The sequence below is a fragment of the Streptomyces sp. NPDC005266 genome, from assembly GCF_040607655.1.
Classification (GTDB): Bacteria; Actinomycetota; Actinomycetes; order Streptomycetales; family Streptomycetaceae; genus Streptomyces.
The window spans coordinates 57393-163304 of record NZ_JBEXHC010000016.1 but is presented as its reverse complement, the minus strand read 5'-3'; the positions used below and the strand labels follow the sequence as shown (position 1 = coordinate 163304).

The 105912-nt window shown below is 70.6% G+C and carries 92 protein-coding genes, 3 tRNA genes, 1 other RNA gene and 2 pseudogenes (1 of these 98 cut by a window edge); 61 read left to right on the top strand and 37 right to left on the bottom strand.

Features of this window, described 5'->3' with window-relative positions:
• Nucleotides 1-203 precede the first annotated feature (203 nt).
• The 5 genes and pseudogenes from ABZU99_RS25375 (at nt 204) to ABZU99_RS25355 (ending at nt 4036) form a co-directional block, all read left to right on the top strand.
• Entirely contained in the window at nt 204-875 is a 672-nt protein-coding gene (locus ABZU99_RS25375; protein ID WP_356050112.1) for a hemerythrin domain-containing protein, read from the top strand.
• Between the two features lie 170 nt (nt 876-1045).
• A pseudogene (locus ABZU99_RS25370) lies at nt 1046-1672 on the top strand (hypothetical protein); the annotation flags it as partial.
• A 418-nt stretch (nt 1673-2090) separates the two neighbouring features.
• Complete coding sequence (locus ABZU99_RS25365; RefSeq protein WP_356050110.1) at nt 2091-2411, top strand: hypothetical protein; 321 nt, start codon at nt 2091-2093, stop codon at nt 2409-2411.
• Between the two features lie 303 nt (nt 2412-2714).
• Nucleotides 2715-3038 carry a hypothetical protein gene (locus ABZU99_RS25360; RefSeq protein WP_355947032.1) on the top strand — a complete coding sequence of 108 codons (324 nt, stop codon included), beginning with the start codon at nt 2715-2717 and terminating at the stop codon, nt 3036-3038.
• 470 nt (nt 3039-3508) lie between these two features.
• A complete protein-coding gene (locus ABZU99_RS25355; RefSeq protein ID WP_355947034.1) occupies nt 3509-4036 on the top strand; it encodes a hypothetical protein in 528 nt (175 codons plus the stop codon).
• 243 nt (nt 4037-4279) lie between these two features.
• On the opposite strand, the gene ABZU99_RS25350 is transcribed toward ABZU99_RS25355, so the two are convergent.
• From ABZU99_RS25350 to ABZU99_RS25335, 4 genes are all read right to left on the bottom strand, one after another.
• Nucleotides 4280-4366: transfer RNA gene (locus ABZU99_RS25350), tRNA-Ser, on the bottom strand.
• Between the two features lie 74 nt (nt 4367-4440).
• The gene (gene tadA / locus ABZU99_RS25345; protein ID WP_355947037.1) at nt 4441-4941 is read right to left on the bottom strand and encodes a tRNA adenosine(34) deaminase TadA; all 501 of its coding nucleotides are present in this window, start codon (nt 4939-4941) and stop codon (nt 4441-4443) included.
• A gap of 44 nt (nt 4942-4985) precedes the next feature.
• A complete protein-coding gene (locus ABZU99_RS25340; protein WP_355947040.1) occupies nt 4986-5525 on the bottom strand; it encodes a hypothetical protein in 540 nt (179 codons plus the stop codon).
• Nucleotides 5526-5683: 158 nt separating this feature from the next.
• On the bottom strand, nt 5684-5851 hold the full coding sequence (locus ABZU99_RS25335) for a hypothetical protein (RefSeq protein ID WP_355947043.1): 168 nt from the start codon (nt 5849-5851) through the stop codon (nt 5684-5686).
• 191 nt (nt 5852-6042) lie between these two features.
• Here ABZU99_RS25335 and upp point away from each other — a divergent pair, with 191 nt between their 5' ends.
• Entirely contained in the window at nt 6043-6678 is a 636-nt protein-coding gene (gene upp, locus ABZU99_RS25330; RefSeq protein ID WP_355947046.1) for a uracil phosphoribosyltransferase, read from the top strand.
• A 122-nt stretch (nt 6679-6800) separates the two neighbouring features.
• Here the strand turns inward: upp and ABZU99_RS25325 are convergent, their stop codons facing one another.
• Both ABZU99_RS25325 and ABZU99_RS25320 read right to left on the bottom strand, forming a co-directional pair.
• Complete coding sequence (locus tag ABZU99_RS25325) at nt 6801-7463, bottom strand: LytR C-terminal domain-containing protein (RefSeq protein WP_356050106.1); 663 nt, start codon at nt 7461-7463, stop codon at nt 6801-6803.
• 115 nt (nt 7464-7578) lie between these two features.
• Nucleotides 7579-7875, bottom strand: coding sequence for a type II toxin-antitoxin system VapB family antitoxin (locus tag ABZU99_RS25320; protein WP_202275276.1), 297 nt, complete (start codon nt 7873-7875; stop codon nt 7579-7581).
• A 395-nt stretch (nt 7876-8270) separates the two neighbouring features.
• Between ABZU99_RS25320 and ABZU99_RS25315 the strand changes: the two genes are divergently transcribed.
• Nucleotides 8271-9791 (top strand): SDR family oxidoreductase, encoded by a 1521-nt coding sequence (locus tag ABZU99_RS25315; RefSeq protein WP_356050104.1) that lies wholly within the window; start codon nt 8271-8273, stop codon nt 9789-9791.
• A 113-nt stretch (nt 9792-9904) separates the two neighbouring features.
• Here ABZU99_RS25315 and ABZU99_RS25310 read toward each other — a convergent pair whose 3' ends face one another.
• Together ABZU99_RS25310 and ABZU99_RS25305 are read right to left on the bottom strand one after the other, a co-directional pair.
• Nucleotides 9905-11152: a cytochrome P450 gene (locus ABZU99_RS25310; protein WP_356050102.1), complete on the bottom strand. Its 1248-nt coding sequence runs from the start codon at nt 11150-11152 to the stop codon at nt 9905-9907.
• A 118-nt stretch (nt 11153-11270) separates the two neighbouring features.
• Nucleotides 11271-11711, bottom strand: coding sequence for a BlaI/MecI/CopY family transcriptional regulator (locus ABZU99_RS25305; RefSeq protein WP_355947058.1), 441 nt, complete (start codon nt 11709-11711; stop codon nt 11271-11273).
• A 232-nt stretch (nt 11712-11943) separates the two neighbouring features.
• Between ABZU99_RS25305 and ABZU99_RS25300 the strand changes: the two genes are divergently transcribed.
• The 3 genes from ABZU99_RS25300 to ABZU99_RS25290 all read left to right on the top strand — a co-directional run bounded on the left by ABZU99_RS25300 (nt 11944) and on the right by ABZU99_RS25290 (nt 15168).
• Nucleotides 11944-14196 carry a family 2 encapsulin nanocompartment cargo protein terpene cyclase gene (locus ABZU99_RS25300; protein WP_356050100.1) on the top strand — a complete coding sequence of 751 codons (2253 nt, stop codon included), beginning with the start codon at nt 11944-11946 and terminating at the stop codon, nt 14194-14196.
• 134 nt (nt 14197-14330) lie between these two features.
• Nucleotides 14331-14789 (top strand): SRPBCC family protein, encoded by a 459-nt coding sequence (locus ABZU99_RS25295; RefSeq protein ID WP_355947063.1) that lies wholly within the window; start codon nt 14331-14333, stop codon nt 14787-14789.
• Nucleotides 14790-14841: 52 nt separating this feature from the next.
• On the top strand, nt 14842-15168 hold the full coding sequence (locus tag ABZU99_RS25290) for a SpoIIE family protein phosphatase (RefSeq protein ID WP_356050098.1): 327 nt from the start codon (nt 14842-14844) through the stop codon (nt 15166-15168).
• 9 nt (nt 15169-15177) lie between these two features.
• On the opposite strand, the gene gdhA is transcribed toward ABZU99_RS25290, so the two are convergent.
• Entirely contained in the window at nt 15178-16521 is a 1344-nt protein-coding gene (gene gdhA, locus ABZU99_RS25285; protein WP_355947069.1) for an NADP-specific glutamate dehydrogenase, read from the bottom strand.
• A 556-nt stretch (nt 16522-17077) separates the two neighbouring features.
• Here gdhA and ABZU99_RS25280 point away from each other — a divergent pair.
• Entirely contained in the window at nt 17078-17395 is a 318-nt protein-coding gene (locus ABZU99_RS25280) for a hypothetical protein (RefSeq protein WP_356050096.1), read from the top strand.
• 99 nt (nt 17396-17494) lie between these two features.
• Here the strand turns inward: ABZU99_RS25280 and ABZU99_RS25275 are convergent, their stop codons facing one another.
• Nucleotides 17495-18391, bottom strand: a complete 897-nt coding sequence (locus ABZU99_RS25275) for a DUF72 domain-containing protein (RefSeq protein ID WP_356050094.1) — start codon at nt 18389-18391, stop codon at nt 17495-17497.
• A gap of 181 nt (nt 18392-18572) precedes the next feature.
• Here ABZU99_RS25275 and ABZU99_RS25270 point away from each other — a divergent pair, with 181 nt between their 5' ends.
• Entirely contained in the window at nt 18573-19505 is a 933-nt protein-coding gene (locus ABZU99_RS25270) for a hypothetical protein (RefSeq protein ID WP_355947078.1), read from the top strand.
• Nucleotides 19506-19561: 56 nt separating this feature from the next.
• On the opposite strand, the gene ABZU99_RS25265 is transcribed toward ABZU99_RS25270, so the two are convergent.
• Nucleotides 19562-20938, bottom strand: a complete 1377-nt coding sequence (locus tag ABZU99_RS25265) for a hypothetical protein (RefSeq protein ID WP_355947328.1) — start codon at nt 20936-20938, stop codon at nt 19562-19564.
• A 210-nt stretch (nt 20939-21148) separates the two neighbouring features.
• On the opposite strand from ABZU99_RS25265, the gene ABZU99_RS25260 reads away from it, so the two are divergent.
• The 8 genes and pseudogenes from ABZU99_RS25260 (at nt 21149) to ABZU99_RS25225 (ending at nt 38289) form a co-directional block, all read left to right on the top strand.
• The gene (locus ABZU99_RS25260; RefSeq protein WP_356050092.1) at nt 21149-23446 is read left to right on the top strand and encodes a hypothetical protein; all 2298 of its coding nucleotides are present in this window, start codon (nt 21149-21151) and stop codon (nt 23444-23446) included.
• On the top strand, nt 23443-25854 hold the full coding sequence (locus ABZU99_RS25255) for a WD40 repeat domain-containing protein (protein ID WP_356050090.1): 2412 nt from the start codon (nt 23443-23445) through the stop codon (nt 25852-25854). The genes ABZU99_RS25260 and ABZU99_RS25255 overlap by 4 nt, the downstream gene beginning before the upstream one ends.
• A gap of 266 nt (nt 25855-26120) precedes the next feature.
• The gene (locus tag ABZU99_RS25250) at nt 26121-26810 is read left to right on the top strand and encodes an RES domain-containing protein (RefSeq protein ID WP_355947088.1); all 690 of its coding nucleotides are present in this window, start codon (nt 26121-26123) and stop codon (nt 26808-26810) included.
• A gap of 615 nt (nt 26811-27425) precedes the next feature.
• Entirely contained in the window at nt 27426-27809 is a 384-nt protein-coding gene (locus tag ABZU99_RS25245) for an XRE family transcriptional regulator (protein WP_355947090.1), read from the top strand.
• Between the two features lie 190 nt (nt 27810-27999).
• Nucleotides 28000-28316, top strand: a pseudogene (locus ABZU99_RS25240) (sulfite exporter TauE/SafE family protein); the annotation flags it as partial.
• Nucleotides 28317-29156: 840 nt separating this feature from the next.
• Nucleotides 29157-30002, top strand: a complete 846-nt coding sequence (locus tag ABZU99_RS25235) for a hypothetical protein (RefSeq protein ID WP_355947092.1) — start codon at nt 29157-29159, stop codon at nt 30000-30002.
• 67 nt (nt 30003-30069) lie between these two features.
• Nucleotides 30070-33168, top strand: a complete 3099-nt coding sequence (locus ABZU99_RS25230) for an ATP-binding protein (RefSeq protein ID WP_355947095.1) — start codon at nt 30070-30072, stop codon at nt 33166-33168.
• A 9-nt stretch (nt 33169-33177) separates the two neighbouring features.
• On the top strand, nt 33178-38289 hold the full coding sequence (locus tag ABZU99_RS25225; RefSeq protein ID WP_356050087.1) for a hypothetical protein: 5112 nt from the start codon (nt 33178-33180) through the stop codon (nt 38287-38289).
• Nucleotides 38290-38342: 53 nt separating this feature from the next.
• Here ABZU99_RS25225 and ABZU99_RS25220 read toward each other — a convergent pair whose 3' ends face one another.
• From ABZU99_RS25220 to ABZU99_RS25200, 5 genes are all read right to left on the bottom strand, one after another.
• Nucleotides 38343-38582 (bottom strand): hypothetical protein, encoded by a 240-nt coding sequence (locus ABZU99_RS25220; RefSeq protein WP_355947101.1) that lies wholly within the window; start codon nt 38580-38582, stop codon nt 38343-38345.
• Nucleotides 38583-38740: 158 nt separating this feature from the next.
• Complete coding sequence (locus ABZU99_RS25215; RefSeq protein WP_355947104.1) at nt 38741-39358, bottom strand: hypothetical protein; 618 nt, start codon at nt 39356-39358, stop codon at nt 38741-38743.
• Nucleotides 39355-39795 (bottom strand): hypothetical protein, encoded by a 441-nt coding sequence (locus ABZU99_RS25210; protein WP_355947107.1) that lies wholly within the window; start codon nt 39793-39795, stop codon nt 39355-39357. The genes ABZU99_RS25215 and ABZU99_RS25210 overlap by 4 nt, the downstream gene beginning before the upstream one ends.
• Complete coding sequence (locus tag ABZU99_RS25205) at nt 39792-40097, bottom strand: hypothetical protein (protein ID WP_355947110.1); 306 nt, start codon at nt 40095-40097, stop codon at nt 39792-39794. The genes ABZU99_RS25210 and ABZU99_RS25205 overlap by 4 nt, the downstream gene beginning before the upstream one ends.
• Before the next feature lie 484 nt (nt 40098-40581).
• Nucleotides 40582-40669, bottom strand: a tRNA-Ser gene (locus ABZU99_RS25200).
• A gap of 73 nt (nt 40670-40742) precedes the next feature.
• On the opposite strand from ABZU99_RS25200, the gene ffs reads away from it, so the two are divergent.
• The 10 genes from ffs to ABZU99_RS25150 all read left to right on the top strand — a co-directional run bounded on the left by ffs (nt 40743) and on the right by ABZU99_RS25150 (nt 51313).
• Nucleotides 40743-40839, top strand: an RNA gene (gene ffs / locus ABZU99_RS25195) — signal recognition particle sRNA small type.
• A 67-nt stretch (nt 40840-40906) separates the two neighbouring features.
• Nucleotides 40907-43450: a DNA polymerase III subunit gamma and tau gene (locus ABZU99_RS25190; RefSeq protein WP_355947113.1), complete on the top strand. Its 2544-nt coding sequence runs from the start codon at nt 40907-40909 to the stop codon at nt 43448-43450.
• Between the two features lie 232 nt (nt 43451-43682).
• Nucleotides 43683-44018 carry a YbaB/EbfC family nucleoid-associated protein gene (locus ABZU99_RS25185; protein ID WP_355947116.1) on the top strand — a complete coding sequence of 112 codons (336 nt, stop codon included), beginning with the start codon at nt 43683-43685 and terminating at the stop codon, nt 44016-44018.
• A 163-nt stretch (nt 44019-44181) separates the two neighbouring features.
• The gene (recR, locus tag ABZU99_RS25180; protein WP_064456056.1) at nt 44182-44781 is read left to right on the top strand and encodes a recombination mediator RecR; all 600 of its coding nucleotides are present in this window, start codon (nt 44182-44184) and stop codon (nt 44779-44781) included.
• Complete coding sequence (locus ABZU99_RS25175) at nt 44774-45439, top strand: DUF5063 domain-containing protein (RefSeq protein WP_355947120.1); 666 nt, start codon at nt 44774-44776, stop codon at nt 45437-45439. Before recR ends, ABZU99_RS25175 begins: the two co-directional genes overlap by 8 nt.
• A gap of 408 nt (nt 45440-45847) precedes the next feature.
• On the top strand, nt 45848-47128 hold the full coding sequence (locus ABZU99_RS25170) for an aspartate kinase (protein WP_355947123.1): 1281 nt from the start codon (nt 45848-45850) through the stop codon (nt 47126-47128).
• Nucleotides 47125-48201: an aspartate-semialdehyde dehydrogenase gene (locus ABZU99_RS25165; RefSeq protein ID WP_355947126.1), complete on the top strand. Its 1077-nt coding sequence runs from the start codon at nt 47125-47127 to the stop codon at nt 48199-48201. Before ABZU99_RS25170 ends, ABZU99_RS25165 begins: the two co-directional genes overlap by 4 nt.
• A gap of 386 nt (nt 48202-48587) precedes the next feature.
• Entirely contained in the window at nt 48588-49163 is a 576-nt protein-coding gene (locus ABZU99_RS25160) for a SigE family RNA polymerase sigma factor (protein ID WP_355947129.1), read from the top strand.
• Nucleotides 49160-50305, top strand: coding sequence for a hypothetical protein (locus ABZU99_RS25155; RefSeq protein ID WP_355947132.1), 1146 nt, complete (start codon nt 49160-49162; stop codon nt 50303-50305). The genes ABZU99_RS25160 and ABZU99_RS25155 overlap by 4 nt, the downstream gene beginning before the upstream one ends.
• A gap of 156 nt (nt 50306-50461) precedes the next feature.
• Nucleotides 50462-51313, top strand: coding sequence for an SURF1 family protein (locus ABZU99_RS25150; protein WP_356047876.1), 852 nt, complete (start codon nt 50462-50464; stop codon nt 51311-51313).
• Here the strand turns inward: ABZU99_RS25150 and ABZU99_RS25145 are convergent.
• The gene (locus ABZU99_RS25145) at nt 51228-53081 is read right to left on the bottom strand and encodes a prolyl oligopeptidase family serine peptidase (protein WP_356047884.1); all 1854 of its coding nucleotides are present in this window, start codon (nt 53079-53081) and stop codon (nt 51228-51230) included. The genes ABZU99_RS25150 and ABZU99_RS25145 overlap by 86 nt on opposite strands.
• 161 nt (nt 53082-53242) lie before the next feature.
• Here ABZU99_RS25145 and ABZU99_RS25140 point away from each other — a divergent pair, with 161 nt between their 5' ends.
• Entirely contained in the window at nt 53243-53617 is a 375-nt protein-coding gene (locus tag ABZU99_RS25140; protein ID WP_355947138.1) for a nuclear transport factor 2 family protein, read from the top strand.
• A gap of 104 nt (nt 53618-53721) precedes the next feature.
• Here the strand turns inward: ABZU99_RS25140 and ABZU99_RS25135 are convergent, their stop codons facing one another.
• Nucleotides 53722-54999 carry a cytochrome P450 gene (locus tag ABZU99_RS25135; RefSeq protein ID WP_356047874.1) on the bottom strand — a complete coding sequence of 426 codons (1278 nt, stop codon included), beginning with the start codon at nt 54997-54999 and terminating at the stop codon, nt 53722-53724.
• A gap of 340 nt (nt 55000-55339) precedes the next feature.
• Here ABZU99_RS25135 and ABZU99_RS25130 point away from each other — a divergent pair, with 340 nt between their 5' ends.
• Entirely contained in the window at nt 55340-56086 is a 747-nt protein-coding gene (locus tag ABZU99_RS25130; RefSeq protein WP_355947334.1) for a VOC family protein, read from the top strand.
• A 5-nt stretch (nt 56087-56091) separates the two neighbouring features.
• Here ABZU99_RS25130 and ABZU99_RS25125 read toward each other — a convergent pair whose 3' ends face one another.
• Nucleotides 56092-56952 (bottom strand): ABC transporter permease, encoded by an 861-nt coding sequence (locus ABZU99_RS25125; protein WP_355947144.1) that lies wholly within the window; start codon nt 56950-56952, stop codon nt 56092-56094.
• Entirely contained in the window at nt 56949-57908 is a 960-nt protein-coding gene (locus tag ABZU99_RS25120) for an ATP-binding cassette domain-containing protein (RefSeq protein ID WP_355947146.1), read from the bottom strand. The genes ABZU99_RS25125 and ABZU99_RS25120 overlap by 4 nt, the downstream gene beginning before the upstream one ends.
• 246 nt (nt 57909-58154) lie before the next feature.
• On the opposite strand from ABZU99_RS25120, the gene ABZU99_RS25115 reads away from it, so the two are divergent.
• On the top strand, nt 58155-58541 hold the full coding sequence (locus ABZU99_RS25115; protein WP_355947148.1) for a VOC family protein: 387 nt from the start codon (nt 58155-58157) through the stop codon (nt 58539-58541).
• A 96-nt stretch (nt 58542-58637) separates the two neighbouring features.
• Here ABZU99_RS25115 and ABZU99_RS25110 read toward each other — a convergent pair whose 3' ends face one another.
• Nucleotides 58638-59054, bottom strand: a complete 417-nt coding sequence (locus ABZU99_RS25110; RefSeq protein WP_356047872.1) for a DUF1992 domain-containing protein — start codon at nt 59052-59054, stop codon at nt 58638-58640.
• A gap of 586 nt (nt 59055-59640) precedes the next feature.
• Between ABZU99_RS25110 and ABZU99_RS25105 the strand changes: the two genes are divergently transcribed.
• Nucleotides 59641-60045 carry a MazG nucleotide pyrophosphohydrolase domain-containing protein gene (locus ABZU99_RS25105; RefSeq protein ID WP_356047870.1) on the top strand — a complete coding sequence of 135 codons (405 nt, stop codon included), beginning with the start codon at nt 59641-59643 and terminating at the stop codon, nt 60043-60045.
• Here the strand turns inward: ABZU99_RS25105 and ABZU99_RS25100 are convergent.
• Nucleotides 60042-60638, bottom strand: a complete 597-nt coding sequence (locus tag ABZU99_RS25100; protein WP_356047868.1) for a GNAT family N-acetyltransferase — start codon at nt 60636-60638, stop codon at nt 60042-60044. The two genes, ABZU99_RS25105 and ABZU99_RS25100, sit on opposite strands and share 4 nt — an antisense overlap.
• A gap of 105 nt (nt 60639-60743) precedes the next feature.
• On the opposite strand from ABZU99_RS25100, the gene ABZU99_RS25095 reads away from it, so the two are divergent.
• Nucleotides 60744-62213 carry a membrane-associated oxidoreductase gene (locus ABZU99_RS25095; RefSeq protein WP_356047866.1) on the top strand — a complete coding sequence of 490 codons (1470 nt, stop codon included), beginning with the start codon at nt 60744-60746 and terminating at the stop codon, nt 62211-62213.
• 203 nt (nt 62214-62416) lie between these two features.
• On the top strand, nt 62417-62602 hold the full coding sequence (locus tag ABZU99_RS25090) for a hypothetical protein (RefSeq protein ID WP_355947163.1): 186 nt from the start codon (nt 62417-62419) through the stop codon (nt 62600-62602).
• Nucleotides 62603-62699: 97 nt separating this feature from the next.
• Here the strand turns inward: ABZU99_RS25090 and ABZU99_RS25085 are convergent.
• A tRNA-Pro gene (locus ABZU99_RS25085) sits at nt 62700-62773 on the bottom strand.
• A 97-nt stretch (nt 62774-62870) separates the two neighbouring features.
• Nucleotides 62871-63800 carry a metallophosphoesterase gene (locus tag ABZU99_RS25080; protein ID WP_356047864.1) on the bottom strand — a complete coding sequence of 310 codons (930 nt, stop codon included), beginning with the start codon at nt 63798-63800 and terminating at the stop codon, nt 62871-62873.
• Between the two features lie 77 nt (nt 63801-63877).
• Here ABZU99_RS25080 and ABZU99_RS25075 point away from each other — a divergent pair, with 77 nt between their 5' ends.
• Nucleotides 63878-64348 carry a GatB/YqeY domain-containing protein gene (locus tag ABZU99_RS25075; RefSeq protein WP_356047862.1) on the top strand — a complete coding sequence of 157 codons (471 nt, stop codon included), beginning with the start codon at nt 63878-63880 and terminating at the stop codon, nt 64346-64348.
• 148 nt (nt 64349-64496) lie between these two features.
• Here the strand turns inward: ABZU99_RS25075 and ABZU99_RS25070 are convergent, their stop codons facing one another.
• Nucleotides 64497-66752, bottom strand: a complete 2256-nt coding sequence (locus ABZU99_RS25070) for a transglycosylase domain-containing protein (protein WP_356047860.1) — start codon at nt 66750-66752, stop codon at nt 64497-64499.
• A gap of 387 nt (nt 66753-67139) precedes the next feature.
• Here ABZU99_RS25070 and ABZU99_RS25065 point away from each other — a divergent pair, with 387 nt between their 5' ends.
• Complete coding sequence (locus tag ABZU99_RS25065; protein ID WP_355947224.1) at nt 67140-67475, top strand: WhiB family transcriptional regulator; 336 nt, start codon at nt 67140-67142, stop codon at nt 67473-67475.
• 602 nt (nt 67476-68077) lie between these two features.
• Here ABZU99_RS25065 and ABZU99_RS25060 read toward each other — a convergent pair.
• Together ABZU99_RS25060 and ABZU99_RS25055 are read right to left on the bottom strand one after the other, a co-directional pair.
• Nucleotides 68078-69424, bottom strand: coding sequence for an ArsA family ATPase (locus tag ABZU99_RS25060; protein ID WP_355947227.1), 1347 nt, complete (start codon nt 69422-69424; stop codon nt 68078-68080).
• A gap of 151 nt (nt 69425-69575) precedes the next feature.
• The gene (locus ABZU99_RS25055) at nt 69576-70553 is read right to left on the bottom strand and encodes an ArsA-related P-loop ATPase (protein ID WP_355947230.1); all 978 of its coding nucleotides are present in this window, start codon (nt 70551-70553) and stop codon (nt 69576-69578) included.
• Between the two features lie 72 nt (nt 70554-70625).
• Here ABZU99_RS25055 and ABZU99_RS25050 point away from each other — a divergent pair, with 72 nt between their 5' ends.
• From ABZU99_RS25050 to ABZU99_RS25035, 4 genes are all read left to right on the top strand, one after another.
• A complete protein-coding gene (locus tag ABZU99_RS25050; protein ID WP_003991873.1) occupies nt 70626-70784 on the top strand; it encodes a DUF4177 domain-containing protein in 159 nt (52 codons plus the stop codon).
• The gene (locus ABZU99_RS25045; RefSeq protein WP_355947233.1) at nt 70781-71248 is read left to right on the top strand and encodes a RidA family protein; all 468 of its coding nucleotides are present in this window, start codon (nt 70781-70783) and stop codon (nt 71246-71248) included. Before ABZU99_RS25050 ends, ABZU99_RS25045 begins: the two co-directional genes overlap by 4 nt.
• Before the next feature lie 215 nt (nt 71249-71463).
• Nucleotides 71464-72474: an NUDIX hydrolase gene (locus ABZU99_RS25040; RefSeq protein WP_355947235.1), complete on the top strand. Its 1011-nt coding sequence runs from the start codon at nt 71464-71466 to the stop codon at nt 72472-72474.
• The gene (locus ABZU99_RS25035) at nt 72471-73301 is read left to right on the top strand and encodes an MBL fold metallo-hydrolase (protein WP_355947238.1); all 831 of its coding nucleotides are present in this window, start codon (nt 72471-72473) and stop codon (nt 73299-73301) included. Before ABZU99_RS25040 ends, ABZU99_RS25035 begins: the two co-directional genes overlap by 4 nt.
• 135 nt (nt 73302-73436) lie before the next feature.
• Here the strand turns inward: ABZU99_RS25035 and ABZU99_RS25030 are convergent, their stop codons facing one another.
• The gene (locus ABZU99_RS25030; RefSeq protein WP_014061749.1) at nt 73437-74111 is read right to left on the bottom strand and encodes a Crp/Fnr family transcriptional regulator; all 675 of its coding nucleotides are present in this window, start codon (nt 74109-74111) and stop codon (nt 73437-73439) included.
• Between the two features lie 225 nt (nt 74112-74336).
• Here ABZU99_RS25030 and nth point away from each other — a divergent pair, with 225 nt between their 5' ends.
• Genes nth through ABZU99_RS25015 form a run of 3 tightly spaced genes read left to right on the top strand, consistent with a single transcriptional unit; the run spans nt 74337 to nt 77131 of the window.
• On the top strand, nt 74337-75236 hold the full coding sequence (nth, locus tag ABZU99_RS25025; protein ID WP_355947241.1) for an endonuclease III: 900 nt from the start codon (nt 74337-74339) through the stop codon (nt 75234-75236).
• On the top strand, nt 75233-75919 hold the full coding sequence (locus ABZU99_RS25020) for a CoA pyrophosphatase (RefSeq protein ID WP_355947244.1): 687 nt from the start codon (nt 75233-75235) through the stop codon (nt 75917-75919). The genes nth and ABZU99_RS25020 overlap by 4 nt, the downstream gene beginning before the upstream one ends.
• A 12-nt stretch (nt 75920-75931) precedes the next feature.
• Nucleotides 75932-77131 (top strand): MarP family serine protease, encoded by a 1200-nt coding sequence (locus ABZU99_RS25015; RefSeq protein WP_356047856.1) that lies wholly within the window; start codon nt 75932-75934, stop codon nt 77129-77131.
• Nucleotides 77132-77186: 55 nt separating this feature from the next.
• Here ABZU99_RS25015 and ABZU99_RS25010 read toward each other — a convergent pair whose 3' ends face one another.
• The 6 genes from ABZU99_RS25010 to ABZU99_RS24985 form a co-directional block, all read right to left on the bottom strand.
• Nucleotides 77187-77390: a hypothetical protein gene (locus ABZU99_RS25010; RefSeq protein ID WP_355947251.1), complete on the bottom strand. Its 204-nt coding sequence runs from the start codon at nt 77388-77390 to the stop codon at nt 77187-77189.
• Between the two features lie 143 nt (nt 77391-77533).
• Nucleotides 77534-78460 (bottom strand): alpha/beta hydrolase, encoded by a 927-nt coding sequence (locus tag ABZU99_RS25005; protein WP_356047854.1) that lies wholly within the window; start codon nt 78458-78460, stop codon nt 77534-77536.
• A complete protein-coding gene (locus ABZU99_RS25000) occupies nt 78457-78918 on the bottom strand; it encodes a phage holin family protein (RefSeq protein WP_355947257.1) in 462 nt (153 codons plus the stop codon). The genes ABZU99_RS25005 and ABZU99_RS25000 overlap by 4 nt, the downstream gene beginning before the upstream one ends.
• Nucleotides 78919-79008: 90 nt before the next feature.
• Nucleotides 79009-80400, bottom strand: a complete 1392-nt coding sequence (gene nhaA / locus ABZU99_RS24995) for a Na+/H+ antiporter NhaA (protein WP_355947260.1) — start codon at nt 80398-80400, stop codon at nt 79009-79011.
• 244 nt (nt 80401-80644) lie between these two features.
• The gene (acs, locus tag ABZU99_RS24990) at nt 80645-82606 is read right to left on the bottom strand and encodes an acetate--CoA ligase (protein ID WP_356047852.1); all 1962 of its coding nucleotides are present in this window, start codon (nt 82604-82606) and stop codon (nt 80645-80647) included.
• A 118-nt stretch (nt 82607-82724) separates the two neighbouring features.
• Entirely contained in the window at nt 82725-84992 is a 2268-nt protein-coding gene (locus tag ABZU99_RS24985) for a SulP family inorganic anion transporter (protein ID WP_356228000.1), read from the bottom strand.
• 281 nt (nt 84993-85273) lie between these two features.
• Here ABZU99_RS24985 and ABZU99_RS24980 point away from each other — a divergent pair, with 281 nt between their 5' ends.
• Nucleotides 85274-86698, top strand: coding sequence for a hypothetical protein (locus ABZU99_RS24980; RefSeq protein ID WP_356047848.1), 1425 nt, complete (start codon nt 85274-85276; stop codon nt 86696-86698).
• On the opposite strand, the gene ABZU99_RS24975 is transcribed toward ABZU99_RS24980, so the two are convergent.
• Nucleotides 86679-87683, bottom strand: coding sequence for an ATP-binding protein (locus ABZU99_RS24975; protein WP_356047846.1), 1005 nt, complete (start codon nt 87681-87683; stop codon nt 86679-86681). The two genes, ABZU99_RS24980 and ABZU99_RS24975, sit on opposite strands and share 20 nt — an antisense overlap.
• Before the next feature lie 102 nt (nt 87684-87785).
• Here ABZU99_RS24975 and ABZU99_RS24970 point away from each other — a divergent pair, with 102 nt between their 5' ends.
• On the top strand, nt 87786-88613 hold the full coding sequence (locus tag ABZU99_RS24970) for an oxidoreductase (RefSeq protein WP_355947275.1): 828 nt from the start codon (nt 87786-87788) through the stop codon (nt 88611-88613).
• Nucleotides 88614-88913: 300 nt separating this feature from the next.
• Here ABZU99_RS24970 and ABZU99_RS24965 read toward each other — a convergent pair whose 3' ends face one another.
• Nucleotides 88914-89750 carry an HAD family hydrolase gene (locus ABZU99_RS24965; RefSeq protein WP_355947340.1) on the bottom strand — a complete coding sequence of 279 codons (837 nt, stop codon included), beginning with the start codon at nt 89748-89750 and terminating at the stop codon, nt 88914-88916.
• Nucleotides 89751-90205: 455 nt separating this feature from the next.
• Here ABZU99_RS24965 and ssd point away from each other — a divergent pair, with 455 nt between their 5' ends.
• From ssd to ABZU99_RS24930, 7 genes are all read left to right on the top strand, one after another.
• Entirely contained in the window at nt 90206-91315 is a 1110-nt protein-coding gene (ssd, locus tag ABZU99_RS24960) for a septum site-determining protein Ssd (RefSeq protein ID WP_356047844.1), read from the top strand.
• Entirely contained in the window at nt 91312-92478 is a 1167-nt protein-coding gene (locus tag ABZU99_RS24955) for a TadA family conjugal transfer-associated ATPase (protein ID WP_355947281.1), read from the top strand. The genes ssd and ABZU99_RS24955 overlap by 4 nt, the downstream gene beginning before the upstream one ends.
• Nucleotides 92475-93401, top strand: a complete 927-nt coding sequence (locus ABZU99_RS24950) for a type II secretion system F family protein (protein ID WP_355947284.1) — start codon at nt 92475-92477, stop codon at nt 93399-93401. The genes ABZU99_RS24955 and ABZU99_RS24950 overlap by 4 nt, the downstream gene beginning before the upstream one ends.
• Complete coding sequence (locus tag ABZU99_RS24945) at nt 93391-94206, top strand: type II secretion system F family protein (RefSeq protein WP_355947287.1); 816 nt, start codon at nt 93391-93393, stop codon at nt 94204-94206. Before ABZU99_RS24950 ends, ABZU99_RS24945 begins: the two co-directional genes overlap by 11 nt.
• A gap of 79 nt (nt 94207-94285) precedes the next feature.
• Nucleotides 94286-94483 (top strand): DUF4244 domain-containing protein, encoded by a 198-nt coding sequence (locus tag ABZU99_RS24940; protein WP_355947289.1) that lies wholly within the window; start codon nt 94286-94288, stop codon nt 94481-94483.
• 100 nt (nt 94484-94583) lie between these two features.
• Complete coding sequence (locus ABZU99_RS24935) at nt 94584-94946, top strand: TadE family type IV pilus minor pilin (RefSeq protein WP_355947292.1); 363 nt, start codon at nt 94584-94586, stop codon at nt 94944-94946.
• On the top strand, nt 94943-95458 hold the full coding sequence (locus ABZU99_RS24930) for an Rv3654c family TadE-like protein (RefSeq protein ID WP_356047840.1): 516 nt from the start codon (nt 94943-94945) through the stop codon (nt 95456-95458). The genes ABZU99_RS24935 and ABZU99_RS24930 overlap by 4 nt, the downstream gene beginning before the upstream one ends.
• A 313-nt stretch (nt 95459-95771) precedes the next feature.
• Here ABZU99_RS24930 and ABZU99_RS24925 read toward each other — a convergent pair whose 3' ends face one another.
• Nucleotides 95772-98228 carry a DEAD/DEAH box helicase gene (locus ABZU99_RS24925; protein ID WP_355947295.1) on the bottom strand — a complete coding sequence of 819 codons (2457 nt, stop codon included), beginning with the start codon at nt 98226-98228 and terminating at the stop codon, nt 95772-95774.
• Between the two features lie 54 nt (nt 98229-98282).
• On the opposite strand from ABZU99_RS24925, the gene bldG reads away from it, so the two are divergent.
• From bldG to topA, 7 genes are all read left to right on the top strand, one after another.
• Complete coding sequence (gene bldG, locus ABZU99_RS24920; protein WP_014061729.1) at nt 98283-98624, top strand: anti-sigma factor antagonist BldG; 342 nt, start codon at nt 98283-98285, stop codon at nt 98622-98624.
• 89 nt (nt 98625-98713) lie between these two features.
• Nucleotides 98714-99154, top strand: coding sequence for an ATP-binding protein (locus tag ABZU99_RS24915; RefSeq protein WP_355947298.1), 441 nt, complete (start codon nt 98714-98716; stop codon nt 99152-99154).
• A gap of 490 nt (nt 99155-99644) precedes the next feature.
• Nucleotides 99645-102083: a sodium-translocating pyrophosphatase gene (locus ABZU99_RS24910; protein WP_356047837.1), complete on the top strand. Its 2439-nt coding sequence runs from the start codon at nt 99645-99647 to the stop codon at nt 102081-102083.
• A gap of 237 nt (nt 102084-102320) precedes the next feature.
• The gene (locus tag ABZU99_RS24905; RefSeq protein ID WP_355947304.1) at nt 102321-102902 is read left to right on the top strand and encodes a small secreted protein; all 582 of its coding nucleotides are present in this window, start codon (nt 102321-102323) and stop codon (nt 102900-102902) included.
• Between the two features lie 155 nt (nt 102903-103057).
• Entirely contained in the window at nt 103058-104638 is a 1581-nt protein-coding gene (locus tag ABZU99_RS24900) for a class I SAM-dependent methyltransferase (protein ID WP_356047836.1), read from the top strand.
• Between the two features lie 287 nt (nt 104639-104925).
• Nucleotides 104926-105123 (top strand): hypothetical protein, encoded by a 198-nt coding sequence (locus ABZU99_RS24895; RefSeq protein WP_355947308.1) that lies wholly within the window; start codon nt 104926-104928, stop codon nt 105121-105123.
• A gap of 208 nt (nt 105124-105331) precedes the next feature.
• On the top strand, nt 105332-105912 hold the start of the coding sequence (gene topA, locus ABZU99_RS24890) for a type I DNA topoisomerase (RefSeq protein WP_356047834.1). It continues 2269 nt past the right edge of the window; 581 of the gene's 2850 nt are visible here — the first part of the coding sequence; its start codon is at nt 105332-105334; the stop codon falls past the right edge of the window.

The following is a 105912-nucleotide window of genomic DNA, read 5'->3' as shown; positions in this document are numbered from 1 at the left end:
AACGCGGGCAACCAGTGCATCCAAAACCGTTCGGGATGCGCGCAGTGCCTGGCAGTGGGTCCAAGACTCACTCCTGCTCACTGATTAGGAACGGTATGTGGCCCGCTTGATTCTTCGTGTCGGGGTTACCCGGTCAGCGACCGGCCAACACCGCCAACGGCCGGGCGCTGCCACTGGCCCTCCGAGCCTGAACGGAGAAGCGCATGGTCAAGACCATCAAGGAACAGACCGTCGGGCAGCTGGGCGGAAAGGGCAGTGTCCTGGCGCGGCAGCGGCGCGACCATGCCGAGATCGACCGGCTGATGGACCGCTACGCCCTTACGGCAGGCGACGAGCGGGAGCGTGTGCTGAAGGAGATCGTCCAGCTCGTCTTCAGCCACGCCTTCGCCGAGGAGACCGTGCTGTGGCCGGTGGTCAGGCGCAGTGTGGCGGACGGAGAAGAGCTCACCTGTCGGGTGGAGGAGGAGCACCAGGAGATCAACGACCTGGTCGCCGAGGTCGAACGCCTGCCCCAGGGCGATCCCGTACGGGAGGAAAGGATCGAGCGCGCCTTCGGCCTGATCCGTCAGGACATCCGCGACGAGGAAGACCTGCTGCTGCCCCGGCTGCAGGAGGCGATGGACGCGGCCCGGCTGGGCCGGCTCGGAGCGGTCTGGGAAGCCGCACGTCTGACAGCCCCCACCCACCCGCACACCGTCGTCCCGCGGCGCCCTCCGGGCAACGCCGTCCTGGGAGTGCCGCTGAGCGGATATGACCGGTCTCGCGACCTGCTCGGTGGCACCGACGGTCATGCTGCCAGGAAGCTGCTGGCCTGCGCCGCGGGACTGCTGTTCGCGGCCTTCACCGTAACCAGACGACTGCGCAAGAGGTCGTGAGAAGGCTCTGAGTAACCGCCCTCGGACACCCTTGGCGTACTCAGCTGATCGGATGTGGGCGGGGTGTTCGCCTTGCCGTTCGGCCCGTCGGGCCTTTGGTGACCCCGGCGGATACCACCTGAGGCCCCTTGCCTTCCGGCACTGCCCGAGGACTTTCGAGGGGAGCGAGGATGAGCCGACAACGCGGCAAGGCCACCCGCCCCGCGCGGCTGCGCTTCGAAGGATGGATTGCGGGCACAGGCACCTCCTCCGGGACGCGCATCGTGGTGGGACGCTGGAAGCGATCGCCGTTCGGGCCGTTCAGCGACGTGATGATCGAGCGAGCGAACGGGGAACGGCTGCTGTTGGCTCCCACCCGGGAGACGGCGGACTTCATCGCCCGCACCTACACCTTCGACACGGTGGGCATCGTGCCGGTCCGCGTGAGCGTCGAGGCGGGCACCTGGACCATCAAGGCCGGATCACTGGACATGCGCTTCACCACCGGTCGACGAGGACCCGCGGGGCTTGTGCTACGTGCTGTGCCCGGCGCACTCGCCCGCCGTCCGGCCTGGAGCGCGTTGCTGGATTTCCCCGCCCGCCTGCTGCTGACCGGAGTGCGGACCCGTGGCAGCGCCGGCGCCGGTCGCCGTGAGTGGTACGGTGCGCGGGATCTGAGACCGATCGGCGCGGTTTCGGCGGTCTTCGAAGGCGATGACCTCGGCGTGATGGCGCCCGTCGAACCCCCTGTGCGCTTCGGGTCCGGTTCGGTGCCCCGGAAACCCGCCGTCACACGGATCACCACGACGGTGGCACTGGCCAGCAGCGGCGCGCCCTTCAGGCGGCGCGCACCGACCGGGCGGGTTCCTCGGGACCGGGGTGGCTGTGCTGGCGGCCACCCCGCCGTCGGCGACGTAGCGCGACAGCTGCGAGGGCAGGTGCCGGGGACCAGGCGTGGCCAATCCGCCAGAGCGCGGCCCGAGAATTAGGGCGGCAAAGAAGAGATGACCGTGGACATTGCTTCCATAATTCTCGTCGTTGGTTGTCCGTTTCACTATCAGACGCGAACTGGCCGAACCAGGCGCTCAGTTCATCTGCACCGACCGGTTGGAGTTGCCCCGCACCATGCGGTCGATGGCGCTTACGGCGCTCCCGGGATCAGAGGCAGCGCCGACGGTGAGCAGCAGTGGGACGAAGTGACCGGCCGTTGGGTGGGCGACCGCGACACCGGGTGCCTTGGCTTCGGTAGTCGGTGAGGGCGTCGACGTCGACGTCGGCTCGGGCGAGAGCGTCGACGGCCCATTCGTCGAAGGCCTCGGTTTGAGCGGCGAGCGCCGGGCGGCGGAAGACGGCGAAGCTACGCGTCATGAAGCCCGAGCCGAGAACCAGGATGCCTTCTTCACGCAGGGCCGCAGGCGCGCCCCGAGCTCGAGCAGAGCGCTGGGAGCGAGACTGGGCATCGAGAGCTGCACGAAGGAAGATGTCGAAAAGCTCGTGATCGACTTCCTCCGGCACCTCGACGGGGGAGGCAGGACACGTACCAGCCAGGGTTCGTAGAGGTCGACCCCAGAGCTACCTCAAACACCTTCTGCGTGAGCCCTCGATCACATAGTGCTGAGACCAGCCGGTCGTCCTTGGAGCTGCATGCCTCCGCTACCGCCTTTTGCCGCACACACACGGTGTCCGCCACCTGGCCGTTACCCCATGACGTGGGACGAGGTTGAAGCCTCCTTGGTGCGAGCAGAAGCCTTCCAGACATCTACCACTCGGCCTGGCTTGTGGACCGAGCTGCAGTTACACAGGGCGCAGGTCGAGTGCGTCGTCGGTTCAGTGAGACGTATATGGCTGGCAGGTAGCTTCGTGAGCGGCAAACTGGACCCCAGCGATGTGGACCTGGCCTACCTGCTTGACGCAGATGTCTACGGCGCGGTCACAGAGCCAGACGACATCGCAGACCTCGACAACCTCAGCGATCGGGAGTGGTGTGTGAAGCACGGCATGCGCATCGACGCCTACATCCTGAGCCTGCCTGCCACTGTGGACTTCAAGGATCTGGGGTTGGTCGGCGCAATGGCACCGGGAGACAGCGAGGTCTTCCAGATGCTTGGACTGTATGACGAGATCTGGCAGCGTTGCCGCGTTGGTAATGGCCAGCGCAGGGGTTACGTGGAGGTATCGCTATGAGCACCCCCCACAGCTTGCCCGATGCCACAGATAAGAAGGCCTTGCGTGCCTGGTTGGCAGCCAGACGGTCCGAGTCAACGCAGAAGCCAGCGCCTCGAACGCTATCCGAGTTGCGATCGGCCCAGCTCAGGCGGCTCGCCAGGTCGCTCCAGGGCGAAGCTGACTCGGAGACTCCTGATCATCCAGGCCGCCCCGTCCTACGGTTCGCTCTTGATGGCGAAACTGTGCGCACACACCGAGTCGAGTCTGCTGTGCTAGGCGACTGGCTGCGGGCCTTTCAGACCGCTGTGCAGTCAGTTGCCTACGCCCTAGATGAACTCCGCCCCACGCGGGACTCAGGACCGGTACCCAAAGAAATCCAACGCGTGACGAGGCTCTTCTCTGGACCAGTCTTCACATCGTCTTATGGAATGGTTCTGGAAGGGACTCCGGGACAGGGCCAATCAGAGCTACCAGGCACGGCTGCCGATGTGCTGCTAGACAAGGCGATTAACAGGATCTTTGACGTTGCTGATCGTGCAAGCGCTGGTGTCGGTGCCGAGGATGCCGTCCTCGACGCAGCATTGCCATTGGGGCGCCGGGTGATCAGCCACCTGTCAGAACTCTCCGACGTCCTCGCTTCCACTGGTACGAGCGTCACCTTGACCTGGGAATCGAAGGCAACTGTACGCCGCACCTCCTCTCTCAGCTCGGAGAGCGCTGAGCGCTGCCGTAAGGCGCTACGGGCGGCGCGGGTGGAGGATAGCGACGATCGTCTGATCGGCACGGTGGTCGGAGGCAGCAAGCTACGTGGAGTCATCGAAATTGAAGTCGAAGGGAAAGGCCTCGTCGTAGTCCGTACTTCCAAGGACGACGTATCGGGACTGCTGGCCACGTACGCAGAGCGCCAGGTAGCGGCCGATGTGCATGTGCTGACTGCGCGCTCAGCGGGTGGGCGAGAGCATCACAGCTATCTTTTGCTCGACCTATCCCTACATGCCCCAGCGTCCGACGACTGAGACTGTGATGTCCATCATGGGATGGTCGTCGTCCGCGATGGCCGCGCGGTACCAGCACATGACCGACTCCATCCGGCACGACGTAGCGAAGCGCGTTGACGGGCTTCTCTGGCAGCGGCCGGAAGATACTGCGGACGGGTCCGAGAGCGGCTCTGAGGACCCCAAACGAAACGGAAACTGAGACGCACGGCAACGGCCCCACCTACTGAAAAGAGTAGGTGGGGCCGTTTTTGCTCTTCAGAGCGGTAGCGGTGGGATTTGAACCCACGGAGGAGTTGCCCCCTCACACGCTTTCGAGGCGTGCTCCTTAGGCCGCTCGGACACGCTACCGAGGGAGAGCCTAGCGGACGGGTGCCCGGGAACCGAAATCGGTTCCGGTTGGGGGGTGGGGCAGGGGGGGTGGGTCAGGGCTTGCGGAAGAAGGCGGTGAGGGGGGCCGCGCACTCGGTGGGGAGGACGCCGGCGATGACCTCGGGGCGGTGGTTGAGGCGGCGGTCGCGGACGACGTCCCAGAGGGAGCCGGCGGCGCCCGCCTTCTCGTCGGCGGCGCCGTAGACCAGGCGGTCGACGCGGGACAGCACGATGGCGCCCGCGCACATGGTGCACGGCTCCAGGGTGACCACCAGGGTGCAGCCGGTCAGCCGCCAGCCGCCGAGCCGACGGGCCGCGGCGCGCAGGGCGAGGACCTCGGCGTGGGCCGTGGGGTCGCCGTGGGCCTCGCGTTCGTTGCGGCCGCGGCCGAGTACCGTGCCGTCCGGGCCCAGCACGACGGCGCCGACCGGCACGTCGCCTGTCTCGGGGGCCCGTACCGCCTCCTCCAGCGCCAGGCGCATCGGGGCGCGCCAGGGATCGCGCAGGGGGTCGGGGTCGGGGCCGGGCAGGAGGCCGGTCAGCGGATCGGTCATGACACCAGTGTGGGCGACGGGATGGGGGTGGCCGCCGGGGGCGGTCAGCGCACCGCCTCCAGCCCCTCCATGCTGCAGCCCAGCATGTCGGCGATGGATTCGAGCGCGTCCCCGTCGAGGGCTTTCAGCTCCTTCTCGTCCATGCCGAGGTCCGCCAGGATGTCGCCGTCACCGAGCGGGCCCACGGGGACCGGCGCGTCGGGGTCGGCGTCCTCGTCGTCCTGGTCGGGCTCGCCGTCCTCGGTGCCGTCCAGGTCGACGAGGCTGTCGAGGTCGTCGTCGGGGTCCCGGCCGAGCAACTCGTCGGTGAGCATGGAGCCGTACGAGGTGCGGGCGGCCGCGGCCGCGTCCGAGACGTAGATGTGCGGGTCGTCCTCGCCGTCCACGCGGACGACGCCGAACCACGCGTCTTCGTGCTCGATGAAGGCCAGCACCGTGTCGTCGTCCTTGGAGGCCGAACGGGCCAGTTCGATCAGATCCGTCAGGGTCTCCACGTCATCGAGCTCTGTGTCGCTCGCTTCCCACCCTTCTGCGGTGCGCGCGAGCAATGCGGCGAAGTACACCGTGACTCTCCCACTGGTCATAGGCGTGCCGGGGCGGGCGGGACAGTGCCCCGCCCCAATCGGAATCGTGGCAGAAACCGTCGCTTCGCGAGAGGTCTTCCACGCTGCGTCGTGCACCAGTCCAAAGAGATCTGGCTCACGCGGACGGAAATGAACCGACCCGGAGCCCGATCAGGGGATCAACGGGAGAACGTCCGCAGGTGTATCGCGTGACGGATCCGGGCCGCGCGGGCCCGCTGTGGGCGTACCCGTTCGCGCACCGCCCGGGCTTCGTTCAGCGCGCGCAGAAAACGGTCGCGACGGCGCCGGCGGTCCGCGGCGCTCTCCTTCCCGGTGGCGTCTGCCATGAGCTGCATCACCCCTCGGGGCCGAGGTCTCGCCCGGGGAGGGTCCGGGCACTCCTGCCCACTTTCCCCCGAAACGGCGGCTTGATGCCACCGCAGGGACACACCGCTGACGAGGGGCGACGAAAGCTGACGAGGCCGGAGGGGGTTACCGGCGGCAGCTGAGATCACGGGGCTCGGTTAGTGTCGTTGCCATGCGGATCCATGTCGTCGACCACCCGCTGGTGGCGCACAAACTCACCACACTGCGCGACAAGCGCACCGATTCCCCCACCTTCCGGCGGCTCGCCGACGAGCTCGTGACCCTGCTCGCGTACGAGGCCACGCGCGATGTGCGCACCGACCAGGTCGACATCCAGACCCCGGTGACGGCCACGACCGGGGTACGGCTGTCGCATCCGCGCCCCCTGGTGGTGCCGATCCTGCGGGCGGGCCTCGGAATGCTGGACGGCATGGTACGGCTGCTGCCCACCGCCGAGGTCGGCTTCCTCGGCATGATCCGCGACGAGGAGACGCTCCAGGCGTCCACGTACGCCACCCGGATGCCGGATGACCTCTCCGGCCGTCAGGTGTACGTCCTGGACCCGATGCTCGCGACCGGCGGGACGCTCGTCGCGGCGATCAAGGAGCTGATAGCGCGCGGCGCCGACGATGTCACGGCGCTGTGTCTGCTGGTGGCGCCCGAGGGCGTCGAGCTCATGGAGCGCGAGCTGGCGGGCGCGCCGGTGACGGTGGTCACCTCGTCCGTCGACGAGCGGCTCAATGAGCAGGGGTACATCGTTCCGGGGCTCGGGGACGCGGGCGACCGGATGTACGGGACCGCGGGCTGAGCGGAGGCGGTGAAGTTCGCCGCTGATCCCTCGCCGTTCGGCCTGGCCGAGGGCTTGGACGTCGAGAAGGATCAGCACTTGCCTTCGCCGTAACCGCTTAGTCCCGCAGGGCCGCCGCGGCGTCAGCGGCAGGCCGATCCGGAGGGCGCCGGCGAGGGCTTGGCCAGGGCGGCCAGCGCCTTGTCGGCGTCCTTCTGTTTGGCCAGGTTCTTGAAACCACTGCCGATGATCAGATCGATGTCCTTGCCCTTGCGCGCGTCGTTCTTGGTCTGGGCGCCCGCGAGCTGGGTGCGGAGCACATCGAAGGCCCCTTGGGCGGCCGTCGGGGCGCCGAGCAGCATCCCGGGCGCCTTGACCTTCTTGTCGTACGTGGCGGAGGCGTTGCCCACCTCGCCGATTTTGAAGCCGCGCTTCTTCAGCTCGTCCGCGGTGTCCTTGGCGAGGCCGGAGCGCGGCGTCGCGTTGTAGACGTTGACGGTGATCTGGGCGGGCTTCGGCAGGGCGGTCCTGGCCGGGCGGTCGGCCTTCGGGTGCTCGTCGCGGAGCTTGTCGCCGCGTTTGCAGTCCTCGGTGCCGTGCGCCGCGCGGACCCTATCGCCGTCGCCGCCGCCGGAGAAGACGTCGATGAGCTGAAGCGTTCCCCAGCCGACGAGGCCGAGCACCATAACCGAGCCGAAGGCGGTGAAGGCCAGTCGTCGGCGGCCGCGCGGCCGGCGCATACGCGGATAGCGGTCACCCGTGATGCGGTACTTTCCGCCCATGCCGGGAGGGGTCAGCATGCTCATATGCGCAGAGTAGTGCGGCCTGGTGGCGATGCCTACTAAATGATCAATGGTTGGTGCTCAGGCCAACCCGAAAGGGCCAACGCCGTGACGCCGGGCCCTGTCCGGTGCGGGGCGGTCAGCTCAGTTCCAGGACGCGCGCGTGCAGCACCTGGCGCTGCTGGAGCGCGGCGCGCACCGCCCGGTGGAGTCCGTCCTCCAGGTAGAGGTCGCCCTGCCATTTCACGACATGGGCGAAGAGGTCCCCGTAGAACGTCGAGTCCTCCGCGAGCAGCGTCTCCAGGTCGAGTTGCTGCTTCGTCGTGACCAGTTGGTCAAGGCGTACCGGGCGTGGGGCGACATCCGCCCACTGGCGGGTCGATTCCCGGCCGTGGTCGGGATAGGGCCGACCGTTTCCGATGCGCTTGAAGATCACACGGAAAGCCTACCGGGCGAGCGGCATCCGGCGCAGCCAAGGCGCCGGAGTGCCCGTCCGACCCACGACTGAATCGGAAGAAAATAGGTAAAAATACCCGAGAGGGACTAGGCGCTCCAAAAGGGTCGGAGTAACGTGAATAGCAGCCTGCGGGGCGAGCGAGGGAGCTCGACCGGAGAGACGTCCAAACAGAGGATCTTGGTTCTCCAGTGAATGTCTTCTAGATGGTCTGGCTGAGAGGCCTGAAGGTCGGGGAGACCTGAAGGCGACCTCCACTACCTGATACGGACAATGCCGCCGAAGGGAGCCCACCTCGTAGGTTTTGTCCTGCCCACCGCCGGACGCGCCCGCCGCGTCCGGTTGCGTCGTGCACAGGGACGCCCAAGCATGGCCATATGCGCTGTCTGGTCACCGGAGCCTCCGGCTATATCGGCGGCAGGCTGGTGCCCGAGCTGCTGGCGGCCGGGCACCAGGTGCGCTGTGTGGCCCGCTCGCCCGGGAAGCTGCGCGACCACCCCTGGGCCGGCCGGGTGGAGATCGTACGCGGCGATGTCACGGACGAGGAGTCGCTGGGCGCCGCGATGGAGGGCGTGGAGGTCGCGTACTACCTGGTTCACGCGCTGGGCACCGGACCCGATTTCGAGGAGACCGACCGCCGGGCGGCCACGATCTTCGGCGAGCGGGCGCGGGTCGCGGGGGTGCGGCGGATCGTCTATCTCGGCGGGCTGGCCCCGGCCGGGGTGGATGAGCGCGAGCTGTCGCCGCATCTGCGCTCACGGGCCGAAGTGGGCCGGGTCCTGCTGGACTCCGGGGTCCCGACCGCCGTGCTGCGGGCCGGTGTGATCATCGGCTCGGGTTCGGCGTCGTTCGAGATGCTGCGCTATCTCACCGAGCGGCTGCCGCTCATGGTGACCCCGCGCTGGGTACGCACCCGCACCCAGCCGATCGCCGTCCGCGATGTGCTGCGCCTGCTCGTGGGCTGCGCCGGGCTGCCGGACGATGTGCACCGCACCTTCGACATCGGTGGCCCCGACATCCTCACCTACCGGGACATGATGCGGCGGTACGCGGCCATCGCCGGGCTGCGCGGACGGCTCATCGCGCCCGTGCCGGTGCTCTCGCCGGGGCTCTCCAGCCTGTGGGTGGGCCTCGTCACCCCGGTGCCGAACGGGATCGCCCGCCCGCTGGTGGAGTCGCTGCGCCATGAAGTGGTGTGCGCCGAGCGGGACATCGCGGCTTGCGTACCCGATCCGCCGGGCGGGCCGCTCGGCATCGACCAGGCGCTGGAGCTGGCCCTGCGGCGCATCCGCGACGCGGACGTGGCCACCCGCTGGTCCTCCGCGGCCACCCCCGGCGCCCCCAGCGACCCGCTGCCCACCGACCCCGACTGGGCGGGCGGCAGCCTCTATACGGACCGCCGCGAGCGCGCCGTCGCCGCGTCCCCGGCGGACGTATGGCGGGTGGTGGAGGGGATCGGCGGCGAGAACGGGTGGTACTCGCTGCCGCTCGCCTGGGCGCTGCGCGGCTGGATCGACACCCTGGTGGGCGGCGTCGGGCTGCGCCGCGGCCGCCGGGACGCCGTGCGGCTGCGGGTCGGGGACAGCCTCGACTTCTGGCGGGTGGAGGAGGTCCTGCCGCCGAGGCTGCTGCGGCTGCGGGCCGAGATGCGGCTGCCGGGCCTGGCCTGGCTGGAGATGAGGGTCGACCGGGACGCGGAGGGCCGGACGGTGTACCGGCAGCGGGCGCTGTTCCATCCGCGCGGTCTGGCCGGGCAGATCTACTGGTGGGGCGTCTCGCCGTTCCACGCCCTGGTGTTCGGGGGCATGGCCCGCAACATCGCCGCCAAGGCCGAGTCCAACGGCGGAGGCGGCACGGAGGAGACCGCACCCGCACCGGGACGCGTCCGTCCCGGCTAAGCGGATCCGGTGATGAAGTTCGCCGCTGATCCCTCGCCGTTCGGCCTGGCCGAGGGCTTGGACGCCGAGAAGGATCAGCACGTGACTTCGCCGTAACCGCTCAGGGCACGGCCTCAGCCGCCCGCCTTCCGTAGCCCGTCGAACGCGAGATGCAGATGGCGCGGGCCGCGCAGCACCGCGTTGCGCCGGTACGTCGGCGGGTCCTCCAGCAGCCGCGGGTTGTCGAGCCGGCGGGCCAGCTCGGTCAGCGCGAGCTGCGCCTCAAGCCGGGCCAGCGGTGCGCCGAAGCAGTGGTGGATGCCGCTGCCGAAGCCGAGGTGCTGGTTGTCCTTGCGCCGCGGGTCGAACCGGTCCGGGTCAAGGAAGCGCTGCGGATCGCGGTTGCCGGAGGCCAGCATGAGCCACACGGACGCGCCCTTGGGGATGGTCACGCCCGCGATGTCGATGTCGGCGAGCGGGGTGCGCTGGGGCAGCACCTGTACGGGCGGCTCGAACCGCAGCAGCTCCTCCACCATCGGGACCGCCAGGTGGGGTTCCTCGCGCAGCCGGGCCAGCACACCGGGGTTGCGCAGCAGCGTCAGCATCCCGTTGGTGATGAGGCTGACGGTGGTCTCATGGCCCGCGACCAGGAGCAGCGAGGCGGTGCTCAGCAGCTCGGCATGGGTCATCCGGCCGTCCGGGCCGCGGCCGGAGACCAGGGCGGAGAGCATGTCGTCGCCGGGCGCGCGGCGACGCTCCTCGATCAACTCGGAGAGATACACGGCCAGTTCGGTGCGGGCCTGCCGGGTGATGCGCTGCCGCTCGGCCAGGTCCTTGCCCGGGTTGGGGTCCGGGCTCATGGCGAGGGTCTCGGCCCAGGTGTGGAAGCGCGGCTCGTCCTCCCTGTCCACCCCGAGCAGCCGGCAGACGACGGTCACCGGCAGCGGGTACGCGAAGTGGTCGACGAGGTCGATCCGGTCCCGGCCATCGAAGCCGTCGATGAGCTCGGTGATGATGGCGGAGAGCTCGGCGCGCATGAGGTGGATCCGGCGCGGGGTGTTCGGCACCCCGAAGGGGGCCATCGCGAGGGTGCGCAGCCGGTCGTGCTCGGGCGGGTCGAGCCGCAGGAAGCTGGGCGGCAGCCCCGGGTCCGCCTCCTCGGCGACGAGCCCGGCGGCCTCGGGATCCAGATTGCGCGGGTCGGAGCTGATCCGCGGATCGTGCAGCAGGGCGTGGATCTCCCAGTACGTACTGACGATGTACGGGCCCTCCTCCTCGTGCAGGACGGGCGTCTTGCGCAACTCGGCGTAGACGGGATACGGGTCGGGCCGATGGGCGTAGTCAAGGATCTTCCGCAGGAGCGAGCCTTGCGTCTGGGTCATGGTCCCGGTCCTCCCTCACGCTCAGCATGGGCGAACCCGGGTGGGCGCGCGCGTACAGCCAGGCCAAAGGGGTGGGCCGCGGCGAAGGGGGTTGCGCCGGTGCTCGGGGTGGCCCGGGTCAGCGTCCGGCCGCCCGGGGCGGCCGGGGGCCGCTCTCACCGCCGCCGTCGTCGCCACCGTCGAGGAGCGAGCGCAGCAACCGCTCGTCGTCGGCGCTCAGCTCGGAGACGAAACGGGCCAGGACCGTCTCGCGGTCCTCCTCCTTCTCCAGCTCCGAGCGCATCCGGCGGGCGGTGAGACCCGGGGAGTCCTGGGTGGGGGTGTAGGCGTAGCCGCGGCCGGAGCGGGCGCGGGCGACGACGCCCTTGTCGTGCAGCCGGGTGAGGATGGTGGTGACCGTCGTACGGGCGAGCGCGCCGCCGAGTGCGCGCTGGACGTCGGCCGGGGTCAGGGGCCCGTCGGCGGTCCACAGGGCCGCCAGCACGCTCGCTTCGAGCTCACCCGGCGGCCGGCGGCCCGGGCTCGCCCCGGGGTCGGGTCCGGCGTCCGGCTCCGCCATGCGGCACGCTCCCTCCGCCTCGTTCGTCTACGTGACTGTAGTCGGCCTGGGGCGCGCCATCCGGCACGCCCCACGATCCATTATGAGAGCGCCCTGGGCCGGAAATGAGGTGCCGTTCATGTGACTAATGCGGCTTTCGGATAGCCGCGAAGGGCCATGGGTAGGGCGGAGCCGACCAGCGCGTGTGCCGTACGGCACACGCACCGTTACACGGAGAGGTGCCGGACCACCAGTGACACAGCCCTTTCAACTCCCCGACTTCTACATGCCGTACCCGGCGCGGCTGAACCCCCATCTCCAGGAGGCACGGGAGCACTCCACCCAGTGGGCCCGCGAGATGGGCATGCTCGAGGGCTCGGGCATCTGGGAGCAGAAGGATCTCGACTCCCACGACTACGCCCTGCTGTGCGGGTACACCCACCCCGACTGCCCCGGCGCGGAGCTCTCGCTCGTCACGGACTGGTACGTGTGGGTCTTCTTCTTCGACGACCACTTCCTGGAGAAGTTCAAGCGCTCACAGGACCGCGAGGGCGGCAAGGCGTATCTGGACCGGCTGGCCGCCTTCATGCCGATGGACCCCGCCGCCGAGGTCCCCGGGCCCACCAACCCCGTCGAGGCGGGCCTGAAGGACCTGTGGGCGCGCACGGTGCCCACGATGTCGCGGGACTGGAGGACCCGGTTCCGGGAGTCCACCGAGAATCTGCTGAACGAGTCGCTCTGGGAGCTCTCCAACATCAACGCGGGCCGGATCCCCAACCCGGTCGAGTACATCGAGATGCGCCGTAAGGTCGGCGGCGCACCGTGGTCGGCCGGGCTGGTCGAGCACGCGGTGGGCGCCGAGGTGCCGGCGGCGATCGCCGGGTCCCGGCCCCTGCGGGTGCTGCGGGACGCCTTCGCGGACGGCGTGCATCTGCGCAACGACCTGTTCTCGTACCAGCGCGAGATCGAGGACGAGGGCGAACTGAGCAATGGCGTCCTGGTCCTGGAGACCTTCCTGGGCTGCACCACCCAGCAGGCGGCGGACGCCGTCAATGAGCTGCTGACCTCACGGCTCCAGCAGTTCGAGAACACGACGCTCACCGAGCTCGGCCCGCTCTTCGCCGAGCACGGGCTGGATCCGGTGGCGTGCGCCGGCGTCCTGGCGTACGTCAAGGGGCTCCAGGACTGGCAGTCGGGCGGCCATGAGTGGCACATGCGCTCCAGCCGCTATATGAACGGCGCGGGCGAGGACTCCGCGCCCGCGGCCTGGTCCCCCTTCGCGCTCACCGGCATCGGCGTCTCGGCGGCGAATCTGCCGCTGACGACCGGCCGGGCCGAGGCGGCCAGGGCGCGTGGCTTCAGCCATGTCCCGTTCCGGAAGGTCGGGCCGTCCCGGCTGCCGGAGTTCTTCATGCCCTTCACCCTCCGGCTCAACCCGCATCTGGAGACCGCGCGCCGCAATCTGGTCGACTGGTCGCACCGGATGGGCATCCTCGAACCACAGCCCGGCGTCCCCCACTCCTACGTCTGGGACGAGCACCGGCTCCTGGCCGCCGACCTCCCGCTGTGCGCGGCGGGCATCCACCCCGACGGCCCGGCCGACGAGCTCGATCTGGCGTCGGGCTGGCTGGCCTGGGGCACCTACGCGGACGACTACTACCCGGCGGTCTTCGGCCGCACCCGCGATCTGGCCGGCGCCAAGGCGTGCAACGCCCGGCTCGGGGCCTTCATGCCGCTCGACGCGGGCCCCACCCCGCCCCCGGCCAACGCGCTGGAGCGAGCGCTCGCCGATCTGTGGGGCCGTACGGCGGGGCCGATGGACGACACCGCGCGGCGCACCTTCCGCAAGGCCATCGAGGACATGACCGGCAGCTGGCTGTGGGAGCTGGCCAACCAGGCGCAGCACCGAATCCCCGACCCGGTCGACTACATCGAGATGCGCCGGCTGACCTTCGGCTCCGACCTGACCATGAGCCTGTGCCGGTTGGCCCGCGGTCAGCGGGTCCCGCCCGAGATCTACCGCAGCGGGCCGGTCCGTTCGCTGGAGAACGCCGCCATCGACTACGCGACCCTGCTCAACGACGTCTTCTCGTACCAGAAGGAGATCGAGTTCGAGGGCGAGGTCCACAACGGCGTTCTCGTCGTCCAGAACTTCTTCGACTGCGACTACCCGAGCGGCCTCGCCATCGTCAATGACCTGATGACCTCCCGGATGCGGCAGTTCCAGCATGTCGCGGCGCATGAGTTCCCGGTCCTCTACGACGACTTCGATCTGGGCCCGGAGGCCCGGAGCGCCATGGACGGGTACGTACGGGAGTTGCGGCACTGGATGACCGCGATCCTCAACTGGCACCGGGAGGTGGCCCGCTACCAGGAGGACGAGCTGCGCTACGAACTCCAGCCACCGGCCGGGGCACCCGAGCGGCTGCCGCTCCAGTGGCTCGGCCCCACCGGGCTCGGGACCTCCGCCGTGCGGATTCCGCTGGCCGCCGGAGCCCGTCCGTAACGGCCGCGCCGTCACCGCCGCGTCCGTACGGCCGGCTCGGGCGATCGGGTGACGGGCGACTCGGTGACGTTTCGTGGGCCCGATGCCGGAAACCCGCCCAGTGGACGCGACGAGACAACCGAAAGGAGTTACCGATGAGCACGGTGCGGGAGTCCGTCGAGGTTGCGGTTCCGCTCCACACGGCCTACAACCAGTGGACGCAGTTCACCGAGTTCCCACGGTTCATGGAAGGCGTGGACCAGGTCACTCAGGTGGACGACCGGCACAACCACTGGACCACCTCCATCGCGGGTGTGCACCGGGAGTTCGACACGGAGATCGTCGACCAGCTTCCCGACGAGCGCATCGCATGGCGTACGACCGGCGGCGATGTCCAGCAGCAGGGCCTGGTGACCTTCAAGCCCCTTGACCCGAACCACACCCGGGTCGAGCTGGCCATGGTCTTCCAGCCCGACGGCGTGGCGGAGAAGGCCGCGGACATGACCGGGATCCTCGACCACCGGGTGAAGGGTGACCTGCGGCGGTTCAAGGACTTCATCGAGCACCGCGGTGCGGAAGAGGGAGCCTGGCGTGGCCGGATCAGCCCCGGCTGAGCGCGCAGGGTGAGGACGAGGGCGTCGGCCGGGGCGGGCCGGCGCCCTCGGTGTGCGCCAAAGGGGACGCGGGCCCGCCCGGGGAAGCGGCTTGCCTGCCGTAGCGCGGCGGGCGCAAGCGCCGTTCGCCGACGGGGACCAGTTGCTCCTCTACACCGACGGGGTCATCGAGGCGCGCGACGAGGTCCGGGAGTACTTCCCGCTGCTGGAGCGGGTGCCGCGGCACATCTGCGACGAGCCCTCCCGCACCCTGGCCGCACTCCACGACGAACTGCTGGCCCATGTGGGCGATCGGCTCCACGACGACGCGGCGCTGCTGCTGCTCCGGAAGCCGGTCGCCGAAGGGATGCCCGCGACAGCCGAAGTACGGATGGCCTGAACGGCGCTCCTAGACGACTCCCTGCGCGGCCATGGCCTCCGCGACCCTGAGGAATCCGGCGGCGTTCGCCCCGAGGGCGTAGTCGTCGGGGGAGCCGTAGCGCTCGGCGGTGGTCCGGCACAGGGCGTGGACCTCGGTCATGACGTCGGCGAGCCGCGCCTCGGTCTCGGCGAAGGTCCAGCGGTCGCGGGCGGCGTTCTGCTGCATCTCCAGGGCGGAGGTGGCCACCCCGCCGGCGTTGGCCGCCTTGCCGGGGCCGAAGAGGACATCGGCTTCCCTGAGGACATCGACGGCCTCGGGGGTGCAGGGCATGTTGGCGCCCTCGGCCACCGCCAGCAGCCCGTTCTTGACCAGGGTGATCGCGCTTTTTTCGGTCAGCTCGTTCTGGGTGGCGCAGGGCAGGGCGACCTCGCAGGGCACCTGGAACACCGAGCCACGGTCGGAGAGGACGGCGCCCGGCTTGACGGCGGCGTACGCGGAGAGCCGGTCCCGGCGCACCTCCTTGACCTCCTTGAGCAGGGCGACGTCGATCCCGTCCTCGTCGACCAGATAGCCGGCGGAGTCCGAGCAGGCCACCACCCGGCCGCCGAGGGCGTGGACCTTCTCGATGGCGTAGAGGGCCACATTGCCGGATCCGGAGACGACGACCGTCAGGCCGTCGAACTCCTTGCCGCGGGTGCGCAGCATCTCCTGGGCGAAGTGCACGGTGCCGTACCCGGTGGCCTCGGTGCGCGCGTACGAACCGCCCCAGCCGACCGGCTTGCCGGTCAGGACGCCGGCCTCGAAGCGGTTGGTCACCCGCTTGTACTGGCCGAAGAGATAGCCGATTTCACGGGCGCCCACACCGATGTCCCCGGCCGGCACATCGGTGTGCTCGCCCAGATGGCGGTGGAGTTCGGTCATGAAGGACTGGCAGAAGCGCATGACCTCGCCATTGGAGCGTCCCTTGGGGTCGAAGTCGGCACCGCCCTTGCCGCCACCGATCGCGAGGCCGGTCAGCGCGTTCTTGAAGATCTGCTCGAAGCCGAGAAACTTCACGATGCCCAGGTTGACGCTGGGGTGGAAGCGCAGGCCCCCCTTGTACGGACCCAGCGCGCTGTTGAACTCCACCCGGAAGCCACGGTTCACTTGGACCACGCCGCTGTCGTCGACCCAGGGCACCCGGAAGATGATCTGCCGCTCGGGCTCGCACAGCCGCTCCAGGATCCGGGCGTCCAGATACTCCGGATGCGCGTCGAGCACGGGTGCGAGGGCCGGCAGTACCTCACGCGCCGCCTGGTGGAACTCCGGCTCTCCGGGGTTGCGGCGCACGATCTGCGCGTGCACGTCCTCGATACGGGCACTGACGTCCATGGCTGACTTCCTGTCGGTTCGATGAGCGGCGAGGACGTCCAGGATTGTCCCCGGGGGGGGATCACCATAGCGGCGTGCCCGGCTCCAGTGGCCGAATCGATGTACTTCCTGGGTCACCCCCTCTCATCCGCCCCGTCCTGGGGCCGGGCGGGCGGCCTGGCCCCCGCGCGGCGGGGACTTTCCGCGTGTGTCGCACTTGTCGCCGACGGGGGAAACCCCGTGACCTCCGGCTGCCTGCCTCCGGAGCAGGTCGCGGGTGGGCCGACGCAGCCGCCCGGCGACATCTACGCCCTGGGCTCGGTGCTGGCGTACGCCGCGACCGGGCACACCGTCCCTGAACGGCGCGACGTGCCGGAGGGGCTGCGCCGGATCATCGCGTCGTGCCTCGCCCGGGACCCGGCGGCCAGGCCGCAGGCCGACCGGCTGGCGGCCGAGTTGACGGATGCGTCGCATTCTCGGCGTGCTCGGCGAACGCGGCATGGGCGAGGTTCGGGCGGGACGGCACCGGCCGGGCCAACGGGGAAGACCGAGGGAGGCTGGGGCGGTACGGCGATGGATGGCGACGCGCTCTACGCCATGGACGGCACCGGCCGGGCCAACGGGGAAGACCGAGGGAGGCTGGGGCGGTACGGCGATCGATGGCGACGCGCTCTACGCCATGGACGGCACCGAGCTCAGCCGCCGCGACAAGCGGGACGGAAAGGCCGACTGGACACTCCGTCTGGGCACCACCGCACCGCTGTCGCCGCCCGTGGCCCAGGGGAAGTCCGTCTGGGCTTACCCGGACATCACCGGTCAGCAGGGCGTCGTGGCGGTGGACACCGGGAAGAGGCCTGGACCTACGCCCGGGACGGCGGCACCGAATGGGCGATGACGGGCGCGGGCAATCGCGTCTTCCTGACGCACGCGGGCACCTTCGCCGCGATGCCGGTGTTCTGACGCCCCCGGGGGACGGGGACGCGCGGTGACGCCCTCACTCCGGCCCCGCGGGCGCGCCGAGCAGACGCCGCATCGACTCCGCGGCACGGACGGCCGCGTCGGCACAGCAGTTGTTGAACAGGACGTGGACGCGGTCGGCCCGTTCGGCCATCGCGCGCAGGCGCGGAACCCACTCCGTCAGCTCCTCCACCGCGTAGGCGTGGCGAAACCGGTCCTCCTTGGTGCCCGAACCCCATGCGTCGTTGCGCCCGTGGAAGCGCGCCACCGCCAGCCGGGGCGAGGTGACCGGAGTGACCGGCGGTATGGAGGCGGGCAGCGACTGCGTCATGTCCACGGCCACGGCGGCCATGCCCCGGTCCGTGAGCAACGCCTCCGTCGCGTCCCGCTGATCGTCCTGCCACCAGCCGGGATGCCGGAACTCCACGGCGACCGGCCACCCCGCCGTACGCCGCGCGCACGCGTCCAGGTACGCCTCCGCCCGCTCGCCGGGGGCGAACCAGGGCGGGAACTGGAAGAGGAGGGTGCCGAGGCGGCCCATCCGGCGCAGCGGTTCGAGCGCGCCGCTGAAACGCTGCCACACCTCGTCGAGCAGCCCCGGATCGGCGTCCCCGCCCCCCGCCCGGCCGGCCCGCCGCCCCGCGAGCGCGGGGCGCAGCTCGGCGGGCAGCGCGTCCGGGCGCGTCGGATGCCCGGTCAGCAGGGAGAACGCCTTGACGTTGAAGCGGAAACCGTCGGGGGTGCGCTCGGCCCACAAGACGCTGTTACGGCTGCTGGGCAGGGAGTAGTACGTGGCGTCGACCTCGACCACCGGGAACCGGCCGGCGTAATGCCGCAGCCTCCCCTCCGCGTCGCGCCGCCCCGGCGGGTACCAGCCGCTGGACAGCAGAGCGCGGTCCGTCCAGGAACATGTGCCGACCAGAATCTCACCCATGCCCGCCCGCCTACCCCGGGCCGAATGGACGGCACCACCACGCCGTTGGGGTGGATCACGGGCGGGCGAGACGTGGTGCGCCCGGGCCCGCCAGCCGGTGTTCTTAACTGACGGGGCATCATGTCCCCGGCGCCGCCGCGCCGAGGCTTCCGGCCGACCGGCAAGAACAGGTGGGTGTGTCATGGGTCGCTCCACGGGGCTACGACAACGGCTGACCGCGATCGCGGGGATTGTGCTGCTGTGCTTGGCCGGGCTGGTCTCGGTGGCCCCGGCCGCCGGGGCTTCACCGGACCCCGAGGCCGCGGCGCCCGTCCCGGGCACGGCGCCGCTGTACGTCTCCGACTACGCCGCCAACCAGGTGCTGAAGCTGCCCGCGGGCGGCGGTCCGCAGATCACCGTCCCCACCGCCGGCCTGGTCCGGCCGACCGGGATGACGCTCGACCCCGCCGGGAACCTCTATGTCTCCGACACGGGCAACAACCGGGTGGTGAGGGTGCCCGCGGACGGCGGCCCACAGACCACCGTCCCCACCACCGGCCTCTCCCGTCCGATCGGGCTGGCGCTCGACGCCGACGGCGACCTGTTCATCGCCGACAGCTTCAACGACCGGGTGGTGAAGGTCCCCGCGGACGGCGGTCCGCAGACCACCGTCCCGACCACCGGGCTGCTTCACCCGAACGGCCTGGCCATCGACCGCCACGGTGCTCTCCTCATCGCCGACTTCGTGAACGACCGCGTCGTGAAGGTGCCGACGGACGGCGGCCCCCAGACCACCGTTCCCACCACCGGCCTCTCCCAGCCCACCGGTCTCGCCTTCGACACCGCCGGAAGCCTCTACATCTCCGACTCGGGCAACGACCGCGTGGTGAAGGTGCCCGCCGACGGCGGCCCCCAGGCGACCGTCCCCACCAACGGACTGCGCAGCCCCCAGGGGCTCGCCCTCAACGCGCGCCGGGAACTGTTCATCGCCGACTTCGGCAATGACCGGGTGGTGAAGGTTCCCGCGAGCGGAGGCCCGCAGGCCACCGTCCCCTTCACCGGACTCACCACCCCGGTCGGCCTCGCCGTCCCACGGCTGCCCCGGCCGCCGTGGTGGTCCACGCCCCGCACCTGACCGACAGCCCCGCACGAAGGGCCCGGCGGCCGGGCCCCTCAGCTGTTCTGAGGTCCTCAGCCGTCCGGCCCGCCCGGGCCCGCGAGGACGAGCTGGGTCAGCGGCCTGCCGTCGCCCGAGTCGAGGGTGACGCGGTACAGCCCGCTCGCGGGCACGGTGACGCGGGCGGCGAGGTCGTCCTCGTCGCCGTACAGGGCGGCGCGAGTCCTGAAGCCGGCCTGGGCCCCGACCTGTTCGACGGTGCACTCCAGCCCCGCCGGGCTGTCCGCGCCGTGCACGCGGAGGGTCCATGCGGCCTCGGGGGTGACGAAGTCCGGCACCTGCAGTCCCATGCCCGCCGGTGCCAGGGTGGGACCCAAGTGCTCGTCCTCCTCCAGGAACGAGGTGACCGCCTCCATCGCGGCCTCGCCCTTGGCCAGCGTGCCGTGCTGGAGGGCGAACGGCACGGTGGCGCGGGTGAGGGAGGCGGACTCCTTGTGCACCGTGCCGTCGCCCGCGACATCGAAGCGGCGCGGGGCGCCATCGGCGTCCCGCAGCAACTCGCCGTCGCTGTGCTGCCGGTAGGCGTGCTCGAAGGGGACGACGACGCCGCCTCGCAGGGTCAGCGACTGCATCGTGGGCTGGCTGATGCCGACGACCGCCCGGTGCCCGGGCAGCGTACGGCCGCGCAGGCTGTCGTGGAGCGCCTGCGACTCCACGGCCAGGTCCTTGTCCCCGCCGAGGTCGGCGATGTCCACCGGGGTGAGCGGCCGGACGTTCATCCCCTCGTCCAGGCAGGGGAACGTCGGCAGCAGATCGTGCAGGCCCGGCATGGTGAAGGCCAGCTCCCTGAGCCTGCGGTGCGGAAGCGGGACGGGCGCTCCCTGGCCGGTGTTGAGGATCGCGGCGGCGGCGACCGCGCCCCGGAAGGGGGTGCCGAGGGTGAGCACGCCCCGGGTGTCGCGGGCCAGGTCGACGTCCGGCCCGTTGCCGAGCGCGGCGAGGGTGAGCAGGCCGCCCATGGAGTGGGCGACGAAGACGAGCCGGCCCTCCCGCTCGTCGACCCGGTGGGCGCGGGCCGCGGTGTGGGCGGGGTGCTCGCGCCACCGTTCCAGATGCCCACGCGCGGCCTCGGCGAGGAAGCGGGCGTTGGTGGCGACGGGAAGCCGCCAGTCGTACGCGAACTCCAGGACGGCCTCCGGGGCGGCCACGCTCCGGGTGACGGTCCGGACCAGCTCGGTGTAGGGCTCCAGCCCTCGCAGGACGGGGCTCCACCCGGGTGTCCGCAGCAGCCGCCGGGCCCGGATGCGGCCCAGGCGCCCCTCGCGTTCGTCGGGGGTGAGGTGGAGGGGGCGCAGTCCGCCGGGCGCCGTCCACGCCTTCAGCAGCCAGCCGGAGTTCGACAGGCCCCACACGACGGCGTCTCTCTCCGTGTCGTACAGCTCGCTGCCCATGATGCCGGGCACGACGACGACGGCGTCCTGGGTCGCGTTCGGTGACACTCCGGTGCGGCCGTAGGGCCGTTGGGCTGCGGGATACGGCTGCGACAGCTCGCTCATGAGGGAAGAATAGGGAGTATGCGGCGGGGGGCGAGCGGGCTTGTCAGCATCGGAGAGACACCGTCGGGGGGCGGCGAGGATGAACGGGACGCACAGCGCACCTTGATGACCGTGGCCATCCGTGAATACCCGGATGGCGACGAGGAGTTCACGGAAGGCATCGAGGAGCAGCTGGCCGTTGTCGACGACTGGTGGTGCGGCTCCGGAGCGATCGAGCCCTTCTCGAGAGTGGCTCAACCGGACTTGCGGGAGCGCTATGACGTGGAGCGCTTTCTGCACGAGTCCAACGTGCGCGAGACGCGTGGCCAGGCCTTGGTCCTCTTCGTCACCGGACACGGGAAGCTGGGCGCCTCGGGCACCCACTTCCTGCAACTGCCGAACACGGAGCCCCGGCGTCAGCTGGCCACGGCCGTCCGCACCAGCGAGATCGTCGCCGCCGCCCTCGACTCCCACGCCGAGCACGTCCTCGTCATCATCAACACCTGCTACGCGGCAGGCATCCGCGACGAACTGGCCCGGCTCCACCAGGAGATCCGGCGGGGCAGACGTGACGGGGGCAGCCTGGACGTCATCGTCACCTGCGCCCACGACCAGCCCGTCCATGTGCGGCGCTTCCCCTCGGTGATGCGCCGGGTCCTGGAGCGGCTGCGCACCAACGCCCAGATCACCACGCCCTGGCTCAGCGTCGGCCATCTGATGACGGAGTTCGAGAACGCACTGGGCAACGACGACGCCGAGCGGCGCAAGCACCGGCTGCACCGGATCATCGACGGGGGCGGCCAGACCACCCTGACGCCCTGCCTGCCCAACCCCGGATACCGGCCCGTACGGGAACTGGTGGGGCCCGCGCGCCGCCAGGTCGCCACCCCGGCGGACGACATCGACATCTGGATCGACCGGGACGTCTGGCTCGACCGGGCCAGCGGGCGCCCGCAGGAGACCGACCCCGGCTGGTACTTCAGCGGCCGGGACCGGCTCAACCGCGACCTCACCACCTTCCTCACCCGCCCCTGTGGCGTACTGCTGCTGACCGGGACCGCCGGAAGCGGCAAATCGGCCGTGCTGGGCCGGGCCGTGACGCTCAGCGATCCGCTGTTCCGCGCGAACCCCCGCTACCGCGACGCCGTGAAGTCGGCCCCGCCCCGGACCGTCCCGCCCGAGGGGTCCGTGTCCGTCGCCGTACTGGCCCGGCAGCGCTCCGCCTCGGACGTGCTGAGGGAACTGCTGATCGGGCTCGGCATCGAACCGGACTCCCCGGGACCGACGGACGATCCCGGGGAACGGTGGGGCGCCCAGCTCGGCTCGTGCCTCAAGGAGCCCGGTGAGACGCTGACCGTGGTCATCGACGGTCTGGACGAAGCGCTCGAGCCTCTCCAGATCGTCCGGAGCGTCCTCGCCCCGCTGCACCCCCACTGCGCTCCCCTCCCCGGGCAGCGCCGGCCCGGGCCAGGACAGCGGCCGCTGCGGCTGCTCATAGGAGTCCGCAGCAGCCGCCCGCCCGCCGGCCGCGCCGCCGAGGAGTCGTGCACCGTGCAGGAGCCGGGCTTGCTCGCCGCGCTGCGCGACATGTTCCCCACGGCGTGGGTGGTGCGTACGGACGAGCCGGGAAGCCGCGACGACATCGCCGACTACGTCCGCGCGCTCATCGGCCCGGACACCGCCGAGAGCGGTGACGTCCGCGCGGCCGCCGAGACCGTCGCCGACCGGGTGTGGCCCTCATTCCTGGACGCCCGGCTGGCGGGCGAGCAGTTGAGGGCGGCGGCGGACCCGGGCGCCCTGGCCGGCAGCCCGCAGTGGCTGGACCTGCTGCAGGCGGGGACCAAGGGGCTGCTGCGACGCGACCTCATGCTGGTGGCGGAGGAAGGGCTGCCTGCGGACGTCGCCCTGGCCCTCTTACGGGCCGGCGCCTTCGCACTGGGCGCCGGCATCCCCTGGTCGAATGTGTGGCCCACGATGGCCGGTGCGCTGCTCGGCCGGCCGATCGAAGACCCGGACCGGATGATCGGCTCCCTGCTGAAGAGCGGACTCTCCGGGTACCTGGCCCACGACCACGAGGACGACCGCCTGGTGTACCGGCCGGTCCACGAGGCCCTGGCCGAGATCCTCCGGGATCCACGGCAGGACCTGCTGGCGGATGCGGCGGGGAGCGCGGTGGGGGACGCCGTGGGGGACGTCGCGGGGAACGTCGCGGGCGACGCCGGGGACAACACCGCGGGGGACGCCACGGGGAACGTCGCGCGGAGCACCGCGGGAAACGTCGCGGGCAACACCGCGCGGAACGTCACGGGGGACGCCGCGGGGGACGTCGCGGGGAATACCGCGGGGAACGTCGCGCGGAACCCTGCGGGAAACGTCGCGGGCACGCGGAACCCTGCGGGGAACGTCGCGGGGGACGCCGTATGAGCGACGCCAAGGCGTGGGCCGCCGCGGACGACGCCCACCGGCTGATCGCGAAGGCGCTGGCCAAGCTGGTCGCCGAGGACCCGACGATCCCGCCCCACCCCTACCTCAGCCGGCACCTGGCCGACCACGCCGCCCGGGGCCGTGTTCTCGACGATGCCCATGTGCCGCTGGCCGTACTGCCGTGGGAGTCCAGCAGGAATGTGCGCACCCTGTTACGGCAGGCGGGCGCCGGACAGCAGAAGGAGTGGCTGGAGGCATGGGCCGTCATCGAGCCGTTCGTCCGCGACGCCGATCCGGACTCACGCCTGACGAGCCTGCACCTGGCCCACCACGCCGCGACCCGCCGCCGTACTCCGTCGGCCGGGCTGCCCGCGGCGACCCGAGGCATGGCGGGTTCGCGCATCACTCCGCTGTGGAGCGACTGGAGCGTGCCGGACAACGTACTGGCCGTCTCCGACATCCCCGTCGAGTCACTGGCTCACACCACGACGTCCGACGGCCGGTCCCTGCTGATCAGCGGCGACAGCCACGGCACGATCCGCATGTGGGAAACGCACGGCGTCCCCTTCGGGACGCCCCTGCACACCAACGGCGGCGCCATCCAGCATCTGCTGCCCCTCCAGGCCGACCTGTTCGTCTCCGGCGGGACCGACGGGGCCGTACGCGTCTGGCACACCCTCCGCGGCCAGCTCCTCGCCGAGCCGGTACGGCGCCCTCGTACCTGGGTCAGCGGCCTCACCCTCCACCGACCGGTGGACGCACCCCGGCTCCTCCTCGTGGCCCACAGCGACGGCCATCTCACCGCGCTGGACACCGCCACCTTCCAGCCCGTCGAGACCCCGCTTCCGGACCTGGAAGCGGCACCGGCGATCCTGACGGGCATCGGCCTCGACGGAGCGGACGGCATGGCGCTGGCCATCGCGCAGGGGCGGCAGGTCCGCCTCTGGCGGCCGGGCCAGGACATCGTCCGCACCGACCCCCCGCACCAGGACGAGGTGCGGGCCGTCGTGGACCTGCCGGTGCCCGGCCGGTTCGCGACCTGCGACGACTCGGGACACATCGCCGTCTGGGACGCCTCGACGGGCCGCCGGACGGCTGCCGCGACTCCGTCGGCCGGCGGATCGGTCATCGCCCTCGCCGCTGTGGTGGTGGACGGAGTGCACGCCGTGGTCTCAGCCGGCATCGACCACACCCTCCGGATGTGGAACGCGGACACCGGCCGCCCGATCGGCGGTGCTCTCGAAGGACACACGGCCCCTCCCGTGGCGCTGGCCGCACTCCCGCTGGCCGCGCGGGCGTCGGACGCACTGCCGTTGGACGCATTCCCGCTGGCCGCGCGAGCGTCGGAGGCACTGGCGCCGGACGCGCAGGCGCTCGTCGTCTCCGCCGGAGCGGACAGGACGCTGCGCCGCTGGAAGCTCACGGGCCACGGCAACCGCCCCCCACGACCCGTCCGGCGTCCCGTCACCGCGGCCGCGCTGGCGGGCCGGGCGCTTGCCGGCCCCGCCCTGCTCCTCGCCGTGGCCGACGAGGCGGGGACAGCGCTGTGGAACGTGGAGACGGGACGTCAGGTGCCCCTTCCGGCCGGCGAGAGCACGGTGACCGCCTTCGCCTGGGCCGCCGATGGCGGGGAACCCCTCCTGCTGACCGCGCACAGCGACGCAGGCGTCCGGATCTGGTCCCTGGACGCCGGGGGCGGCGCGCCCCCGAGGAGCCGCGGGAAACTGGTGAACCACAGCATCCCCGTCCAGGCCATGGAGGCCTTCACGGACGGGGAACGCGCCCTGCTGGCCACCGGCAGCGGAGACGGCTCCGTACGTCTCTGGGACCTCGGCCGTCAGCGCCCACTGGCCTGCTGGGACGACCACATGCTGAGCGTCAGGGACATCGCCGTGCTCGACACGGGGCACGGCACACTCATCGTGTCGGCGGGCGCCGACGGGACCGTACGACTGTGGGACCCGGCCACCGAGCCGGCCGGGCGGCCGCCGATCCACTGCGGCCAGCAGGGCGTCCACGCCGTGGCGGCGGTGCCGCCCCGCCACGGCGAGGCCGCGCTGATCGCGTCCGGCGGCGAGGACGGCACCGTTCGCCTCTGGGATGCCGCGATCCTGCGGGCGGTCGGCGCCCCCTTGGACGCCGACGACGGACCCGTGACCGCGCTGGTGTCCTTCCCCGGCCCGGCGGGCGGGCCCTTCCTCGCCGCGGCGGGCCCCAGCGGCACCATCCACCTGTGGGACGTCACCGCGCGGACGCATCTGCTGCGCATCGTGACCGGCAACCCGCTCAGCACCCTCGCGGTCCGCGGGCCGAACGGACCGGACACGGCCGACATGGGCCACCCCGTCCTCCTGGCCGCCGGAACAGCAGGGGTTTGTGTCTTCCGGGTGCACCTGGAGCGCTATTGAGATGACGGCTGTGCGCTGTCCTCGTGCCTCAGAGCTCCCCTCACGCGCCCCCACGATCCCGCCGAAGCGGGCACCCTCGGGTACCGGCTGGGCGAGAATGATCGCCCGCACGTTCCGAAGCAACGAGGATGTATGAACCGCGCTCCTTCGGTGGTGACCGCCGCCCGCTTACACCTCCCCGCCGTACGAGACTTAGCCGGCCCGCACGCGCCCACCGAACCCACCGGGCCCGCGACGCACACCGACGCGTCGGGGGCGTGGGCCTGATGTCCTTGGACGAGTCCCCCGTCACCCTCGTCCCGGCCCCGGTGCGCGGCATGTGGCGCCTGGGCAAGAAGCGGAAGCCCGTGGAGTACAACCGGCTGGAGCCCGAGACCAGCCAGGGCTCCAGCGCCGGCCGCTTCAGCCTCGCCACCTACGGCATGCTCTACTGCGCCACCGATCCGGCCGGCTGCTACGCCGAAGCCCTGGCGCACTTCAGAGTCCACCCGAAACTGCGCAGCATCATCGAGAGTGACTGGGACAACCGGCCCAGTCATATGAAGCTCGGCCATCTGGCCTCCGGCTGGCGTGAGGACCACATCCTGGTCAGGATCGTGCCGGCCAAGGACGCACGATTCCTCGACGTCGACTCCCCGGCCACTCGAGCGGTTCTCACCAGGGAACTCCGCCACGAGCTGAAGGTGTGGAGAGTGGGGAGCCCCCTCACCGACGAGCACATCCACGGCCGCGACCGCAGGGTCGCCCGCCAGATAGCCGCCTGGACCGTCGCCCAGCGCGACCGGGCCGGACACCGGCTGGCCCAGGGCATCGCCTACCGCTCCGGATACGGCGGGCGTCAGTGCTGGGCCGTCTTCAGCGATGTCGACCTCGAACAAGCGGAGCGCCGCCCCATCCGGCTGGAGGACGCCGCTCTGCGCGAGGTCGCCACGGAGTACGGACTCAAGCTCTTCTGAAGCTGTTCCGAACCTCGCACGCTCGTACGGTCGGCCACACGGTCGTCGCCCGATCGGGGGGTGCTCTGACGCCCCAGTGCCACGAATTGGTCACAGGGCCCCCAACCGAGTCCCGAATAACCCCTGGTCACGCCAGCACACTCGCTGCCCGAGGGAGGATTTCCCGGGGGATTGAGGAGGGGAAAACGGTGGAGTGAACGGGCCGCCGAAGGGTAGACTGCTCTCAACCCAGTTGAGGAGACGCGATGTTGACCAGTCGTCGGTTACCCACCGGCCCACCCTTGCCGGCCGTCGCCATGCTCGTCCCAGCACCACCGACTCCGAGTCGCCACCATCTCCTCCGGGGTGCCGACGCGCCCAGCCGCAACACCGCTGGCGCGGAACCTCACGGACTGCCCGTCACGCCGTCACCCGGGCATCCGTGACCCTTCACCACGTACGGCCTGCCTGAGCCGAACGTGCGCCCACTCCGACCAGGCTCCAGCGAGCCGGCGGGGCGGTCCCGTTTCCCCGGCCCACTCATTTTCCTGAGTCAGGCCTGCAGCAGGCAGCGCCGCCCACCACCCTCCGTCGAGGCATCGGTATGCCCTCGACCACGAGGAAAATGAGGAGACCATGGAGACCCTGCGAGAGCACGACACCGAGACAGCTGCCCACGCCGACATGGTGCAGACGTCCATTGCCGACATCGCGCGCTTCCTGCAGGAGAATTTCGGCCAGCGACTTACCGCGTTCATCGCGAGCATCGAAGACCCCAAGCAGGTCGGCAAGTGGTGCAGCGGTCACAACAGCCCGCGCATCGACTCCGAATTGCGCCTGCGAGCGGCCTACCAGGTGTTCCAGATGATCACCCGCGCCGAGAACTGTCACACGGCGCGCGCCTGGATGATCGGCATGAACCCGCAGCTGGAGGACGACTCGCCGGTTCAGGCCATCGCCGATGACCGCCACAAAGACGTCATGGCAGCGGCTCGCTCCTACATCAAGGGCGACCTTTAACTGCCGCGATCCGATGCCGCGATCCGACCGCGGACGCCGGGGCAGATGCGCCGTGCGCTCGAGCGAGGAACGGCGCTCCGGCGTCCGCTGACGTCCCCGGCATGACGACGTGTCTGGGCGCCAGGTCGCCTGCCATGCCGAGGCGCCGACCGGCCGGGCCGGCCGGAGACCAACCGGTCGGGAGTCGCCAGTGACCGGCTGGTCAGCCGACGCGCTGCCGTGCGGGATCGTCCTGGTGGGCGCGCCGGTGCAGTGGCTCACCGGTGCAGTGGCTCACCGGTAAGGGATTCCGCCCTCGTCGCCGTACCCGCGCCGGCACTGACTCTCGGCCCAGGGCAGGGCGTGGCGTTGGCCAACTGCGCGGCCGGTGCCATCAGCGCCGTGGATCTTGCCGCAGGCCGGCGCAAGGTACGCCTGGCGGCGATGGTGCCGCTGATCGCCGGGGCAGCGTGCACCGTACCTGCCGGGACCTGGACGGCCGCACAGCTACCCGAACCGATTCTGCTCGGGTCCGGGTGCTCGTACTCCTCGGCCAGGTACGCGAACAGTGCGCGGAGGTTGCGTTGCACCGTGTTCGTGCCGCCTGTGTAACCGCCCTTCCCATCCTGGCTCTTGGGGACGTCCTGGGTCTCGTAATACCAGCGGAAGAAGCGGTTGAGCGTGGCGGTATCGACCATGAAGCCATCTGCCGCACCCCCTGAGCAGTCAGCCAGTGGCCGAGCTGGACAGCCGCGTACTTGTAGGCGTTGATCGTCCGGCGCTGGAACGGACGGCCGTGCTTGTTAGTCGTGGTCGAGAGGTGTAGCTCAAGCTCACTGATCAGCGCGCTACGTACGTCCTCAGCGCTCTTGACGCTGCGTACGGGCACGGCTGTGAGCGTTCGCGTGCTCTCTGTCGGCGTGCTGCTCTGCGACGCCCTGACGCGCGTCTGTGCGCGCAGTGGGTTACGTCGTGCGGTCACTCTGTGGCTCCTCGTGACGAGGGCGCTAGACAAGTCGCGGTTACCGAAGCGTCTTGCGTAACGCCGCCTGGATGCGGAGCCGCAGCACCAAACAAGAAGCCTGATCCGCTTTGTCGCACGGGGACGGACGGGGCCGAATGAGACCAGAACTGAGACCACAAGCCCCGGCCGTCTTATGAGGTCAGGCCCTCTGTCGCCTCTCGTGCATGAAGGGGACATCCTCTCGGCGACGGGGGATCCAGAACCCAGGTCCAGAGATCGCCGACACGTACATCGGGTGCGGGTGCAGAAGGTATCCGCTATCGCACCAGTCGCCAGGTGTTCAGGGGCTACCCTTCTGGGGTGCTGGTCTGGGATGTTCTGGACAGTCAATGGGGGAGGCGGGCGTGGCTCGTATCGTCGGCGTACACGGCATCGGTTGGTCCTGGCGGTCGCGCGAGGAGATGCACGAGACATGGCACGGGGCGCTGAGCACCGGGCTGCGGAACATCCGGTATCCCGACGCCGGGGCGGTGACGTTCGAGGCGGCCTTCTACGGGCACCTGTACAACGGCGGCACGGGCAAGTCCGGCGGTGACGCGCTCTACACCGCCGCCGACGTGGCCGACGGCTTCGAGTACGAGCTGCTGGAGGCCATGGCCCGGGAGGCGGATCCGGCGGCCTTCGACGAGGAGAGCGCCGAGCCGGCCTCCAAGGGGCTCGTCGTCCGCGGCGCGCAGGCCTGCCTCGACATCCTGGAGAGGACGCCGTACCTCGGCGGGATGACGGCCTCGGTTCTCATCAGCCAGATCAAGCAGGTGCACCGGTACTTCGAGGACCCTGCACTGGGCCAGGAGATCCGGGGCGAGCTGGAGACGGCGATCCAGGATGACACGCAGGTGGTCCTCGCCCACTCGCTGGGGAGCGTGGCGGCCTACGAGGTCCTGTGGAACCTCAAGGACGTCCGGATCGACACCCTGGTCACCATGGGCTCGCCGCTCGGGCTGAAGTCCATCCGGCGCCGCCTGGCCCGCTCGGCCGAGGCGGAACCGGGGCGCCCGCCGTCCGTGCGCCGCTGGGTGAACGTGGCCGCCGAGCAGGACGTCGTCGCCCTGCGCAAGCGCATCAAGACCCTCTACGGCGGAGAGGTCGAGGACTTCGTCGTCACCAACCCGTTGCGCCACATGCACGACTGCACCCTCTACCTGACCAACCTGCGGACCGCGCGCGCAGTCGAGGCAGCTCTTGGGTGAGCGGTGGTTCTTCCTGGCAGGGGAGGGCGAATACGGTGAGGAAACCGGCCTGGCGCGACTCGAGCACGTGCCGGACGAACTGAGGTTGATGCGCCGCACGCTCCAGGACCTGGGGATGCGGGAGATCCCCAGGCCTCGGGGAGTCGTCGGCGAGCGGGGCCTGCACGAGGTGTGCAAGGAGCTCGGTACGTGGTTGACGGGGGTGAGCAGCGGCGAGCAGGAGCCGCCGCTGTCTCTGTTCATCTACTGCACGGGGCATGGTGAGCGGAAGAACGACTCCACGTGGGGCCTGGCTTTACCGACGTTCGACGAGTGGGCGAAGGATCTCCTTAAGCCGACAGACATCATCGACACCCTGTACGGGGGCGACCGACAACGCAAGAAGGAACTCTTCGAGCAGGCGGTCATCGTCCTCGACGCCTGCTACTCCGAGTCCGGCGCGGGCGACGCCATGGAGACCCGTCGGCGTCAGTCCGCCGCCGGTCGCGTCGACTACGACGCCTGGGTGATCGCCACCGCCCGGAAGGCGCAGCAGGCCCAACAGCTCGCCTTCGCCCGCGCGTTCGCCAAGACCCTCTCCCGGAGCGACGGCACGCGGGAGTTCATCGAGCCCTCCGCTCTCGTGGAGCAGCTCAACACACACCTGTCGACGGACAGCCAGGAGGTGTGGGTGTCCTCCGTCGACCGCCGGAGCTGCCGCGCGCTGCCGGATCCGGCGTACATGCCCCGGACGTCGCCCGACTGGCTCGACCGGGATCTCGACGAGTGGTCCCACCTCGCACGCGGCCGGAGACGGCCGGGCCAGGAGGGCTGGTACTTCTCGGGCCGGCGCGAGGAACAGCAGCGTCTCCGCGAGTTCATCGGCGGCGGTGGACCGGCCGGGCCGCTCATCCTCCGGGGCGCGGCCGGAGTCGGCAAGAGCGCGCTCCTCGGACACCTGGCCGTGTGCGGGAAGTCCGAGTGGCGGCGGCTGCTGCCGCCCGTCGCCCGGCGCGGTCTCATCCTCCCGGATGGCTCGGTGCACGCGCTGGTGTCCGCCCAGGACGCCAGTGTGTCGGGCCTGGCCCGGCGGATCGACAAGGCGCTCGGCCTTGACCTGGGGAACCCGACTCCGGACGAGCTGTGCGAGGCCCTGGAGGACCTGCCTCCCCGGACCGTTCTGGTGGACGACCTCCATCTGGCGGGCGACGACCCCGCGGCCGTGGTCACGGACCTGCTCGACCCCCTGGCCGAGTACGCGCGCACCATCGTCATCGCCTCGGCCGGCCACGCCGCCGCCGACGCGGTGTGGCAGGACCTCCAGCTGCCGGTGTTTCAGCTCGGCACCGACGACGAGGGCGTCCGCGCTTACGCCCGCGCACGGGGCGCCGACGCGGTCGCCGCCGCCTGCCACGGACACTTCGGGGCGGCGGTCCACGCGGTCGACGCCTTCCTCGGCCCCCCGCACGACCGCGACGGCGGGGCGAGGGCGCGGCGCGCTGCGGGGAAGCAGCTGACGAACTTCCATCGGAGCCTGCTCGCCTCCCGTGGCCGCCCGGAGGACTGGTGCCGGGCGATGCTGGAGCCGGTGCGGGCCGCGGCGGCGTGCGGGCACGACGCCGGCCTGACGGCCGAGCACTGGGCCGCGCTCGCCACGGCTTCGGACCGTTCCGGCAGGACATACGGCCCCGAGGAGGCGAGGGAGGCCGTGGAGCTGCTGGGCGCCGCGGTGACGGACACCGGTACAGGCAAGGGCACCGGCTCCTCCGCTACGCCCCCTGCGTGGCGCCTCGCCACCCCCGTCGCGCCGGACTCGTACGGGCCCGAGTTCGCCGAGGCGGTACGGGACTGCCTGCCCGTCCACGCGTCCAGAGCCGACACGGGGGGAACGTCCGTGTCCGAGGAGCCCGGGATCGACTGGGCGGCGGACACGGCGCTGACCGTCCTGTTCGCGGACGCCTCCAGCCGCTTCGACCAGGAGTTCGCCACCGAACGGTCCTCGCGGGCGTTCTGGGCCGCGCTGCCGGGCGACGCTCTCGCCCGACAACTGGATGCCGGTGGGGCCCGGGTCCTGCCGCGTCGGGTCGGTGCGGGCGTACGGACCCAGACGCCCGGACTGCACCCGGCGGAGCGGGTGTTCCAGCTGAAGCTCAGCCTCCTCAGGTCCGGGGACGAGGGGCGCGGTCTGTACCCGCGCGGTTCCGGCGCAGAAGTCGACGTCCTGTGGGCCACTCCCAAGGACGGCGTGGCCGTACCCGACCTCCTGGCGGTCGCGTCCGGCGCGTCCGGCGACGGCTACGTGGTGACCACCCACGGCGACGCCTCCATACGGCTGTGGAATCTGGCGGACGGCACGCCGCTCGCCGAGGCGGTGCGGTCCGAGGAGGCCGGCATCGCCTCGCACCTGGCGCTCGCCGTCATCGACGGCGAGCCCGTCGTCGCGTTCGTCGCGGACGGCGCGGGACTGCTGTGGCGGCCGCTGACGGGCCGGGACCCCGATCCGCTGGCCGCCCTGGACGGGGCGACGGCGTTCTCGCTGCACGGCGACGGCCTGCTGGCCGTCGCCAGGGGCGCGCGGGTCGAGGTCGTCCAACCGGGGGCCACCGGGCGGACCAGGTCGTTCGCCGTGCCGGGGTCGAGCCGCGTCACCCAGGTCCACCTGGGGGGCGGGGCCGGCGACCGACGGCTCGTCGCCACCACCGAGTTCGGCACCGTGACCGCGCGCGTCCTGGACACGGGAGTGACGGCGGTACGACGCCAGCCGCTGCTCATGCCCTCCGCGCAGCACGCCGTGGTGTCGTCGACCGGCCGCACCGTGGGCATGCTCGACCGCAGTGGGGGGCTGTTCGTGTGGGACGAGAGCCACGGCACGAGAGGTCTTGACATCCCCGCCGCGCGCGACGGAACGCTCGCGTTCGCCGTCGGCGACAGCCTGGCGGCCGCGGCCGGTGGCGCTCAGAAACCCTGGCTGTGCCTCCTCCCGGTCACGTCCGGTGGTGAACGGCCGGTCTCCCGGTTGCCGCTGCCGGAGCAGCCCGTCGCGCTCGCCTTCGACACGGACGGGTCCCGGCTGGTGGTGACCGACCTGCGAGGAGTGTTCTGTCTCGACGTCCGCCCCGATCCGCCCCCGACCGGACACGGTCGATCCCGATTTACCCGGCCCGCCCCCGACGATCGATCGCAGTGAGGAGGCAAGATGACGGCCCTGAACTCCGTCTCGGCACGTGAGGGTGTCATCGGCGCGCTGCTCGCCCTCGACGACATCCTGACGAAGCGCGAGGAATCCGCCCTGCGCACGTCTTTAGACGTTCTGCTCGGACGACTCCATGCCCAAGGCCTCCGGCCCCTGTACGAGGAAGCGGAGCGCAGGGAGCTGTATGGTGCGGCGCTGGGTATCCCGGACCGGTTCGTGACCGGCTCCGGTCGCACCAGCCTCGAACGACTGGTCGACATGGTCCTGGACCCGGAGGCCTGCGAAGGCCCGTACGCCGAGCTGGTCTTGCACCTCCAGGCCATTGAGGGCATGGAGGACGACCTCGTCCGCCTCTACGAGCGGGCCTGTCCACCCGACAGCGGCCCGTACGTACCCGAGCAGCGTCTGTCAAAGGAAGACCTGTCCAAGGAAGACCCGTCCGGGGAGACCGCCACCCCCAACGGCCCGTCCGCCGAGTACCTGGACGTCACCGTCCTCCGCCCGGACACCGACCCGGATCTGCCGCCCACGGCCTGGGCGGCCCGGCTCGCCCTGGAGAGCAAAGTCGGCGACGCCGCCGCCGGTCACGACGACACGGTCCGGAAGCTGGTCGGCATCACCAGGAGATGGCGGTCCGTCACTCCGGCCACCAACAGGGCCTCCGACGGAGGCGCCGAACCCGTACGGACCCTGCTTCTCCAGCTGGGAATGGACGGGGAACTCGTGGGGGACCCGAAGCCGAGACTGGCGGTCCCGGGCCTGCTGCCGCCGAGCCGCGTCGACGACACCACGGTGACCCTGCCCGCCGCCCTGCGGCTCCTCTCACGGACACTCGACACTCCCGAACTGCCCTACCCCGCGCCCGGCATGTTGGCCGCCGGTGCGTACTCCCTGTCGCATCTCGGTGAGACGACGCAATTCCGGCCCATGGAGCCCGGCGAGGCGTCCCTGCGCGCCGAGGCCTGCGGCGGCACGCTCGTCCATCCCGGCCGCGGCGGCTGGTTCCGTACCTCCGCCGGGGACGGCACCCCGACGCTCGCGGTCGCGGACCCCGGCCTCACCCTGGCGGGTGCGGCCCGCGCCTACTGGGGCGCGGCCTGGGACGACTGGTCGAGGAACTGGCACAAGAGCGCCCTGAAAGCCACCGAATGGAGTCTTCACGACTGGTCGCGGACGCAGCCCGACGGTCAAAGGCTCCCCGACATCCGCACGGACCAGGTCGACAGCCTCATGGCGATCTTCCAGGACCCGGAGCGCAAAGTGGCCGTGCTGGGAGGGCCGTCCGGCTCAGGGAAGAGCTGCATTGCCCGCTGCACGGCACGGTCGCTCGCCGAGACCGGCCGGCGCGTGGTCGTTCTCGTCCCCGATGACCGGGCGTTCCCGAGCGGTGACGTCCTCGCCGAAGTCGTGCGGCACGCCCTCGGCAGTCTCGAACCCCTGGACCAGCCGGAGACCGGCTGCCCCGTCGTCATCCTCGATGCCATCCGGCCGATGGGCGAGACGGACGTCGACCGCGTGCTGCCCGCAGTGTCGGCGGAGTTCGGCGTCAGCGTGCTCGCCTGCCTGGGGTACGACATCAACTCGTTCCACGACTGGCAGGCGGCGAACCTCACCGTCGTGCCGTCCATCGTCCGCCCCACCGCCCTCCTCGACCTGGCCGGCCGCGCCCGGGAAATCCACGGGGACAAGGTCGCCGGCAACCCGCGCTTCGTCGAGGCCCTGGCGCGCCGCTTCCCTCACGACCTCGCCGGATTCGTCAAGGGCCTGTGCGACTACCGCGGCGGGAACGACAGGCCCGAGCGCCTCGGGGAGGAGCTGCGGCAGGCTTTCACCGAGAATCTGGGGGCCGACGCACAGGACCTGGCCGCCGTCGTCGCGGCCGTATCCCTGCTCGGCGGGAACGTGAGCGTCCCCGAGGAAGAGCGTTCCGACCTCTGCAAGATCGGTGCCGCTCCGGACGGAGCCCCCGACCGGCTCCGCTTCCCCAGCCCCACCGACTGCCGCACGATCCTGGACGCCTACACCGAGGCCGTCCACCCTGACGAGGCCACCCGGCCACGCCGCCACGACCTCGTCGCCGGCCTCGTCGCCAAGGAATTCTTCCGCGACCTGGCCGACAACCGCAGCGGGCTGCTGCCCATGCTCCGCGGCGCGCGCCTGTACGACGAGCGCGTCTGCCGGAGCCTCGCGGAGAGCCTGCTGCGCCCCGACCACGAGGACGACTTCGCCAAGTGGCGGCGGAACGCGTCACCGGTCGGCATCGCGCTGGTGCTCCTCGCCATGGACTCCTCCCTCGGCGAGAGGGTGATCGGCAAACTCCTCGAGACCCTCGTGACGCGGCTGCCGCAGACGACCCCCCGGTCCGCACGCTCCCTGCTGGCCGTGGTCCGCGCGATCCACCGGCACCGGCACCGCTTCGGCGACACCCAGTTCGACACCTTCGCCGACTGGATGGTGCAGCGGTTCGGAGAGCTCCTGGAGGACAGGCCGAGGCCCGACGACGGCCTGTACAGCGTGCTGGAGCAGCTCAGCCGCTTTCACCATCCGCGCCTCGACGAGGTCGTGGCCATGCGCGGATCGGCAACCCTGGTCCGCCTCAACCCCGACAAAGCCCTCGACTACCGCACGGTCAGCCGGGTCGAACGCCTGGTGCGCCGCGCCGGCAACGACATCGGCATGCCGGAGTACGCCTCCTGGGTCCAGAACGAGGCCGAGGTGCGCAAGCTGCTCGATCACGACCCCGATCCCGCTCGCGGGATCGCGCTGTACCTCTCTAACCTCGTACTGCGGCTGCGCTACGACCCCGACTACCAGGACTGGGACACCGTCTTCGGCCGGCACGACGTGCGCGTCGGTATCCGGCAGGCGCTGCGGCACACGAACGCGGTGGACCTGCGGTACGCGCTGGCGGAGGCCCGGGACTACCAGGTCGCCTTCGTCACCAGGATGCTCAACGACAGGGATCTCAACAAGAGCGAGGGCTTCGGCGTCGCCATCCGCAAGGCCCTGCGCACCGCGACCCCAACGGACGCGGCCCTGCTGCTGCGGACGACCAGCGAGATCCACGACTACACCGCCCGCCATGCGCTGTACGGCGACCGCGCGGAGCGTCCCGACGCCGGTCTCGCGCGCGCCCTCGCCCAGCAGGTGCGTGATCACCAGGACGCCAAGGGCGCCGGTCTGATCCTGTCAGCGACGGCGCGCGTCGACGAGCTGTTCCTGACCGAGAAGAAGGGCTTCGGCCAATACCTCGCCGAAGAACTAGGCAAGGACTGGGTCAGCGCCCGACTGGAAGAGGATCCGCGGATCTCGATCCAATACCACCTGATCAAGGGGATCTGGGAGGTCAACGCCTCCTTCCGGGAGGAGTGCCTGGACCTGTTCGTGGACATCGTCGCCACGGCGCTGAACCGCTCGATGCGCCCATGGGGCCCGCAGGCCGCCCTGCTGCTGGGACAGGACGAGGAGTTCGGGGCGGCCTTCCTGGAGAAGCTGGGTCGGCACGTGTCGGACAAGAGGCTCTTCGAAGGGATGAAGGACGCGCCCATCGCAGACGCCCGGCGATACTTCCACCAGCTAGGCCGTGCCATGTACCAAAGATTGCCGAGTCAGTACATCAACGAGCACGACGCGGTCGGCTTCATCGAGAGGATGGCCTCCTCCTCCCCCTCGTCGGCGGCGCTGTGCGCGCGAGAGACCGCCCGGACCCTCGTTGACGGGGGTGTGCCGGCGGAGGACGCCGGACTGTGGGTGCTGCGGAAGGATGAGACCGAGACCCCGGATTCGGTAGGCCAGCGTTGGGGCGCGCAGATCGGTCGAGGAGCCAGTACGAATCAGGTGACTGAGGTGATTAACGTACTGGCCAGGTTGAATGGTGACGCCGCCGTAGCGACCCTCGACTATCTGAAGAACAAGCAAGTCTCCCGGCGTAGACGCAAGGACAGCATGCTGCGGGACAAGGTGCGCCAAGCCGTGTACAACGACCCCGTCGAGGCGGCCCGGCTGCTGACGGCGGTGGAGCGGGTGTCCGTCGGCGCCGGTGCCGAGATGATGCGCGACCTGCAGAGTGAAGGGGGAGCCTGGAACGCTTTCACGAGCGAAGTCGCCCATATCCAACACCCCACCCAGCAGTACCAGGTCGTCCGTCAACTGGTGGCGCTCGGGCTGCGGTCGGGAGGCGTGCACTCGAAGTGGGTGGACAATCTCCGTAACCGGCATCAGGCGACGGTAATGCAGGTGACCAGCCCGGCTGCACTCAGCGACGTCCTGCGCACGGCATTGATCTGGGATGCCGACTGGGCTTGTCGGCTGGCCGCTGACATCTCAGGACAGCGGCTGGCCAGAAGGCTTGGCTATGCGCGGGTGAAGGACCTGATGCACATGCCTTCTTTGCTGTCGCTGCTAGTGACGGCAAAGGCTGACGAGCCTGTCCGGTTCTTGTTCGACGAACTGGAGCATCTACAGCCTGCATCACTAGTGAAGCGTCTCAACGCGCATTCCATCGATGTGCTGCTGGATGTCGCGCTCCGGGTGCGGCCAGACTTCGCCCATCGCCTGGTACCTGCCGTGGCCGAGGCAATTGGCGGGCAGATGCGACGTGACGTGGTTCTCGACGAGGCGGAGCACTGGAACGAGATTGGTTGGATAGCGCGCTCCTTGCACATTATGAACAAGGCGCAGATGCTCTCCCGCCAGGTGCCGAAACGCATGCCGAATCCGTCTTATCCAGATGCCACCGCCTGGGGCGTGATGTGGCTTCCGCGTCAGAAGTGGACTCAGGAAATCCTCGGCAACGTGGTCGACCACATCTTGAAGCCATCGGTCTCCGGCTCCCATTCGGTCTTCGTTGCCTTCGCCTACGCATCGACCGAAGGGCGTACCGTCGAGCTGCGGTCCCCGGAGGGATCTTGGCCCGACCTCGATGGGTGCAGTGCCCGTGCACTTGCTGCTCTCCAGTTGATGGCTGAGCGGGATCTGGATCTGCGCGCCGCGCTACTTTCCCATCGGAATACGCTCGTGGCGCAGCTGGACATGCCTACGTCGCGGACCGACAGCTACATGAGCTCGGCACGTGCGTGGTTCGTCCCCCACCGCGACTCCGCTCGGCAGGCGTGAGAGACGAGCGCGGTTGGAGCAATGAGGGCCCAACCCCAAGGTTGGGCCCTCAGTTACCCAACATTGGTCAGGGATCGAGACAACCGCAGGGCCGGCATCTGGCCCAGTGGATCGAGCGCGTCCAGGCCGACGACCTGCCCGCCCTGCACGGCTTCGTCAACGGCCTCGGCCAGGACTTCGATGCCATCGTCGCCGGCCTCAGCCTCCGATATAGCTCCGGCGCTGTCGAGGGCCGCAATAACATAAAAGATTAAGCTCAGTCCTGCTCTCTCACTACCGGTGGTGTGGGCCAAGCATGGCAGAGGCCACGGACACGATCGGTCGGATTGCCGTCCCCGTTGGTGAAGGAGGCCCGGCCGCCTCGTCGGTGCGCCCGGCTGTACGAGCCGCATGGCCTTACGGCCCGGAACCGGTGGTGAAACCGTCGGTTCCGGGCCGTCTACATGGAAGCTCAGGCCGCAGTGGCCGGGGCGGCGGCCGTCGTCCGCTCGGCGCGGACCTGGTGGAGCAGCTGCAGCACTTCGTCGTAGACGCCGTCCGGATCGTCGGTCTCGAGTACCAGCACGGCCACGAGGTCGAGAGCGTGGTCGATCTTTCCGGCGGAGTCCTTCTTCGCCTGCTCGATCCGCTTCAGGTTGCGGGCCACCTCCGGCCGGGCGTCGGCGAAGGCGGCGGGCAGCCTGTCGAGGGCGTCGGACAGGTCCCAGTCCTCGGGGATGAAGTACGTCGCCTGCGTCGGGTCCTGGCTGAGCACCCTCACCGCGGGTTCCGTGATCCGCGGTCCGGTGGTGATCTCTACGTCCAGGAGCAGCTTCGAGGCAGCACGGTACAAGGCCGTCAGGTCCGGGTCGTGGCCTTCGAGGATTGCCTCGGAGATGGTGATGCGCTCGGAGGAGAGGAGGGCCCGGGTGAGCACGGCTGCCGTGTCGAGAGAGGCCCGCTCGGGGTCGTAGGCGGCGATGAAGCGGTCCCCGTCACGGCGCAGCATGACGGCCTTCGCCTGCTGGGCGTCCCCCTGGCGCAAGTGGAGCGACACGGCGATGAGTCGCTCACGGGTGAGGATCGTCATGCCGAAACCTCCGCTCGTTGCCAGTTCCGCCCAAGGGCGTCACGGTGATTGCCGCCGTGGCCATGCTGCTGGGTGCACGGCAGGCGGTCGGACCAGGTGTCGTCGGTGTCCGGCTGGCCATCCATCCGATCGCCGGTCAGTGGGTCGCGGCCAGGGCGTCGCTCCAGACACTCGGACCCGACAAGGCCGGTGAGGGTGGTGCGCAGCGGGCTGGGGGCGACGTTGGTGCGTCGGCTGACGATCTCCGCCATGTGCTTGGGGATGAGTTCCAGGACCACCTGGAGCACGGCCTGCGGGTCGTCAGCCTGTCGGCAGATGTCGGCCAGTTCCTTGGCCATCTTTGCGATGACCAGTTTTCCGATCGGGGTGATCCGGCCGTTCTCGGCGACGAGGGTGTCCGGAGGAAGCGTGTCGAGGTCGATGTTGGTGGTGTTCACGCGATCGCCTCTTCCTCGGCCTCATCCGATGCGCGTTCGTCCACGGGCCGGATCACGAACTCCTGGAGAAGCATGTAAGCGAGCTTGAGGTCCGAGCCGCCATCACGCTGGAGGAGCTTGTGTAAGCCGATCCCGGCCTCGACCAACAGGGTCGTGACGCCGGAGTACGAATCGTTCAGGGCGCGGAGTTGCTGCCAGGAGACTGGGGTGGGTCCGGAGGCGAGAGCTGTGGGAGCGGTGGAGATGCACCGTCCGTCTGGGGGCGGCGTCGCCGTTGACGCCTCGGGGATTACGGCGGTCATGATCGTTCTCCTCCTTGGGGAGCACGGGTGGAGGGCCTCGCTGGGAAACGTTGGCTGCCAGCAAGTGGGGTCTGCCTTGCTTTCCTAGCCGCCACGCCGGCGGTCGGGCCAGGCGTCCCTCCCCGTTCGAGAGACATGCCGCATGAAGCTGCTACCCAGCAGTACCATCCGTGTTTTTGGTGGCAGCCCGGGCGGTGGTGGCCAGCCCCGCATGAAGGGCACTTGGGCCTGCAGAGGTAGGCGACCTGTGTGCGATGAGGCCGCACTACGTGCGGAGGGGCCTACTCGACCGCTGTGGCTGCCGGGGGAGCCGCGGGAGGAAAATTCGGGGCGGCGCCCAGCACGGGGACGCGTCAGAGGCGCCAGCGGATGCACGCCGTCCGCTCAGGTCCGCGCCGATCCGATCACTGCAACTAAGACCAAGCATGTCGAAGGGCCCCACCGCAAGCGGTGGGGCCCTTCGACATCGTGCCCGGTGAGGCACTGGCGGAGGATACGAGATTCGAACTCGTGAGGGGTTGCCCCCAACACGCTTTCCAAGCGTGCGCCCTAGGCCTCTAGGCGAATCCTCCGCCAGGAACAATACAAGACCGGATGCCGTGCTCGCGAACTCGTTCCCACCCCGGTCGATCCGCTAGGGTGGGGGCCAGCCCCTCACGTGGCGCTATCTCACCGAACTCCCCCAGGGCCGGAAGGCAGCAAGGGTAAGTGAGCTCTGGCGGGTGCGTGAGGGGCCCCTTGCGTTGGGGCGGGGGTCGGAGGGGAGCGGGCGGCTTCGGATGTCGGTGGGCCCCGATATCGTCGTAAGCGTGTCGTCCCTCGCGCTGTACCGCCGCTACCGCCCCGAGACCTTCGCGGAGGTCATCGGGCAGGAGCATGTCACCGGCCCGCTGCAGCAGGCGCTGCGCAACAACCGGGTCAATCACGCGTATCTCTTCAGCGGTCCGCGAGGCTGTGGCAAGACGACCAGTGCGCGCATCCTGGCCCGCTGTCTGAACTGTGAGAAGGGTCCCACTCCGGCGCCGTGCGGGGAGTGCCAGTCGTGCCGGGACCTCGCGCGGAACGGGCCGGGGTCGATCGATGTGATCGAGATCGACGCCGCCTCCCACGGTGGTGTGGACGATGCGCGTGAGCTGCGGGAGAAGGCGTTCTTCGGGCCCGCGTCGAGTCGTTACAAGATCTACATCATCGACGAGGCGCACATGGTCACCTCGGCGGGGTTCAATGCCCTGCTGAAGGTGGTCGAGGAGCCGCCGGAGCATCTGAAGTTCATCTTCGCGACCACCGAGCCCGAGAAGGTCATCGGCACCATCCGGTCGCGTACGCACCACTACCCCTTCCGGCTCGTGCCGCCGGGCACGCTCCGGGAGTATCTGGGGGAGGTCTGCGGGAGCGAGGCGATTCCGGTCGAGGACGGGGTGCTGCCGCTCGTGGTGCGGGCCGGGGCGGGGTCCGTGCGTGACTCGATGTCGGTCATGGACCAGCTGCTCGCGGGCGCGGCTGACGACGGTGTGACATACGCCATGGCCACCTCGCTGCTCGGTTATACGGACGGCTCGCTGCTCGACTCGATCGTGGACGCCTTCGCGGCGGCCGACGGCGCGGCGGCGTTCGAGGTCGTCAACCGCGTGATCGAGGGGGGCAACGACCCCCGGCGCTTCGTCGCCGATCTGCTGGAGCGGCTGCGCGATCTGGTGATCCTCGCCGCCGTGCCGGACGCGGCGGACAAGGGGCTCATCGACGCCCCGGCCGATGTCGTCGAGCGGATGCAGGCGCAGGCGTCGGTCTTCGGCGGCGCCGAGCTGAGCCGGGCGGCCGACCTGGTCAACGAGGGCCTTACGGAGATGCGCGGTGCCACCTCGCCGCGGTTGCAGCTGGAGCTGATCTGCGCGCGAGTGCTGCTGCCCGCCGCTTTCGACGACGAGCGGTCCGTGCAGTCGCGGCTGGAACGGCTGGAGCGCGGAGCCCTCGCCGACGGCCTGGGCGGTGGCGGTGGTGCCGCCGCCAGTGGTGCCGGTGGATTCCCGGCGCCGTCGGAGCCCGGGCCTGCCATGGGATACGTACCGGGACCCGACGCCCACGCCCCGGCCGCCGGGCCCTCCGGGCCGGCCGCCGCCCGTGCGGCCATCGGGGCCCAGGGTTCTGGGGCTGAGTCCGGCGGCGCTGAGGAGCCCGGCGGGTGGCCCGCGGGCGCGCGGCCCGCTGCGGAAGGCGGCCCGAGCGGGGCGGCGGACAGTGGACAGCGGGCAGCCGCGCCGGCCGCGTCCCCGCCGGCGGAGGGCGGCGGCGGTCAGCGGCCCGGGGCCTGGCCCACGGGCGCGCAGTCCGCTGCGGAAGGCGGCCCGAGCGGGGCGGCGGACAGTGGACAGCGGGCAGCCGCGCCGGCCGCGTCCCCGCCGGCGGAGGGCGGCGGCGGACAGCGGCCCGGGGCCTGGCCGACCGCCTCGGCTCCCGGTTCGGGTTCCGGTGCGGGCGGTACCTCCGGTGGTGGGCAGGGCGGAGTGGCGCCTGCCCGGCAGCCCGGCGGCTGGCCCTCGGCGGCTGCGCCGGGGCAGGGCGGCGGCCCGCCCGCGCAGGCGCCCGCGCCCGGTCGGCCCGCCCAAGGCCCTGGCCAGGAAGCCGGCCAGGGAGGAGCCGGCCAGGGGGCCCCGCCCGCGCAGAGCTCGCAGAGCGCGCCGAGCATGGCGCAGGGGGCTGTGCAGGTGCGGCAGATGTGGCCGGACATTCTGGAGGCGGTCAAGAACCGTCGCCGCTTCACCTGGATCCTGCTGAGCCAGAACGCCACGGTCTCCGGGTTCGACGGCACCACCCTCCAGCTCGGCTTCTCCAACGCCGGCGCACGCGACAGCTTCGTGGGAGGCGGTAGCGAGGACGTACTGCGGCAGGCGCTCAGCGACGCCATCGGTGTGCAATGGCGCATCGAGGCGATCGTCGACCCCTCGGGCGGCTCCGGACAGCAGGGCGGCGGACCAGGCGGTTCCGCTGGTCCTGGTCCCGGTCCTGGTGGCCCCGGTGGTTCGGGCGGCTTCGGCGGCGGTGGCGGCTTCGTTGGTTCGGGCGGTTCCGGTGGCCCCGGTGGCGGCTTCGGCGGCGGTCAGCCGGCGGCGGCGCGGCAGCCTGCTGCCCGGCCCGCCTCCGCGTCCCCTTCCGCCCCCGCCTCGGCATCCGCGCCCCCCGACGCGGGCCCGCCCGCCGAGTCGGCGTACCGCGAGCCCGAGCCTCCGCCGATCTCGCCGGAGGACGATATGCCGGCCGAGGACGATCCTGACCTGGACGACACCGCTCTCAGTGGGCACGACCTGATCGTGCGCGAGCTCGGCGCCACGGTCATCGAGGAGATCGCCAACGAGTAGCGGCGGGCGAGCGGGGCGGGGCGCCGCGCCCCGCCGCCCCCCGCCCCTTTTCCCATGCGCATGCGCGCCCCGCGCCCCCGAGTGCCCCCGCGCCGCGCCCCCCGCGCCCCCGCCGTCCTGTACCGGTCGTACTACTCCCCGCCTCCTTCGTACGGCGTAGGGCAAGCGGCCCAGTGAGCACGTAGGCTCGGGCTATCGAAGAGAACGACAGTCGACAGCCAGGAGCGAACTCGTGATCCCCGGTGGTGGTCAGCCGAATATGCAGCAGTTGCTGCAGCAGGCGCAGAAGATGCAGCAGGATCTCGCCGCGGCCCAGGAGGAACTGGCCCGGACTTCCGTCGAAGGTTCCGCGGGCGGTGGCCTGGTGAAGGCGACCGTGACCGGTGCCGGTGAGTTGCAGGGCCTGGTCATCGACCCCAAGGCCGTGGATCCTGAGGACACGGAAACCCTCGCGGATCTCGTCGTCGCGGCCGTCCGTGACGCGAACCAGTCCGCGCAGGAGCTCCAGGAGCAGAAGCTCGGCCCGCTCGCCCAGGGGCTGGGCGGTATGCCGGGACTCCCGTTCTGACCGTTCGGTCTCGGGCTGACCGGTCGGACCCGGCTGGGCGGCGCGAGCCGTGCGGCCCCGGCTGACGCGAGAAAGCACCACAGCGGTGGCGGCACCCCCCGCGAAAACCGAATATTCATGTGAAGTACGGCCACCGCGCGTCGGCGCGAGATTGGATGGAGGCGTGTACGAGGGCGTGGTCCAGGACCTCATCGACGAGTTGGGCAGGCTGCCCGGCGTCGGTCCCAAGAGCGCGCAGCGGATCGCCTTCCATATTCTGCAGGCCGAGCCCACCGATGTCCGTCGCCTCGCGCATGCGCTGACCGAGGTCAAGGAGAAGGTGCGGTTCTGCGCGGTGTGCGGGAATGTCGCCGAGGCCGAGCAGTGCCGGGTCTGCCAGGATCCGCGCCGCGACCCGGCGGTCATCTGCGTGGTCGAGGAGCCGAAGGACGTCGTCGCGATCGAGCGGACCCGCGAGTTCCGCGGCCGCTATCACGTGCTCGGCGGGGCGATCAGCCCGATCGAGGGCGTGGGCCCGGACGATCTGCGGATCAGGGAGCTGCTGGCGCGGCTCGCGGACGGGACGGTCACCGAGCTCATCCTGGCCACCGACCCGAATCTGGAGGGCGAAGCCACCGCCACGTACCTGGCGCGCATGATCAAGCCGATGGGCTTGAAGGTCACGCGCCTGGCCAGCGGGCTCCCGGTCGGCGGAGACCTGGAGTACGCCGACGAGGTCACGCTCGGTCGTGCCTTCGAAGGGAGAAGACTTCTCGATGTCTGACGCAACGCTGCACGAAGCCCACCCGGACCCGGATGACTTCGCGGTCCAGATCTCCGACCAGATCGAGAGTTTCATCGTCGCGGTCACCGAAGTCGCCAAGGGTGACGAGCCGGACAGCGCTGTGCCGTTCCTGCTGCTCGAGCTCTCCCAGCTGCTGCTCGCGGGCGGGCGGCTCGGGGCCCACGAGGACTTCGTCCCGGATGAGCGGTACGAGCCGGACGCCGGTCCGGAGCCGGACGTCGACGAGCTGCGCGAGCGCTTCGCCCGGCTGCTGGAGCCGATCGACGTCTACTCGGAGGTCTTCGACCCGTACGTACCCCGTAGCCAGCCCGTGGCCTGCCGGATCTCCGACGATCTGGCCGGCATCATCACCGATCTGCGGCATGGCATGGCGCACTACCGCGAGGGCCGGATCAGCGAGGCGCTGTGGTGGTGGCAGTTCTCGTACCTCTCCAACTGGGGTTCTACCGCCTCCGCCGCTCTGCGCGCCCTGCAGTCGCTTGTCACCCACGTACGCCTCGACACTCCGCTGGACGAGCTGGACGGTCTGGACACGGACAGTAACGCGAGCGGTGACGAGGAGCTCGCGGAGGAGGCCGGACGGGTCATGGCGGCGGAGATCGCGGGCCCGCTCGGGCTGCGCTCCGTACAGGGCTGAGGCCCCGCCGCGAGACGGCGCCGCAGTCTCCGCGAGGCGGCGCCGGAGTCTCCGCGAGGCGGCGCCGGAGTCTCCGCGAGGCGGCGCCGGAGCCTCCGCGAGACAGCGCCGGAGCCTCCGCGAGACAGCGCGGAGGCTTCGCCGCGAGGTCGGCGTCGGGCGTTCCCGGCCTGTGAGGTGGGTTACGTTCCCGTGTGCTTTCGCCGGAAGCGGGCAGGGTTCGTCGCTGAGCGAGTGGGAGGGATGAGGGGAGCCTCGCCGGTACGTGGACGGTGTACCGGCTGATGACCCTGGTCCTGATGATCACGCAGTGAGCCTTCGGTCTCGCTATGTGATAACCGGGAGGCCAGATTCCGGCTGCTCGTTAGACTGAGCCGACCGCATTATTGAGAGCTGCGAGGAGCGCACGTGGGCCTTGTCGTGCAGAAGTACGGAGGCTCCTCCGTTGCCGATGCCGAAGGCATCAAGCGGGTCGCCAAGCGAGTCGTGGAAGCCAAGAAGAACGGCCACCAGGTGGTCGTCGTGGTTTCCGCGATGGGCGACACGACGGACGAGCTGATCGATCTCGCCGAGCAGGTATCCCCGATTCCTACTGGGCGCGAGTTCGACATGCTGCTGACCGCGGGAGAGCGGATCTCCATGGCCCTGCTGGCCATGGCGATCAAAAACCTTGGTCACGAGGCGCTGTCCTTCACCGGCAGCCAGGCAGGAGTCATCACCGACGCGGTCCACAACAAAGCGCGGATCATCGACGTCACGCCGGGTCGCATCCGCGACGCGGTGGAGCTGGGCGCCGTGGCGATCGTCGCGGGCTTCCAGGGCGTGTCCCAGAAGAGCAAGGACATCACCACCCTCGGCCGGGGCGGGTCGGACACCACCGCGGTGGCGCTTGCCGCCGCCCTGGACGCCGAGGTGTGCGAGATCTACACCGATGTGGACGGCGTGTTCACCGCCGATCCGCGTGTGGTGAAGAAGGCTCGCAAGATCAACGAGATTCCCTACGAGGACATGCTGGAGCTCGCCGCGAGCGGCTCCAAGGTGCTGCATCTGCGCTGCGTCGAGTACGCGCGCCGGTACAACATCCCCATCCACGTACGGTCGTCTTTCTCCGGTCATGTGGGCACCTGGGTGCGCAATCGGCCGGCAGCGGGAGAGGGAGAAGAAAGCATGGAGCAGGCGATCATCTCCGGGGTCGCACACGACACGTCCGAGGCCAAGGTCACGGTCGTCGGGGTGCCGGACAAGCCGGGTGAGGCCGCGGCCATCTTCCGCACCATCTCGGATGCCGAGATCAACATCGACATGGTGGTGCAGAACGTGTCCGCCGCGTCGACCGGGCTGACCGACATCTCCTTCACGCTGCCGAAGACGGACGGCCACCGCGCGATGGAGGCGCTGACCAAGGCCAAGCCGCTGATCGGCTTCGACTCGCTGCGCTACGACGACCAGATCGCCAAGATCTCGCTGGTCGGCGCCGGCATGCGCACCAACCCGGGCGTCACCGCGACGTTCTTCGAGGCGCTGTCGAACGCCGGTGTCAACATCGAGCTGATCTCGACCTCCGAGATCCGCATCTCGGTCGTCACCCGCGCCGACGATGTGAAGGACGCGGTCGTCGCCGTGCACAGCGCGTTCGGCCTGGACAGCGACAGCGTCGAGGCCGTGGTGTACGGAGGGACCGGCCGATGACCCGCGCCGGCGGTGCCGGTGTCCGGAAGCCGACGCTCGCCGTCGTCGGCGCGACCGGTGCCGTCGGCACTGTCATGCTCTCGATCCTCTCCGAGCGCGCCGACATCTGGGGCGAGATCCGGCTGATCGCCTCGCCCCGCTCAGCCGGTCGCAAGCTGACCGTCCGCGGTGAGCAGGTCGAGGTCATCGCGCTGAGCGAGGAGGCGTTCGAGGGCGTCGACGTCGCGATGTTCGACGTACCGGACGAGGTCTCCGCGCAGTGGGCTCCGATCGCGGCGAGCAAGGGCGCGGTCGCCGTCGACAACTCCGGCGCCTTCCGGATGGACCCGGACGTCCCGCTGGTGGTCCCGGAGGTGAACGCGCGCGCGGCCCGTGTCCGCCCGCGCGGCATCATCTCCAACCCCAACTGCACCACGCTGTCGATGATCGTCGCGATGGGCGCGCTGCACGCCGAATTCGGGCTGAGCGAGCTGATCGTCTCCTCGTACCAGGCGGTTTCCGGTGCGGGCAAGGAGGGCGTGGACACCCTGCGCGAGCAGATCGCGCTCGTCGCCGGTACGGAGCTGGGCACCCACCCCGGCGACGTCCGGCGGGCGGTCGGCGACACCGGGCCGTTCCCGGGGCCGATGGCGCTCAATGTGGTGCCGTTCGCGGGCTCGCTCAAGGAGGACGGCTGGTCCTCCGAGGAGCTGAAGGTACGGAACGAGTCCCGCAAGATCCTGGGGCTGCCGGAGCTGCGGGTCACCGCGACCTGTGTCCGGGTGCCCGTGATCACCACGCACTCCCTGGCCGTGCACGCGCGGTTCGAGAACGAGGTGACGGTGGAGGCGGCGCACGAGATCCTGGCCGCAGCGCCGGGCGTGGTGCTGTGCGACAACCCGGCGGAGGGCGAGTTCCCGACCCCCGCCGATGTCGTGGGCACCGACCCGACGTGGGTGGGCCGGGTACGGCGTTCGCTGGACGATCCGAACGCGCTGGAGCTGTTCGTCTGCGGCGACAATCTGCGCAAGGGCGCGGCGCTGAACACCGCGCAGATCGCGGAGGTCGTCGCCGCGGAGCTCACCGGGGCGTGACCTCGGCCGATCTCGCCGAAAAGTGACGGCTCCTCTGGTGCGCCGTCCCGAAATTGTGAATATCCTGTGCGCATGTCACTGGCCAGTCCTGTATGACCTGGGCCGATGACCACTTCGACGGTTCGCTCCCCGTTCGCTGCAACCGGCAGCGAGCGGGGAGCGTCTTTCCACCCGCCCCGGCATGGGCGCTGTGGAAACTGGGGCATAAGGGAAGAGTTGGGGCGCATGGAGGCATTTGATACATCCTCAAAAGCGGTGCCTCGCGCGTACAACCCTGACGGGGGGAAGCGTGTCCAACAGGCGTGGCAGAGGTATTCGGCATCGCAACGGTTCCAGGGCGCGGCGGCACAGCAGTGCGCCCCCCGCGTCCGCGCACGCCAGGCGGCATGCCGGTGATCGCGCCATGGCCGACCGCCCGCCCCGCGCCCATCTCGACAGGGCGCGAGGACACTGACGACGCGATGGCAGCGGGTACCACAGTCGATCACCTCACCGAGACCTACCGGGCGCACTACCGGTCGCTGCTCGGTCTCGCCGCGCTCCTCCTGGACGACACCGCGTCCTGCGAGGACGTCGTGCAGGAGGCGTTCATCCGGGTGCACTCGGCGCGCAAGAGAGTCCGGGACCCGGAGAAGACTCTCGCCTATCTGCGGCAGACGGTCGTCAACCTCTCCCGCTCCGCGCTGCGCCGCCGCATCCTCGGGCTGAAGCTGCTTTCCAAGCCGATGCCCGACATGGCCAGCGCCGAGGAAGGGGCGTATGAACAACTCGAACGGGATCAACTGATCAAGGCGATGAGGGGACTGCAGCGCCGCCAGCGCGAGGTCCTTGTGCTGCGCTACTTCGCCGATATGACCGAGGCCCAGGTGGCCGAGACGCTGGGCATATCGCTCGGCTCGGTCAAAGCGTACGGCTCGCGCGGCATCGCGGCGCTTCGCGTCGCCATGGAGGCACCGGCATGAACCACACGACAGACAAGCCGGGCCCGGGCGATCCCGGCCGGCGGGACGGCCACGAGCCCGATGGCCTGGAGCCGGGCGGCGTCACGCCCCTCCACATCGAGCTCGACGACGCCGAGTCCGGCAGTGTGGACGAGGAGGCGCTGCGGCGGCTGCTGCACGGCGCGGTCGACGAGCTCGAACCGTCCCCCAACTCGCTGGAGCACCTGCGGCGCGCGGTTCCCGTCCGCCGTACGCGGCGGCGCCAGGCCCTCATCGGGGCCGTGGCGGCGGTGGTGCTCGGCGGCGCCGCGATTCCGGCGCTGGTGCACGTCGCGACCACCGGTGACGGGGCCGACGCCCACCCGGCCAATGCCGCCAGCAGCCACCGCCCTCCGGAGACCGGCGGCGGCCAGCGCGGCGAGGGCAGCGGCGGGGGGGACGCCAACGGGCCTGCCGACAAGGTCGATCCGGACAAGGGCGACAGGAAGCACGGCAAGAAGAAGGACCGGCCGACGAAGGGCCCCAAGGGCGACCCGGCCGGTACGGTGCCCGACCCCTCCAGCACGCTGAACGCCACGTCGCCCACTTGCAGCCGCTCCCAGCTGAGCAGCGGCGGCGCCGGGTCGGCCGGAGCGGCCGACGCCGAGGGCCGGATCTACGGCTCGTTCCGCGTCTCGAACATCTCGAGCCAGGCGTGCACGGTCGAGGGCAGCGGCAGTGTCACCGGGAGCGCGCAGGGCGGGGCGGACTCCTCGCGGATCTTCGTCGTTGACCATACGGCGGGCGACGCGGCCACCGGCCTGCCCGACCCGTCGACCCAGCCGGACACGCTCATCCTGCAGCCCGGCCAGGCGTACGAGATCAAGTTCGCCTGGATCCCGGCGTCGGGCGGCGGCACCAGCGGCTGCTCCACCACCGGCGACGGCGGCACCCCAAGCCCGGACCCGACGCCGGACGCGGCCCAGGCGCCCCAGGACTCCAGCACCAGCGATCCCGGTGGCACCCCGGGCGGCGGTGACGGTGGCGGTGGCGGCGAGCCCCCGGCCGCGAGCGTCCTGGTCAGCCATGCGCCGGAGGCGGGCGACCCAGCGGCCGCGAGCGTGACCCTCGGCGGCGGCTGCGCCGGGACGATCTACCGCACCGGCCTGCTGCCGGCCTCCTGACCCTCCCCGGCCGCCGGCCTTACCGGCACCGGCACCTCGCGCTCGTGTGGGCCTCCTGACGCTGCCCGGCCGGGTCGGCCTCCCGGCCCTCCGCGGCCGGGGCTTGCCACCGGCCCCGCCGCCGAGGGCTCGGCACGGTGCCCGTACCGTGGGGGTGTGTATCGGTTTCTGCTGACCCCCCGCTGGTGGGTGATCAACGTCTTCACCTTGCTGGCGATCCCGGTCTGCCTCTTCATGGGCAGCTGGCAGCTCAGCCGCTTCGAGGCGCGCGTCGACACGCACAAGCAGCAGCAGAACGAGGCGTCCGACGCGAAGAAGGCCGCGGCCGAGCCGCTGCGCGATCTGCTGCCGGTCAGCGCCGAGACCTCCGGGCGGCAGGCGACCGCCACCGGCCGATACGACATGGCACATCAACTCCTCGTCCCCCATCGGCGGCTGGACGACCGCGACGGCTTCTATGTGCTGACTCTGCTGCGCACCGACGCGGGCAAGTCGCTGCCCGTCGTCCGCGGCTGGCTTCCCGGCGACGCCCGTGACAAGGCCGACACCGCGAAGGTGCCCCCGCCCCCGTCCGGCGAGGTGACCGTGACCGGGGCGCTCCAGGCGTCCGAGCACCAGGGCAGCGACGGGGTGAGCGCGAGCGGCGGTCTCCCCAGGGGCCAGCTCGGCATCATCAGCGCCGCCTCGCTGGTCAACCTGGTGCCGTACCAGGTGTACGACGCGTGGATCACCTCCACCCAGGCGGTCGGGGCCCTGAAGCCGGTGCCCCCCGTGGTGGCGGAGGGCACCGGGCTCGACCTCAAGGCCTTCCAGAACCTCGGCTACACCGGTGAGTGGTTCGTCTTCGCGGGCTTCGTCGTCTTCATGTGGTTCCGGCTGTACCGCCGTGAGGTCGAGACGGCCCGCGACCTGGCCCTCGGCATCACCTCGCAGGAGACGGTGCCGGGGACCGCACCCGAGACCCCAGGTGACGCTGAGCGAACTCGATCTCCAAGCGCAACTGCTTGATCCGCTCCTCGACGACCAGTGAGCCGTGCCCCGCGTCATAGCGGTACACCTCATGGGGGGCACCGCGCCGCTTGAGCCGCTCCACATAGTTGTGGATCTGCCGTATCGGGCAGCGCGGGTCGTTCACCCCCGCGGAGATATGGACCGGCGCCCGCACCTGGTCCACATACGTCAGCGGGGACGATGCCTCGAACCGTTCCGGAACCTCCTCCGGAGTGCCCCCGAGCAGAGTGCGGTCCATCGCCTTCAGGGCCTCCATCTCGTCGTGGTAGGCCGTGACGTAGTCCGCGACCGGCACCGCGGCCAGCCCCAGCGCCCATGCCTCGGGCTGGGTCCCGAGCCCGAGCAGCGTCAGATAGCCGCCCCAGGAGCCACCGGCCAGCACCAGCCGCTCGGGGTCGGAGAGCCCGGAGGCCACCGCCCACTCCCGCACGGCCGCGATGTCCTCCAGCTCGATCAGCCCGACGCGGTGCTTGAGCGCGTCCGTCCAGGCCCGTCCGTACCCCGTCGAACCGCGGTAGTTGACCCGGACGACGGCGAAGCCGTGGTCCACCCAGGCCGCCGGGCCGCCCGCGAAGGCGTCGCTGTCGTGCCAGGTCGGCCCGCCGTGGATGTCGAAGACGGTCGGGAAGGGCCCCTCGCCCGCGGGCTTTTGCACCAGCGCGTGCACCCGCCCGCCCGGACCGTCCACCCATACGTCGCTCACCGGGACGGACTCCGGGGCCTTGAACCCCGGCGGGTCGAGCACGATCCGCCCGCTCGTCGAGCGCACCTGGGGCGGCTGCTCGGCGGACGACCACAGGAACTCCACCATGCCGTCCGGCCGAGCCGTGGCGCCCGAGATCGTCCCGGCGGGGGTCTCGATGCGGGTCAACTCGCCGGAGGCCACGTCGTACCGCCACAGCTCACTGCGCGCCTCATAGCTGTGCTCCACCAGCAGCGCCGATCCGTCCGGGAACCAGTCGGCCCCGACGTCGCCCGGCAGATCGATCGCCAGCGCCGTCTCCACCCCGGTCAGCGGATCCCACACCATGGGCTCCCACCGGCCGCGCCGCTGGTGCCCGACCAGCAGCCGGGCGTCCCCGTCGACAGGTGCGAACCCCATCACGGCCAGGCCGAGCTCCTCGGTGCCGCCCTTGGTGTCGTCCAGCTCCGCGACTGACGTACCGTCCAGCCGTACCACCCGGATCGCCGAGTGCATCGCGTCACCGTGCTCGGTGTGCTCGACCGCGATCAGCGTCCCGTCATGGGAGAGATCGCCCACCCCGGCCGACTCCCGGTGCCGGTAGATCTCCTCGGGCTCCGCGCCGGGCCGCACCACATGGATGGTCGAGCCCTCCTCGTCGGTGGACCGCCCGACCACCGCCGTGCCGTCCCGGCCGAGCGCGAGCCCAGCCGGATAGGAGGGCTCCAGACCGGGCGTCGCGGGCTTGTCGGCCCCGCCCCGCCCTCCGTTTCCCGCTCGGGCGCCGTCGCCCTCGTGCTCGCCCTCGCTCCCGTGGAACGGCTGGCGCAGCCACACACCGAATTCATCACCGTCGGTGTCCGAGAACCACCAGATCCACCGGCCGTCGGGGGACAGCACCCCGTCCGTCGTCCCGTTCGGCCGGTCCGTCACCTGCCGCTGCGCGCCGGTCGCCCGGTCCCACGCATACAGCTCGTACGTCCCCGTGGCGTTCGAGACGAACAGCGACCGGTCCGGAGCGTCCTCCGCCCAGTCGGGCAGCCCCACTCGCGGCGCCCGGAAGCGCTTTTCCCAGTCCGGCATGGACTCCGTGCTCTCAGTCATGCCCCCCATTCTGCGCCGCACCCCGACATGCGTGCTGGCGTCCCCTCCCGCCTGTGGATAACTTGGCGGCGGGCATGGGCGGCCATCACCACACAGCCGCGACGCAGCCGCGACACAGCCGCGACACAGAGGGGGAGCCGATGGGCGACATAGGCGCGACCGTGGAGACGTACTGGGCAACGGCCCAGGCCAGGGACTGGAGGGCGTTCGGCGACACGCTCGCCGACGACGTCCGCTACGAGCTGCCGCAGACGCGCGAGCGCGTGCTCGGCCGTGATGGGGTGGTCCGCTTCAACGCCGAGCAACTCGGCGAGTGGAGCCTTGAGATCGAGCGTGTCGTCGCCGACACCACACAGGCGGTCTCCTGGGTCCGGTTCAGCGAGGACGAGGAGGAGACGCAGGGCATCAGCTTCTTCACCTCGGCGCCCGACGGCCGGATCCAGACCATCACCGACTTCCGGCCCACGCCGTACGAGCCCCCGGTCGGACGTGACTCACTGACCGAGCGCTTCTGATCACGGTCCGGCCCCCCGGCCCCCGACATTCGCCCCCTCGCCCCTTTGCCCCTCGTCTCCCGTCCCCTCGTCTCCCGTCCCCTCCTGCTCCCTGCCGCCCGCCGCTACTTGAGCACCACCGGCAGCTCATCCACGCCGTAGACGATGGAAAGCTTGCGGAACGAGAGCTTCTCCGCCGGAACCGCGAGCCGCATCCCGGGGAACCGCCGTACAAGCGCGGGATAGGCCGCCCGCAGTTCCATGCGGGCCAACTCGGCGCCTATGCACCGGTGAATGCCGTATCCGAAAGCCAGATGCGAGGAGCTCTGCCGGTGCGGGTCGACCCGCTCCATGTCCGGGCCCAGCTTCTCGTCGCGGTTGGCCCCGCTGAGTGAGCAGAGCACCAGATCGCCGGCGGATATCTTCGTCCCCGATATCTCCATGTCCTCGCGCGCGAAACGCGGGAAGGCCACCTGAACGACCGTGAGATAGCGCAGCAGCTCCTCGACGAACTTGTCGACCACCGCGTCCTCATCACGTATCGCCGCGAATTGCTCGGGCGCCTGGAGCAGGACGAGCGTGCCGAGCGCCAGCATGCTCGCGGTTGTCTCCAGACCACCGGTCAACACCCCGTCGGCGAGACCGGCCAGTTCCTGGTCGTCGAGTTCGTCGCCGTGCTCCTTCACCAGCATGCCGAGCAGCCCGTCACCCGGCGACCGGCGCTGCTTCTCGACGATGCCGTGCAGATACGAAAGGGAGTCCGACATCGCGCCGAAGGAGGCGTTCGCCCCGCTGAACAGGTCGAATCGTGCCGTGCTGTGCCGCTGGAAGTCGTCGCGGTCCTCGTACGGCACACCGAGCAGCTCGCAGATGACCAGCGCCGGGATGGGAAGCGCGAATGCCTCCACCAGATCGACCGGACCGTCGGCGGCGGCCATCTCGTCGAGGCGTTCTTCCACGATGTCGTGGATACGCGGGGTGAGCCTGCTGAGCCGGCGCATGGTGAATTCCGGTGTCAGCAGGCGTCGCAGTCTCGTATGCGCCGGTGGATCGCTGAAGCCGAGGCCGCCCGGATTCTGCTGGGGGGCGACGCCGATGTTCCGTTCCGCCAGGTTGGTGAAATCGGAGCTGAACCCCTTGGCCTTTCCGAGTACCGCCTTGGTCTCGTCATATCCGGTGACAATCCAGGCGTTTATCCCGAAAGGTAGCCAAATCTTACTGATGGGCTCCTTTGCCCTGATTTGGGACAGATCGGCCACGGGGTCAAGCCCATCGCGCCTCAGCGGGGCCAGCGTGGCGTCCGGGAGAAACGACATCTTGGACAGGTCGAAGCCGTTCCTCTGAATCCTCGAAAAATACTTGCGGCCCAGCCAGGCGACGATGTTTGAGCGGAGATTCGACATGGCGCAATACTGCACTGCCGTGGTGGGGCGGCCGTCCCCCGGTGCCGGACGCGGGCCGGTGTGATGCGCCACAACGCGCCGGCGTGCACCCCCGCCCCCTCTGCTCCGCCCCCTCCGCCCCGGCCCTGCGCCGACCGCGCGACGCGGCGGTGGCGCGGTCCGGGGAATCAGCGGTGGCGCGCCCCGGAGGAAGAGGGGAAAGTGGAGATATCGGGCATGATGCACGAGCGATGACGGCTGCGTGCGGGACGATGACCGTGGCCCCAGGGATATGAGTGAGGTGAGCGGCTTGCGGGAGAAGTTCCGTGCTGTCCAGGGCGCCCCGTGCTGGGTGAGTCTCATAGCAGCCGATCTGAACCGCGCGCACGCCTTCTACGGAGAACTCTTCAACTGGAGCTTCCGGCCGACCCGACAGGGCCACGGCCGCTACACCGTCGCGCACACCGAGGACGGCGTACCGACCGTCGGCATCCGCGGGTCGGCCCCGCCGACGGAGGCGACGCTCCCGGTCACCTGGACCACGTACTTCGCGGCGGACAGCGCGGACGAGGTCGCCTGGCGCACCCAGGAGCGCGGTGGCACGGTCGCGGTCGGACCGTTGGAGTTCGGCAACGGACGGGTGGCGTGGGCGGCCGATCCGGCCGGCGCCGTCTTCGGCATCTGGGAGGGCGAACTCGCCTCCGCGTGGTGGGGCGAGCGCAGGCCGGGCGCCCCCGTATGGCTGGAGTTGCGCACCCGCGACGCGTTCGACGCGGCGCTCTTCTATGGCCAGGTCTTCGGCTGGGACTCCCAGCCACGGGAACGGTGCGATGTTCGCTTCGAACATGACCGGGTGGTGCTCCATATCGACGGAAAGCCGGTGGCGGGGCTGCGCGGCGGAGCCCTCGAGGCCGCCCCTGATCCGACGGTCCGACCCCGCTGGCATGTCTACTTCCGGGTGGAGAGCGCCGACTTGGTCTCCGACCGCGCGGCGGAATTGGGCGGAGCCGTCGTTTCCCCGCCGGCCGACACGCCCTATGGGCGTATCGCGACGCTGCGCGATCCGGAGGGCGGAATCTTCAGTGTGGCGGCGCTCCCGCGCACCTGATCCGTTCACGAGAGCACGCGGTGGCGGAAATTTCGTAGCCCGAGGTTAAGGAAGAGTACGCAGAAAGCGAACAATACGGGATAAACGACGTACAGGGGTAGATGAGAAGCCTCGGTAAGGCCCGCCCGCATTCCCTCGGTGATATAGATCAGCGGATTGACCAGCACCAGGATCTGCAGCCAGTGGAAGCCGCCGAGATGGACGAGGGACAGCTTCGTCCACTGGTAGTACGTGCCCCCGAGGAACACCAGCGGCAGCACGATGAAGCCGAACATGACCCCGATGTTCTGCGGCTCGAACGAGGTGCCGAGCAGCAGCCCGAGCGAGGTCATGGTGATACAGGCCAGCGGAATCAACGTGACCACGATCCACCAGTGCACGGACAGATGGGCGTGCACCCCCGGCGCATGAACGACGGCCGCTATCGGAAAGACGAGCACCGCCGAGATCAGCCCCTGGGCCGCGCCCGAAAGCACCCGGGCGACCGCCACCAGCCAGATCGGGCAGGGCGCCTGCACCCGGTCCTCGATCTCCCGTGTGAAGCCGAACTCCTGTGACATCTGAATGGCGACCGACTGGATCCCCTGGAACATGACGGCGATCGACACCACGCCCGGCACCAGCACGGTCGCGAAGGCCGATTCACCGGCGGTGCCCGCGCCCGCCCCGATGCCCTGCCCGATGGTCGGAAAGACGTAGAGGAAGACGAAGACGAGGAGGAAGGGCTGCATCAGGGTCCGGCCCACGAATTCGCCGAAATTCTTCATCAGAACGGTCAGATCCCGCCGGATCAGTGCGGCCAGCGCGGAACGACTCGACGCCGCGGCGGTCCGGCTCGGACGTACGGCGATGGGGCCCGCGGTCATCCGTCCCTCAACTCCTTTCCGGTCAGCGAGATGAACACCGTCTCCAGCGTCGACGCGGTGACCGACACATCGATCACGCCGAAGCCGCTGGACTCGGCGAGGGTGACGATGCGCGGCAGCAGCCGATCAGCGCCTTTGACCTGAAGCTCGACGCCCCCGGTCACCGGCCGGACCCGCACCACGCCGTCGATCGCGCGGCTGAGCCGGTCGCCGAGCGCGTCCGCGTCGCCGCGCGCCAGGACGGTGACGACGGTGTCCGCGTCCACGCTCTGCTTGAGGGCGGCGGGGGTGCCGAGGGCAAGGATCCGGCCGTGGTCGATGATGGCGACCCGGTCGCAGAGCTGATCCGCCTCGTCCATGTTGTGCGTGGTGAGCAGGATGGTCTGGCCCTCGGCGATCAGCTGCTCCAGGATTTCCCACAGCGCCAGCCGGCTCTGTGGATCGAGCCCGGCGCTCGGCTCGTCGAGGAAGAGGACGGCCGGGCGGTGGAAGATCGCCCGCGCCACCATCAGTCGCTGGGCCATGCCGCCGGACAGCGCGTACACCGTCGACGAGGCCCATTTGGACAGCCGGAACTGCTCGAGCAGCCGGTCGGCCATCTGCCGTGACCGCTTGCCCGACATCCCGAACAGCAGCCCGTGGAAGTAGAGGTTCTCCCAGACGGTGAGCGAGCGGTCCAGGGTGTTCTGCTGGGTCACGACCGCGATGATCTGCTTGGCCAGGGTCGGATGGGCGACCACGTCGATGTCCCCGATGTACGCGGATCCGGAGGTCGGGACGACCCGGGTGGTGAGCATCCCGACCGTCGTGGTCTTGCCCGCCCCGTTGGGCCCGAGCAGCCCGAAAATCTCCCCCTGGTACACCTCCAGATCCAGCCGGTCCACGGCGGCGAAGTCCGCATGCGAGTAGACCTTGGTCAGCCCGGCGGTGCGGATGGCCGTCGCGCTCGTCACCATGGGCGCTCTCCCCACGGATTACGGATGTTTCGGTAATACCCGGAGTACCCGGGCATGCACTGCTCACACGACCACATGAGAACAAGACGGTATACAACGGTCGCGCACGGTGACGGTTCCGGCGCGACCGCCCTCGACTGCGGCGATTGGCGGCGCCTAGGATCGGAGATACGGCATCGCGTGTCGGTCACCGGCTGGGTGAGGCATGGAGGTGCCCGTGAGATTGCCTTACGGAGGCATTCCACAGTGTCAGTCGAGTTGAATCACACGATCGTCCATGCCCGCGACAAGCGGGAATCCGCCGAATTCCTGGCGAACATTCTGGGCCTTGAGGTAGGCGCCGAATGGGGCCCGTTCATCCCGGTGCAGACCAGTAACGGCGTCACCCTGGACTTCGCCAGCATTCCGGGCGAGTCGATCACCATGCAGCATTACGCGTTCCTCATCTCCGACGAGGAGTTCGACGCGGCATTCGAGCGGATCCAGCGGCAGGGGATCACGTATTACGCCGATCCGCACGGGAAGCAGCCCGGTGAGATCAACCACCACCACGGTGGGCGCGGCCTGTACTTCATGGACCCGGCCGGTCATGGCATGGAGATCATTACCCGCCCGTACGGGAACGAGGAGTAGCGCATCGGCAGGCCGGGGCCGCGCGCCCCGGCCTGCCCGCCGTCAGTAGGCAGGGGCGTCAACCCTGGTCGGTCCGTTCCACCAAGGCCGCTCCGGCTACTCCGGCCGCTCCTGTGGCTCCTGCCGTTCCTGCCACTCCCGTACGACCTCGTCGATGTCGAAGGGCGCCAGGTTCAGCGGCGGGCCGGGCGGCGGGCGGCGGATCGCCTCGCGGATCTTGTCGTTGACGTCCGAGAGGATCTCCCGCACCGCGCGCTCCGACGAGGCCTCGGCCGCGGCGGCGAGAGCGTCTTCCGCCTCCTTGCGCAGTACGAGCGTCGGCGGCAGAAAGGACAAATTCTCGCGCCTCATCTTCTCCTTGACCCACCACTGTTCGTCATAGGGCCTGTCGAGATGAGGGAGGGGCTTTCCGATTCCCGGCAGATTGACGAAGTCGCCGCGCGCCTCCGCCTCGCGGATCTGCCGGTCGGCCCACGTCTCAAAGCTGATGCCCGGGGGCTTTCGCTCGGTCACGGTCCAATTGTCCCTCGAGCGTCGCGGAACGCGCCAGCGGTCTTTGAGAAACGCGCCAGGCTCTCATTCGTCCCCGTGGCCAGGCTTACGGTCATGCGCTTCCTCTTGCGCTTTGCCCGGATCCGAGACCGAGAAGTCGGGGCGCGTGAGGTCGGGACGGGTGAGGTCGGGGCGCGTGAGGTCGGGGCGCGTGAGGTCGGGGCGCGTGAGGTCGGGGCGCGTGAGGTCGGGACGGGTGAGGTCGGGACGGGTGAGGTCGGGACGGGTGAGGTCGGGGCGCGTGAGGTCGGGGCGCGTGAGGTCGGGACGGGTGAGGTCGGGGCGCGTGAGGTCGGGACGGGTGAGGTCGGGGCGCGTGAGGTCGGGACGGGTGAAGTCGGGGCGCGTGAGGTCGGGACGGGTGAAGTCGGGACCCGTGAGGTCGGGACCCGTGAGGTCGGGGCGCGTGAGGTCGGGACCCGTGAAGTCGGCGCTGGTGTGCCTGAGGCGCCGGCCCGGCGGGGCCCGCCGGCCGCGTCCGGGCAGCCATTCCCGGAGGGTCCGAGTCGGGGTCCGGTGCCGTGACCCGGCCCGTACGATCGGACGGGTGCGCTCCTCACCTGCCGACCTGGTCCGTGAATTCCACCTGGCCTTCGGGCTCGATGCCCGTACGACACCCACCGAGGTCTCCCCGGAACTCGCCGCCCACCGCCAGGAACTGCTGGCCGAAGAGGTCGCCGAAGTCGCCGAGGCGACCCGGCACGGCACCCTCGACCACCTCGCGCACGAACTGGCCGATGTCGTCTACGTCGCCTACGGCACCGCGCTGGTCCACGGCATCGACCTCGACGCGGTGATCGCCGAGGTCCACCGGGCCAATATGACCAAGCTGGGCCCCGACGGCCGCCCCAGCCTGCGCGCCGACGGCAAGGTGCTCAAGGGCGACCACTACCAGGCACCGGACGTCCCGTCCGTCCTGCACCGCCAGGGCTGGTCCGGCGGAGACGACTAGGGCGAGGACTTGTCCGGGCGGTCATCGCCCCGCCGCCGTATATGCCTATGGCCGTCCCGCGGAAAGGGCGGCTCGGGCGGCAGTACCCGGTCGAACCGGTACCGGGTCTTCTCCGCGACCCGGCACGACGCGGGATTGTCGACCTGATGGAGCAGCTCCAGGTACTCCAGCCCCTCGGCGGCGAAGGTCTCGAAGGCCCAGACGGTGACCGCCTCCAGGGCGCGCGGGGCCACCCCGCGGCCCCGGGCATGGACCGCCGTCCAGTAGCCCACCTCGGCCGACCCACTCCCCGGATCCGGCCTCTTGACGCCCACGCCGGCCACCAACCGGCCTTCTTCCCCGGCCCCGGCCTGCTCCCCGGCCTGCTCCTCATGCACCGCGAAGCTCAGCCGCTGCCCGCTCTCCCACCCCCGTTGCTGAGCCTCCAGCCACAGCGCCCCGCCCTCGACGCTCTCCACCGGAAGCCTCGACCAATGCCGAAGCACCGGGTCGCGATAGACCTCGACCAACGGCTCCAGGTCGTCATCGGTCCAGGGGCGCAGAAGGAGCGCGGAAGCGGTCGGTGTCGCCTCCACCCGTAGTGCGACGGTCATCAAGGCCCTCCCCGTACAGCTCGGACGGCTGCCCGTCTCTATTAAAACGCGCCCCGCCGACAACGGAGTTGACAGCCCGAACACCCGCACGGAACCATCCCGCCGATGGAGATCACCGACCTGACACCAGCGGAACGCCGGGTTTGGGAGGCGTTCCCCCTGGGCGGACGCGTCGACTTCCGCGAGAGCGATGACGACGACCCCGCCTCCGGCGCGTCCTGGGGGCCCGAGCGGACCGTACGCGCCCAGGTGCTGCGGACGCTGCTGCTCGACGGTCCGGCGCGGCACGGTGAGATAGCGGGTCTGAAGGTGATCGGCGCCCGCATCACCGGGCGGCTGGACCTCAAGTACGGGATCACCGACCACCCCATACGGCTGCGGTCCTGCCACTTCACCCACCCCCCGAACATGTACGGGGCCCGGCTGCGCGCCCTCGTGCTCAGCGACTCGGTACTGCCCGAACTCATGGCCGGAGCCCTGCGCGTCGACGGCGTCCTACGGATGAGCCGCTGCCGTATCGCCGGCCCCGTACGGCTCGCGGGCGCCCAGATCGCCGGAGCGATCTTCCTCGACGGTGCGCGCCTCGGCCCCAATCCCGACGAAGCCGAGGAACCGGCCCTCCAGCTCAACCACGCGCTCATCGGCAACGACATCTGGGCCGCCGGCCTCGTCTCCCACGGGCGGATCCGGCTGAACGCCGCCACCGTCGACGGTGAGGTCAACCTCGACGACGCCCGGCTGCACAACCCCGGCGGCACCGCCCTGAACGCCGAAACCCTGTCGGTCGGCACCGACCTGCGCGCCATGCGACTGCACGCCCACGGACGCGTCAACCTGAGCGGCGCCAGAATCCCGCGCCAGCTCAACCTCGCCTACGCCCGCCTCTCCACCCCGCACGACCAGGCCCTGCGCGCCAGCAGCTGCGTCATCGGCGAATTATGGCTGCGCGAAGCCGCCCCGATCGAGGGGATCGTGAACCTCCGCCGCTCCCAGATCGAGCTGCTGCACATCGCCCCGGAGACCTGGCCCGACCGCGTCCGCATCGACGGCCTCACCTACCGCCGACTCGCCCCCCACCTGCCCGCCGCACAACGACTGCCCCTGCTCGAACGCGAGGAGGGAGGCTACCTCCCCTTCGTCTACGAACAGCTGACCACGGCCTACCGCACCGCCGGCGACGAGGCCGCCGCCCGCACCGTCCAACTGGCCAAACTCCGCCGCCACCGCCGCACCCTGCCCCGCTATGCCGCACTCTGGGGCCACCTCCAGGACGCCACCGTCGGCTACGGCTTCCGGCCCATGCGCGCCGCCACCTGGCTCCTCACCCTCCTCCTCACCGGCGCCCTCGCCTTCACACTCCACCACCCGCGCCCCCTGAAACCGGACGAAGCCCCCGACTTCAACCCCCTCTTCTACACCGTGGACCTGCTCCTGCCGATCATCGACTTCGGCCAGGAGTCGGCCTACGCCCCCCAGGGCTGGCTCCAGTGGCTCTCCTACGCCCTGATCGTCACCGGCTGGGTCCTGGCCACCACCATCGCCGCGGGCATCACCCGCTCCCTGAGCCGCCAGTAGCGACTTCGACGCCCGGGGCCTGGCGCTCGCTCAGCCACCAGCACCACAGCGCAGTTGACCCGCGCAAGGCAGGTGGCTGACCTGAGCTACATCACAGCCGCGCCTCGGTGCTGCCCGGCCATGGTCCCGGAAGATCCCCTGTCACGGCGGGTGCTGTAGCTTCCCGCTGTACACACGGGTCGGGATGAGCTCGATGGAGATGCATGGCAGCCTTGGGCCTCTTTTTCGTCATCCTGCCGGGCTTCGCCATCCTCAGCTTCACTTGCTTCGCCGCGTGCCGTGCCCAGCGGCGCAAGGTGTTCAAGGTCTTGGCCCATGGCTTTCTGACCGTCGGCTTGGTCGCGGCACTCACCTCCGCAGGAGTGGGGGTCTGGCTTTTCACCCTCTGAGCGGGCGGGGCGAGCTGCCGCGAGCCGGTTTGTACTCCGCTGCTGTACGACGCGCAGAGGGCCTGGCGATCGAAATCGCCAGGCCCTCTGACCTGTGTCGGGGTGGCGGGATTTGAACCCACGACCTCTTCGTCCCGAACGAAGCGCGCTGCCAAGCTGCGCTACACCCCGAAGCAACGAGCTCCACTTTAGCGGACCTGTGGCCAGACACGAAATCCGGTTGTCGAGCTATCGCAGGTCGGGGCGGTGGGGGCCCGAGTGGGCCGGGTCAGGTGGCTGCGGGGGTCAGGGTCAGGAGGGTGGCTTCCGGGGGGCAGGCGAAGCGGATGGGGGTGTAGCGGTTGGTGCCGCAGCCCGCGGAGACGTGGAGGTAGGAGGTGTGGCCGTCGGCCTGGTGGTGGGAGAGGCCCTTGACCCGGCGGGTGTCGAGGTCGCAGTTGGTGACCAGGGCGCCGTAGAAGGGGATGCACAGCTGGCCGCCGTGGGTGTGGCCGGCGAGGATCAGGGGGTAGCGGTCGGCGGTGAAGGCGTCGAGGACGCGGAGGTAAGGGGCGTGGACCACGGCGAGGGAGAGGTCGGCGCCCTGCTCGGGGCCGCCGGCCACCTCGGCATAGCGGTCGCGCTTGATGTGGGGGTCGTCGAGGCCGGTGAGGGCGATCTCGATGTCGTCCAGCTTCAGCCGACCCCGGGTGTTCGACAGCCCGACCCAGCCGGCGGCGTCGAAGGCGTCGCGCAGCTCGTGCCAGGGGTTGTGGACCGCGCCGACGGCCGGGGCATTGCCGTTGAGGCCGTGTCGTCCGCTGGCCTTCTCCATCAGGTAGCGGGCGGGGTTGCGCAGCTTCGGTCCGTAGTAGTCGTTCGACCCGAAGACGTACGCGCCCGGGAACTCCATCAGGGGGCCGAGCGCGTCCAGGACCTCCGGTACGCCCTCCGGGTCGGAGAGGTTGTCGCCCGTGTTCACGACGAAATCCGGGCGCAGCCCGGCCAGGGACCGGAGCCAGCGCTGCTTCTTGCGCTGTCCGCTCACCATGTGGATGTCCGAGACCTGCAGGACGCGCAGGGGCCGCATCCCGCGCGGGAGCACAGGGACGGTGATCCGCCGGAGCCGGAAGGACCGGACTTCGAAGCCGACGGCGTAGGCGAGACCGGCTGCGCCGACCGCCGTGATTCCCAGAGGTACTCCGTATCGCGCGCGCATGGTCTCCATGGTCGCAGAACGCCGCCCGGCGGGAAATCTTCGGGTGATTCCCGGTCAGTGCTGGCAGACTCGACGCCATGACCACGACGCTCAAGTCCAGGCTGCACGATGACCTCACCGCGGCGATCAAGGCGCGCGACGAGCTGCGCTCCTCCACCCTCCGGCTGACCCTCACCGCGATCTCGAGGGAAGAGGTCGCCGGTGAGAGCGCTCGTGAGCTGTCCGATGCCGAGGTGGAGAAGATCATCGCGCGCGAGGCGAAGAAGCGCCGTGAGGCCGCCGATGCCTTCGCCAAGGGCGGGCGGGCCGAGCAGGCCGAGCGGGAGCGGGCGGAGGGCGAGGTGCTCGCCGCGTATCTGCCGAAGCCGCTGACGGATGATGAGCTGAATGCCCTGGTGGCGGAGGCGGTACGGGAGGCCGCGGCCGGCGGCGCCGAGGGGCCGCGGGCCATGGGTGCCGTGATGAAGATCGTCAACCCGAAGATCGCCGGCCGGGCGGAGGGCGGCCGGGTCGCCGCCGCGGTGAAGCGGCAGCTCGCGGGCGGATAACGGCTACGGAGGGTATCCGGGCGCACGCTTTAGGTGTCTGCGGCGGTGCGGTCCCTGCCGCGTATAGCCGCGTACAGAAGCCGCATATAGCCGCATACAGGAAAGGGGGCCGGGCATCTCTGTCCGGCCCCCAGCGCTCAGCCACCGGCTACCGCGGCCACTGCCAGCCGCCGCCGTTCCCGTTGCCGTTCCCGCCGCCGTTTCCGTTGCCGCCGCCGATCAGGTCCGGGGGAAGGGAGATGTCCGGCCACGGGTCCTCCTGGCCGCCGTTGTTTCCGCCCCCATCGCCGTGACCGGGCCTGTCGCCGCCCGGCTTGTCGCCGGGGTCGGGCCTGTGCCGGCTCGGGTCCTTGATCGGTACGGAGACGAAGTTCGGTGCCGGCTTGCCCTCCAGCGCGCCGCTCATGGCGTCCTTCCAGATGGGGCCGGGGGTGTCGGCGCCGTAGACCTTGTCGTGGGGGACGCCACCGATGGTGATGTTCTCCATCTTGACGCCCTTGGCTCCGGGGCCGCCGACCCAGACGGCGCCCGCCAGGTTCGGGGTGTAGCCGACGAACCAGGCTGCCTTCCGCTCGTCCGTCGTACCCGTCTTGCCTGCGCTCGGCCGGCTCCGGAGGCCGGCCTGCTTGCCGGTGCCGTCCTCGACCACGCCGCGCAGCAGTGTGTTGATGGTGTCCGCGGTCTTCTCCGACATCGCACGCGAGCACGTCGACTTCGGGACCTCCAGCGCCTTGCCGCCCGGGCCGGTGATCGACTCGATGAAGACGGGGGAGCAGTAGACGCCGCGGTTGGCGAAGGTCGCGTACGCGTTGGCCATCGTCAGCGGGGAGAAGCCCTCGCTGCCGAGGGTGAGGGAGGGCACCTGGTTGTGGTCCTTGCCGTCGGCGCGCTTCACGCCCATCTTGTCGGCCATCCGCGTCACCGGGCAGACCCCGATGTCGCTGATCAGCTGGACGAAGTAGGTGTTGACCGACTTGGCGGTCGCCTCCTTCATCCCGTACGGGCCGACCTCCTTCTCGTTCTCGTTCTCGACGGTCGCGCCTTCGTCGTTGCTCCAGGTGCCCTTGCAGGTGGTGACCGGGCTCGGGTACTCCATCTTGTACGGCGAGGAGTAGCGCTGGTACGGCTTCTTGCCCTGCTCGATGGCGGCCGCGGCGGTGATCGGCTTGAAGGTCGAGCCGACCTGGAAGCCGTAGTTCGAGCCGCCCATGGACTTGTCCGCGGAGAGGTTGATCTGGGTCTCGTCCTTTTCGAAGCCGTACGGCTTGGACTGGCCCATCCCCAGCACCTTTCCGGTGCCCGGCTCGACCAGCGAGACGGCGGTGGCGACCGAGTCCGACTGGTAGACGTGCGATTCGATCGACTTCTGGACCGACTTCTGGGCCTTCGGGTCGAGTGTCGTACGGATCGTCAGCCCGCCCCGGGTCCAGCGCTTGGCGCGAGCCTCGCGCGTTTTGCCGAAGACCGGATCGTTGAGGAAGACCTCGCGGACGTAGTCACAGAAGAAGCCGGCGCCCTGGACGGCCGTGATGCAGCCGCTTCTGGGCATGCTGACCTTGAGGCCGAGCGGCTTCTTCCGGGCGGCGGCGGCCTGCGCCGGGGTGATGTCCTTCACCTCGGCCATGCGCCGCAGCACGGTGTTACGACGGGCCTTGGCCGTCTCCGGGTGCATGACCGGGTCGTAGCTGCTCGGCGACTGGACGAGACCGGCCAGCAGCGCGGCCTGCTCCAGCTTCAGATCCTTGGAGGGTTCGCTGAAGTAACGCTGGGAGGCGGCCTCGATGCCGTATGCCTGCTGACCGAAGAAGGTGATGTTCAGGTAGTTCTCGAGGATCCGCTTCTTGCCCAGTTCCTTCTCGACCTTGATCGCGTACTTCAGTTCCTTGATCTTGCGGCCGATGGACTGCTGGGTGGCCTCGGCGACCTTCTTCTGGTCGTTGCCCGCCTCCTCGACGAAGACGTTCTTCACGTACTGCTGGGTGAGCGTGGAGGCGCCCTGGGAGACGCCGCCGTTCTGCGCGTTCTTGTTGAGGGCACGCAGCACGCCCTTGAGGTCGATCGCCCCGTGCTCGTAGAAGCGCGCGTCCTCGATCGCGACGATCGCCTTGCGCATGTACGGGGAGACGTCCTTCAGCTTCACTATGGTGCGGTCGCGGGAGTAGACCTTCGCGATCTCGCCGCCCTTGGCGTCCAGGATGATCGTCCGCTGGCTGAGCGGCGGTGTCTTGAGATTGGCCGGAATGTCGTCGAATTCCTCGACTGTTCCCTTGGCCGCGAGGCCGAGCGCGCCGACGGCGGGCAGTGCGAGTCCGGCCATGACGGCACCGGCCAGCGCGCTGACGCCGAGGAACTTGGCGGCCTGTTGAGCGGTGGACAGCCCGCCGCCCGAGCGCGTGTTACCCATGAGGGGCAGCCTACGTGTCGAATCGCCGGACAGGGGACCGCGTGTTCGCATAAGCTGTTTCACGCCAGTCACAGCTGTGTGGCTGTGTCGCACCCCCAACTCTCACTCAAGTGAGTGATGAGACCTGTCCGGATTGCCGTTACCTGTCATGAACTGCCCTTTGTTCGGCGGGTGAACTGCCCGGGTTTGCGCCAGTAATCGCAAATGTCACCAGCTCACTCCGTTGGGTGATCTGCCGCGTACCCATAGTCCGTTCGGGCCATCCAAGATTGGGCCCGCAGGGGGTGTTGCACCCTGTCTGCCTTCCGTAACGTCCTCAACTGGCGACGGTGAATATGCCGTTTGTCGCCGTGGGGGAGCTCCGATTCGGGAGAGGACGGCGCCAGCATGGGCTGGGTAACCGACTGGAGTGCGCAGGCCGCCTGCCGCACTACTGATCCAGATGAACTGTTCGTCCAGGGCGCGGCACAGAACAGGGCAAAGGCGGTCTGCACCGGATGCCCGGTGCGCACCGAGTGCCTTGCGGACGCCTTGGACAACCGTGTCGAGTTCGGCGTGTGGGGAGGGATGACCGAGCGCGAGCGGCGGGCACTGCTGCGCCGCCGGCCGACGGTGACCTCCTGGCGCAGGCTCCTGGAGACCGCGCGCACCGAGTACGAGCGCAGCGCGGGCATCCTGCCCTTCGACGACGAGGAGTACGAGCGCTTGGCCGCCGTCGGATAGGCCGACGGCGCGGGCGGCCGACGCTCGGCCGGTCATCGGCCGGCGATCGCGTCTGCCTCCGTGTCATCTCACCCACCTCTCGGCACAGGCATCACGTCGTGTCGAGTGGGGGTGCGCATTACGGGCGCGCCTGGCCCGGTACGCGTACGCCTCGTCCCGCACGAGCTACGGCCACGGTCATCGCCACGGTCGCCGTAGGAGGACAGGCGGCGCGGCTCGCCGTAGGAGGTCGGGCGGCGCGGCGTCGAACGGGTGTCGGCGGGCCGGGGGCTGGCCCGCCCTGGGGAACCCGTCGGGGCGCCCGCCGCCATCGGGCGCACGGTGCCGTGGGCACACCGGGTCAGCCCGCCATGCCCTCAGCGCCCTCGGCCCGGCCGCCTTCAGGCTGCGACGGGGCAGGTCTGTCCATGGCTCTGTGGCCCTGTCCATGGCTGCGGCGTCACGACCTGAGTTCATGGCTGCGGCGTCATGAGCGTCATGAGCTGAGCCCGCCATGAGCTGAGCCCGCCATGGGCCGAGCCGACCGTGGCCAAGCAACCATGGGCCGAGCCGGCCATGGGCTACCGGCTCAGCCACGAGCCCGCTGCGGGCAGAGGCTTAGGTCAGCCCGCAGCGCGCTTGGTCCGCTCCGTCGGGACCGCGAGGCGTTCGCCGATCGCCTGCAGCCCTGTCAGGTCGTGTACGTCTCCAGGGAGTGCGGCCACTTGGGCCACCGGAACCTCGGGGTGGAGCGCCGTGAAGCGGTCGTGCGTGCGCTGCTCGCGTCCGAGCACCTGCATACGCTCCGCGTGCAGCCGAAGCAGTCCCGCGGCGAGCCGCTCCGCCGACGTGTCCGCCGACGTGGGGGAGACGTCGGGGTCCGCTGCCGGGGCGTTCCGCGCTTGAGCATTCCCTGAGTGGGGATCGACAATGCCGCCGATGACAAAATTTTCTGCGCCGTCGCCGTTCTTGGCTGGATCACTTCCCTGAGCGGGGTCGACGGGGTCGACGGGCTCCACGGGATCGTCCAACAAGGCCAGGGTCTCCGCGGCCGCCAGCGCCCGTTCCGCGGAAAGCTGTTCGGCTCCGCTGCCGTGCACCCGGTTCAGCACCAGCCCGGCCAGCGGCATCCGGTCCGCGGCCAGCCGTTCGACGAAGTACGCCGCCTCCCGGAGGGCGTCCCGCTCGGGGGCGGCCACTACCAGGAACGCCGTACCGGGGGCCTGGAGCAGCCGGTAGGTGGCCTCCGCGCGGGTACGGAATCCGCCGAACATCGTGTCCATCGCGGCGGCGAACGTCTGCACATCGCGCATCAGCTGTCCGCCGAGCACCTTGCTGACCGTGCCCGTCATCATCGACACGCCCACGTTCAGAAACTTCATCCCGGCCCTGCCGCCGACCTTCGCCGGGGCCATCAGCACCCGGATGAACTTCCCGTCCAGGAACGAGCCGAGACGTTTCGGCGCATCCAGGAAGTCCAGCGCCGACCGGCTCGGCGGGGTGTCGACGATGATCAGGTCCCATTCGTCGCGGGCCCGCAGCTGGCCGAGCTTCTCCATGGCCATGTACTCCTGCGTGCCCGCGAAACCTGCCGAAAGTGATTGGTAGAAGGGGTTCGCCAGGATCGCGCGGGCGCGCTCGGGGTCGGCGTGCGTCTCGACGAACTCGTCGAAGGTCCGCTTCATGTCCAGCATCATGGCGTGCAGTTCGCCGCCGTTCTCGTCGCCGATGCCCTCCACCCGTCGCGGGACGTTGTCGAGCGCGCCGATGCCCATCGACTGGGCGAGCCTGCGGGCCGGGTCGATGGTGAGGACGACGACCTTACGACCGCGCTCGGCGGCCCGTACGCCCAAGGCGGCGGCCGTGGTGGTCTTGCCGACGCCGCCGGAGCCGCAGCACACCACGATGCGGGTCTGCGGGTCGTCCAGCAGCGCGTCGGTGTCCAGCCGGGGTGCCACGTCCATGCTCATGCCGCCTCCTGCGTACGGCTCGTACCGCTGCTCGTACCGCTCCTACCGCTCCTACCGCTCGTGCTGCCCGTAGTGCCCGTAATGCCCGTAGTGCCCGCCTTGATAGTGCCCGCGTCCGTCGCGTCCGTAGTACGGTCCGCGCCGGCGCCGCTCACGACGGCCACTGCTTGCGCAGATCCGCCGCCAGCCGATAGAGCCCGGCCAGGTCGACGCCGTCCGTGAGCAACTCCAGCTCGTGCAGCGGCAGCCCCAGCCCGTCCAGCTCGGCCCGCTGCGCCCGCTCCAGCGCGACGCGCTCCGCGTGCTCGCGCGCCTGCTCCAGCAGCGGGCCGACCAGCCGCTCGGCGAGGCCGCCGCGGCGCGCGCCGCCCAGCCCCGCCAGCGAGAGCGCCTTGGCGACGGCCGCACGCTGCCCGTTCGCGGCGGACTCGACGGCCTCGTGGTCGAGGATGGCGGGCCGCACCATGTTGATGATGACCGCGCCCGTCGGAAGGCCGTCGGCGCACAGCTCCGCGATGCCGTCCGCGGTCTCCTGGACCGGCATCTCCTCCAGGAGCGTCACCATATGGACCGCCGTCTGGGGGGATTTCAGGACGCGCATCACGGCCTGGGCCTGATTGTGTATCGGGCCCGTCCGGGCCAGCCCCGCCACCTCGTCGTTGACGTTCAGGAAGCGGGTGATGCGGCCGGTCGGCGGGGCGTCCATGACCACGGAGTCGTAGACGAAGCGGCCGTCCTTGCCCTTACGGCGCACCGCCTCGCACGCCTTGCCGGTCAGCAGCACATCCCGCAGCCCGGGGGCGATGGTGGTCGCGAAGTCGATCGCGCCGAGCTTCTTCAGGGCGCGACCGGCCGAGCCCAGCTTGTAGAACATATGGAGGTAGTCGAGGAGTGCGAACTCCGGATCGATGGCCAGCGCGTGTACCTCCCCGCCGCCCGGCGCGGTGGCGATCTTCCGCTCCTCGTAGGGAAGGGCCTCCGTTTCGAAGAGCTGTGCGATGCCCTGGCGTCCTTCGACCTCGACCAGCAGGGTTCGCCTGCCATCGGCCGCGAGGGCCAGCGCGAGTGCGGCGGCGACCGTGGTCTTGCCGGTTCCGCCCTTGCCACTGACGACATGGAGCCTGCTCACACTGGGGAGCCTAACCAGTAGGCCCGCGGGCTACGCACCAGGGCCCGGCGGAGAGGCATTACAGTCGGCCCCATGACCAAGTGGGAATACGCGACCGTACCGCTGCTCGTGCACGCCACGAAGCAGATTCTGGACACCTGGGGCGAGGACGGCTGGGAGCTCGTCCAGGTCGTCCCCGGGCCGAACAACCCGGAGCAGCTGGTGGCTTACCTGAAGCGGGAAAAGCAGTGAGCGGGGCCGAGCAGAGGATCGCAGGTCTCGGCCTGAAGCTGCCCGAGGTCGCGGCGCCCCTGGCCTCCTATGTGCCCGCGGTCCGCACGGGCGCGTACATCTATACCTCCGGTCAGCTGCCGCTGGTCGAGGGCACGCTGGGCGTGACCGGCAAGGTCGGCGCGGAGGTGACCCCGGAGGAGGCCAAGGAGCTGGCGCGGATCTGCGCGCTGAACGCCCTGGCCGCCGTGAAGTCGGTCGCCGGCGACCTCGACAGGATCGTGCGGGTCGTGAAGGTCGTGGGCTTCGTGGCCTCGGCGCCGGACTTCACCGGCCAGCCGGGTGTCGTCAATGGCGCGAGCGAGCTGCTGGGCGAGGTGCTGGGCGACGCGGGCGTGCACGCGCGCAGCGCGGTGGGCGTGGCGGTGCTGCCGCTGGACGCTCCGGTCGAGGTGGAGATCCAGGTCGAGATCGCGGACCAGTGAACGGAACCGTGTGCGGACCGGTGATCGGGTCCGTACGCGGACTGGCGCGCGGACAGGCGCACGCACCGGTGAGCAAGCCGGCGAGTGAACCGGCGAGTGAGCCGATGAGTGAACCGGCGCACCGGACGGCGCACACACGGGCGCCCGCGCCAGGGGCGGCTCCATGCCGACGGGTGCCTCTCGAACATCAGCCCGCAAACGCATAGCATCCGGCCATGTCCACTACGAATGGCCAGTGGTACCCGCCCGAGTGGCCGGAGCGGATCCGGCAGCTGTCGGCCGGGGAGCTCACGCCGGTGACACCACGCCGGGCCGCCACCGTGCTGCTGCTGCAGGACGGGCAGGACGAACGGGGCGGGGACGGGGAGTACGCGCAGGAGAGGCCCGACGAGGCGGCTGGCGCCGCTGGGGCCCGGGAAGGGGCCGAGGCGGCCGCGGAGGCCGTACGAGAGGGGGCGGGCGGGGCCGGCGGGCCCGTCGTCTACATGCTGCGCAGACGCGCCTCCATGGCTTTTGCCGGAGGCGCGTACGCCTATCCGGGTGGTTCCGTGGATCCGCGCGACGAACGGATGGTCGCCTGGGCCGGGCCCTCGCGCGCTCAGTGGGCGCAGCGGCTGGGTCTCGACGCGGGGGACGCGACACAGGCGCAGGCCATCGTGTGCGCGGCGGTCCGCGAGACCTTCGAGGAGGCGGGGGTGCTGCTCGCGGGCCCGACGCCGCATACGGTTGTCGCGGACACGACCGGCGACGACTGGGAGGCCGACCGCGCGGCGCTCGTCGCCCGGGATCTGTCCTTCGCCGAGTTCCTCGACCGCCGCGGGCTCGTCCTCCGCTCGGACCTGCTCGGCTGCTGGGCCCGCTGGATCACCCCGGAGTTCGAACCGCGCCGCTACGACACCTGGTTCTTCGTGGCTGCGCTACCGCGGGGGCAGCGCACCCGCAACGCCTCCACGGAGGCGGATCGGACCGTCTGGATCCGGCCGGGCGAGGCGGCCGACCGTTACGACCGGGGCGAGCTGCTGATGATGCCGCCCACCATCGCGACCCTGCGCCAGCTGCGGCCGCACGGCACGGTCGCCGACGCGCTGGCCGCCGCCGCGGACCGGGATCTGACGCCGGTCCTGGCACAGGCGCGGCTGGAGAACGGGGAGCTCGTGCTGAGCTGGCCCGGCCATGACGAGTTCACCAAGCACATCCCGGGCGCTACGGGGGGAGCCTCCGCATGACATACGCAGACGCTCTGCCCGGCCAACCGCGCGGAGGCGCCGTCGGCGGCCCGGCCACCGACCGGGCCGTATGCGTCCTGGCGCCGAACCCCTCGCCCATGACGCTGGACGGCACCAACACCTGGATCATCGCCGAGCCGGACTCCGACCTCGCCGTCGTCATCGACCCCGGGCCGCTCGACGATGCCCACCTCAAGGACGTCATCGCCACGGCCGAGCGCGCGGGCAAGCGCGTCGGGCTGACGCTGCTCACCCATGGCCACCCGGACCACGCGGAGGGCGCGGCGCGCTTCGCCGAGCTGACGCGTACGCGCGTACGGGCCCTGGACCCGGCCCTGCGGCTGGGGGACGAGGGGCTGGAGCCGGGGGACGTCATAACCACCGGCGGCCTGGAGCTGAGGGTGGTCCCCACGCCCGGCCATACGGCCGACTCGCTGTGCTTCCACCTGCCGGCCGACGCCGCGATCCTCACCGGCGACACGGTGCTCGGCCGCGGTACTACGGTTGTCGCGCACCCGGACGGGCGCCTCGGCGACTATCTGGACTCGCTGCGCCGGCTGCGGTCGCTGACGGTGGACGACGGCGTCTCGACGGTGCTCCCGGGCCACGGGCCCGTCCTGAACGACGCCCGGGGCGCGGTGGAGTACTACCTGGCGCATCGCGCCAACCGCCTCGCCCAGGTGGAGACGGCGGTCGAGAACGGCTATCGCGCCCCCTCGGAGGTGGTGGCGCAGGTCTACGCGGATGTGGACCGGTCCCTGTGGCCGGCCGCGGAGCTGTCGGTCCGCGCCCAGCTGGACTATCTGCGCGAGCACGGCCTGATCTGAGCCCGACGGGCCTCCCTCCGTGCCCCGAGCCGCCTTGCCCGCCGGCAGCGTGCGCGCCCGCAGGACGGCGAAGGGTCCTCGCCGGAGCGTCCGGCGAGGACCCTTGTGTGCGTACGGCGGGGTGAACCCCCGACGTCAGCGAGAGCGCTTGGCGAGCCGCTCGACGTCCAGCAGGATCACGGCGCGCGCCTCCAGGCGCAGCCAGCCGCGGCCCGCGAAGTCGGCGAGGGCCTTGTTGACGGTCTCGCGGGAGGCGCCGACCAGCTGGGCCAGCTCCTCCTGGGTCAGGTCGTGGACGACATGGATGCCCTCCTCCGACTGCACACCGAAGCGGCGCGACAGGTCCAGCAGGGCCCTGGCGACCCGTCCGGGGACGTCGGAGAAGACGAGGTCGGACATCTGGTCATTGGTCTTGCGCAGACGCCTGGCCACGGCGCGCAGCAGCGCCGAGGCGACCTCGGGGCGGGCGTTGAGCCACGGCTGGAGGTCGCCGTGGCCGAGGCCGAGCAGCTTGACCTCGGTGAGGGCGGTGGCGGTGGCGGTGCGCGGGCCGGGGTCGAACAGCGACAGCTCGCCGATCAGCTCGCCGGGGCCGAGCACGGCCAGCATGTTCTCGCGGCCGTCGGGAGAGGTGCGGTGGAGCTTCACCTTGCCTTCGGTGACCACGTACAGGCGGTCGCCCGGGTCCCCTTCGTGGAAGAGCGCGTCACCCCGCGCGAGGGTGACCTCTCCCATGGAGGCGCGCAGCTCAGCGGCCTGCTCGTCATCGAGCGCCGCGAAGAGCGGGGCGCGCCGCAGAACGTCGTCCACGAGTCTCTCCTTGTCGACATGCACAGGGGACCGTCGTCCCCATGATGCCGGACGGTAAAACAGTGCGATCAATCACAAGTTTGACTCACCGGTCTGGCGGAGTGTGCGGCAGGGGTCCGATTAAGCGGCCTCTCCATGATGGCCGGGGCGGATGTCGGCGGCTGGGCTTAGGCTGGCCGGGTGTCCAATACGCCGGTGAGAGCACAGGGCAAGGGGGCCGGACGGGTGACGGCATCGCGAAATTCCGCCGTGAGCGAACAGAGATCTGCCGAGACGGCAAAAGCCGCGAAGCCGCATAAATCGGTCAAGCCCTCCTCCGGGGCCTCCCGACCCGAGTCCCGGCTCGCGCTCGTCCGCCGCGCCCGGCGCATCAACCGCGAGCTCGCCGAGGTGTATCCGTACGCCCATCCCGAGCTGGACTTCGAGAACCCCTTCCAGCTGCTGGTGGCCACCGTGCTGTCCGCCCAGACCACCGATCTGCGGGTCAACCAGACCACCCCCGCGCTCTTCGCCGCCTACCCGACCCCCGAGGACATGGCGGCCGCCGACCCGGACGTCCTGGAGCAGCTGATCCGGCCGACCGGCTTCTTCCGCGCCAAGGCCAAGTCGCTGCTCGGACTGTCCGCCGCCCTCCGCGACCGGTTCGGCGGCGAGGTGCCGGGGCGGCTGAAGGACCTGGTGACCCTGCCCGGCGTGGGCCGCAAGACGGCCAATGTGGTCCTGGGCAATGCCTTCGGGGTGCCGGGTCTGACCGTGGACACCCACTTCGGGCGGCTGGTGCGGCGCTGGAAGTGGACCGAGCAGGAGGATCCGGAGAAGGTCGAGACGGAGATCGCCGCGCTCTTCCCGAAGAGCGAGTGGACGATGCTCTCGCACCGCATCATCTTCCACGGCCGCCGGGTCTGCCACGCCCGTAAGCCCGCGTGCGGCGCCTGCCCGATCGCCCCGCTGTGCCCGTCGTACGGGGAGGGCGAGACCGACCCGGACAAGGCGAAGAAGCTGCTGAAGTACGAAATGGGCGGCCAGCCGGGCCAGCGGCTGCGTCCGCCGGCCGACTACCCGGGCCGTCCGGCCCCGCCCCTGGGGACGGCGGGAGCCGCCGGAGCCCCGGGAGCCGCCGAGTGACGAGCATCTACGGCGGGGACGTGGGGGTCAGCCTGCAGGGGCTGCCCGAGTGGCTGCTTCCCGTCGCGCGCCTGGCCGAGACGATCGAGCCGCGCCAGCTGAGCCGGTTTCTGCCGCCGCCGCAGGGCGGCGGCCGCCCCTCAGCCGTGCTGGTGCTCTTCGGGGAGGGCCCCGGCGGCCCCGAGCTGCTGCTCATGGAGCGCTCCGGCTCCCTGCGCTCGCACGCGGGCCAGCCCTCCTTCCCCGGCGGCGCGCTCGACCCGCAGGACGGTGATCCGGACGGGGCGGGGCCGCTGCGCGCGGCGTTGCGCGAGGCCGAGGAGGAGACGGGGCTCGACCCCTCGGGCGTCCAGATCTTCGGGGTGCTGCCGCGGCTCTACATCCCGGTGAGCGGCTTCGTCGTGACACCGGTGCTGGGCTGGTGGCACCGGCCAAGTCCGGTCCAGCCGGTGGACCCGGCCGAGACGGCCCGGGTCTTCACGGTGCCCGTGGCGGATCTCACGGATCCGGCCAACCGGGCGACGGCGGTGCACCCGAGCGGTCACCAGGGCCCCGCATTCCTGGTCGGAGGCGCTCTGGTCTGGGGTTTCACGGCCGGAGTGATCGATCGCATCCTGCACTACGCGGGATGGGAGCGACCTTGGGACCGCGCCAAGCACGTCCCACTCGACTGGCGCGCGTGAGACGGTGTCCCGGTGAATGTGCTGGACATCCTGCTGTTGCTCGCCGCCATATGGTTCGCGGTCATCGGCTACCGCCAGGGCTTCGTCGTCGGCGTACTGTCGGTGACCGGATTCATAGGCGGCGGTCTGATCGCGGTCTATCTGCTGCCGGTCATATGGGAGGGCACCTCCGACAAGGCGTCGCCGGGCACCTTGGGTGCCGTCGTCGCGGTGGTGCTGGTGATCGTCTGCGCCTCGGTGGGCCAGGCCGCCACCACCCATCTGGGCAACAAGCTGCGCCGGTACATCACCTGGTCACCCGCGCGCGCCCTGGACGCGACCGGCGGCGCGCTGATCAACGTCGTGGCGATGCTGATGGTCGCCTGGCTGATCGGCTCCCTGGTGGCCGGCACCTCCCTGCCCACCATCGGCAAGGAGGTCCGCGCCTCCAAGGTGCTGCTCGGGATCGACCGCGTGATCCCGGAGGAGGCGGACACCTGGTTCGACGACTTCTCCTCGGTGCTCGCGCAGGGCGGCTTCCCGCAGGTCTTCTCGCCCTTCGCGAACGAGACGATCACCTCGGTGCCGCAACCGGATCCGGCGCTCGCGCAGTCCCCGGTGGCCACCCGAGCCCAGCAGAGCATCGTCAAGGTCGTCGGCACCGCCCCCAGCTGCGGGAAGGTCCTGGAAGGCAGCGGCTTCGTCTTCTCGCCGCACCGGGTGATGACCAACGCCCACGTGGTCGGCGGGGTCGACGAGCCGACCGTCCAGATAGGCGGCGAGGGCCGGCTCTACGACGCGAAGGTCGTGCTCTACGACTGGAAGCGCGATATCGCGGTCCTCGATGTGCCCTCGCTGGGCGCGCCGCCGCTCCAGTTCGCCCAGGACGACGCGCACACCGGCGATGGCGCGATCGTCGCCGGTTTCCCGGAGAACGGCGCCTTCGATGTGCGCGCAGCCCGCGTACGCGGCCGTATCCAGGCCGACGGCCCGGACATCTACCGCCGCACCACCGTGCACCGCGATGTCTACTCGCTGTACGCGACAGTGCGGCAGGGCAACTCCGGCGGCCCGCTGCTCACCCCGCAGGGGCGGGTGTACGGCGTGGTCTTCGCCAAGTCCCTGGACGACGCGAACACCGGGTACGCGCTGACGGCGGACGAGGTGCGCAGCGACATCGAGCAGGGACGCACCGCCGACCAGCCGGTGGACAGCCAGGGGTGTGCCCTCTAGGGCCCTGTCCGGACGATGGTGCTACCGGAGGCGCCGGAAGATGCCTGGTGCGGTGCTAGCGGCCGCGTGGATGGCGTAGCCGCGCCGACACCCAGCGGGCACGGCGGCGGATGATACGAGGAATCCCCATATTGGGGTCATGGCCTTGGGTAGGCCCGGAGCCGCCCCGCTCGGAAACGCTCAGCGCGGCATTGGCAGCGGCGGCGGCTTCGGGGCCGCGGCCGCTTGGTGCGTCACGGTAGTCGTGCGTCCAGCCCATACCCCCGTCTCTGCCCGTGGCCCAAGGTCCGTAATCGCCGCTGGCTGCGCCAATTGGCCTATGCTCCGGGCAATTGGCTGTTCGTACGACATGTGTTCGGACACCGGGAGCGCGGCGGTCGCTATGCGTACCGCCGGTGACGCTCACCGGTCAGGTTCGGGGTCCTTCAGCCAGTTGATCAGCTCGGTGGAGAAGGCCGTCGGGTCCTCCTCGTGCGGGAAGTGCCCGAGCCCGTCGAAGAGCCGCCAGCGATACGGCGCCTCCACGTACTCCCCGGAGCCCGCGGCGCTGCGCGTGCGCATCACCGGGTCGAGTGACCCGTGCAGATGCAGCGTCGGCACCCGCACCGGCCGCTTCATCCTCCGGTTGAACTGGAAACCGTCCGGGCGCGCCAGCGACCGCACCATCCAGCGGTAGGGCTCGATCGAGCAGTGCGCGGTCGACGGGATCATCATCGCCCGCCGGTACGCCTCCACCACCTCGTCCTCGGGCAACTGCGGCCCGGACCAGTCCCGGATCAGCCGTCCCACGGCCGCAGCGTCGTCCGCGACCAGGGCGCGTTCGGGCAGCCAGGGCCGCTGGAAGCTCCAGATGTGCGAGCCGGCGGCGCTCTGCTTCACGTCCGTGAGCATCGCCGAGCGCCAGCGCCGCGGATGCGGCATGGAGGCCACCGCGAGCCGCCGGACCAGCTTCGGCCGCATCACGGCGGCCGTCCACGCCAGATATCCGCCCAGGTCATGGCCGACGAGCGCGGCGTCCGGCTCGCCGAGCGAGCGGACCACACCGGTGATGTCGAGGGCCAGGTTGGCCGGGTCGTAGCCGCGGGGCGTACGGTCGCTGCCGCCGACGCCGCGCAGATCCATCGCGACCGCCCGGTAGCCGGCGTCGGCGAGCGCGGTCAGCTGGTGCCGCCAGGCCCACCAGAACTGCGGAAAGCCGTGCAGCAGCAGCACCAGTGGGCCGTCACCCAGCTCGGCGATGTGGAAGCGCGCGCCGTTGGCCGCGACATCCCGGTGGGTCCAGGGGCCGTCGAGCCGTACGACCGACGCGGTGGTATCAGGGACGGTCATGCCGACGAGCGTGTCACATCCCGTACCGGGCGTCCGCCATCGGCCGCCGCACGCGGATGCGGCTTGACGTTCCCCAGTACGGCGGCCGTCTCCTTGGACGAGGCGATGGACCGCTTCGGGGGCTTGACCTTCTTGAACTTCGCCAGCGCGAACAGGCCCGCGACACCGGCGAACAGCCAGTAGATGCCGCCCACGATCAGAAAGCACCAGGCGAGTCCGAGGCCGGTCCAGGCACGCATGCCGTAGGCGAGGGCGAAACTCAGCACCGGCAGCGAGAACAGCACCAGCACACCGGCCACCATGCCGGCACCGCTGCCTGCCGCGGCGCGCTTTGCCCCCACCCGGAGCTCGGCCTTGGCCAGCGCGATCTCGTCGTGCATCAGCGCGGACAGCTCGGTGGTCGCCGTTGCCACCAGCTGGCCGAGGCTGCGGTTGCCGCCGTCATCGGCTGCGCTCATCGCCCATCTCCCTCTGCTCTTGTACGTCTTCCGGTCGTACTGCGCCTGGTACGTCTTCTGCGCATTTCCACGGTCGTCAAGCCTCTCAGATCATGCCGGACCATCGTCGCCGGAGTCGTTCGCGTCAGCCACTTCGGCAAGCCGCCGGTGCTCGGCGGCCTTCGCCTCATGAATGGCGGCCATCCGCAGGTGGTACCGCGGGCTGTCGAGTTCATAGATGTCGGGGATGCCGTCCATGTCCTCGTCGCGCTCCTCCTCCTGACACAGCCGCCGGTACTCGTTGTTGCGCAGCTTCAGCAGGACGCCCGCGAGCACCGCGGCACAGACCGAGCCGATGAGGACCGCCGCCTTCACCTCCTCGGCGAGCGAGGGGTCGTCGGGGAAGGCGAGTTCGCCGATGAGGAGGGAGACGGTGAAGCCGATTCCGGCGAGGGTGGCCACGGCGAACACATCCGCCCAGGCCAGATCCTCATTGAGCTCGGCCTTGGTGAAGCGGGCGGCGAGCCAGGAGCCCCCGAAGACGCCGATGGCCTTGCCGACGACGAGGCCGAGGACCACGCCGAGGGTCTCGGGGCGGGTGAAGACGTCCGCGACGGCATCGCCGGAGATCGGCACCCCGGCCGCGAACAGGGCGAAGAGCGGTACGGCCAGCCCCGCCGACAGGGGCCGCACCCGGTGTTCGACGCGCTCGGCCGGGGAGTGGTCCTCGCCTTCGCGCACCGTGCAGCGCAGGATCAGGCCCATCGCGACGCCCGCGACGGTGGCGTGCACGCCACTCGCGTGCATCAGCGCCCAGATCACGATCCCCAGCGGGACGTAGACATAGGCGCCGCGCACGCCCTTGTGGTGCAGCAGCCAGAACAGGGCGAGACCGGCGAAGGCCAGGCCGAGGGCGACGAAGTCGAGCTCGTGGGTGAAGAAGATCGCGATGATCAGGATAGCCCCGAGGTCGTCGACCACCGCGAGGGTGAGCAGAAAAGCGCGCAGCGCGGCGGGCAGCGCGGTGCCGATGACGGCGAGGACGGCGAGCGCGAAGGCGATGTCGGTCGCGGTCGGAACGGCCCAGCCCCGGAGGCTGCCGCCACCGGACGCGTTGACGACGACGTAGACGAGCGCGGGCACGGCCATACCGCAGACGGCGGCGACCACGGGCAGCGCGGCGGCCTTCGGGTCGCGCAGCTCGCCCGCCACAAGCTCGCGCTTGAGCTCGATACCTGCGACGAAGAAGAAGACGGTGAGCAGCCCGTCGGTGGCCCAGGAGGCGACCGGCAGATGGAGATGGAGCGCCCGGGGACCGAAGGAGAAGTCCCGGACGTCGCCGTAGACGTCGCTGAGCGGGGTGTTCGCGAAGATCAGAGCGGCGATCGCGGCGACGAGCAGGATGATGCCGCCGACGGTCTCGGTGCGCAGCGCGTCGCTCACGAACGTCCGCTCGGGCAGCGGCATCCGCCCGAGGAACTTACGGCTGGTGGGCGCGGCCACGGGCGGGGCCTCCTGGGGGTCGATGGTGCGGATACACGTGTGCTGTGTGCCGACCAGTCTTCCCGGCGCGCCTGAGTCAATCTTGTCGCGCTTCTTACGCGACCGATCACCACCCTATCCGCAAACGATGGGGGGCGCCCCCTGCCAGCTTGGGGGGCGCCCCTCATCCGTGCACCGCTGTGACCAAGGCCGGTTCTCGTCGGCCGACCGTGGCGTGAGTCCTGCGTCAGTCCTCGGCCCGGCGTCAGTCCTCGCTGGGCGCGGACGGCAGCTTGGTCTGGATCAGCTCCATGACGGAGGAGTCGGTGAGCGTGGTGACATCGCCGAGCGCGCGGTTCTCGGCGACATCGCGCAGCAGCCGACGCATGATCTTGCCGGAGCGGGTCTTGGGCAGCTCACCCACCGGCAGGATCCGCTGGGGCTTGGCGATCGGGCCCAGTTGCTTGGCGACATGCGCCCGCAACTCCTCGACCAGCCCCTCGTCCTCGGCGGCGCCGCCGCGCAGGATGACAAAGGCGCAGATGGCCTGGGTGGTCTGCGGATCGGTGGCCCCGACGACGGCGGCCTCGGCGACCTTGGGGTGCGAGACGAGCGCCGACTCGACCTCGGTCGTCGAGATGTTGTGGCCGGAGACCAGCATGACGTCATCGACCCGGCCGAGCAGCCAGATGTCGCCGTCGTCGTCCTTCTTGGCGCCGTCGCCCGCGAAGTAGCGATTCTGGAAGCGGGACCAGTAGGTGTCCAGATAGCGCTGGTCGTCGCCCCAGATCGTACGGAGCATGGACGGCCACGGCTCGGTGAGGACCAGGTAGCCGCCGGAGCCGTCCGGCACCTCGTTCGCCTCGTCGTCGACGACGGTGGCGCAGACACCGGGGAGCGCCACCTGGGCCGAACCGGGCTTGGTCGCGGAGACGCCCGGCAGCGGGCTGATCATGATGCCGCCGGTCTCGGTTTGCCACCAGGTGTCCACGACGGGCGTGGTGTCCGCGCCGATGTTCTTGCGGTACCAGATCCATGCCTCGGGGTTGATCGGCTCGCCGACCGAGCCGAGAAGACGCAGCGACGACAGATCGAACTTGGCCGGGATGTCGTCGCCCCACTTCATGCAGGCACGGATCGCGGTCGGGGCGGTGTACAGGATCGTGACCCCGTACTTCTGGACGATCTCCCACCAGCGGCCCTGGTGCGGGGTGTCCGGGGTGCCCTCGTAGAGGACCTCGGTCGCGCCGTTGGAGAGCGGGCCGTAGACGATGTACGAGTGGCCGGTGACCCAGCCGACGTCCGCCGTGCACCAGAAGACGTCCGACTCCGGCTTGAGGTCGAAGACGGCGTGGTGGGTGTAGGAGACCTGGGTGAGATAGCCGCCGGTGGTGTGCAGGATGCCCTTCGGCTTACCGGTCGTGCCCGACGTGTAGAGGATGAACAGCGGGTGCTCGGCGTCGAACGCCTCGGGGGTGTGCTGCTCCGGCTGCCGGGACACGATCTCGTGCCACCACACATCGCGGCCCTCGGTCCAGGCCGCGTCTTCGCCGGTGCGGCGGACGACCAGCACACTGCGCACGTTCTCGGTTCCGGGGCGGGTCAGCGCCTCGTCGACGGCGGGCTTGAGCGCGGACGGCTTGCCCCGGCGGTAGCCGCCGTCGGCGGTGATGACGACGCGGGCGTCGGCGTCCTGGATCCGGGTGGCGAGAGCGTCGGCCGAGAAGCCGCCGAAGACCACGGAGTGCGGGGCACCGATGCGGGCACAGGCCAGCATCGCGACCACGGTCTCCGGGATCATCGGCAGATAGATGGCGACGCGGTCGCCCGCCTGGACGCCCAGCTCGGTCAGCGCGTGGGCCGCCTGGGAGACCTCCCGCTGCAGCTCGGCATAGGTCAGAGTGCGGGTGTCGCCGGGCTCTCCCTCGAAGTGGAGGGCCACGCGGTCGCCCAGGCCGTTCTCGACGTGCCGGTCAACGCAGTTGTACGCCACATTGAGCTTGCCGTCGGCGAACCACTTCGCGAACGGCGGGTTCGACCAGTCCAGTGTCTCGTTCGGCTCGGTCGCCCAGGTCAGCCGACGGGCCTGTTCGGCCCAGAAGCCCAGGCGGTCCGCCTTCGCCCGCTCATACGCCTCCGCTGTGACGTTGGCGTTGGCGGCCAGGTCGGCGGGCGGCGCGAAGCGACGCTCCTCCCGAAGAAGGTTGGCCAGGCTTTCGTTGCTCACGACATCTCCCATTCCCAGGGTGTCCGTTGTGTCCGGGCCATAGCTCATCAGCCCAGACCACGCCCTGACAAGGGTTGTCGTTAAAAATTGGTTTAGACCTATAGTCGGCAGCCGCTGATCAGCGCACCTTCAGGGCTTCGGGGGCCGGGCCGCACGGGCCGGACTCCATGGTGGCTCCACCGCCGACACAGGCGGTCATCGGCGCGCCGTGGTCCGGCCCGACGGCCAGGTATGTGCCCGAAGCGGTGTCCAGGACGTATGCCTGAGCATCCGCGACATGGAAGTACATGCCATGGAGGGCGAGCCCGCCCTCCGCCACCCGCCGCGCGACACAGGGGTGCTCCATCAGGTGGTCGAGCTGCTGCAACACATTGATCAGCGCCAGCCGCTCCATATGGTCGGCCACCGGCCGGTTGGCCAGCGCGACCTCGCCGCGCCCCAGCCGCCCGATCCGCTCCATCCGGGCCAGGCCCGGATGGCCGTGGCGCAGCCAGCGCACCAGCGGCGTCTGCGTGTCGGCGCCGGATGGCCCGGTGCCCGACGCTCCGCCGCCCGCCCCGGGTAGTGGAGCCGGCTGAACCGGGACCGACGAGCTGAGCAGCGCCTGCATCGCCCCGCACCCGGAGTGCCCGCACACCGTGATGCTGCTGACCTTGAGCACCTCCACCGCGTACTCGATCGCCGCGCCCACCGAATCGCAGGAGCCATCGGTGCCTGGCGGTGGCACCAGATTGCCCACGTTGCGCACGGTGAACAGATCGCCGGGTCCGCTGGAAGTGATCATGCTGGTGACCAGACGGGAGTCGGCGCAGGTCAGAAAGAGCTGGGTGGGCCGCTGCCCCTCTCGTGCCAGCCGGGCCAGCTCGTCGCGCACCAGCGGTGCGGTGTTGCGCTGGAACGCGCTCACGCCGCCGAGCAACTGCCCGCCGCTGTGCTCGCCGCCTGGCGCGGCCGCCGGGGCGGGGCGGACGCAGCGGTGGTTGCGCCAGGGCGTCCACGGTCGGCAGGTGTCAGTACTGGACGGCTCCGCGATCCGCCGCTCCGACCGGCCGCCGAGTGCCACCCGGCCGCCGCGCGCCCGGTGCCCCTCGCGGCGCAGCGCCGTAAAGCGGCGCAGCGCCGTAAAGCGGCGCAGCGCCGTAAAGCGGCGCAGCGCCGTAAAGCGGCGCAGCGCCGTAAAGCGGCGCAGCGCCGTAAAGACGGCGACCGCGACGCCGACGGCCATACCCTGAAGCACCCCAAGGACCACGACGCCGCCCAACGTGGCCACATACACCGGGAGCTCGCGATCTCGCCGGACATCCTTGATGTGCGCGAAGCCCACCATCTTCACGCCGACCACCATGATCAGCGCGGCCAGCGAGGCCAGCGGGATCAGCTCCAGGAGCCCGGTCAGCAACCCCGCGCAGAGCAGCACCCACGCACCGTGCAGCACCGTGGAGCGCCAGGTGACGGCACCGGCCCGGACAGGGGCCCACCCCCGGTTGGCACCGCCCGCGATCGGCAACCCGCCCAGCAGCCCGGACACCACATTGGCGGCTCCCTGCCCGGCCAATTCCCGATGGAGCCGGTTGGGCCCGTCGGAGTGAGGGCCGGGGCGAGCGCCGTGAACGGCGGCGGCGGACAGCAGCGACTCCATGCTCGCCACAAGAGTGACGGTCAGCACGGCGGCGATCAGACCGAGCGCCGGGCCGTCCGGGAACCCGGGGAGCGCGGGCGCTTCCCAGGACGGCAGCTCGACGCGCGGCAGGGACATCCCCACGCCGGTCGCGCTGGCCGCCGCCACCGCGGCGAGCGGCGCCGGAACCGCTCGCGCCATACGCCCCGCCCGGCTCGGCAGCCGCGGCCAGAGCGTGAGCACCCCTACGGTGACCGCCCCGACCAGCAAGGTGGCCGGGTGCGGATCGCTCAACTCGGCGGGCAGGGCGGCGAGGTTGTCGATCACCGACCCGTCGGGCCCCTCTCCGAGGAGCACATGCAGCTGGCCGACCGCGATGACGACGCCGAGCCCCGCGAGCGTCCCATGGACGATGGCCGGGCAGATCGTGAGCGCCGTGCGGGCGACCCGCAGCGCACCGAGGGCCAGCTGGGCGATCCCCGCGAGCACCGTGATCGCACAGGTGGTCCGCCAGCCGTATCTCTGCACCAGGTCGGCGGTGACCACCACGAGGCCGGCGGCCGCCCCGCTGGGCCGCAACGCGGCGCCACCGAGCAGCCCGGCCACGAGGCCGCCGACGGCGGCGGTCACGAGCCCGGCCTGGAGCGGGGCGCCGCTGGCCAGCGCGATGCCCAGGGAAAGAGGAACGGCGAGCAGGAAGAGGACGATCGAGACGGTGAGATCCCTGCGGCAGGAGGCTCCGTCGGTCCGGTCCAAGAGCTTCGACATTCCCGTCTCCTCCGGGGCTTCGCGGTCGCGGACAAGCGCGCGGCCGTGGGTCACGGCGTACTGCGGTACTGACTCCCAAGTATTGGTAAATGAATCGTAATGCTGAGTAAAGTCGGTGGGAAGCTTTTTGCGGGAGAGTGTCCCCATATTCCATCTATCGGGTGAATAGTCATTTGAAATGCCTTGTCATCCTCTGTCGTTTCTTCCTCTCATGCGAGGTTGGCTCCCATCCGGCCGAAGCTCCCCGGGTCAAGGAACGACAAGAGGGACGAGGTGGCGGCATGAGAGTCAGAAGAAACGTCACTGCAGGGCTTGCCGTGGCGGCTGCGCTCTCCGTGCTGGTCAACTGCTCGGGAGATTCCGGGGATGGGCACGGGTCCGGCGGCCACGCGGCTCCGCATCGCGACAGGGACCGGCCCCACAAGGGCCCGGCCGCGCCGAAACACCCGAAGCGGGCGGCGAAAGCGGTTCGGCTCATCGGCGACGGATCGACCTCCTACACCGGCCCTCAGCCCCATCAGCCACGAACCGATCCGCTCGAACCCGGTGAGAAACCACCGCAGTTCGTCGTCTTCTCCTGGGACGGCGCGGGCCAGGACGAGCAGAAACTGTTCTCCCACTTCCGGGCGGTCGGCAAGAAGTACGACGCGAAGATGACGTACTTTCTCAGCGGCGTGTACCTGCTGCCCGTCGACAAGCGCGATCTCTACGACCCGCCGAAGCATCCGCGTGGCGCCTCGTCCATCGGCTTCAACAACATCGAGGGCATCAAGGACACCGTGCGGCAACTCCGGGGTGCCTGGCTGGACGGCAATGAGATCGGCACCCACTTCAACGGCCACTTCTGCGGGCGCCACGGCGGAGGCGGCACCTGGTCCACCAGCCAGTGGATCAGCGAGACCCGGCAGGCCGAGTCCTTCGTCGAGAACTGGAAGACCAACTCCGGCCTGGAACACGAGAAGCCGCTGCCTTTCGACTACGGCGAGGAGCTCATCGGCGGCCGTGCCCCCTGCCTGGAGGGGCAGAAGAGTCTGATCCGGGCGGCCAGGAAGATGGGCTGGCGCTACGACGCGAGCTCGGTCGGTGGTCTCCAGATCTGGCCCCACAAGATCCACGGCATCTGGGACTTCCCGCTCCAGCAGATCCCGGTGCCGGGCCGCTCGTTCGAGACGCTCTCGATGGACTACAACTTCCTTGCCAATCAGTCGCGGAAGACCAAGGGCGCCCGGTCGAAACGCGCCGCATGGGGCCGTCAGATGCGCGACGGCATGCTCGCCGCCTTCGAGCGGGCGAACGAGGGCAATCGCGCACCGCTGTTCATCGGCAACCACTTCGAGTCCTGGAACGGCGGAATCTATATGCGCGCCGTCGAGGACGTCATCAAGGAGGTATGCCCACGCAAGGGCGTGCGCTGCGTCTCCTTCAAACAGCTGGCCGACTGGCTGGACGCGCAGAACCCCTCTGCGCTGGAGAAGCTGCGCGCCCTGGACGTCGGCATGCGGCCGCCCGGTGGCTGGAAGCACTATCTGGCTGCCGAGCCGACCTTGTCCCGGTCGGCCGCCCAGGCCGACCGGGAGCGGGAACACGCGTCGGGTCGGAAGCACGCGTCCGAGCGGGAGCGGACCTCCGAGCGGGAGCGGACATCCGGCCGGGATCACCAGCGGGATTTCGAGCGCGAAGGGCGGACTAGGCGGGAGCGGGAGTAGCCGCCTGCCGCTCGTCCGTGACGAACTCATCCAACGCGAAGGCGGGGTCGACCTGGGCAGCCAGATCGGCGCCCGTCTTCTCGTTTCCCCAGCTCTGCGCGTTCTTCAGATGGAAGTGCACCATCTGGCGCGTGTACCGCTGCCAGTCGCGCCGCTCGTACGACCCGTCCACCGCGTCGTGCAGCGTCCGCAGCGCATCGCGGTTCGGCTGCTCCAACTCCTCGAATCGGGGCGGGCGGCCCTTCTCCATCGCCCGGACCCAGTCGGAGTGGCCGAAGGTGACCAGCAGGTCCTCGCCCACCTCCGCGCGCAGAAAGGCGAGGTCATCCGGTCCCTGCACCTTGTTGCCCACCACGCGCAACGCCACGTCGAAGTCCCGGGCGTACTCCTTGTACTGGCGGTAGACAGCGATTCCCTTGCGGGTGGGTTCGGCGACCAGGAACGTCATGTCGAAGCGGGTGAAGAGCCCGGAGGCGAAGGAGTCGCTGCCCGCCGTCATGTCGACGACGACGAACTCCCCGCGCCCGTCCACGAGATGGTTCAGGCAGAGCTCGATCGCGCCGACCTTGGAGTGATAGCAGGCGACCCCGAGATCGGACTCGGTGAAGGGGCCGGTCACCATCAGCCGCACCTCCCCGCCGTCCAGCGGTACGGTCCGGGCGCACGCCTCGTAGACGGGGTTGTCCTCGGTGATCCGCAGGAGCTGTGACCCCTCACCCGGCGGGGTTGTCTTGATCATGGTCTCGGCAGAGGCGATCCGGGGGTTCGTGCCGCGCAAGTAGTCCTTGATCAGTGGAAGATGGGCGCCCATGGCGGGCAGGGCGGCGGCCTCCTCCTCGTCGAGACCGAGCGCCGCGCCCAGGTGCTGATTGATGTCGGCGTCGACGGCGACGACCGGGGTGCGGGTGGCTGCGAGATGGCGGATGAACAGCGACGACAGCGTCGTCTTGCCACTGCCGCCCTTGCCTACGAAAGCGACCTTCATGTTCACGTAGCGTAGGTGAGCGATCTCGTCCCTTGAGGGATTTACGTGAAGAAGACCACTCCAACGAGGGGCGCCGGGGGCCGGGTGCGTAGGGTCGTACTCATGAGTACGTCAGCAGACCCCCTCGCCGCCCTGGCCGCGCTGCCCGGCGTGACCGAGTCCGTGGACGCCGTACGTACGGCTGTGGACCGGGTCTATGGCCACCGGGTGATGCGCCGCCGCAGCAATGAGGTCAGTTCCGAGGCCGCATTGCGCGGAGCGCGTGGCTCCGCCGTCCTGGCCGGCGCCGACTGGGCGCTTGAAGAGGTGCGCCGGCGCACCGACTTCGGGGCGGAGGGCGAGCCGCAGACGGTGGGTGCGGCGCTGCGGCTGACCGCCGAGGCGGGGCAGCTGCTGAGTGTCTGGCGCCAGTCGCCGCTGCGGGTGCTGGCCCGGCTGCATCTGGTCGCGGCGGGCGGAGCGGAGGCGGACGAAAGAGTGGGGCGGCCCCGGCTGGCGGGTGAACCGGTGGAGGAGCCGCTGGTCGGGCTGGATCTGCCACTGCCGGACGCGGACGAGGTGGCGGGGCGGCTCGACGGGCTGGCGCGGCTGCTGCTCGCGGGCAGCGAGGCCCCGGCACTGGTGACCGCCGCGGTGGTGCACGGTGAACTTCTCGCCCTGCGGCCCTTCGTCTCCCGTAACGGCATGGTGGCGCGCGCGGCCGAGCGGATCGTCCTGGTCGGCAGTGGGCTCGACCCCAAGTCGATCTGTCCTGCCGAGGTGGGGCATGCGGAGCAGGGCGTCGCCGCGTACATGGCGGCGCTGGAGGGCTATGCGTCCGGGACGCCGGAGGGGATGGCGGCGTGGATCGCGCACTGCGGGCGGGCGGTTGAGCTCGGGGTGCGGGAGTCCACGGCGGTCTGCGAGGCCCTGCAGCGCGGAGCGGCCTGACGCCCGGACAGAGTTGCGGCGGCACCACTGGGGTACCGCCGCTGGCACATCCGCCGGGTTACCATGCGTGCACAGAATTCGCCCATCAGGCCAGGTTCTTTGCCTGCTACCTGGTGAGGCTGGCCCGTATTCGACGGGTCGGCGTCGCGTGGGTGCTCAGCATCCGTGCTCGGTCCGTGGGGCCTTGGTGCGTCTGGGGGAGATCCTCCCGGATACCCCTGGTCTCGCGGGCCTTCAATTCCTTTCTACTCCTGCGACAGGCCAAGCGGAACCCCTGGCCGCAGATCTTTGCTGTTGCCCTTAAATACGGGCATACAGGGCGCGGCGCCGATTGGTGTACCAGACCAGTCCGGCGGTGGCGACCGCCGCGCCGACGGCCACGGCCACGGCGAGCACCGGGCGCGGCGGCATGGAGAGCGAGGGCACCCGCTGCTTCAGCCGGACCGGGCGGTCGAAGGTGAGGACCGGCCAGCCGCGGGTGGCCGCCTCGCGCCGCAGGGCCCGGTCGGGATTGACCGCGTGCGGATGGCCGACCGACTCCAGCATGGGAAGGTCGGTCGCCGAATCGCTGTAGGCGTAACAACGCGACAAGTCGTATCCCTCGGATTCCGCCAGCTCGGCGATCGCCTCCGCCTTGGTCGGGCCATAGGCGTAGTACTCGACCTCGCCGGTGAACACCCCGTCCTCGACGACCATGCGGGTGGCCACCACGCGGTCGGCGCCCAGCAGCTCGCCGATCGGCTCGACGACCTCCGCCCCCGAGGTGCTGACGATGACCACGTCCCGCCCGGCGGTGTGGTGTTCCTCGATGAGCGAGGCGGCCTCGTCGTAGATGATGGGGTCGATGAGATCGTGCAGGGTTTCCGCGACGATCTCCTTCACCTGCTCGACATTCCATCCGCGGCAGAGCGCCGAGAGGTACTCGCGCATCCGCTCCATCTGCTCGTGATCGGCGCCACCGGCTAGGAAGACGAACTGGGCATAGGCGGTGCGCAGTGCGGCGCGGCGGTTGATCAGGCCACCCCGGTAGAAGGACTTGCTGAAGGTGAGCGTGCTTGACTTCGCAATGACCGTCTTGTCCAGGTCAAAGAAGGCAGCTGTCCGAGGCAAGGAGTGGTTTTCCACGACGCCGAGCATAGGGCCCACCATTCGGCGTAAGCTGAGGCGCGTGGGTTTGCCTGAGAAGGCTCTCGGGTACACCATGGAAGTCACGGATCGTTCGCGACCGTGCTAACCCGGCCCGACTCCTCCCCCCCCGAGTCGGCCGTGGGGACGACCCCCGCTCTCCCCCCCGGCGGGGGTCGTCGCATGTCCGGACACCTTTTCGGGTCCTCACCTGATCGCGCTCCCCTCGTCGCGGCCCGTGAGGCTCTCCCTCCCCACCAGCCTGAACGGTAACCGTGCGTAATCGCTAGGCTGCTCTCCGGAAGTCACTGGTTTAGGTGACTGGGATATTCACAACTGATGAGTTGTCCACGGTTTTGGACCAAGATCCCCAAGATTTCCTCGATCCCCGCATCGTGATTCTCGGCGATGTTCGCGCTCGCCGTTAGCGGCAGTGAAAGCACGTAACAGATAAGGGGGAGGGGATCGTGACTGCATCCATCACACCGGAACGTCCGACGCCGGCCGAAGGCGGGCGGAGCAGACCGCTGATCGTCACCGAGGACGAGGAGCTTCTCGACGATCTGCTGCGGCTATGCGCGGCGGCCGGAGCCGAGCCCGAAGTGGCGCACGGCATGCCCACCCGCCGGGGCAGCTGGGAAGGCGCGCCGCTGATCCTGGTCGGCGACGATGCCGCGGCCCGGCTGTGTGGCCGCACACGCAGAGAAGGCGTCCTGCTCATCGGGCGTGACCTCGACGACCACGGCATCTGGCGTCGGGCGGTGGCTCTCGGCGTGGACAACGTGGCGTTCCTGCCCGATGCCGAGACCTGGCTGGTGGACCGGATCGCCGATGTCGCGGAGGGCGTGGGCCGGCAGGCCCTGACCATCGGGGTCATCGGCGGGCGCGGCGGAGCGGGCGCGTCTACCCTGGCCTGCGCTCTGGCGGTCGGCGCGGCCCGCTCGGGCCGGCGCACCATGCTCATCGACGGCGATCCGCTGGGCGGCGGCCTCGATGTGCTGCTCGGCGGCGAGGGCGCGGAGGGGCTGCGATGGCCGGCCTTCGCCGAATCGCGGGGCCGGGTCGCCGGAAGCGCGCTCGAGGAGTCGCTGCCCGAGCTCCACGCCCTGCGGGTGCTCAGCTGGGACCGCGGCGATTCGGTCGTCATCCCGCCCTCGGCGATGCGGGCGGTGCTGGCCGCGGCGCGACGGCGCGGCGGGGTCGTGGTGGTGGATCTGCCCAGGCGGGTCGACGACGCGGCCGCCGAGGCCCTGGCCCAGGTGGACCTCGGTCTGCTGGTCGTCCCCGCGGAGCTGCGGGCCGTCGCGGCCGCCCACCGGGTGGCCTCCATGGTGAGGATGGTGCTGAGCGATCTGCGTGCGGTGGTGCGCGGCCCGTGCGGACCGGAGCTCGACGACGAGGAGATCGCGCGGCTGCTCGGGCTGCCGCTCGCCGGCCAGCTCCCCTCCGAGCCGGGATTGCCCGCCGCCCTCGACTGCGGGGAGCCCCCGGGCGGCAGCGTCGACGGGCCGCTCGCCCGGTTCTGCGCCGAGTTCTGGGCGCGTGCCCTGGCCGGCGAAGGGGGTGTCCCCGCATGAGCGTCACCCCGCCCGACCTGCTGGACGCGGTGCGGCTGCGGCTGGCCGAGAGCGGGGCCGAGCCGACGCCCGCGCGGGTGGCGGCAGCCCTGCGCGAGGAGGGGCGGCTGCTGGGTGACACCGAGGTGCTCGGTGTGGTCACGGCCCTGCGCTCCGAACTGGTCGGCACCGGGCCGCTCGAGCCGCTGCTGGCCGCGCCGGACGTCACGGACGTCCTGGTCACCGCTCCCGACGAGGTATGGGTCGACCGGGGTTCGGGGCTGGAGCGCACGACCGTCACCTTCGCCGACGCGGCCGCCGTGCGCAGGCTCGCCCAGCGGCTTGCCGCGGTGGCCGGGCGGCGGCTCGACGATGCCCGGCCATGGGTGGATGCCCGGCTGCCGGACGGGACGCGGCTGCACGCGGTGCTCCCGCCGGTGGCGGTCGGCTCGACGTGTCTGTCGCTGAGGGTGGTTCGCCCGAGGGCGTTCTCGCTCGCTGAGCTGATGGCGGCCGGCACCGTGCCGCCGGGCGGTGCGCAACTGCTGCGGGCGATGCTGGACGCCCGGCTGTCGTTCCTGGTCAGCGGCGGCACCGGATCGGGCAAGACGACTCTGCTCAGCACCCTGTTGGGGCTGGTCGGCAAGGATGAGCGGATCGTCCTCGCCGAGGACTCGGCCGAGCTGCGCCCCGACCATCCCCATGTGGTCCGGTTGGAGACCCGCCCCGCCAACCAGGAAGGCCGGGGCCAGGTCACCCTGCGGGATCTGGTGCGGCAGGCGCTGCGGATGCGCCCGGACCGGCTGGTGGTCGGAGAGGTGAGGGGCTCGGAAGTCTGCGATCTCCTCAGCGCCTTGAACACCGGCCATGAGGGCGGCTGCGGCACCGTCCACGCCAATTCGGCGGCGGATGTACCGGCCCGGCTGGAGGCACTCGGCTCGACCGCCGGCCTTGACCGGGCCGCGCTGCACAGCCAGTTGGCGGCCGCCCTGTCGGTCGTGGTCCATCTGGTGCGGGACCGCGGCGGGCGGCGAAGGATCGCCGAGCTGCATGTGCTGGACCGGGACCGGGCGGGCTATGTGACGACCGTCCCGGCAGCCGTATGGGGGCTGGAGGGCTTCCAGCGGTCAGCGGGCTGGCAGCGGCTCCAGAAGCTGTGCGCACGGGGCGGAGGAGCGGCATGACCGGCGCGGGAGGGGACCCCGGAGCGCTGGCGCTGTGTGCCGCGGTGCTGTGTGCGGGAGCGGCCGTCTGGCTGCTTGCCGGACGGGACCGGGAGCTGCGCCGGGCCAGGGTGCTGTTCGCGGGCGGCGGGCCCGCCGAGCCCGCCGGGCCGGATCCGGCCCGGCGGCTGTTCGAGACGGCCGCCGGGCTGCGGGAGCGCTGGCGGGTCAGGTACGGCGGGCGGATGGGGCGTGAGCTGCTGTGTCTGCCCCTGGGATGCCTGGTCGCCCTGCTCGGCGCGTCGGTCCTGCCGCTGCTGGGCGCACTGGCTGCCGTTCCCGTCGTCGGCCGGTGGCTGCGAGCCCGGGAGCGCCGCCGGGACCGTGAGCGGCGCGCCGCCGGGGTGATCGAGCTGTGCGGCGCGGTGGCTGGTGAGCTGCGGGCCGGGCGGCAGCCCGGCGAGGCGCTGCTGGCGGTGCCCCCGGGAAACCTCGGGGAGCGCTGGGGGCTCGTCTCGGCCGCCGCGCGGTTCGGCGGGGATGTGCCCGAGGCGCTGCGGAGGGCGGCCCGGCTGCCGGGCGCGGAAGGGCTGACCGGGGTCGCGGCCTGCTGGCAGGTGGCGGTCGACGAGGGCGCTGGTCTTGCGGCCGGGCTCGACCGGGTGGCCGAGGCGCTGCGCGCCGAGCGGGACCAGCGGGAGAGCCTGCAGGCCAAGCTCGCGGGGCCCAGAGCCACCGCCGTCGCGTTGGCGGTGTTGCCCGTCATCGGGCTCGTGATGGGCAGTGCGCTCGGCGCCGACCCGCTGCGGGTGCTGCTGCACACCCCTGCGGGGCTGGGCTGTCTGCTGGTGGGCGGCCTGCTGGAGTGGGCGGGGCTCGCCTGGACAGCCCGGATGGTGCGATCGGCGTGCGGACCGGAGCGGCCGGTGGCCCATGAGCACTGACGTTGTCCACAGCCTGGGGATCGCGCTGTCCTTCGCGGCGGCCGTTCTGTGCACGGCGATCACCGTGGTCGAGGCCCGTCGGGAGCGGGCCGCCCGGCGGCGGCTGGCGGTACTGCTGCCGGGCGCGCCGGACGGGCGGCCCGAGCGCCCCCGGCTGTGGCGGAGGTGGCGCGCCGAGGTGCGCGAGGGAGCCTGCCTGGCCTGGGCGGCGGCGGGCGGCGCCCTGCTGGCTGGGCTCGTGCTCGTGGAAGGGCCGCTGGGGTGCCTGCTGGGTCTCGTCGGCGCGTGCGGTGTCCGGTGGTGGCAGCGGCGCCGCCGGACCGCCGGTGCGCATGCCGGGCGCGACGGCCCCCTCACGGACCTCGCCGCACGCCAGATCCCGCTGGCCGCCGATCTGCTGACCGCCTGCCTGGCGGCCGGGGCCGGCCCGCGCAGGGCGGCAGAGGCGGTGGGCCTCTCGCTCGGCGGCCCGGTCGGGGAGCGGCTGGCACAGACCGCGGCGGAGCTGCGGCTGGGAGGCGAACCGGCCGCTGCCTGGGGGCGCGTGGGCGCCCTGCCGGGAGCACGCGGGCTGGCGCGCGCCTTGGAGCGCGCCGGGACGACGGGCGCACCGGCCGTGGAGCCGGTGTCCCGGCTGGCGGCCGAATGCCGCGCCGAGCAGACGCGGGAGGCAATGAAACGGGCCGAGCGCACCGGGGTGCTGGCCAATGCCCCGCTGGGCGGCTGCTTCCTGCCCGCGTTCCTGCTGATCGGCCTGGCCCCCGTGATGATCGGGCTGGCCCACGGCCTGGCGAACGGCAGCTGAGCGCCCACCACACCACACAACGCACACCACACAAAACCAGACGCGGTATGGCACGACAACGACCACAAGGGGGGCCGATATGAGTAAGCAGTGGTGGGTACGGCGGTACGCGGCGGCGCGTGCGAGGGCCGAGGCCGGAATGGCCACCGCCGAGTACGCGATGGCGACGATCGCGGCGTGTGCCTTCGCCGCGGTGCTGTACAAGGTGGTGACGAGCGGGACCGTCAGCGGTGCGCTGCAATCGGTGATCAGGCGGGCGCTCGATGCGCAGTTCTGAGACGCGGGAAACGGCCGGGCGGGTGCGCCCGCGCACCGGGCGCGCCGCGACCGCCGCGCGGGGCGCTCGGAGGTCGCGGCGCGCGGGGCCGAACCGGCGCGTGAATCCTGACCGCGGCTTTGTCACGGCGGAGGCGGCCGTCGCGCTGCCGGTGCTGGCGCTGTTCGCCCTGATGCTGATCTGGGGGCTGATGGCCGCGTCCGCGCAGTTGCAGTGCGTGGACGCGGCCCGGGCCGGGGCGCGGGCCGCGGCGCGCTCGGAGCCGCGGGCGGCCGCGCTGGCCGCCGCCCGCTCCGCCGCGCCGCGCGGAGCGCGGGTCGAGCTGTGGCGGGAGGGCGACCTGGTGCGGGTGCGGGTCCGCACCCACGCGGCCGGTCCCGGCCCGCTGGCGGTGAGTCTGAGCGGCGAGGCTGCCGCGCTCGCCGAGGACGCGGTGGGCGTGGCGCGGGAGGCGGTCCCGTGAGGCGGGCGGACGACCGAGGCTCGGCGACGATGTGGACCGCACTGGCCGCGACGGCCCTGTGCGCGGTCTTCGCGGTCGTGCTGGCAGCCGGGCAGGCCATGGTGGCGCGCCATCGGGCGGGCGGGGCCGCCGACCTGGCGGCGCTCGCGGCGGCGGACCACGGGCTGGAAGGGCCTCGCGCGGCCTGCGACCTCGCCCGACGGGTGGCCTCGGCCCAGGGGGCGCGCCTGGTGCGGTGCGCTCTGAACGGCGAGATCGCGGATCTCACGGCCGAGGTGCGCGCCGGGCCGTTCGCCCTCCGCGCCCGGTCGCGAGCCGGCCCTCCGGACACACCCACCGCCCGCCGGCCCGACCCGCCTACCGGATCCGGTCCACCGACCACCGGCCACCACGGCCGCCGCCCCGAAGCGGTCACCGGCCGAGGTCTCGTCGCCCGGCGGAGGCCGGTCGCCCGGCGGAGGCTGGCCATCCGGCGGGGGCCGGCCATCCGGCGGGGGCTGGCCATCCGGTGAAGGCCCTCCGGGAGCCTGGTGATTCGGCAGGCGCCAGTCACCGGGCTCGGGCCGGTCACTCTGCCCGGGGCCGGTCACCCTGCCCGGGCCGGGCACCTGTCGGCGGCCGGTCACCCTGCCGGGGCCGGTCAACCTGCCGGGCCGGCCACCTGTCGGCGGTCAGCCATTCGGCGGGCACCAGCGGGCCCCAGGGGCCGGGCACGCGGTGGGGGCCAGCCACCCGGCCCGTCGTGGGCCGGTCATCGCATGGGGGCCGGCCACTCGGCCGGGGCCCCGGCCGGGTGGTCGGGAGCCAGTGACCGGCCCGGGCCGGTCACCCGGCCTGGGCCGGCCGGGCCGGGGCTCCCGCGAGGAGGGTGGTGAGAAGGCGGATGGCGGCCTTCTTGTCCAGCGGGTCGTTGCCGTTGCCGCACTTGGGCGACTGGATGCAGGAGGGACAGCCCGCCTCGCACTCGCAGGCGGCGATCGCCTCGCGGGTGGCCGTCAGCCAGTCGGCGGCCGTGTGGAAGGCCCGCTCGGCGAAGCCCGCGCCGCCGGGGTGCCCGTCGTACACGAAGACCGTCGGAAGGAGGGTGTCGGGGTGCAGCGGTACGGAGACCCCGCCGATGTCCCAGCGGTCGCAGGTGGCGAAGAGCGGCAGGATGCCGATGGAGGCGTGCTCGGCGGCGTGCAGGGCGCCGCCGAGGGCCTGGGGGTGGACCAGGGCGTCGTCGAGCTGGTCCTCCGTGACCGTCCACCACACGGCCCGGGTGCGCAGCGTGCGGGGCGGGAGGTCGAGCTTGGACTCGCCGAGGACCTCACCGGTGATCAGCTTGCGGCGCAGAAAGGAGACGACCTGGTTGGTGACTTCGACGGAGCCGAAGCACAGCCGCGCCTCCCCCCAAGGGATCTCGGTCGTGGTCTCCAGGATGGAGATGGCCGTGGTGTCGCGGGCCGTGGTCGAGTAGGGCGGGCTGGCCTCCTCCACCAGGGCGACCGAGTCGTCGAGGTCGAGCTGTTTGACGAGATAGCTCCGCCCCTGGTGGAGGTGGACGGCGCCCTCGTGGACGGTGGTGTGGGCGGCCGAGGCGTCCACGGTGCCGAGCAGCCGGCCGGTCCCCGCCTCCACGACCTGGACCGGGCTGCCGCCCTCTCCGCGGATGTCGGTGAGGTCGGCGGCGCGCTCGCGGCGGGTCCAGTGCCAGGCCCGCGCACGGCGGCGCAGCAGTTTGCGTTCCTCCAGCTGCGGCATCAGCTCTTCGGCGGCGGGGCCGAAGAGCTCCAGGTCGGCTTCGGTGAGGGGGATCTCGGCCGCGGCCGCGCACAGATGCGGCCAGAGGACGTACGGGTTGTCCGGGTCGAGGACGGTGGACTCGACCGGCTGCCGGAAGAGGGCGTCCGGGTGGTGGACGAGATAGGTGTCCAGCGGATCGTCGCGGGCTACCAGGATCGCGAGGGCGCCTTGTCCCGCGCGCCCGGCCCGCCCGGCCTGCTGCCACAGGGAGGCGCGGGTGCCGGGATAGCCCGCGACGACGACGGCGTCCAGGCCGGCGATGTCCATCCCGAGTTCCAGGGCGGTGGTGGCGGCGAGCCCGAGGAGCTCACCGGAGTGCAGGGCGCGTTCCAGGGCCCGGCGTTCCTCGGGGAGATAGCCGCCGCGGTAGGCGGCCACCCGGCCCGGCAGGGAGCGGTCCACCTCCGCGAGTCGCTCCTGGGCGATCAGGGCGATCAGCTCCGCGCCACGCCGGGAGCGTACGAAGGTGACCGTACGGATGCCCTGGACGGCCAGATCGGTGAGCAGGTCGGCGGACTCCGCCGTGGCGGTGCGGCGGACCGGGGCGCCCTGCTCACCGTGGAGCTCGGTCAGGGGCGGCTCCCAGAGGGCGAAGACCACCTCGCCGCGGGGCGAGGCGTCCTCGGTGATCTCCACGACGGGCACCCCGGTCAGCCGGGTAGCGGCGACGGCCGGGTCGGCCGCGGTGGCCGAGGCGAGCAGGAAGACGGGCGAGGAGCCGTAGCGGGCGCAGACGCGGCGCAGCCGGCGCAGCACCTGGGCGACATGAGAGCCGAAGACGCCCCGGTAGGTGTGGCACTCGTCGATCACGACGTAGCGCAGCGCGCGCAGGAAGGAGGACCACCTGGGGTGGCCGGGCAGGATGCCCCGGTGCAGCATGTCAGGGTTGGTGAGCACATAGTTCGCGTACTGGCGGACCCACTCGCGCTCCTCGACCGGCGTGTCGCCGTCGTAGACCGCCGCGCGGACGCCGGCGCCCAGCGGGGCGGCGATGTCGGCGACCGAGCGGCGCTGGTCGGCGGCCAGTGCCTTGGTGGGGGAGAGGTACAGGGCGGTGGCCCCCCGCCCGCTGGGCTCCTCCGAGCCGTCCAGCAGCGTGCTGAGGACGGGGGCGAGATAGGCGAGGGACTTGCCGGAGGCGGTGCCGGTGGCCACGACCACGGATTCCCCGCGCAGCGCGTGTTCGGCCGTACGCGCCTGGTGCGCCCATGGCCGCTCGATACCGGCGGCCCGGATGGCGTTGATCACTTCCGGCCGGATCGGCGAGGGCCAGTCGGCATGGCTCCCGAGACGCGGGGGCAAGTGCTCCGTATGAGTGATGCGTGTGCCTCGGCCCGCCCCGGTGCTGAGACCACCGAGGACGGCCCGGGGTGAGGGGCGTATGCCCCCCTGCCGCGGGAGTTGGTTGTGGGCCATCGACACCGAGTGTGTCACTGGTCTGACGGACAATGGGCTCAAGGCGTCGTGTACGCCTGCTGGTAAGTGATTGAATGCCATCGCGGCTGCCGATCCATGGGGGGCGACCGCTCGATGCAAGGTGCTGGAGGATCCGTGGACCTGTCCCTGTCGACTCGGACCGTCGACGACCGCACGGTCGTCGAGGTCGGTGGCGAGATTGATGTATACACCGCGCCCAAGCTGCGCGAGCAGCTGGTCGAGCTTGTCAACGACGGCAACTACCACCTCGTCGTTGACATGGAGGGCGTCGACTTTCTCGACTCCACCGGGCTCGGCGTGCTCGTCGGCGGGCTCAAGCGAGTGCGAGCCCATGAGGGCTCGCTGCGCCTGGTCTGCAACCAGGAGCGCATTCTGAAGATCTTCCGCATCACCGGCCTGACCAAGGTGTTCCCGATTCACACCTCGGTCGAGGACGCTGTCGCGGCGACTGACTGACTGGTCGCCGCCGGAAGACACGGAAGGGGGTTCCGGGCGACATCGCCCGGCCCCCCGATATGCACGCCCATACGCCCGAGGGGGATGGCATGGCCACCGTCGAACTCCGCTTCAGCGCGCTGCCCGAGCATGTCAGGACCGCCCGTCTGGTGGCGGCGGCCGTGGCGCGCCGGGCGGGGGTGGATGAGGCCGTGCTCGACGAGGTGCGGCTTGCGGTCGGCGAAGCCTGCACGCGTGCGGTCGGGCTCCATCTGAGCAATGGGGTGGAGGCTCCGGTGCGGGTGGTGCTGACCGAGGAGGAGAAGAAGTTCTCCATCGAGGTCGGGGACGAGTCCCCGACCTCCGCGAGCATGATGCCCGGCTCCCATCCGGATGTGGACGACGAGGGCGCCGCCGAGCCGGAGGGTGAGGACGAGATGGGTCTCGCCGTCATCAGCGGGCTCGTCGACGACGTCGAGGTGAAGAGCAGCGCGACCGGTGGCGTGATCCGGATGAGCTGGCCGACCTCTCCGCAGGCCCTCGTGCCGTAGCCGTCTCCCGCGGCCGTCTCCCATAGCCGTCTTGTGGAGCGGGCCCCGAGCCCTCTGGGACCCGTTCTGACCCTTTCGGGACCACCGGTCCGGCCGTTTTCATGATCGCCGGTCCGGTGGTTGGCATGCCCGCGGCCAGGGCCTCCGTACCGGCCCGGTCACCCCTCGGCGTCCGCCGTCACCATCTGTCGCGTCCCTCCCCCGGACCGCTCTGAGCAGCAGTTTTTCACAGCGCCCTCAGATCATTTATAGAGATCATTCGGCGCCCGTCAATGGATTGTCGACCTTGATTCTTTCGAAGGAATTCCCGGAGCGAAACCTATTGATCTTCGCTGGTGCAGGCGAATTCCCATTCCGGCGCCCTGTTTTGATCGTGTGACGCTCCCTACAATCCGTCCACATCTTGAGCTCAGGACGCCTGAGCGTGGCGGCTCTTCTGCGGTCGCAGAACTGCTGCGCGCGCCCATGTGCCAAACGTCAAGGAGGACGAATGGCGGGGCCTCTCACCCCTCATCAGCTGGACCTCACCCCAACCCTGGCCGCCGCAGAGCTGACCGACGACAACCGTGTGCTCGTACTGGTGATCGCCGCCGTCGCGATCGCGGCACTCGCGGTCGCGGTGGTTCTGGTACGACAAGTCCTCGCGGCCGACGAGGGCACGGACAGTATGAAGAAGATCGCCGCGGCCGTGCAGGAAGGCGCGAATGCCTATCTGGCCCGGCAGCTGCGCACCCTCGGCGGATTCGCCGTGGTGGTGTTCTTCCTGCTCATGCTCTTGCCGGCCGATGACTGGCCGCAGCGCATCGGGCGTTCGGTGTTCTTTCTGATCGGCGCGGGATTCTCGGCGGCCACCGGCTATATCGGGATGTGGCTCGCGGTGCGCAGCAATGTGCGCGTCGCCGCCGCCGCCCGGGAAGCCACCCCCGCGGCGCCCACCACCCCCGTCAACGGCGATTCCGCCTCGTCCGCGCCCGGTAAGCCGAGCGTGGATCTGACGGAGGTCTCGCACAAGGCGATGAAGATCGCTTTCCGTACGGGCGGTGTCGTCGGCATGTTCACCGTGGGCCTCGGCCTGCTGGGCGCCTCCTGCGTGGTGCTCGTGTACGCGGCCGACGCGCCCAAGGTGCTGGAGGGCTTCGGCCTCGGTGCCGCGCTGATCGCGATGTTCATGAGAGTCGGCGGCGGCATCTTCACCAAGGCCGCCGACGTCGGTGCCGACCTCGTCGGCAAGGTCGAGAAGGGCATCCCCGAGGACGACCCGCGCAACGCCGCCACCATCGCGGACAACGTGGGCGACAATGTCGGCGACTGCGCGGGTATGGCCGCAGACCTCTTCGAGTCCTACGCCGTGACGCTGGTGGCCGCGCTGATCCTCGGCAAGGCCGCATTCGGCGACGCGGGCCTGGCCTTCCCTCTGCTCGTCCCGGCCATCGGGGTGATCACCGCCATGATCGGGATCTTCGCCGTGGCCCCGCGCCGCGCCGACCGCAGCGGGATGACGGCCATCAACCGTGGCTTCTTCATCTCCGCGGTGATCTCGATGGCACTGGTGGCGGCCGCGGCCTTCGCCTATCTGCCGTCCCACTACGCGGACCTGGACGGCGTCACCGACCGCGGGATCCTCGGCCACCAGGGAGACCCGCGCGTGCTCGCGCTCGTCGCCGTCGCCATCGGCATCGTGCTCGCCGCGCTCATCCAGCAGCTCACCGGCTACTTCACCGAGACCACCCGGCGCCCCGTCCGGGACATCGGCAAGACCTCGCTGACCGGCCCGGCCACCGTGATCCTCTCCGGGATCTCGGTGGGCCTGGAGTCCGCGGTCTACTCGGCGGCGCTGATCGGGCTCAGCGTCTACGGCGCGTTTCTGCTCGGCGGCACCTCGATCATGCTGGCGCTGTTCGCGGTCGCGCTCGCCGGCACCGGTCTGCTGACCACGGTCGGCGTCATCGTCGCCATGGACACCTTCGGCCCGGTCTCCGACAACGCACAGGGCATCGCGGAGATGTCCGGTGACGTCGAGGGCGCGGGCGCGCAGGTGCTCACCGACCTCGACGCGGTCGGCAACACCACCAAGGCGATCACCAAGGGCATCGCGATCGCGACGGCGGTGCTCGCCGCGGCAGCGCTCTTCGGCTCGTACCGCGACGCCATCGCCGAGGCGATCAGGGAAGTGCACACGACCGTGGCCGGCGAGATGAATCTGAGTCTGGACATCTCGCAGCCCAACAATCTCGTCGGGCTCGTCCTCGGCGCCGCAGTCGTCTTCCTCTTCTCGGGGCTGGCGATCAACGCGGTGTCGCGGTCGGCGGGCGCGGTGGTCTTCGAGGTGCGGCGGCAGTTCCGGGAGAAGCCCGGGATCATGGACTACAGCCAGACGCCGGAGTACGGGCGGGTCGTCGACATCTGCACCAAGGACGCGCTGCGCGAGCTGGCCACTCCGGGTCTGCTCGCCGTCATGGCGCCGGTCGCCGTCGGCTTCACCTTCGGGGTCGGCGCGCTCGGCTCGTTCCTGGCGGGCGCGATCGGCACCGGCACCCTGATGGCCGTCTTCCTCGCGAACTCCGGCGGAGCCTGGGACAACGCGAAGAAGCTGGTCGAGGACGGGCACCACGGCGGCAAGGGAAGCGAGGCGCACGCCGCGACGGTGATCGGCGACACGGTCGGCGACCCGTTCAAGGACACCGCGGGCCCCGCGATCAACCCGCTGCTGAAGGTCATGAACCTGGTGGCGCTGCTGATCGCCCCGGCGGTGGTGAAGTTCTCGTACGGGGACAACGCCAGCCCGGGGCTGCGCGCGGTGATCGCGGCGCTTGCCATCGTGATCATCGTGGCCGCCGTCTACGTTTCCAAGCGGCGCGGGATCGCCGTGGGTGACGAAGACAACTCCGAGCGCGTCGCGAAGTCAGCCGAATCGGCGGTGGTGTCCTAGCTCCGGGGCCGGCCGCGGGGCCGGGAGAGCCCCCGCGACATGCGGGCGGGCGGTGTGCGAAGGCAGACCGCCCGCCCGTCCGTATGCCGTCCCGCGCCTTCCGCGCAGTGAGGCCATCGGCACACCGGACCGGGCTCATATGGTCTTAAAAGCATCCATACAGGGTGCTCGTTCTGCGGACTCCGCCGGATGGACGTGTATGTTCCGGGGCCGAGAGCCATGGAAGGGACCAACCCGGTGAACAAGAAGCTTGTGGCTGCACTGTCCGGCGGTGCGGCACTCGTACTGGCGCTGACCGGCTGCGGGGGCGGTGACGATGGCGACAAGAAGGTCAACGACTGGGCCAAGTCGGTCTGCGACGAGGTGCAGCCGCAGCTGAAGAAGATCCAGGGGGCCAACGCCTCGATCCAGGGCGCCGCCGACGAGCAGGATTCCAAGAAGCTTCAGCAGACGGACTCCGCGGCGTTCCGGCAGATCTCCGAGTCGTACGCGGCGCTCGCCAAGGCGGTGAGCAAGGCGGGACCGCCGCCCGTCGACAACGGCGAGCAGACCCAGAAGGAAGCGGTCAAGGAGCTCAACGCCACCTCCCGGGCCTACAAGAAGCTGGGGACGACCGTCGACAAGCTCGAGACCTCGGACAAGTCGAAGTTCGCCGACGGGCTCAAGGGTGTCGCCGACGAGCTCAACAAGATCAGCACGTCCGGCGACAAGGCCCTGCAGAAGCTGCAGGAGGGAGAGGTCGGCACGGCGATGGCCAAGCAGCCCGGCTGCCAGAAGCCGAGCACGACGGGCGGCGCCGGCACCGCCACGCAGTCTTGACGGACGCGGCGCAGTCCTGACGGACGCGGCGCAGTCTTGACGGACGCGACCGGAAACCAAGGCCCCCGCGCCACGCCCCCCTTGTCGGCCCGTCAGCGCCGACCGACGCCGGCGATGCCGCCTGTCGTCGCCCGCTGTCGGCGGATGCCCCGACAATGGGGGGCGTGAGTACGCACCAGGCCCTGTTCCGTCTCCCCGTCGCCGACCCCGATCGCACCGCCCGCCTCCGCGAGGCGCTGCTGGCCGCCTCCTTCACCGCCGACGGCCTGCTGGATCTCCTCGGCGCGCCCGCCTACGCCGCTCTGGCGCGCAGCGAGACCGTCCCCGCGCTGCGCGCGACCCGGGGCGGGAGCCCGCTGGAGACCCTGGTGCGGCTCTTTCTGCTGCAGCGGCCCGCCTCGTACGAGCGGGCCGCTGCCGCTCTGCCCGTCGAGGACTGCCTGGCCGACGGCTGGCTGGTGCGGGACGGTGCGCAGGTGCGCGCGAGCGTGGATGTGCGGCCGTACGGCGGTCCCGAGGGCCAGGACTGGTGGATCGTCTCCGATCTGGGCTGCGCGGTCGGCGGCGCGGGCGGCATCGGTGGACCGGGCGGCGCGCGCGGCGGCGTGGACCGCTCCCGGCTCGTCCTCGGGATCGGCGGCGCGTCCACCACGCTCGCCGGTCTCACCGTCCCGGGCCCGGTGGACCGCGTCCTGGACCTGGGCACCGGCTCCGGCATCCAGGCGCTGCACGCGGGCCGGCACGCCGGGCGGGTCACCGCCACGGACCGCAATCCGCGCGCGCTGGACATCGCCCGGCTCACCCTCGCCCTGTCCGGGGCGCCGGAGCCCGATCTGCGCGAAGGGTCGCTCTTCGAGCCGGTCGAGGGCGAGACATACGGTCTGATCGTGTCCAATCCGCCCTTTGTGATCTCCCCGCCCTCCCCGGACGGCTCCGAGCTCGTCTACCGGGACGGCGGCATGGCCGGGGACGATCTGTGCCGCACCCTCGTCCGGCGGTCGGCCGGTCATCTCACCGACGGCGGCTGGTGCCAGCTGCTGGCCAACTGGCAGCACATCGAGGGGGAGGACTGGCGCGAGCGGCTCGCCTCCTGGGTGCCCGCCGGCTGTGACGCGTGGATCGTGCAGCGCGAGGTGCAGGACATCACGCAGTACGCCGAGCTGTGGCTGCGCGACGCGGGCGAGCATCTGGCCGGGGCGGAGGCGTACGCGGCGCGCTACGACGCGTGGCTGGAGGAGTTCGAGGCGCGCAAGACCAGGGCCATCGGCTTCGGCTGGATCACGCTGCGCAGGTCCGGCGCCGAGCGGCCGTCGGTGACCGTGGAGGAATGGCCGCATCCGGTCGAGCAGCCGCTGGGGGACGAGGTCGCCGCCCACTTCGCCCGGCAGGACTTTCTGCGGACGCACGACGACGCGGCGCTGCTGGCCTCACGCTTCCGGCTGGCGGACGAGGTCGTACAGGAGCAGGTGGGCCTGCCCGGGGCCGAGGACCCCGAGCATGTGGTGCTCCGGCAGCACCGCGGGATGCGGCGGGCCACGAAGGTCGACACGGTCGGTGCGGGCTTCGCGGGCGTGTGCGACGGCACGCTCAGCGCGGGCCGGATTCTGGACGCGATCGCGCAGCTGCTCGGGGAGGACCCGGTGGTGCTGCGCGACCGCACCCCGGAGTCCATCCGGCTCCTGGTGGACCAGGGCTTTCTGCTGCCGGTCGAGAACGGGGGCGGCGGGGGCGCATGACGCGTACCGGGCGGGCGTGCGCCGGTGTGACTGTGCCGCGCCCCCGTCTCCGTATGGCAGGAAGATGCCGTGCGGGGGCGCGGAGGGGCTCACAGGGCACTCGGGAGGGCTTACTGCACCCTCCTACGGGGCTTGTGGGGCGAGCCAGGGCCAACGGGGCGTACGCGACGTGGGTGGCATACGGGACGAGCGGTACGCAGAGCGTATGAAGATGGCCGGTAGGGCCGGTCGTGTGCCGTTCACCCCGGGTTCGCGCTCACGCCTCTCGCGCGTGCCAGGATCCCGCCATGGAGAGCGGACCTGCGATCTTCGCCGGAACGGCATTCGTGTCGTTCGGCGCCGCGCTGCTGCTGTGGACGGCGGCGCGTTTGCGGCTGCGTGCGCCGGTCGCGCACGGTGTGAGCCCTGTCGCTTCGGCGACGCTCTCCCTTCTCTTCGGCATCGCCGCGCTCGGCGGCGGGATCTGGTGCCTGGGTTACGCCTGACAGGGCCTTCCGTGATGGCTTGTGCCGCTCCGGGCGGCAGACAGGTCGGTTGTCGGGTTACCGTTCGAGTGGCGTTGCGGGCTTTTTCCGTTTGACACGAGGGCGGGATGTACCGTCACACTCCGCAGCGTCACCGTAGAGGGGGCGTGTACGCGTAATCACGCGACAGTGCCCGTTCACCGAGCGTCGACCGGAGAGAAGAGCCAAGTTGTCCCCGACCACCAGCGAGACCGCACAGGGCGGCCGCCGACTCGTCATCGTCGAGTCGCCTGCCAAGGCGAAGACGATCAAGGGCTACCTCGGCCCGGGCTACGTGGTCGAGGCGAGCGTCGGGCACATCCGGGACCTGCCCAATGGCGCGGCCGAGGTGCCCGCCAAGTACAAGGGCGAGTCGTGGGCGCGTCTCGGTGTCAATGTCTGTGCGGACTTCGAGCCGATCTACGTCGTCAACAGCGATAAGAAGAGCCAGGTCAGCAAGTTGAAGGAGCTGCTGGCGGAGTCCGACGAGCTCTTCCTCGCCACCGATGAGGACCGCGAGGGCGAGGCCATCGCCTGGCATCTCCAGCAAGTCCTCAAGCCCAAGGTCCCGGTCCGCCGGATGGTCTTCCACGAGATCACCAAGGACGCGATCCGCCAGGCCGTGGACAACCCCCGCGGGCTGAACCAGCGCCTGGTCGAGGCGCAGGAGACCCGCCGCATCCTCGACCGTCTCTACGGCTACGAGGTCTCGCCGGTCCTGTGGAAGAAGGTCATGCCGCGGCTGTCGGCCGGCCGTGTGCAGTCCGTGGC

Excerpts from the sequence above, each read along its gene's own strand:
- ABZU99_RS25375 (WP_356050112.1), top strand. The coding sequence starts at position 204 with ATGGTCAAGACCATCAAGGAACAGACCGTCGGGCAGCTGGGCGGAAAG.
- tadA (WP_355947037.1), bottom strand. The coding sequence starts at position 4,941 with ATGACCGATCCGCTGACCGGCCTCCTGCCCGGCCCCGACCCCGACCCC.
- ABZU99_RS25340 (WP_355947040.1), bottom strand. The coding sequence starts at position 5,525 with ATGACCAGTGGGAGAGTCACGGTGTACTTCGCCGCATTGCTCGCGCGC.
- ABZU99_RS25335 (WP_355947043.1), bottom strand. The coding sequence starts at position 5,851 with ATGGCAGACGCCACCGGGAAGGAGAGCGCCGCGGACCGCCGGCGCCGT.
- upp (WP_355947046.1), top strand. The coding sequence starts at position 6,043 with ATGCGGATCCATGTCGTCGACCACCCGCTGGTGGCGCACAAACTCACC.
- ABZU99_RS25325 (WP_356050106.1), bottom strand. The coding sequence starts at position 7,463 with ATGAGCATGCTGACCCCTCCCGGCATGGGCGGAAAGTACCGCATCACG.
- ABZU99_RS25315 (WP_356050104.1), top strand. The coding sequence starts at position 8,271 with ATGCGCTGTCTGGTCACCGGAGCCTCCGGCTATATCGGCGGCAGGCTG.
- ABZU99_RS25310 (WP_356050102.1), bottom strand. The coding sequence starts at position 11,152 with ATGACCCAGACGCAAGGCTCGCTCCTGCGGAAGATCCTTGACTACGCC.
- ABZU99_RS25305 (WP_355947058.1), bottom strand. The coding sequence starts at position 11,711 with ATGGCGGAGCCGGACGCCGGACCCGACCCCGGGGCGAGCCCGGGCCGC.
- ABZU99_RS25295 (WP_355947063.1), top strand. The coding sequence starts at position 14,331 with ATGAGCACGGTGCGGGAGTCCGTCGAGGTTGCGGTTCCGCTCCACACG.
- gdhA (WP_355947069.1), bottom strand. The coding sequence starts at position 16,521 with ATGGACGTCAGTGCCCGTATCGAGGACGTGCACGCGCAGATCGTGCGC.
- ABZU99_RS25280 (WP_356050096.1), top strand. The coding sequence starts at position 17,078 with ATGGCGACGCGCTCTACGCCATGGACGGCACCGGCCGGGCCAACGGGG.
- ABZU99_RS25275 (WP_356050094.1), bottom strand. The coding sequence starts at position 18,391 with ATGGGTGAGATTCTGGTCGGCACATGTTCCTGGACGGACCGCGCTCTG.
- ABZU99_RS25270 (WP_355947078.1), top strand. The coding sequence starts at position 18,573 with ATGGGTCGCTCCACGGGGCTACGACAACGGCTGACCGCGATCGCGGGG.
- ABZU99_RS25265 (WP_355947328.1), bottom strand. The coding sequence starts at position 20,938 with ATGGGCAGCGAGCTGTACGACACGGAGAGAGACGCCGTCGTGTGGGGC.
- ABZU99_RS25260 (WP_356050092.1), top strand. The coding sequence starts at position 21,149 with ATGACCGTGGCCATCCGTGAATACCCGGATGGCGACGAGGAGTTCACG.
- ABZU99_RS25255 (WP_356050090.1), top strand. The coding sequence starts at position 23,443 with ATGAGCGACGCCAAGGCGTGGGCCGCCGCGGACGACGCCCACCGGCTG.
- ABZU99_RS25250 (WP_355947088.1), top strand. The coding sequence starts at position 26,121 with ATGTCCTTGGACGAGTCCCCCGTCACCCTCGTCCCGGCCCCGGTGCGC.
- ABZU99_RS25245 (WP_355947090.1), top strand. The coding sequence starts at position 27,426 with ATGGAGACCCTGCGAGAGCACGACACCGAGACAGCTGCCCACGCCGAC.
- ABZU99_RS25225 (WP_356050087.1), top strand. The coding sequence starts at position 33,178 with ATGACGGCCCTGAACTCCGTCTCGGCACGTGAGGGTGTCATCGGCGCG.
- ABZU99_RS25215 (WP_355947104.1), bottom strand. The coding sequence starts at position 39,358 with ATGACGATCCTCACCCGTGAGCGACTCATCGCCGTGTCGCTCCACTTG.
- ABZU99_RS25205 (WP_355947110.1), bottom strand. The coding sequence starts at position 40,097 with ATGACCGCCGTAATCCCCGAGGCGTCAACGGCGACGCCGCCCCCAGAC.
- ABZU99_RS25175 (WP_355947120.1), top strand. The coding sequence starts at position 44,774 with ATGTCTGACGCAACGCTGCACGAAGCCCACCCGGACCCGGATGACTTC.
- ABZU99_RS25165 (WP_355947126.1), top strand. The coding sequence starts at position 47,125 with ATGACCCGCGCCGGCGGTGCCGGTGTCCGGAAGCCGACGCTCGCCGTC.
- ABZU99_RS25160 (WP_355947129.1), top strand. The coding sequence starts at position 48,588 with ATGCCGGTGATCGCGCCATGGCCGACCGCCCGCCCCGCGCCCATCTCG.
- ABZU99_RS25155 (WP_355947132.1), top strand. The coding sequence starts at position 49,160 with ATGAACCACACGACAGACAAGCCGGGCCCGGGCGATCCCGGCCGGCGG.
- ABZU99_RS25145 (WP_356047884.1), bottom strand. The coding sequence starts at position 53,081 with ATGCCGGACTGGGAAAAGCGCTTCCGGGCGCCGCGAGTGGGGCTGCCC.
- ABZU99_RS25140 (WP_355947138.1), top strand. The coding sequence starts at position 53,243 with ATGGGCGACATAGGCGCGACCGTGGAGACGTACTGGGCAACGGCCCAG.
- ABZU99_RS25135 (WP_356047874.1), bottom strand. The coding sequence starts at position 54,999 with ATGTCGAATCTCCGCTCAAACATCGTCGCCTGGCTGGGCCGCAAGTAT.
- ABZU99_RS25125 (WP_355947144.1), bottom strand. The coding sequence starts at position 56,952 with ATGACCGCGGGCCCCATCGCCGTACGTCCGAGCCGGACCGCCGCGGCG.
- ABZU99_RS25120 (WP_355947146.1), bottom strand. The coding sequence starts at position 57,908 with ATGGTGACGAGCGCGACGGCCATCCGCACCGCCGGGCTGACCAAGGTC.
- ABZU99_RS25100 (WP_356047868.1), bottom strand. The coding sequence starts at position 60,638 with ATGACCGTCGCACTACGGGTGGAGGCGACACCGACCGCTTCCGCGCTC.
- ABZU99_RS25095 (WP_356047866.1), top strand. The coding sequence starts at position 60,744 with ATGGAGATCACCGACCTGACACCAGCGGAACGCCGGGTTTGGGAGGCG.
- ABZU99_RS25090 (WP_355947163.1), top strand. The coding sequence starts at position 62,417 with ATGGCAGCCTTGGGCCTCTTTTTCGTCATCCTGCCGGGCTTCGCCATC.
- ABZU99_RS25080 (WP_356047864.1), bottom strand. The coding sequence starts at position 63,800 with ATGCGCGCGCGATACGGAGTACCTCTGGGAATCACGGCGGTCGGCGCA.
- ABZU99_RS25075 (WP_356047862.1), top strand. The coding sequence starts at position 63,878 with ATGACCACGACGCTCAAGTCCAGGCTGCACGATGACCTCACCGCGGCG.
- ABZU99_RS25070 (WP_356047860.1), bottom strand. The coding sequence starts at position 66,752 with ATGGGTAACACGCGCTCGGGCGGCGGGCTGTCCACCGCTCAACAGGCC.
- ABZU99_RS25065 (WP_355947224.1), top strand. The coding sequence starts at position 67,140 with ATGGGCTGGGTAACCGACTGGAGTGCGCAGGCCGCCTGCCGCACTACT.
- ABZU99_RS25060 (WP_355947227.1), bottom strand. The coding sequence starts at position 69,424 with ATGAGCATGGACGTGGCACCCCGGCTGGACACCGACGCGCTGCTGGAC.
- ABZU99_RS25050 (WP_003991873.1), top strand. The coding sequence starts at position 70,626 with ATGACCAAGTGGGAATACGCGACCGTACCGCTGCTCGTGCACGCCACG.
- ABZU99_RS25040 (WP_355947235.1), top strand. The coding sequence starts at position 71,464 with ATGTCCACTACGAATGGCCAGTGGTACCCGCCCGAGTGGCCGGAGCGG.
- ABZU99_RS25035 (WP_355947238.1), top strand. The coding sequence starts at position 72,471 with ATGACATACGCAGACGCTCTGCCCGGCCAACCGCGCGGAGGCGCCGTC.
- ABZU99_RS25010 (WP_355947251.1), bottom strand. The coding sequence starts at position 77,390 with ATGGGCTGGACGCACGACTACCGTGACGCACCAAGCGGCCGCGGCCCC.
- ABZU99_RS25005 (WP_356047854.1), bottom strand. The coding sequence starts at position 78,460 with ATGACCGTCCCTGATACCACCGCGTCGGTCGTACGGCTCGACGGCCCC.
- ABZU99_RS25000 (WP_355947257.1), bottom strand. The coding sequence starts at position 78,918 with ATGAGCGCAGCCGATGACGGCGGCAACCGCAGCCTCGGCCAGCTGGTG.
- ABZU99_RS24985 (WP_356228000.1), bottom strand. The coding sequence starts at position 84,992 with ATGTCGAAGCTCTTGGACCGGACCGACGGAGCCTCCTGCCGCAGGGAT.
- ABZU99_RS24980 (WP_356047848.1), top strand. The coding sequence starts at position 85,274 with ATGAGAGTCAGAAGAAACGTCACTGCAGGGCTTGCCGTGGCGGCTGCG.
- ABZU99_RS24975 (WP_356047846.1), bottom strand. The coding sequence starts at position 87,683 with ATGAAGGTCGCTTTCGTAGGCAAGGGCGGCAGTGGCAAGACGACGCTG.
- ABZU99_RS24970 (WP_355947275.1), top strand. The coding sequence starts at position 87,786 with ATGAGTACGTCAGCAGACCCCCTCGCCGCCCTGGCCGCGCTGCCCGGC.
- ABZU99_RS24965 (WP_355947340.1), bottom strand. The coding sequence starts at position 89,750 with ATGCTCGGCGTCGTGGAAAACCACTCCTTGCCTCGGACAGCTGCCTTC.
- ABZU99_RS24955 (WP_355947281.1), top strand. The coding sequence starts at position 91,312 with ATGAGCGTCACCCCGCCCGACCTGCTGGACGCGGTGCGGCTGCGGCTG.
- ABZU99_RS24950 (WP_355947284.1), top strand. The coding sequence starts at position 92,475 with ATGACCGGCGCGGGAGGGGACCCCGGAGCGCTGGCGCTGTGTGCCGCG.
- ABZU99_RS24945 (WP_355947287.1), top strand. The coding sequence starts at position 93,391 with ATGAGCACTGACGTTGTCCACAGCCTGGGGATCGCGCTGTCCTTCGCG.
- ABZU99_RS24940 (WP_355947289.1), top strand. The coding sequence starts at position 94,286 with ATGAGTAAGCAGTGGTGGGTACGGCGGTACGCGGCGGCGCGTGCGAGG.
- ABZU99_RS24925 (WP_355947295.1), bottom strand. The coding sequence starts at position 98,228 with ATGGCATTCAATCACTTACCAGCAGGCGTACACGACGCCTTGAGCCCA.
- ABZU99_RS24915 (WP_355947298.1), top strand. The coding sequence starts at position 98,714 with ATGGCCACCGTCGAACTCCGCTTCAGCGCGCTGCCCGAGCATGTCAGG.
- ABZU99_RS24910 (WP_356047837.1), top strand. The coding sequence starts at position 99,645 with ATGGCGGGGCCTCTCACCCCTCATCAGCTGGACCTCACCCCAACCCTG.
- ABZU99_RS24900 (WP_356047836.1), top strand. The coding sequence starts at position 103,058 with ATGGGGGGCGTGAGTACGCACCAGGCCCTGTTCCGTCTCCCCGTCGCC.
- ABZU99_RS24895 (WP_355947308.1), top strand. The coding sequence starts at position 104,926 with ATGGAGAGCGGACCTGCGATCTTCGCCGGAACGGCATTCGTGTCGTTC.